This window comes from Streptomyces sp. WAC 06738 (assembly GCF_003945505.1).
Taxonomy (GTDB): Bacteria; Actinomycetota; Actinomycetes; order Streptomycetales; family Streptomycetaceae; genus Streptomyces.
In genome coordinates this window covers 4,467,495-4,582,212 of the sequence record NZ_CP029618.1, presented here as the reverse complement: position 1 = coordinate 4,582,212, position 114,718 = coordinate 4,467,495, and the positions used below count along the sequence as shown (strand labels likewise).

The 114,718-nt window shown below is 73.0% G+C and carries 97 protein-coding genes, 5 tRNA genes and 6 pseudogenes (2 of these 108 only partly in view); 49 read left to right on the top strand and 59 right to left on the bottom strand.

Annotated features, from left to right (window positions below):
• The 11 genes from DMB38_RS20000 to DMB38_RS19950 form a co-directional block, all read left to right on the top strand.
• Window positions 1–555, top strand: the 3' portion of a protein-coding gene (locus DMB38_RS20000; RefSeq protein WP_125936325.1) for a hypothetical protein. Its footprint begins 9 nt before the window's first position; the window shows 555 of its 564 coding nt (coding positions 10–564); the start codon falls outside the window, past its left edge; it ends in the stop codon at window positions 553–555.
• The gene (locus tag DMB38_RS19995) at window positions 555–1,319 is read left to right on the top strand and encodes a peptidoglycan recognition family protein (RefSeq protein ID WP_125936324.1); all 765 of its coding nucleotides are present in this window, start codon (window positions 555–557) and stop codon (window positions 1,317–1,319) included. Before DMB38_RS20000 ends, DMB38_RS19995 begins: the two co-directional genes overlap by 1 nt.
• 65 nt (window positions 1,320–1,384) lie before the next feature.
• A complete protein-coding gene (locus DMB38_RS19990) occupies window positions 1,385–1,612 on the top strand; it encodes a hypothetical protein (RefSeq protein WP_125936323.1) in 228 nt (75 codons plus the stop codon).
• Between the two features lie 496 nt (window positions 1,613–2,108).
• Window positions 2,109–2,363 carry a transglycosylase SLT domain-containing protein gene (locus tag DMB38_RS19985; protein WP_125939154.1) on the top strand — a complete coding sequence of 85 codons (255 nt, stop codon included), beginning with the start codon at window positions 2,109–2,111 and terminating at the stop codon, window positions 2,361–2,363.
• Between the two features lie 9 nt (window positions 2,364–2,372).
• On the top strand, window positions 2,373–2,888 hold the full coding sequence (locus DMB38_RS19980; protein ID WP_125936322.1) for a hypothetical protein: 516 nt from the start codon (window positions 2,373–2,375) through the stop codon (window positions 2,886–2,888).
• Window positions 2,885–3,358 (top strand): HNH endonuclease signature motif containing protein, encoded by a 474-nt coding sequence (locus DMB38_RS19975; RefSeq protein ID WP_125936321.1) that lies wholly within the window; start codon window positions 2,885–2,887, stop codon window positions 3,356–3,358. Before DMB38_RS19980 ends, DMB38_RS19975 begins: the two co-directional genes overlap by 4 nt.
• A gap of 261 nt (window positions 3,359–3,619) precedes the next feature.
• A complete protein-coding gene (locus tag DMB38_RS19970) occupies window positions 3,620–3,913 on the top strand; it encodes a hypothetical protein (RefSeq protein ID WP_125936320.1) in 294 nt (97 codons plus the stop codon).
• Window positions 3,914–3,921: 8 nt separating this feature from the next.
• The gene (locus DMB38_RS19965) at window positions 3,922–4,389 is read left to right on the top strand and encodes a hypothetical protein (protein ID WP_125936319.1); all 468 of its coding nucleotides are present in this window, start codon (window positions 3,922–3,924) and stop codon (window positions 4,387–4,389) included.
• Window positions 4,386–4,658 (top strand): hypothetical protein, encoded by a 273-nt coding sequence (locus DMB38_RS19960; protein WP_125936318.1) that lies wholly within the window; start codon window positions 4,386–4,388, stop codon window positions 4,656–4,658. The genes DMB38_RS19965 and DMB38_RS19960 overlap by 4 nt, the downstream gene beginning before the upstream one ends.
• A 2-nt stretch (window positions 4,659–4,660) precedes the next feature.
• Window positions 4,661–4,852, top strand: coding sequence for a hypothetical protein (locus DMB38_RS19955; protein ID WP_125936317.1), 192 nt, complete (start codon window positions 4,661–4,663; stop codon window positions 4,850–4,852).
• The gene (locus tag DMB38_RS19950) at window positions 4,849–6,360 is read left to right on the top strand and encodes a hypothetical protein (protein ID WP_125936316.1); all 1,512 of its coding nucleotides are present in this window, start codon (window positions 4,849–4,851) and stop codon (window positions 6,358–6,360) included. Before DMB38_RS19955 ends, DMB38_RS19950 begins: the two co-directional genes overlap by 4 nt.
• 285 nt (window positions 6,361–6,645) lie before the next feature.
• Here DMB38_RS19950 and DMB38_RS19945 read toward each other — a convergent pair whose 3' ends face one another.
• The 5 genes and pseudogenes from DMB38_RS19945 to DMB38_RS19925 form a co-directional block, all read right to left on the bottom strand.
• Window positions 6,646–7,041, bottom strand: a complete 396-nt coding sequence (locus DMB38_RS19945; RefSeq protein WP_125936315.1) for a hypothetical protein — start codon at window positions 7,039–7,041, stop codon at window positions 6,646–6,648.
• Window positions 7,042–7,123: 82 nt separating this feature from the next.
• Window positions 7,124–7,489 (bottom strand): hypothetical protein, encoded by a 366-nt coding sequence (locus DMB38_RS19940; RefSeq protein ID WP_125936314.1) that lies wholly within the window; start codon window positions 7,487–7,489, stop codon window positions 7,124–7,126.
• Window positions 7,490–7,598: 109 nt separating this feature from the next.
• A complete protein-coding gene (locus DMB38_RS19935; protein ID WP_125936313.1) occupies window positions 7,599–8,078 on the bottom strand; it encodes a hypothetical protein in 480 nt (159 codons plus the stop codon).
• 120 nt (window positions 8,079–8,198) lie between these two features.
• The gene (locus DMB38_RS19930; RefSeq protein ID WP_125936312.1) at window positions 8,199–8,498 is read right to left on the bottom strand and encodes a hypothetical protein; all 300 of its coding nucleotides are present in this window, start codon (window positions 8,496–8,498) and stop codon (window positions 8,199–8,201) included.
• Between the two features lie 545 nt (window positions 8,499–9,043).
• Window positions 9,044–9,175 (bottom strand): annotated as a pseudogene (locus DMB38_RS19925) (aminoacyl-tRNA hydrolase); the annotation flags it as partial.
• A 160-nt stretch (window positions 9,176–9,335) separates the two neighbouring features.
• Here DMB38_RS19925 and DMB38_RS19920 point away from each other — a divergent pair.
• Complete coding sequence (locus DMB38_RS19920) at window positions 9,336–9,911, top strand: TerD family protein (RefSeq protein WP_047017323.1); 576 nt, start codon at window positions 9,336–9,338, stop codon at window positions 9,909–9,911.
• 152 nt (window positions 9,912–10,063) lie between these two features.
• Here DMB38_RS19920 and DMB38_RS19915 read toward each other — a convergent pair whose 3' ends face one another.
• Entirely contained in the window at window positions 10,064–10,789 is a 726-nt protein-coding gene (locus DMB38_RS19915; protein WP_240662385.1) for a pentapeptide repeat-containing protein, read from the bottom strand.
• 107 nt (window positions 10,790–10,896) lie between these two features.
• Here DMB38_RS19915 and DMB38_RS19910 point away from each other — a divergent pair, with 107 nt between their 5' ends.
• The 5 genes and pseudogenes from DMB38_RS19910 (at window position 10,897) to DMB38_RS19890 (ending at window position 16,332) form a co-directional block, all read left to right on the top strand.
• Window positions 10,897–12,048 (top strand): FAD-dependent oxidoreductase, encoded by a 1,152-nt coding sequence (locus tag DMB38_RS19910; protein WP_125936311.1) that lies wholly within the window; start codon window positions 10,897–10,899, stop codon window positions 12,046–12,048.
• Between the two features lie 92 nt (window positions 12,049–12,140).
• Window positions 12,141–13,129: pseudogene (locus tag DMB38_RS19905) on the top strand (zinc-binding dehydrogenase).
• A gap of 88 nt (window positions 13,130–13,217) precedes the next feature.
• Window positions 13,218–13,751, top strand: a complete 534-nt coding sequence (locus tag DMB38_RS19900; protein ID WP_125936310.1) for a PH domain-containing protein — start codon at window positions 13,218–13,220, stop codon at window positions 13,749–13,751.
• Window positions 13,748–15,424 carry a PH domain-containing protein gene (locus DMB38_RS19895; RefSeq protein WP_125936309.1) on the top strand — a complete coding sequence of 559 codons (1,677 nt, stop codon included), beginning with the start codon at window positions 13,748–13,750 and terminating at the stop codon, window positions 15,422–15,424. The genes DMB38_RS19900 and DMB38_RS19895 overlap by 4 nt, the downstream gene beginning before the upstream one ends.
• Before the next feature lie 209 nt (window positions 15,425–15,633).
• On the top strand, window positions 15,634–16,332 hold the full coding sequence (locus DMB38_RS19890) for a lytic polysaccharide monooxygenase (protein ID WP_125936308.1): 699 nt from the start codon (window positions 15,634–15,636) through the stop codon (window positions 16,330–16,332).
• A gap of 139 nt (window positions 16,333–16,471) precedes the next feature.
• On the opposite strand, the gene DMB38_RS19885 is transcribed toward DMB38_RS19890, so the two are convergent.
• Window positions 16,472–16,975 carry a GNAT family N-acetyltransferase gene (locus DMB38_RS19885; protein ID WP_125936307.1) on the bottom strand — a complete coding sequence of 168 codons (504 nt, stop codon included), beginning with the start codon at window positions 16,973–16,975 and terminating at the stop codon, window positions 16,472–16,474.
• A 333-nt stretch (window positions 16,976–17,308) separates the two neighbouring features.
• Between DMB38_RS19885 and DMB38_RS19880 the strand changes: the two genes are divergently transcribed.
• A complete protein-coding gene (locus DMB38_RS19880; RefSeq protein ID WP_125939152.1) occupies window positions 17,309–17,854 on the top strand; it encodes an N-acetyltransferase in 546 nt (181 codons plus the stop codon).
• Window positions 17,855–17,915: 61 nt separating this feature from the next.
• Here the strand turns inward: DMB38_RS19880 and DMB38_RS19875 are convergent, their stop codons facing one another.
• Entirely contained in the window at window positions 17,916–18,707 is a 792-nt protein-coding gene (locus tag DMB38_RS19875) for a class I SAM-dependent methyltransferase (RefSeq protein WP_125936306.1), read from the bottom strand.
• Between the two features lie 317 nt (window positions 18,708–19,024).
• Here DMB38_RS19875 and DMB38_RS19870 point away from each other — a divergent pair, with 317 nt between their 5' ends.
• Window positions 19,025–20,047, top strand: a complete 1,023-nt coding sequence (locus DMB38_RS19870; RefSeq protein WP_240662384.1) for a hypothetical protein — start codon at window positions 19,025–19,027, stop codon at window positions 20,045–20,047.
• 6 nt (window positions 20,048–20,053) lie between these two features.
• Here DMB38_RS19870 and DMB38_RS19865 read toward each other — a convergent pair whose 3' ends face one another.
• The gene (locus DMB38_RS19865) at window positions 20,054–20,290 is read right to left on the bottom strand and encodes a hypothetical protein (protein ID WP_125936305.1); all 237 of its coding nucleotides are present in this window, start codon (window positions 20,288–20,290) and stop codon (window positions 20,054–20,056) included.
• Window positions 20,287–21,543 carry an amidohydrolase gene (locus tag DMB38_RS19860; protein ID WP_125936304.1) on the bottom strand — a complete coding sequence of 419 codons (1,257 nt, stop codon included), beginning with the start codon at window positions 21,541–21,543 and terminating at the stop codon, window positions 20,287–20,289. Before DMB38_RS19860 ends, DMB38_RS19865 begins: the two co-directional genes overlap by 4 nt.
• A gap of 203 nt (window positions 21,544–21,746) precedes the next feature.
• Here DMB38_RS19860 and DMB38_RS19855 point away from each other — a divergent pair, with 203 nt between their 5' ends.
• Complete coding sequence (locus DMB38_RS19855) at window positions 21,747–21,920, top strand: thiazolylpeptide-type bacteriocin (protein ID WP_018840305.1); 174 nt, start codon at window positions 21,747–21,749, stop codon at window positions 21,918–21,920.
• 93 nt (window positions 21,921–22,013) lie between these two features.
• Here DMB38_RS19855 and DMB38_RS19850 read toward each other — a convergent pair whose 3' ends face one another.
• The 10 genes and pseudogenes from DMB38_RS19850 to DMB38_RS19805 all read right to left on the bottom strand — a co-directional run bounded on the left by DMB38_RS19850 (window position 22,014) and on the right by DMB38_RS19805 (window position 38,767).
• The gene (locus tag DMB38_RS19850) at window positions 22,014–23,900 is read right to left on the bottom strand and encodes a TOMM precursor leader peptide-binding protein (RefSeq protein WP_240662723.1); all 1,887 of its coding nucleotides are present in this window, start codon (window positions 23,898–23,900) and stop codon (window positions 22,014–22,016) included.
• Window positions 23,901–23,994: 94 nt separating this feature from the next.
• The gene (locus DMB38_RS19845; protein WP_125936303.1) at window positions 23,995–24,750 is read right to left on the bottom strand and encodes an ABC transporter permease; all 756 of its coding nucleotides are present in this window, start codon (window positions 24,748–24,750) and stop codon (window positions 23,995–23,997) included.
• A gap of 50 nt (window positions 24,751–24,800) precedes the next feature.
• Window positions 24,801–25,724, bottom strand: a complete 924-nt coding sequence (locus tag DMB38_RS19840; protein ID WP_125936302.1) for an ABC transporter ATP-binding protein — start codon at window positions 25,722–25,724, stop codon at window positions 24,801–24,803.
• Window positions 25,725–25,770: 46 nt separating this feature from the next.
• Complete coding sequence (locus tag DMB38_RS19835) at window positions 25,771–26,880, bottom strand: M50 family metallopeptidase (protein ID WP_125936301.1); 1,110 nt, start codon at window positions 26,878–26,880, stop codon at window positions 25,771–25,773.
• On the bottom strand, window positions 26,877–27,965 hold the full coding sequence (locus DMB38_RS19830) for a lantibiotic dehydratase C-terminal domain-containing protein (RefSeq protein WP_125936300.1): 1,089 nt from the start codon (window positions 27,963–27,965) through the stop codon (window positions 26,877–26,879). Before DMB38_RS19830 ends, DMB38_RS19835 begins: the two co-directional genes overlap by 4 nt.
• Window positions 27,962–30,765: pseudogene (locus tag DMB38_RS19825) on the bottom strand (lantibiotic dehydratase). Before DMB38_RS19825 ends, DMB38_RS19830 begins: the two are co-directional and overlap by 4 nt.
• 10 nt (window positions 30,766–30,775) lie before the next feature.
• Window positions 30,776–32,407 carry a nitroreductase family protein gene (locus tag DMB38_RS19820; RefSeq protein WP_125936299.1) on the bottom strand — a complete coding sequence of 544 codons (1,632 nt, stop codon included), beginning with the start codon at window positions 32,405–32,407 and terminating at the stop codon, window positions 30,776–30,778.
• Between the two features lie 55 nt (window positions 32,408–32,462).
• Window positions 32,463–34,516: pseudogene (locus DMB38_RS19815) on the bottom strand (TOMM precursor leader peptide-binding protein).
• Window positions 34,503–36,674, bottom strand: a pseudogene (locus tag DMB38_RS19810) (TOMM precursor leader peptide-binding protein); the annotation flags it as partial. The pseudogenes DMB38_RS19810 and DMB38_RS19815, both read right to left, overlap by 14 nt.
• Before the next feature lie 5 nt (window positions 36,675–36,679).
• Complete coding sequence (locus DMB38_RS19805) at window positions 36,680–38,767, bottom strand: BTAD domain-containing putative transcriptional regulator (protein ID WP_125939150.1); 2,088 nt, start codon at window positions 38,765–38,767, stop codon at window positions 36,680–36,682.
• Between the two features lie 434 nt (window positions 38,768–39,201).
• Here DMB38_RS19805 and DMB38_RS19800 point away from each other — a divergent pair, with 434 nt between their 5' ends.
• Genes DMB38_RS19800 through DMB38_RS19780 form a run of 5 tightly spaced genes read left to right on the top strand, consistent with a single transcriptional unit; the run spans window position 39,202 to window position 45,670 of the window.
• Window positions 39,202–40,299 (top strand): serine/threonine-protein kinase, encoded by a 1,098-nt coding sequence (locus DMB38_RS19800; RefSeq protein WP_164716044.1) that lies wholly within the window; start codon window positions 39,202–39,204, stop codon window positions 40,297–40,299.
• Window positions 40,296–41,489, top strand: coding sequence for a hypothetical protein (locus tag DMB38_RS19795; RefSeq protein ID WP_125936296.1), 1,194 nt, complete (start codon window positions 40,296–40,298; stop codon window positions 41,487–41,489). The genes DMB38_RS19800 and DMB38_RS19795 overlap by 4 nt, the downstream gene beginning before the upstream one ends.
• A gap of 28 nt (window positions 41,490–41,517) precedes the next feature.
• A complete protein-coding gene (locus tag DMB38_RS19790; protein WP_125936295.1) occupies window positions 41,518–42,156 on the top strand; it encodes a hypothetical protein in 639 nt (212 codons plus the stop codon).
• A complete protein-coding gene (locus DMB38_RS19785; protein ID WP_125936294.1) occupies window positions 42,153–44,654 on the top strand; it encodes an Hsp70 family protein in 2,502 nt (833 codons plus the stop codon). The genes DMB38_RS19790 and DMB38_RS19785 overlap by 4 nt, the downstream gene beginning before the upstream one ends.
• Window positions 44,651–45,670: a hypothetical protein gene (locus tag DMB38_RS19780; protein ID WP_240662382.1), complete on the top strand. Its 1,020-nt coding sequence runs from the start codon at window positions 44,651–44,653 to the stop codon at window positions 45,668–45,670. The genes DMB38_RS19785 and DMB38_RS19780 overlap by 4 nt, the downstream gene beginning before the upstream one ends.
• Window positions 45,671–45,736: 66 nt before the next feature.
• Here DMB38_RS19780 and DMB38_RS19775 read toward each other — a convergent pair whose 3' ends face one another.
• The 4 genes from DMB38_RS19775 to DMB38_RS19760 all read right to left on the bottom strand — a co-directional run bounded on the left by DMB38_RS19775 (window position 45,737) and on the right by DMB38_RS19760 (window position 47,615).
• The gene (locus tag DMB38_RS19775) at window positions 45,737–46,153 is read right to left on the bottom strand and encodes a hypothetical protein (RefSeq protein ID WP_125936293.1); all 417 of its coding nucleotides are present in this window, start codon (window positions 46,151–46,153) and stop codon (window positions 45,737–45,739) included.
• 107 nt (window positions 46,154–46,260) lie between these two features.
• Window positions 46,261–46,731 (bottom strand): NUDIX domain-containing protein, encoded by a 471-nt coding sequence (locus tag DMB38_RS19770; RefSeq protein WP_125936292.1) that lies wholly within the window; start codon window positions 46,729–46,731, stop codon window positions 46,261–46,263.
• A 92-nt stretch (window positions 46,732–46,823) separates the two neighbouring features.
• On the bottom strand, window positions 46,824–47,162 hold the full coding sequence (locus DMB38_RS19765; protein WP_125936291.1) for a hypothetical protein: 339 nt from the start codon (window positions 47,160–47,162) through the stop codon (window positions 46,824–46,826).
• Between the two features lie 9 nt (window positions 47,163–47,171).
• Window positions 47,172–47,615, bottom strand: a complete 444-nt coding sequence (locus tag DMB38_RS19760; protein WP_125936290.1) for a VOC family protein — start codon at window positions 47,613–47,615, stop codon at window positions 47,172–47,174.
• 89 nt (window positions 47,616–47,704) lie between these two features.
• Here DMB38_RS19760 and DMB38_RS19755 point away from each other — a divergent pair, with 89 nt between their 5' ends.
• The 3 genes from DMB38_RS19755 to DMB38_RS19745 all read left to right on the top strand — a co-directional run bounded on the left by DMB38_RS19755 (window position 47,705) and on the right by DMB38_RS19745 (window position 49,773).
• Window positions 47,705–48,154 (top strand): helix-turn-helix domain-containing protein, encoded by a 450-nt coding sequence (locus DMB38_RS19755; RefSeq protein WP_125936289.1) that lies wholly within the window; start codon window positions 47,705–47,707, stop codon window positions 48,152–48,154.
• Between the two features lie 190 nt (window positions 48,155–48,344).
• Entirely contained in the window at window positions 48,345–49,271 is a 927-nt protein-coding gene (locus DMB38_RS19750) for an NADP-dependent oxidoreductase (RefSeq protein WP_125936288.1), read from the top strand.
• Window positions 49,272–49,440: 169 nt separating this feature from the next.
• Entirely contained in the window at window positions 49,441–49,773 is a 333-nt protein-coding gene (locus DMB38_RS19745; protein WP_125936287.1) for a hypothetical protein, read from the top strand.
• A 173-nt stretch (window positions 49,774–49,946) separates the two neighbouring features.
• On the opposite strand, the gene DMB38_RS19740 is transcribed toward DMB38_RS19745, so the two are convergent.
• The gene (locus tag DMB38_RS19740) at window positions 49,947–50,855 is read right to left on the bottom strand and encodes a LysR substrate-binding domain-containing protein (protein WP_125936286.1); all 909 of its coding nucleotides are present in this window, start codon (window positions 50,853–50,855) and stop codon (window positions 49,947–49,949) included.
• Between the two features lie 124 nt (window positions 50,856–50,979).
• On the opposite strand from DMB38_RS19740, the gene DMB38_RS19735 reads away from it, so the two are divergent.
• Window positions 50,980–52,419 carry a hypothetical protein gene (locus DMB38_RS19735; protein WP_125936285.1) on the top strand — a complete coding sequence of 480 codons (1,440 nt, stop codon included), beginning with the start codon at window positions 50,980–50,982 and terminating at the stop codon, window positions 52,417–52,419.
• Window positions 52,420–52,492: 73 nt separating this feature from the next.
• On the opposite strand, the gene DMB38_RS19730 is transcribed toward DMB38_RS19735, so the two are convergent.
• The 4 genes and pseudogenes from DMB38_RS19730 to DMB38_RS36970 form a co-directional block, all read right to left on the bottom strand.
• Complete coding sequence (locus DMB38_RS19730; protein WP_164716042.1) at window positions 52,493–53,098, bottom strand: nuclear transport factor 2 family protein; 606 nt, start codon at window positions 53,096–53,098, stop codon at window positions 52,493–52,495.
• A 346-nt stretch (window positions 53,099–53,444) separates the two neighbouring features.
• A tRNA-OTHER gene (locus DMB38_RS36185) sits at window positions 53,445–53,519 on the bottom strand.
• Window positions 53,520–53,827: 308 nt separating this feature from the next.
• Entirely contained in the window at window positions 53,828–54,319 is a 492-nt protein-coding gene (locus DMB38_RS19725) for a YfbM family protein (RefSeq protein ID WP_125939149.1), read from the bottom strand.
• A 52-nt stretch (window positions 54,320–54,371) separates the two neighbouring features.
• Window positions 54,372–54,892 (bottom strand): annotated as a pseudogene (locus tag DMB38_RS36970) (hypothetical protein); the annotation flags it as partial.
• Between DMB38_RS36970 and DMB38_RS19715 the strand changes: the two are divergent.
• On the top strand, window positions 54,873–55,211 hold the full coding sequence (locus tag DMB38_RS19715) for a hypothetical protein (RefSeq protein WP_125936283.1): 339 nt from the start codon (window positions 54,873–54,875) through the stop codon (window positions 55,209–55,211). The pseudogene DMB38_RS36970 and the gene DMB38_RS19715 overlap by 20 nt on opposite strands.
• Window positions 55,208–56,332 (top strand): Arm DNA-binding domain-containing protein, encoded by a 1,125-nt coding sequence (locus tag DMB38_RS19710; RefSeq protein WP_125936282.1) that lies wholly within the window; start codon window positions 55,208–55,210, stop codon window positions 56,330–56,332. The genes DMB38_RS19715 and DMB38_RS19710 overlap by 4 nt, the downstream gene beginning before the upstream one ends.
• Before the next feature lie 299 nt (window positions 56,333–56,631).
• Here the strand turns inward: DMB38_RS19710 and DMB38_RS19705 are convergent.
• Window positions 56,632–56,704, bottom strand: a tRNA-Lys gene (locus tag DMB38_RS19705).
• Between the two features lie 128 nt (window positions 56,705–56,832).
• Complete coding sequence (locus DMB38_RS19700) at window positions 56,833–58,962, bottom strand: DEAD/DEAH box helicase (RefSeq protein WP_240662381.1); 2,130 nt, start codon at window positions 58,960–58,962, stop codon at window positions 56,833–56,835.
• A 334-nt stretch (window positions 58,963–59,296) separates the two neighbouring features.
• Between DMB38_RS19700 and DMB38_RS19695 the strand changes: the two genes are divergently transcribed.
• Window positions 59,297–59,848 (top strand): hypothetical protein, encoded by a 552-nt coding sequence (locus DMB38_RS19695; protein WP_240662380.1) that lies wholly within the window; start codon window positions 59,297–59,299, stop codon window positions 59,846–59,848.
• A gap of 157 nt (window positions 59,849–60,005) precedes the next feature.
• On the opposite strand, the gene DMB38_RS19690 is transcribed toward DMB38_RS19695, so the two are convergent.
• Complete coding sequence (locus tag DMB38_RS19690; RefSeq protein ID WP_186462007.1) at window positions 60,006–60,356, bottom strand: metallopeptidase family protein; 351 nt, start codon at window positions 60,354–60,356, stop codon at window positions 60,006–60,008.
• A gap of 60 nt (window positions 60,357–60,416) precedes the next feature.
• Here DMB38_RS19690 and DMB38_RS19685 point away from each other — a divergent pair, with 60 nt between their 5' ends.
• The gene (locus DMB38_RS19685) at window positions 60,417–62,057 is read left to right on the top strand and encodes a metallophosphoesterase (RefSeq protein ID WP_125936281.1); all 1,641 of its coding nucleotides are present in this window, start codon (window positions 60,417–60,419) and stop codon (window positions 62,055–62,057) included.
• 103 nt (window positions 62,058–62,160) lie between these two features.
• The gene (locus DMB38_RS19680) at window positions 62,161–64,905 is read left to right on the top strand and encodes a glycoside hydrolase family 97 catalytic domain-containing protein (protein ID WP_125936280.1); all 2,745 of its coding nucleotides are present in this window, start codon (window positions 62,161–62,163) and stop codon (window positions 64,903–64,905) included.
• Between the two features lie 157 nt (window positions 64,906–65,062).
• Here DMB38_RS19680 and DMB38_RS19675 read toward each other — a convergent pair whose 3' ends face one another.
• Window positions 65,063–65,398, bottom strand: coding sequence for an AzlD domain-containing protein (locus tag DMB38_RS19675; RefSeq protein WP_125936279.1), 336 nt, complete (start codon window positions 65,396–65,398; stop codon window positions 65,063–65,065).
• Entirely contained in the window at window positions 65,391–66,092 is a 702-nt protein-coding gene (locus DMB38_RS19670) for an AzlC family ABC transporter permease (protein WP_125936278.1), read from the bottom strand. Before DMB38_RS19670 ends, DMB38_RS19675 begins: the two co-directional genes overlap by 8 nt.
• A gap of 62 nt (window positions 66,093–66,154) precedes the next feature.
• On the opposite strand from DMB38_RS19670, the gene DMB38_RS19665 reads away from it, so the two are divergent.
• The 5 genes from DMB38_RS19665 (at window position 66,155) to DMB38_RS19645 (ending at window position 75,713) form a co-directional block, all read left to right on the top strand.
• On the top strand, window positions 66,155–66,613 hold the full coding sequence (locus DMB38_RS19665) for an Lrp/AsnC family transcriptional regulator (protein WP_078898368.1): 459 nt from the start codon (window positions 66,155–66,157) through the stop codon (window positions 66,611–66,613).
• A 193-nt stretch (window positions 66,614–66,806) separates the two neighbouring features.
• Window positions 66,807–68,090: a glycoside hydrolase family 71/99-like protein gene (locus DMB38_RS19660; protein WP_240662378.1), complete on the top strand. Its 1,284-nt coding sequence runs from the start codon at window positions 66,807–66,809 to the stop codon at window positions 68,088–68,090.
• Window positions 68,091–68,246: 156 nt separating this feature from the next.
• Window positions 68,247–70,595 (top strand): glycoside hydrolase family 95 protein, encoded by a 2,349-nt coding sequence (locus DMB38_RS19655; RefSeq protein ID WP_125936277.1) that lies wholly within the window; start codon window positions 68,247–68,249, stop codon window positions 70,593–70,595.
• Window positions 70,596–70,822: 227 nt separating this feature from the next.
• Entirely contained in the window at window positions 70,823–73,123 is a 2,301-nt protein-coding gene (locus DMB38_RS19650; protein ID WP_125936276.1) for an ROK family protein, read from the top strand.
• A gap of 118 nt (window positions 73,124–73,241) precedes the next feature.
• On the top strand, window positions 73,242–75,713 hold the full coding sequence (locus DMB38_RS19645) for a PQQ-dependent sugar dehydrogenase (RefSeq protein ID WP_240662376.1): 2,472 nt from the start codon (window positions 73,242–73,244) through the stop codon (window positions 75,711–75,713).
• Between the two features lie 204 nt (window positions 75,714–75,917).
• Here DMB38_RS19645 and DMB38_RS19640 read toward each other — a convergent pair whose 3' ends face one another.
• Complete coding sequence (locus tag DMB38_RS19640; protein WP_125936275.1) at window positions 75,918–76,931, bottom strand: NAD-dependent epimerase/dehydratase family protein; 1,014 nt, start codon at window positions 76,929–76,931, stop codon at window positions 75,918–75,920.
• 119 nt (window positions 76,932–77,050) lie between these two features.
• A complete protein-coding gene (locus tag DMB38_RS19635; protein ID WP_125936274.1) occupies window positions 77,051–77,827 on the bottom strand; it encodes a TetR/AcrR family transcriptional regulator C-terminal domain-containing protein in 777 nt (258 codons plus the stop codon).
• An 80-nt stretch (window positions 77,828–77,907) separates the two neighbouring features.
• On the opposite strand from DMB38_RS19635, the gene DMB38_RS19630 reads away from it, so the two are divergent.
• On the top strand, window positions 77,908–79,419 hold the full coding sequence (locus DMB38_RS19630; RefSeq protein ID WP_125936273.1) for an MFS transporter: 1,512 nt from the start codon (window positions 77,908–77,910) through the stop codon (window positions 79,417–79,419).
• Here the strand turns inward: DMB38_RS19630 and DMB38_RS19625 are convergent.
• The gene (locus DMB38_RS19625) at window positions 79,398–80,222 is read right to left on the bottom strand and encodes an endo alpha-1,4 polygalactosaminidase (RefSeq protein WP_125936272.1); all 825 of its coding nucleotides are present in this window, start codon (window positions 80,220–80,222) and stop codon (window positions 79,398–79,400) included. The two genes, DMB38_RS19630 and DMB38_RS19625, sit on opposite strands and share 22 nt — an antisense overlap.
• 136 nt (window positions 80,223–80,358) lie before the next feature.
• Between DMB38_RS19625 and DMB38_RS19620 the strand changes: the two genes are divergently transcribed.
• Entirely contained in the window at window positions 80,359–81,393 is a 1,035-nt protein-coding gene (locus DMB38_RS19620) for a LacI family DNA-binding transcriptional regulator (protein WP_125936271.1), read from the top strand.
• Between the two features lie 92 nt (window positions 81,394–81,485).
• Here the strand turns inward: DMB38_RS19620 and DMB38_RS19615 are convergent, their stop codons facing one another.
• Entirely contained in the window at window positions 81,486–81,872 is a 387-nt protein-coding gene (locus DMB38_RS19615; RefSeq protein WP_125936270.1) for a peptidase inhibitor family I36 protein, read from the bottom strand.
• A gap of 115 nt (window positions 81,873–81,987) precedes the next feature.
• A complete protein-coding gene (locus DMB38_RS19610; RefSeq protein ID WP_125936269.1) occupies window positions 81,988–82,902 on the bottom strand; it encodes an aromatic prenyltransferase in 915 nt (304 codons plus the stop codon).
• Between the two features lie 392 nt (window positions 82,903–83,294).
• Between DMB38_RS19610 and DMB38_RS36965 the strand changes: the two genes are divergently transcribed.
• Window positions 83,295–85,304, top strand: a complete 2,010-nt coding sequence (locus tag DMB38_RS36965) for a 4-hydroxy-3-methylbut-2-enyl diphosphate reductase (RefSeq protein WP_240662375.1) — start codon at window positions 83,295–83,297, stop codon at window positions 85,302–85,304.
• Window positions 85,305–85,386: 82 nt separating this feature from the next.
• Here the strand turns inward: DMB38_RS36965 and DMB38_RS19600 are convergent, their stop codons facing one another.
• From DMB38_RS19600 to DMB38_RS19565, 7 genes are all read right to left on the bottom strand, one after another.
• Window positions 85,387–85,980, bottom strand: a complete 594-nt coding sequence (locus DMB38_RS19600; RefSeq protein WP_125936268.1) for a hypothetical protein — start codon at window positions 85,978–85,980, stop codon at window positions 85,387–85,389.
• A gap of 129 nt (window positions 85,981–86,109) precedes the next feature.
• Window positions 86,110–86,628 (bottom strand): DinB family protein, encoded by a 519-nt coding sequence (locus tag DMB38_RS19595; protein WP_125936267.1) that lies wholly within the window; start codon window positions 86,626–86,628, stop codon window positions 86,110–86,112.
• Window positions 86,629–86,769: 141 nt separating this feature from the next.
• On the bottom strand, window positions 86,770–87,447 hold the full coding sequence (locus tag DMB38_RS19590; RefSeq protein ID WP_125936266.1) for a class I SAM-dependent methyltransferase: 678 nt from the start codon (window positions 87,445–87,447) through the stop codon (window positions 86,770–86,772).
• Window positions 87,448–87,492: 45 nt separating this feature from the next.
• A complete protein-coding gene (locus tag DMB38_RS19585) occupies window positions 87,493–88,287 on the bottom strand; it encodes an SAM-dependent methyltransferase (protein WP_125936265.1) in 795 nt (264 codons plus the stop codon).
• Between the two features lie 319 nt (window positions 88,288–88,606).
• A tRNA-Glu gene (locus DMB38_RS19575) sits at window positions 88,607–88,679 on the bottom strand.
• A gap of 150 nt (window positions 88,680–88,829) precedes the next feature.
• Window positions 88,830–90,236 (bottom strand): GntP family permease, encoded by a 1,407-nt coding sequence (locus DMB38_RS19570; protein ID WP_125936264.1) that lies wholly within the window; start codon window positions 90,234–90,236, stop codon window positions 88,830–88,832.
• A 91-nt stretch (window positions 90,237–90,327) separates the two neighbouring features.
• Window positions 90,328–90,891, bottom strand: a complete 564-nt coding sequence (locus DMB38_RS19565) for a gluconokinase (RefSeq protein WP_125936263.1) — start codon at window positions 90,889–90,891, stop codon at window positions 90,328–90,330.
• A gap of 101 nt (window positions 90,892–90,992) precedes the next feature.
• Between DMB38_RS19565 and DMB38_RS19560 the strand changes: the two genes are divergently transcribed.
• Window positions 90,993–91,769: an FCD domain-containing protein gene (locus DMB38_RS19560; RefSeq protein ID WP_125936262.1), complete on the top strand. Its 777-nt coding sequence runs from the start codon at window positions 90,993–90,995 to the stop codon at window positions 91,767–91,769.
• Between the two features lie 165 nt (window positions 91,770–91,934).
• Here DMB38_RS19560 and DMB38_RS19555 read toward each other — a convergent pair whose 3' ends face one another.
• A complete protein-coding gene (locus tag DMB38_RS19555) occupies window positions 91,935–94,055 on the bottom strand; it encodes an MMPL family transporter (RefSeq protein WP_125939143.1) in 2,121 nt (706 codons plus the stop codon).
• Window positions 94,056–94,264: 209 nt separating this feature from the next.
• Between DMB38_RS19555 and sigJ the strand changes: the two genes are divergently transcribed.
• Window positions 94,265–95,200 carry an RNA polymerase sigma factor SigJ gene (gene sigJ / locus DMB38_RS19550; protein WP_125936261.1) on the top strand — a complete coding sequence of 312 codons (936 nt, stop codon included), beginning with the start codon at window positions 94,265–94,267 and terminating at the stop codon, window positions 95,198–95,200.
• 52 nt (window positions 95,201–95,252) lie between these two features.
• On the opposite strand, the gene DMB38_RS19545 is transcribed toward sigJ, so the two are convergent.
• Together DMB38_RS19545 and DMB38_RS19540 are read right to left on the bottom strand one after the other, a co-directional pair.
• Window positions 95,253–96,683 carry a M28 family metallopeptidase gene (locus DMB38_RS19545; RefSeq protein ID WP_125936260.1) on the bottom strand — a complete coding sequence of 477 codons (1,431 nt, stop codon included), beginning with the start codon at window positions 96,681–96,683 and terminating at the stop codon, window positions 95,253–95,255.
• 396 nt (window positions 96,684–97,079) lie between these two features.
• Window positions 97,080–99,125 (bottom strand): glycoside hydrolase family 6 protein, encoded by a 2,046-nt coding sequence (locus DMB38_RS19540; RefSeq protein WP_125939142.1) that lies wholly within the window; start codon window positions 99,123–99,125, stop codon window positions 97,080–97,082.
• Window positions 99,126–99,656: 531 nt separating this feature from the next.
• On the opposite strand from DMB38_RS19540, the gene DMB38_RS19535 reads away from it, so the two are divergent.
• Both DMB38_RS19535 and DMB38_RS19530 read left to right on the top strand, forming a co-directional pair.
• Window positions 99,657–101,027, top strand: a complete 1,371-nt coding sequence (locus tag DMB38_RS19535) for a sulfotransferase (protein WP_125936259.1) — start codon at window positions 99,657–99,659, stop codon at window positions 101,025–101,027.
• Window positions 101,024–102,220 carry a glycosyltransferase family 4 protein gene (locus DMB38_RS19530; RefSeq protein ID WP_125936258.1) on the top strand — a complete coding sequence of 399 codons (1,197 nt, stop codon included), beginning with the start codon at window positions 101,024–101,026 and terminating at the stop codon, window positions 102,218–102,220. Before DMB38_RS19535 ends, DMB38_RS19530 begins: the two co-directional genes overlap by 4 nt.
• A 162-nt stretch (window positions 102,221–102,382) precedes the next feature.
• Here the strand turns inward: DMB38_RS19530 and DMB38_RS19525 are convergent, their stop codons facing one another.
• Both DMB38_RS19525 and DMB38_RS19520 read right to left on the bottom strand, forming a co-directional pair.
• On the bottom strand, window positions 102,383–105,748 hold the full coding sequence (locus tag DMB38_RS19525; protein WP_125936257.1) for a S8 family serine peptidase: 3,366 nt from the start codon (window positions 105,746–105,748) through the stop codon (window positions 102,383–102,385).
• A gap of 225 nt (window positions 105,749–105,973) precedes the next feature.
• Window positions 105,974–108,055: a SpoIIE family protein phosphatase gene (locus DMB38_RS19520; protein WP_125936256.1), complete on the bottom strand. Its 2,082-nt coding sequence runs from the start codon at window positions 108,053–108,055 to the stop codon at window positions 105,974–105,976.
• Window positions 108,056–108,315: 260 nt separating this feature from the next.
• On the opposite strand from DMB38_RS19520, the gene DMB38_RS19515 reads away from it, so the two are divergent.
• The 3 genes from DMB38_RS19515 (at window position 108,316) to DMB38_RS19505 (ending at window position 109,549) form a co-directional block, all read left to right on the top strand.
• Window positions 108,316–109,224, top strand: coding sequence for an amidohydrolase family protein (locus DMB38_RS19515; RefSeq protein ID WP_125936255.1), 909 nt, complete (start codon window positions 108,316–108,318; stop codon window positions 109,222–109,224).
• A gap of 118 nt (window positions 109,225–109,342) precedes the next feature.
• Window positions 109,343–109,420 (top strand) — tRNA-Asp (locus DMB38_RS19510).
• 55 nt (window positions 109,421–109,475) lie between these two features.
• Window positions 109,476–109,549, top strand: a tRNA-Phe gene (locus DMB38_RS19505).
• A gap of 87 nt (window positions 109,550–109,636) precedes the next feature.
• Here the strand turns inward: DMB38_RS19505 and DMB38_RS19500 are convergent.
• The 8 genes from DMB38_RS19500 to DMB38_RS19465 form a co-directional block, all read right to left on the bottom strand.
• Complete coding sequence (locus DMB38_RS19500; protein WP_240662374.1) at window positions 109,637–110,851, bottom strand: site-specific integrase; 1,215 nt, start codon at window positions 110,849–110,851, stop codon at window positions 109,637–109,639.
• Entirely contained in the window at window positions 110,848–111,039 is a 192-nt protein-coding gene (locus DMB38_RS19495; protein WP_125936254.1) for a helix-turn-helix domain-containing protein, read from the bottom strand. The genes DMB38_RS19500 and DMB38_RS19495 overlap by 4 nt, the downstream gene beginning before the upstream one ends.
• A complete protein-coding gene (locus DMB38_RS19490) occupies window positions 111,036–112,169 on the bottom strand; it encodes an AAA family ATPase (RefSeq protein ID WP_125936253.1) in 1,134 nt (377 codons plus the stop codon). The genes DMB38_RS19495 and DMB38_RS19490 overlap by 4 nt, the downstream gene beginning before the upstream one ends.
• Complete coding sequence (locus DMB38_RS19485; protein WP_125936252.1) at window positions 112,166–113,062, bottom strand: bifunctional DNA primase/polymerase; 897 nt, start codon at window positions 113,060–113,062, stop codon at window positions 112,166–112,168. Before DMB38_RS19485 ends, DMB38_RS19490 begins: the two co-directional genes overlap by 4 nt.
• An 86-nt stretch (window positions 113,063–113,148) precedes the next feature.
• On the bottom strand, window positions 113,149–113,511 hold the full coding sequence (locus DMB38_RS19480) for a hypothetical protein (RefSeq protein ID WP_125936251.1): 363 nt from the start codon (window positions 113,509–113,511) through the stop codon (window positions 113,149–113,151).
• An 11-nt stretch (window positions 113,512–113,522) separates the two neighbouring features.
• Entirely contained in the window at window positions 113,523–113,714 is a 192-nt protein-coding gene (locus DMB38_RS19475) for a hypothetical protein (RefSeq protein WP_018836459.1), read from the bottom strand.
• A 15-nt stretch (window positions 113,715–113,729) separates the two neighbouring features.
• Window positions 113,730–113,981, bottom strand: a complete 252-nt coding sequence (locus DMB38_RS19470; RefSeq protein WP_027768367.1) for a hypothetical protein — start codon at window positions 113,979–113,981, stop codon at window positions 113,730–113,732.
• A gap of 142 nt (window positions 113,982–114,123) precedes the next feature.
• Window positions 114,124–114,718: the final stretch of a cell division protein FtsK gene (locus DMB38_RS19465; RefSeq protein ID WP_125936250.1), read on the bottom strand. It continues 1,490 nt past the right edge of the window; only the last 595 of its 2,085 coding nucleotides appear in the window; the start codon falls outside the window, past its right edge — the gene reads right to left on this strand; its stop codon occupies window positions 114,124–114,126.

The window sequence follows — 114,718 nt, the reverse complement described above, 5'->3', positions numbered from 1 at the left end:
GCTCAGACATGCCCACGCCGCACTCACGAGATGGGCCCGTGGGAACGGGAGGAAGGACTGGACTCCTGGACCACCGGCCACGGAGTGATCGGGCAGGACAGCGTGGGCCTGTCCTGTTCGTTCTGCGGCTCTCTACACCCGGACAAATTCATGGCCCTGGTGCGCGAAGGGTGGATCGTCGGGCCGACCGACAAAACCTACAAGGTCTACCTCTCCCGCCCTCTCACCGACGAGGAGAAGGCCCAGCGCAAGGAACGCTGGATGGCCGGCTTCAGCCCCGAGGAAATCCAGGCGACCGCCAGCAAGCGGGGTGAGACACCGGAGCAGGCGAAGGCCGCGCTGGAGACCGCGTACGAATTGCAGGTCGCCCAGCTCGAAGGCGCCCACACGGAAGCGAAGTTCTACTTTCAGCACCTGTCCGAGGACCAGCGCCGCGAGTTCGTGGACCTGTACAACTCCCGCCAAATGAAGGTCGGTTATCCGGGACATTTCTACCAGCCGCCCTTCTTCATGCGGCCGGTACCCGGCACACGCAAGCAAGAGGAGCGTGAGTGATGGCCACCCCCCTGACCGCAGCCGCATTCCTCAACGCCCTGAGAGCCGAAGGACTTTCGGTCGTCGAGGTCGGCTCCTGGCGCACCCACAACCGCAACAGCAAGGGGGCGTGGGGCCCCGTCAACGGCGTCATCGTCCACCACACCGTCACCTCCGGCACCTCGAACACGGTCACCATCTGCCGCGACGGGTACACCGCCCTGCCCGGCCCGCTGTGTCACGGCGTCATCGGCAAGGACGGCGTGATCTACCTCGTCGGATACGGCCGTGCCAATCACGCCGGCGGCGGCGACAACAACGTCCTCCAGGCCGTCATCGCCGAGAACTACACCACCAACCCGCCCACCACTCACTACGGCCAGGGCGACTCCGGCGCAGTCGACGGCAACAGCCACTTCTACGGCTTCGAGTGCGAAAACCTCGGCAACGGCCAGGACCCCTGGCCGGCCAAGCAGATCGAGTCCATCGTGCGGGCCACCGCCGCAATCTGCCGGGCCCACGGCTGGCACGACAAGAGCGTCATCGGACACCTGGAATGGTCGAACCAGAAGTCGGACCCCAGGGGGTTCACGATGGCCTCCATCCGTACCCGCGTCGCCGAGCGCCTCAACCACGCCGCGAACTGGTCCCCCGCACCCCCCACACCCACGCCCACACCCACGCCCACTCCGACGCCCACCATCGACTCGCGGGTGGCAGCCCTTGAAAAGCTCGTCGCGGCGCAAGGCGCGCGGATCGCGGCTCTGGAAAAGAAAGTCGCCTAGAAATGACCGTCTACGACGTCTTGTGCGGCCTCTGGCGCACCACGGTCCCTCTCATCGTCGGCTGGGTGGTAGCGCTCCTCGCTCGCATCTACATCCACGTCGATGAACAGGCCCTCTCCCAGGCCCTCGTGGGCCTGTTCGCCCTCGTCTACTACGGCGTCTTCCGCCTGCTGGAGGCCAAGGTCCACCCCTCCTTCGGCTGGTTGCTGGGACTGGCCAGGCCGCCCACCTACCCCCAGCCCGATCCGACGGTGACTCCCTGGGGCAAGCCGCCGACCAGGCCGACTACCTGAACCATTTTTCGGGCCTTTAGGGTGACCGACGCCGGAACGCCCGTGGGATGGCCGGGGTCATGTCCCCGTTGAAAGGCCCATCGTGTCCCGGCCCAAGATCCCCGATATCTCCTGGCACGCCTGGCGCATCTCCGCAGTCCTCGCGACAGCCGTTCTCCTCATCCCGCTCGCACTGGTCAGATCCGCTGACGCGGACCCCACCATCACCAAGCCGCCCGAACGGCGAGGCCGAATCGCGCCGACACCGGCTCCGCTCCGTGTCCTGCTCGACAGCCCCCTCCACGTCGTTAGCTCGCTAAGGCACCAGGCCACCGCCAAGGCCCCCGCCCCGAGCAAGACCACAGCCCCGCCTCAACACAAGCCGCCGGCCACCCGCCCGAGCCCCCGGCCCACCGTCACCGCCACGGTCGCGAAACGCGTCAGCCGCTCCGGCGCCCGCCCAGCCCTCAAGGCCGCGCCCACACTCATCGGCGCCAGGAGCTACGCCCGCTCGCGAATGTCCTCCGCCCAGTACTCGTGCCTGAGCAACGTGGTCTACAGGGAAAGTAGCTGGGACCCCTTCGCCACAAACTCCAGCTCCGGCGCCTACGGCCTCTTCCAGGCCCTGCCCGGATCGAAGATGGAGTCAGCCGGCAGCGACTGGCGAACGAACCCCCTCACGCAAATGCGGTGGGGGATTTCTTATATGAACTCCAGGTACGGAAGCCCGTGCGATGCCTGGTATTTCTGGCAGAAAAATGGGTGGTATTAGCGTCCACACATGACGCAGATCCGCCTTCTCCTGTGCAGGGATTGCCACACCACAGAAGTCCTTCCCGCCTATGAGGGGGACCCTCGCGGAGACACGGTCCTCGAATACTCCGCAGCCAAGCACGCCTACCCTAACGGGGAGCGACACTTCGGCCGGCTCTACCCGATCGACGGCGTAGACGAGGACCGCTGGCATTCCTCATCCGAGATCCGTGAGGAAATCCTCAAGCGCGTATGGCAGGAAGAGGGCGCTACCGGCCTGGAGCCCTGGGTCTACCAGGCCGTCGACACGCTCAAGGCCGATGCAATGCAGTGCTGGCGCTCTCGCCACCGGCCGGAGACGTGCGCCGACTTCCATTCGGACAAGAAGCTCCTGACGCCTCCCACTGCCGCCGCCCGGAAGTCCGAAGGATTGCCGAAGTGGGACAAGTCCAACCCCGCCGGCCAGCGCTACCTCTGTGACTACTGCCCCATCCGCTCCGTCAACGAGCAGAAGGTGCGGCACAAGCTGGGACTGTACGAATGAGTCGCCGGCCGACCGGGCGCGACTGGGAGAAGCGATTCTTCGACAAGGTCGACAAGGGCACCGAATACGACGACTGCCACATCTGGCAAGGCGCCAAGGACGACTACGGCTACGGGAAATTCCGCCTCCCCAACGGCCACACAAAGGGCACCCACATCATCGCCTGGGAACTCGCCAACCAAAAGATCGTCCCGCCCGGCTGGCACGTCGACCACCGCTGCCGCATTCGCGCCTGCTGCAACCCCGACCATCTCGAACCGGTCCCGGCCACAGAGAACGTAGCCCGCGGCGAATCCTTCTCCGCCCGCAACGCACGCAAAACCCACTGCCCCAAAGGCCACGAATACACCGAGGAAAACACCCGCTGGCACTCCGGCCGGCGTGAATGCATCACCTGCATCCGAGCCCGCGACCGCGAACGGCGAGCAGCCAAACGCCTCGAAAAGCAGGACTCACCCTTCAGGTTCTAAAGGAGCGCAGGTGACCCGAACCAGAACCCACGTGTACGTCCAGTTCGCCAACCCCTATCTCATCTGCGAACGCTGCCACCAACCCGTACCGCGCTGGCACAACAACGACAAGTGCGGTTGCGACGAGAAGTGGTGGAACGAGCCCTGCGGTCACACCGCCGGCCTTTTCGACACGTGCCCCTCCTGGAGCCCGGTCGACGGCTGCCAGTGCACGGAAACGAACCCGCACCGAATTCCAGACGCAATCAGCTAGGAGCACCCATGCCTCTCGACGTGCCCACCGACACCGGCCGCAAGCCGATCAAGTGCCGCACCGCGTTTGTCGTCGTCCAGCACGAGAACGGCGAATGGGAAGCGGTGAGCGACCTGAGCACGGCCGTCAACCCCGAGCACACCGCGAGCGTCATCGAGATGAAGTTCGGCGCGAGCGAGGTCGTCAGCGACATCGAGGCCAGCAAGCAAGCCGCGATCACTGCACACCAGCTGATGGCCGTCACCGCGCAGATGCAGCAGGCCGCCCAACATCAGTCCCTCGCCGACCGACTCAAGCTCTAGGCCCAGCCGTGCTCGCCGCCGTCATGGTCGTCGAAGGCATCCTGCGTACCCCCGAGGGCGAGGGCCACTACGACACCGGCTGGAGCCTCTACCAGGCCCTGGCGAAGAACACACGCCTCTACCTGCTGTCCGCCGTCTGGACGGAAGAGCAGTCCCGGCTCTGGCTCGCCAAACGCGAACTCCGCGGCCACATCAACTACATCCACCAGCCCGCTGCCGGGCCGGCCGGCCGCCTCGAAGCCCTCGAACGCCTGCGGTCCTGGCGCGTGGGCCTGGTTCTCGAACCAGACCCCACCTGCGCCGCCGCCGAGCTTGACGCCGGCTGGAACACCGCGGTCATCACACACGCCGCATACAGCCAGCCCCAGTGGCGGCCCGACTACCCCGGCACGCCACGCCCCTGGGACGACCTCACCGAGGCCGTCGAGCGGCAGACCGAACTCCGCCTCACCCCCCACCGCACGGAGCAGCCATGACCACCCAGCACACCCAGTACCTCGTACGAAGCGACACCGACCTCGTGCGCTTCCACCTCGACCGCCACGAGGACATCACGGGCGTCAGCGGAGAAGGCACTGTGGCCGGCGGCGTGATCTTCCCCGACGGCACCGTAGCGATGCGCTGGAACACCGGCACCAAGTCGACCGCCATCTACGACTCCATCGACGACGTCGTAGCCATCCACGGCCACAACGGCGCCACCGTCGTCACCCTCATCGACAGCCGTGAGGCCGACGCCGAATGAGCATGTCGCGCAAGCACTACCGCGAAGCCGCCGCCGTCCTGCGCGCGGCCCTGCCGCCCAAAGGCAAGCGACAACCGACACGGACCCAGACCGTGCGTGAAGTCGCCGCCGGCCTGGCCTCCATGTTCGCCCAGGACAACATCCACTTCCGGCGCTCCACCTTCATGGACGCGATTTTCGAGGACGCCCCGTGATCTTCTACTTCGCGGGCGCGGAAATCCCCTCCCACCGCAACCTGCTCACCACCGAAAAGGTCCCCCACGTCGGCATGAGCTACATGGGACTGCGCCGACGGGTCAAGTTCTCCAAGCCCTGGCTCATCAACGACCACTACCCCCCGGAGCAGTCCGTATTTCTAGACAGTGGCTGTCACACCCTCAACCGGCCCGGCGTCGAGGTCACACCCGAGGAAATCCAGGAAATCGCCGACCACTACGACGCGTTCGTGGAACAGAACCTGGACCGCACCCAGGCATACACCGAATTCGACGCATTGCCCATGGGCCGCGACTGGATCGAAGCCCGCCGGCAGCACCTCGACACCGACAAGGCCATCGTCGTCTGGCATGAAGAGTGGGGCATCGACGCCCTCAAGCAGATGGCCAACCAGTACCCCTACATCGCCGTCGGCCAGGCCACCGTCGGCGACCGGGACATCGTCCCTCTGCTGCGCTCTATCAGCCGCACCATCCGACTGCACGGCATGGGCTTCTCCAGCCCACCCCTCATGCTCTCCGCGGACTGGTACTCCGTCTCTTCCACCACCTGGCTCAGCGCCGCACAGCACGGAGAGACCTTCATCTGGGCCGGCTCCGAGATGAAGCGCTATCCCACCCGCTACAAGGGCCAGGCCCGCAAGAGGCACCGCACTCTCATCACCGGCGCCGGCTTCGACATCGACAAGATCGAAGCCGACGACGCCACCGAGAACCTCCGCCTCAGCCTGTGGTCCTGGCAGCACCAGATCGCGCACATTTCACAGCGCCACGGAGACGCAGTAACTCCCACCCCCGAACAGGCCACACCCCGAAACGGGGAAAGGCACCTCGCATCAGTTACGGCGATCCGCCCAGAAACCGGGAACGAGGTAGCAACTCAACCCCCCACCGAACGAGTGAAGAAGCTCCTCCCCGGCATCGCCACCGAGGAGTTCGTCCACCGCTACACCGACCCCGAAACCGGGGAACGAAAGACGCGCACCGAACACCGCATCAACGCCGTCGACCCCAACATCCGGGTCTGCGACGGGTGCTTCCTCGCCAAAAAATGCCCCGAGTACCAGCCCGGGGAGTCCTGCGTCTACGAGATGCCAGTCAGGGTCAAAACCAAAGAGCAGTACATCGCCCTGCTCGACTCACTTATCACCATGCAAGCCATGCGCGTTTTCTCTATGCGCATGTCAGAGGAGGTAGAAGGCGGATACGCGGACCCGAACCTTTCCGGCGAGATGGATCGACTCGCCAAATACGTGAAGCTCAAGGCGGACATCGAGGAGGCGGGATTTACGTTCTCGATGAAGATGGCCGGCCGAGGAGAGGGGGCGGCCACCAACGAGGTCGGAATCATCTCCCGCCTCTTCGGATCACGCTCCGATGGGCCCCCCGCCCTCTCGCCGGCCGGGACAGTGTCAACCGAAGACGCCCTCAGCCAACTGGGCATCATGGACGCCGAAGTCGTCGAGGAGCCCGCGCCGAAGGAGTAACCCCCTCACCCTGCCCAAGGCCCGGAACGACCCTTGTGCCGTCGCCGGCGCCGCTTCGCTCGCTTCGCGCGCCTCGGCTCCGGCTCGGACATCAGCCAGTGGGCGAACCACAGGCACCCCGCGGACACAACCGCCGCGGTGACCACCGTCGAGACCGTGCTGTGGAACATGAACCCCACAACGGTCCCCAGGAACTCCAGAACGACCCCCACCACTGCCTGCCTCCAGACACGACAAAGCCCCGCCTCCCAACCGGAAACGGGGACCAGATGGCGACCGGCGCGACTACCGGTCGTTGTTCTTCGGGCAGCCCTCGTGCTCCCAGAAACAGCAGTGGAACGCGAAGAACGTGACCCCCTCATCCGGGGAGTTCAGGGCCAGGACCGCGTACGCGTTCACCAGTGCGCTCAGCACACCGCTCGGCTTCCAGCCCTTACGCCGCTGATCCGCCTGGAACTGGAAGACATCGCCCTTCTCCGTGATGGTCTTCGCCGCCCCCTGGGCCAGCGCCATCAGTTCGGCCTCACCCGCGCTGCTCAGCTCGGACATCCTCAGCGGGACCAGGCCGGCCAGCGCATGGCCCACGTTCTGCACGAACTCGTTGTCGTCCCACCGCGGGTCGTGCAAGCACGTGGCGTACCCCATCAGCCCGTGCGGTTTCCTCACTTCGTCGTCGGCCACGCCGACCTCCCTCCCTGTTTTCGGGCATGCAAAAGGCCCCGACTCCACACGGGAGCGGGGCCCTAAGAAATCGGCCGCGGTATCAGCCCTCGCGGCTCTGGTACTCCTTCACCACTTCCTCCGGCATCCCCTCGTACTCCGACGGGTCCGAGCCGTTGCGGACCAGCCAGTCCACGGCATGCTTGACCTCCAACTGCTCCACCTGGTCCGGCTGGCCCTGCCACTGCGAGGTGAAGCGCACGGCGAGCCGGCCCTTGGCCGTCACGTACAGCGTCTCGCGGCTGAACTCGTCACCGGTGGTCCTGGAGACGTTGTTGCTCTGACCGTCCAGGTCCGTCTCGTTCTCGACCTTCACCCGGACGTTCTCCGTGTCGAAGTACCAGGGCGAGAACTCCTCAGCCTCCTCCCCCTCCACACCGCGCCACCCGGTCACCGTCAGACGTGCCATGTCGAACTCCCTCTCTCTCTGCTTGGAGTTAGTGGTCTACCAGGGGTCACTGACAACGCCCCTTGAAATGCGAAAACCCCGCTGAAGCGGGGTCTGGTGGCTCTTGCGATCAGTCGGTCTGCATGACGGCAATCCACTGATCGGGTTCTGCCCCCGCCTCGGCGGCCTTCGGTGCCCAGTCCACGATGATCAGCTCCAGCTTCTTCGCCAGAAGACCGGCAGCCCACTTCTGTGCTCCGCCCAAGTCCTCCGGGTCAAGCGTCACGTTGATCGCCTGAACGAGGGCCGCGGAACCTTCGCCGATGCGCAGAGCCCACGTATGCACGTCGCCAACCCCCGCCTCGCCGAATGCGAGGCTCCAGCGGGTGTCATCCGACAGCGGCGCCTCACGGTTCGACGCGGACTGGCACGAGATGCACAACTGACCTGCTTGCCGATGCACTTCGTCGCACTTCGTGCATTCCTTGATCAGGTCAGTCCGCACGAGGAGATCCCGCAGGATCTCACCCTCCTCTTCCGTCTCAACGGCAGCCAGAAGCGCATCCACGGCCGCCGCCGCGCTCATGCTCTCCCCAGGAATCCCGCTCACCAAGCTCTCCCTCGCTATCTCTTCGGTGGCGCACAGCGTAGGCGCTCCCACTGACAAGGGCCCCCACCTCCCGAAGGAAGCAAGAGCCCCAGAATTTTTCGGCCGAGCCGCTCATGTGGGCTAGAACTGTGCGTCCTTACCCTCCCGGTAGTCGGCACAGCCCTCCACCCAGTCGTGCTTGCTCAGACCGTCGAGTTCGTCGGAGGGGAACTTCCCCCACAGCTCTTCGCAGTACGCCTTGTCGACGTCCCGGTCATCCTCGCTCGGCGGCAGCCAGGCGTCCCCAAAGGCGTGGTAGCCCGCCCTGTAGCTCTTCTCGTCCATGTCCGGACCGGAATCCGCCACGCCCATGTAGACGACCACTGCCACCGCGCTGAGTCCGATCAGCCACGCCAGGAAATGTCGGATTCCACGGTTCATTTCTTGTTCGCCTCCTTACTAATGAAAGTCGCCACCCATATGGCGCTACAACATGGAAACACCCGGGCCGGAGTCGTCGGGGGACAACACGATGGGGTACCCCAGATGCCGTACGGCCATGGGCCGTTGGAGTGCAGAGACGCCCTACATGGGGGCCTTGGAGGCGGTACGATCACCTGCCCTAGGGGTGGACTGGGGAGGGGCCTTGAGGGCTGGACGCGAGAGCGCCGACGTCATTTTTCTGCGCAACCAGGAGGAGATCCTGCGGGAGCGCAACGAGGCCGCGGCCCGGGTCACGGCCACAGGGGTCGAAGTGTGCTTCACGCCGCACCTGGCGGCGGCCGTCCTGGCGGCGTTCGCGGGACGCATGGACGAGGACGCTGATGCGATCCGTCGACTCTTGGGCGGGGACGGCGGCCGGGCGACGGCGACGGAGGACGAGCCGGCCGGAGACGGTCCGGAGGGGGCTGTCCCTCACGATGAGCTGGCCGCTAAGCGGCTTGAAGACGAAGAAACCGCAGGTCAGACGGTAGATCCGACGTCCCTTGAGTTCTGGTACGGTTCGTATTCACGTGCTGACCGCCCGGCCCGGAGGAACGCGAGAAACGCCACAGCAGCTCGGCCTCCGGCAGGACGACCGAGCCGCGGATGCGGTAGGGACCGGACATGTCTCCCATGATCCCGCGCGGGTGTTCGACCTGTCACGTCGTTTGCGCCACCCGGAAGTCGCCCGGAAGTGGCGGGGGTACGGTGCGTGGAACCGGGTGGGGCACACCGGCGTTGTGGTCCGTAGACGTGGCTCCGGCACGTGGAGCCAGAACCAGGAGGGGACTCCCCATGCCCGTAAGCCTGTCCAAGGGCGGCAACGTTTCGCTCACCAAGGAAGCCCCCGGGCTGACCGCCGTCACGGTCGGTCTCGGCTGGGACGTCCGCACGACGACGGGAGTGGACTTCGACCTGGACGCGAGCGCCATCGCGGTGAACGCCGAAGGCCGGGTCTTCTCCGACCAGCACTTCATCTTCTTCAACAACCGGCAGTCGCCGGACCAGACGATCGTGCACACCGGTGACAACGTCACCGGCGAGGGCGCGGGCGACGACGAGCAGATCAACGTCAACCTGGTCGGCCTGCCGCCCGAGATCGACAAGATCGTCTTCCCGGTCTCGATCTACGACGCCGAGACCCGCAGCCAGAACTTCGGCCAGGTGCGCAACGCGTTCATCCGCGTCGTGAACCAGGCCGGGGGCACGGAGATCGCCCGCTACGACCTCAGCGAGGACGCGGCGACGGAGACCGCGATGGTCTTCGGCGAGCTGTACCGCAACGGCGCGGAGTGGAAGTTCCGCGCGGTGGGCCAGGGCTACGCCTCGGGCCTGTCGGGCATCGCCCAGGACTTCGGCGTCAGCGTCTGACACACCGGGGTCCACGGGACCCCGCGGACGCGAAGCGGCCCGCCGCGCGCCAGCGCGGCGGGCCGCTCGCGGGTCGGGGCCGCCAACCGAAGCTCTCGGCGGGGCCGCCGCCTGCCGGCGGGCCGTGGAACCGCGTCGCCGGCCCCCGTTGCTCAGGGGCTTTTCCGCACGTCATCCACCGCCCGGACCTCCACGCCCACCTGGGCGGCGAAGGCCGGGGCGAGGGCGAGGAGTTGGTCGGGGCTGATGGTCGCGCCGGTCAGGCGGTCCACGCCGCGGTCGAGGGTGAGCTCCGAGGCGCGGCGCAGGTCGACGTCCTTCAGGTGGGCGCCGGAGAGGTCCGCGCGCTGGATCGCGCAGCCCTCGAACGCCACCCGCTCCAGCCGGGCGTCGCCGAAGTCCGGCTCCGTCAGCACGCAGTCCTCGAACACGACGTCCGTCAGCCGCGCCCCGCGCAGGTTGAGGAAGTCCGCCTTGCCGCCGCGCACCACCACCCGCTCCAGCGTCGCCCCGTGCAACTGCACGCCGCCCAGTCGCGTGTCCGTCAGCTCCACGTCCCGCAGCGTCGCCCCCGCCAGGTCCGTCCCCGCGCCGCGCACCTCCTCCAGCACCGAGTCGATCAGCCGCGCGGCCGGCAGCCGGGCCGCGTCCAGCACGCAGCGGCGCAGCGCGCAGTCCATGAAGCGGGCCCCCGCGCCGTCCGCCCCCGTCAGGTCGAGCCCGGCGAACTCCAGCGCGTCGTAGTCCCCGTCGGGCTCCAGGTCCGCCGTCCGGTACGTCCCCGCGGCGGCCTCCTCGCCCGCCCCGTACCGCTCCAGGGATGCCGGGAGCCGCACCGCGGGCCGCCGCGGCGCCTTGATCGTCTTCCGCCTCGTCATGCGGCCCATCGTGACCCACGGCACTGACACCGCGCCCGATGTCACATTCCCGCCCCCGGCCCTCGTCCTGTGATCAGAACGGCAATATCGCAGGTGAGGAGCACCACATGCGACGGATCTCCGTCATCGGCGGCGGGCTGGCCGGGCTCACCGCCGCCATCACCGCCGCCGAGGCCGGCGCCCGCGTCACCCTGTACGAGGCGCACCACACCGTCGGCGGGCGCGCCCGTACGGCCGACGCGCCCTACCGCACCAACGAGGGGCCGCACGCCCTCTACTACCGCGGCCCGCACTGGGCCTGGCTGAAGCGGCGCCACCTCCTCGGCCCGCTCGCCCCGATCCCGCCCCTGGAGGGCTCCCGGTTCCGCTTCCGCCGCGACGGCCGGCTGCGGAAGGTCCCGCCGGCCGCGATGCTGCGCCTGGTCCGCCGCCGCGAGGCGCCCGTGGACCGCGACTTCCACAGCTGGGCCGCGGAGATCGCCGGCGAGGCCGGCGCGCGGGCCGCCGCCCACTACAGCGCCGTCGCGATCTTCCACCACGACCCGGGCTCCCTGTCCGCCGCCTTCGTCCAGGAGCGGCTGCGCCGCACCACCGCGCTGCCGCCCGAGGCGCACTACCCGGCGGGCGGCTGGGGTTCCGTCGTCGACCGGATGGCGAGCATGGCGTGGAACCTCGGCGTACGGATCGAGATCGGCACCCGCGTCGCCGAGCTGCCGCGGGGCGGCCCCGTCGTCGTCGCCACCTCGCTGCCCGCCGCCCGCGCGCTCCTCGGCGACGCGTCGCTGACCTGGCACTCGGGCCGTACGGTCCTCCTCGACCTCGCCGTGCGCGAGCGCCGCGGCGACGCCTTCGTCGTCTCCGACCTCGACACCCCCGGCTGGGCGGAGCGCTTCTCCGCCGGGGACCCGTCGCTGGCCCCGGCCGGCGAACAGCTCATCCAGAGCCAGGTGCCGGTGGCCCCGGGGGAGAACAAGGCGGTGGGTGTCGCGCGGGCCGAGGAGCTGCTGGACCTGGGCTACCCGGGCTGGCGGGACCGTACGGTATGGCGCCGCGAGGCGCTGGCCGCGGGCCGCACGGGCGCGGTGGACCCGCCGGGCAGCACCTGGCGCGACCGGCCGGCGGTGGACCGGGGCGACGGGGTGTACCTGGCGGGGGACCAGGTGGCGGCGCCGGGTGTGCTGAGCGAGGTGGCGTTCGCGAGCGCGATCGAGGCGGTGCGGCTGGCGCTGCCGGAGGGGCGGCCGGCCGCGGCGGCGTAGCGGGGCGGGGCGCGGGGGCGTGCGCGGCTCCGGTGCGGCCCGAGGGCGGGGCCCCTTGACCTGAAGTTCTGTTCAAGTTGTCTGCTGGCCTCATGCACGCCATACGACTTCACGCCTTCGGCCCCGCCGAGAACCTCGTCTACGAGAAGACGGAAGACCCCGTACCCGGCCCCGGCCAGGTCCGTATCGCCGTCGCCGCCGCCGGGGTGCACCTCCTCGACACCTTCCTGCGCGCCGGTGAGACCGGCGGCCCCATGCCGCCCCCGACCTGCCCACGATCCCCGGCCGCGAGGTCGCCGGCACCGTCGAGTCCGTGGGCGACGGCGTAGACCCGGAGTGGCTGGGCCGCCGCGTCGTCGCGCACATCGGGCTCCGCCCCGGCGGCTACGCCGAGCTGACCGTCACCGAGGCCGAGCGGCTGCACGCGCTGCCCGACTCCCTCGACGCCGCGGAGGCCGTCGCGATGATCGGCACGGGGCGGACGACGATGGGCTTCCTGCACTTCGCCGAGGTGACGGCGGACGACGTCGTGATCGTCACGGCGGCCGCGGGCGGCGTCGGCTCGCTGCTGGTGCAGTACGCGCGGAACATCGGCGCGTACGCCGTGGGCCTGGCCGGCGGCCCGGAGAAGGTCGCGCGCGTACGGGACCTCGGCGCCGACGCCGCCGCCGACTACACCGAGCAGGACTGGCCCGACGCCGTACGCGCCGCCCTCGGCGACCGCCGGCCCACGGTGCTCCTCGACACCGTCGGCGGCGCCGCGGCCCGCACGGCGGCGGACTTCCTCGCGCCCGGCGGGCGGCACCTGGTGCTGGGCTGGTCGTCGGGGACGCCGCTGGAGTTCACGGAGGCGGAGCTGGCGGAGCGGGGCATCACGTCGGTCAACGTCCTCGGCCCCGACTGGCTCAGCCGCATCGGCGGCGACGACCCCCTGCGGCGCATGGAGGAGGCGGCGCTGACGGAGGCGGCGACGGGCCGCTGGACACCCCTGGTGCAGCGCTACCCGCTGGCACGGGCCGCCGAGGCCCACCGGGCGCTGGAGACGCGGGGAACGGTGGGGAAGGTCGTCCTGGAGCCGTAGAAGGCCCGGAGAGAGGAGCACCACGAGCCGGTCGCCGCGGCCGGAACCCTGCGCACCCGGCCGTGACCTCCGCGCGGCAGGACGTACGGTGCAGATCGTGGACGTAGATCGAGAGGGCGGGCCTCCGGGCCCGGCGGGGCCGCGGCTGCGGCCGCCGCACCACCGGGTGGACCGCCGGGCCGTCGCCTGGTGGCGTACGCGACTGCTGCTGGCGGCGGCCGTGCCGGTCGCGGTGCTGGGGGTGCTGGGCGCGTTCATCGGTCCCGCCAGGTTCTGGCTGCTGGCGGTGGCCGCGGGGGTCGCGGCGGCGGGGCTGGCGGCGGGCACGGGGCTGCCGCGGTGGTACTACCGCGTGCACCGGTGGGAGGTCACGGACGACGCGGTGTACGTCCGTACCGGCTACTTCTGGGTCGACTCCCGGATCGCGCCGATGTCGCGGATCCAGACGGTGGACACCGAACGGGGACCACTGCAGCGGGTGTTCGGTCTCGCGGCGGTGACGGTGACGACCGCGTCGGCGAAGGGCGCGCTGCGGATCGAGGCGCTGGACCACGAGGAAGCCGCGGAGCTGGCCGAGCAGTTGGCGCTGGCGACGCAGAAGACCCCGGGGGACGCGACGTGACGGACGCCGCCACGGGTACGGGGCCGGGCGTCCCCGGGGAGCGGCCCGCGGCGCCCGCGGGCGCCCCGGACCCGGCGCCCGCGGCCCCGCGTACCGAAGCAGCCGCCGGCTCTCCGGCCCCACCGGACCCCGCCCCCGACTGGCGCCGCCTCGACCGCCGTTCCCTCCTCGTCACCGCCCAGCTCCTCCTCGGCGCCGCCTTCGGCGCCGGCGTCCCCGTCGGCGCCGGGCTCGCCGCGCACCTCGACTTCCGCGCCGCCGTGGCCTGGGTGCTGGCCGGGTGCGTGCTGCTCCTCGGCGGCGGGCTCGCCGTGGACGTGCTGCGGCTGCGCCACACCCGCTACCGCGTCGGCGCCGAGCGCGTCGAGCTGCGTACCGGCGTGCTGTTCACCAGCCGGCGCTCCCTCCCCCGCGACCGGATCCGCACCGTCGACCTCACCGCGCATCCCCTCCTCCGCCTCCTCGGGCTGGTCAAGGTCCGTATCGGCACCGGCGACCAGACCGCCGCGGGCGAGTCCGCGCTGCAACTGACGCCGGTGCGGCGCGCGGAGGGCGAGTCGCTGCGCCGCGCGCTCCTCCGCCGCAACACGACGGCCGCACCGGCCGGCGACGACCCGCGGCTCGCCGTCCTCTCCCCCGGCTGGATCCGCTACGCGCCCCTCTCCTTCCTCACCCCTCTCCTGGCGCTCACCGGCTGGGGCGCGGTGATGCAGGTCAGCCAGTGGTTCGGTGCGGAGGAGACGGTGGTCGACTGGGTACGGAACACCTTCAGTCCGCTGCCCGCGCTCTGGACCGTGCTGGCGCTGGGGTCGATCGCGCTGGTGACCGGGTTCGTGGGGTCGCTCGGGGTGTGGACCGAGATGTGGTGGAGCTACCGGCTGGAGCGCGAGCCGGACGGCACGCTGCGCGTCCGCCGCGGGCTGCTCACCACCCGGTCGATATCGCTGGAGGAGGCGCGGCTGCGCGGCGTCGACGTCGTCGAGCCGCTGGGGGTGCGGCTGTCGGGCGCGGCCCGGGTGGAGGCGATCGCGACGGGACTGTCCCGCAAGGACCGTGAGGACGAAGACCTGAGCGCCCTGCTGCCCGCCGCCCCGCGCGCCGTGGTCGACGAGGTGACGGCCCGGGTGCTCCGCGCGCCCGTCACGCTCACCCGGCCGGAGCTGGCGCCGCACCCGCGGGCCGCGCTGGCGCGGCGGCTGCGGTGGTCGCTGGGCGCGGCGCTGGTGCCGGTCATGGTGCTGGTGGCGCTGGGGGCGGCGCTGCCGGTACGGGGGCTGGTGTACGCGGGGGCGGTGGCGGCCGCGGTGCTGCTGCCGGCGGCGGCGCTGCTGGCGCGGGACGCGTACCGGAGCCTGGGGCACGGGCTGGCGGGGCCGTATCTGGTCGTGCGCAGCGGCACCCTGCGGCGCTCGACGGTGGCGCTGCGGCGGGACGGGGTGGTCGGCTGGACGGTGCGGCAGTCGCTGTTCCAGCGGCGGGCGGGGCTGGTGACGCTGCGGGCGACGACGGCGGCCGGGGCGCAGGCGTACGCGGCGTACGACGTGGGGGAGGCGCAGGGGCTGCGGTTCGCGGCCGAGGCGGTGCCGGAGCTGCTGACGCCGTTCCTGGTCACGGGGGCCGCGGCGGACGGCCGGGCGCCCGGTCCCGTACCCGCGGAGGGGGATGCCCGGTGAGCGGTCTTGTCCAGACCAGTGGAGTCACGTGCGTACTTGTGGGGCCACACCCTCTTGACCGCGACCTGACAGCCGCTAAGGTCTAGACCAACACCCGGTCGCCGCACCGCAGTCGACGGCGCGCGAAGGCAGCGCAGCGGACGGTGACCCGCTGGACCACCCGTGGCCACATGCACGTCCTCCCATGTCACGCGAGCCCAGGAGTTGACATGCACACGAAACGAAGACTGGCGGCAGTGGTCGGCGCGGCGGTCGCCCCCGTCCTGGCCGTGAGCCTCCCCGCCCCGTCCGCGAGCGCACACGGCTGGGTCACGTCCCCGTCGAGCCGGCAGGACCAGTGCGCGCAGGCCGTCGTGAGCTGCGGGCAGATCAAGTACGAGCCGCAGAGCGTCGAGGGCCCGAAGGGCCTGACGAGCTGCAGCGGCGGCAACGGGCAGTTCGCCGAGCTGGACGACAACGGCAAGGGCTGGCGCGTCACCGGGGTCGGCAGCTCGACCACGTTCAGCTGGCACATCACCGCGCGCCACCGCACCAGCACGTGGCAGTACTTCATCGGCGGCACGAAGATCGCCGAGTTCAACGACGGCGGTGCCCAGCCCGCCGCCGACGTGTACCACAACGTGAACTTCGGCAACTTCACCGGCAAGCAGAAGGTCCTCGCCGTGTGGAACGTCTACGACACGCCCATGGCCTTCTACTCCTGCATCGACGTCAACATCGGCGGCGGCAGCGACCCGGGCCCGGGGCCCGGCCAGTGCGCCGCGACGCCCTGGAACGCGAGCTCCGTCTACAACGGCGGCAACACGGTCACCCACAACGGCCGTACCTGGCGCGCCAAGTGGTGGACCCAGGGCGAGACGCCGGGCGGCGGCAGCGGCGTGTGGGAGGACCTCGGCCCCTGCACGTAACCGTCCCGGCGCACCTGTACGGACCGCGCCCCGCCACCGCGAACGGCCCCCGGTGGCGGGGCGCACCGCGTGCCGGCGTACCGCCCCCTCCCCGAGCCGGGCCGGCCACAGGACTCCGGGGCCCGGCCCCCGGGAGCCCTCACCCGCCGGCCGGTCTCTCCCGCACCCACACGGTCACCCCGTGCCCCATGAACGTCTCCTCCCGCCGCGCCTCGAACCCCAGCCGCTCCGCCACCCGCGCCGACGCGGTGTTCGCCGGGCGGATCAGGGAGATGAAGTACTCCTCCGCCAGCGTCGCGAACCCCCACTCCAGGCACGCGCCGGCCGCCTCCGTCGCGTAGCCGTGGCCCCAGTGCTCCGCCGCCAGGGTCCAGCCGAGTTCCACCTCGTCCAGTTCTTCCCAGTAGTTCAGCCCCACCCGGCCGATGAACTCCCCGCTGGACTTCAGCTCGACGGCGCACAGCCCGTGCCCCCGTTCCGCCCACTGCCGCTCGATCGCGGCCAGCCGCGTCCGCGCCTGCTCGGGCGTGTACGCGCCCACGAACCTGTTCACCCGCTCATCCGCGTGCAGCGCCACAAACGCGTCGACGTCGGCATTCCCCGTCGTCAGCGGGCGCAGCAAGAGCCGTTCCGTCTCGATCATCCCGCCAGGTTAACCAGGCCGCCGCGCCACCACCGCGGTCACCGCGAGCGCCGTGTACCCCGTAGCGAACCGGCCCTCCGGCCCCTCGATCGCCGCCGCCGTCTCCCCCGTGTACAGTGGCCGTCGCCGTGTTCGTCTGCGGAGAGAGAAGAGAGAGGGAGGTGAGGTTGATGACCGCGCTCAAGGCCACCGTGCGCAGCGTCCGGGTCTCCCTCACGTCCCGGGCCGTGGCCTGACCTCTCTCCCACCCCCGCCCACGCCAGGAGCGTGAGCCCGCGGGGCGTCCACGAACACGACCATCGAAACGGATCCCTCTCCATCATGGCCAACACCATGGGCAACACCGGCAGCACCTCCTGGATCACGCGCGCCGAGACCCGCGCCGACATCCCCGTCATCCGCGAGATCACCCTCGCCGCCTTCGGCCGCGCGCACGAGGCCGACATCGTCGACAAGCTGCGCGCCGACGAGTCCGCCTGGATCGAGGGCCTCTCCCTCGTCGTCACGGAGCCCGAAGCGGCGGACGACACCACCGGCGCAGCGCTCCTCGGGCACATCCTGCTCACCCGCGGCCACATCGGCGACACCCCCGCGCTCTGCCTCGGGCCCGTCTCCGTGCGGCCCGAGCGGCAGCGTGACGGGGTGGGTTCCGTGGCTATGCGGGCCGCGCTGGCGGCGGCCGCGGCACGGGGCGAGCGGTACGTCGTCCTCGTCGGGCACCCGGAGTACTACCCGCGGTTCGGGTTCACCCGGGCGTCCGCGTACGGCATCCGGCTCAGCGTCGAGGTGCCGGACGACGCGCTGATGGCCCTCGCGCTCGACGAGGCCCACCCGCTGCCCGGCGGCATGATCCGCTGGCCGGCGGCGTTCGGTATCTGATCACCACCGGTACGGGGCCGGGCGCGGCCCGCGCCCGGCCCCGTACCGCCACCGGCCCCGCTCAGGCCGGCTTGCGCGCCTCGAAGAGCGTCCGCGAGCTGTGCGCGACGAACGGGCCCTCCGCCGCGATGAGTTCGTGCATCTCGCGCAGCCTCGTGCGGTACGCCGCGACGGTGAAGCCCGGCACCATCCAGATCACCTTCCGCAGGAAGTACGCGACCGCGCCCACGTCGTGGAACTCCATCCGCAGCCGCTCGGTCCGCACGTCCGTGATCTCCAGCCCGGCCGCCTCCGCCTCCGCCCGCTCCCGCCGCGGATCGCGGCCCCGCCGCGTCTCCTCGGGCTGCGGCCCGAGGAAGTACTCGACCAGCTCGAAGACGCTCGCGGGGCCCACGTGCTGGGCGAAGTACGTCCCGCCGGGGCGCAGGACGCGGGCGATCTCCCCGAAGTACGGCTTCACCGGATGCCGGCTGACCACCAGGTCGAACGCGCCGTCCGCGAACGGCAGCGGCGGCTCCTCCGGCGCGGCGACCACCACCGTGCCGAGGGGGTGCAGCAGGGCCGTGGCCTTGGCCACGTTGGGCGGCCACGCCTCGGTGGCCACGGAGAGCGCCGGCCGTGCCGGCACCCCGGCGAGCACTTCGCCGCCGCCGGTCTGGATGTCCAGCGACGCGCTCGCGGCGGCCATGCGGGCGCCCATGGCCCGCTGGTAGCCCCAGGAGGGCCGGGCCTCGGTGGCGCGGCCCTCGAACCAGGAGAAGTCCCAGCCCTCGGTGGGGGTCGCGGCGGCTTCGTCGAGGAGGCGGTCGAACTCGGCGTCGGCGGAGGGGTCGGGGGTCGGGTCGGTGGTCATGCCGTGATCGTCGCAAAGTCAGCCGGCGGCGGCGACCGCATTACCGCGCCGCCGTGCCCGCCGCCCGTGCCCGCGCCCGCGCCCCCGCCGGAAGGCTCCACACCTGCCCCCCGACTCCCCCCGCACGGACGGTCGTTCGGAAGTCCGCGTGGGGCCCTCGCTTTCCACGGTCTGCCTCGTGTATGCATGCCGCAGCGCACTCCGGCGTGACAAATTGTCGTCACGCCGAAGTTCACCCTGCCGTGGCGACGGCGCGGAACCATGGGGCCGGTTACCGTCGGCCCCTCGTGGCACACCGCTCGAACAGGAGGCTCGCCGTGCACACCAACGAAATGGGAGTCTTCGGGGTCTCCGCCGCCGAGGAACAGCTCTACCGGCATTTCCTCCGGAACCCCGATTCATCCTCCGAAGGCGTCCACGTGAAGCTCGGCATCGACCGGCAGGAAACGGAAGAGGCCATGGCCCGCCTGATCCGGCTGCGGCTCCTCAGACCCGGGGATCGGCCGGGGTGGTTCGTCCCGGTCGATCCGGAGCAGGCCGTGGCGCGGCTCACCGAGATGCGGCTGCGTGAGATGTACCAGGAGATCCAGCGGCTCACCCAGAGCCGGCACGTGCTGACGACGCTCCGCGCGGAGACCGCGGCACCGGCGGACGGCGGCGGCCAGGCGGGCGCGTACGGCGGTGAGCACGGGGTCGAGGAGATCGACGACCGGAAGGCCCTGAGCAACAAGATGGAGGAGCTGGTCTTCTTCGCCCGGGAGGAGATCGCCTCCGTCGAGCCGGGCTACCACCTGATGAGCGAAGCGGTCCTGAAGCGGCGCGCGGTGGAGTGGCGGGCGCTGAAGCGCGGGGTGCGGCGGCGGCTGGTGCTGCCCGCGGACATGCTGCGGCACCCGCGGGTCGCGGGACACGTGCGGGAGCTGCTGGCCCGGGGCGGCGAGGTGCGGGTGGTCGAGGAGATCTCGGACCAGCTCGCCGTGTACGACGGGCGGGTGGCCCTCATGCCCAAGGACCCGAAGAACCTCGAAGAGGGCGCGCTGCTGGTACGGGGGCGGGGGCTGGTCAGCACCCTGTCGGGGCTCTTCGAGAAGGTGTGGGAGCAGGCCGAGGACGTCTCCGTCGAGCTGCGCGAGCCCGTGGAGCCGGAGCCGGAGCTGTCGGAGGCGGAGCTGCGGGTGCTGCGGATGATGTGCGAGGTGGGCAAGGACGAGACGGGGGCCAGGGACCTGGGTGTCTCCGTGCGTACGTACCGGAGGCACATCGCCGACGTGCTGCGGGTCCTCGGCGCCTCCACGCGGGCGCAGGCCGCGCTCCTCGCCCGCGAGCGCGGGTGGGTGTGACCGCGGTCAGTTCTCCACCGACCAGCCGGCGCACGCCCGGTGCGTCAGCGCGTCGCCCGCCACCGTCGTCGCCCCGGCCTCCGGCAGCGCCAGCCGCAGCCTGATCCGCTCCGACTCGACCCGCAGGCCGTGCGGGAGATGGGCCCGCAGCAGCCAGAGCAGCCGGACCGCGGTCGTCTCCGCGGGCGGGGCGTCGAAGTCCTGGCGTACGAACGCCACCTCGACCGACCGGCCGCCGCTCACCGGCCCGCCCCGGCGGCGGCATCCGGTGTCCGCGCCCGCAGCGCCCGGCGCGCCGCCGCCGTCAGCGCCTCGATGCCCGTCTCCAGCGCCGGGCGCAGGTCCGGCGCGAACCGCGGCGAGTGGTTCCCCGGCACCGGGACCCCCGTGCGGGCCGCTTCGCGGCGGGCGGAGGCGGAGACGGTGCCCAGCATCCAGTAGCCGAGCCGGACGCCGGGGGCCCCGTGAACCTCGGCGCCCGCGGGGCCGTACCAGGCGAAGTCCTCCGCGGCGGTGGCCGGTTGCCAGCGCAGCACCCGGGGGCCGCCGAGCGCCGCGACGTGGGCGTCCCGCAGCTCCGCGGCCAGCCCCGCGTCCGGCAGCAGGGTCCGCGAGCGGGCCCGTACCGTCACCTCCGGCGGCTCCGGCGCGCCCGCCGCCTCCGCCTCGCCCGCCAGCACCCGGCGGACGCCCGCCAGCAGCCGGTCCAGGGTGCCCTCGTCGAACGCCCGCAGGCTGATGCCCAGTTCGGCGCGGTCCGGGATGACGTTCGCCTCCGTACCCGCCCGCAGCCGGCCCACGGTGAGCACGGCCTGCTCCGCGGGGGCCCGTTCGCGGGCGACCAGCGCCTGGAGCCGCAGCACGGCCGCCGCCGCCGACACCACCGGGTCCACCGTCAGGTGCGGCGCCCCGGCGTGGCCGCCGGTGCCGTGCAGCACCGCGTCGACCGCGACGGTGCCGGCCAGCAGCGGGGCGCCGTCCGTGTGGGCGACGGCGCCGGCGGGCAGCGGCGCGGTGTGCTGGGCGAGGACCGTGTCGGGCGGCCCCGTGAGGTCGTAGAGCCCGGCGCGCAGCATCGCCAGCGCGCCGTCCAGCGTCTCCTCGGCCGGCTGGCCGACGACGGCCACCGTGCCGCGCCAGCCGTCGGTGTCACGGGCGAGCAGCGCGGCGGCGCCGGCGAGCGCGGCGAGGTGCACGTCGTGGCCGCAGGCGTGGGCGACGCCGGGGACGGTGCTGGCGTAGCGCAGTCCGCTGGCCTCCGTCACCGGCAGCGCGTCGAGTTCGGCGCGCAGCAGCACGGTCGGGCCCTCGCCTCTGCGCAGCAGCCCGACGACGCCGTGGCCGCCGACGCCGCGGGTGACGGCGTAGCCGGCGGCGGCGAGCCGGCCGGCGAGGACGCCAGCGGTGCGTTCCTCGGCGCCGGACGGCTCGGGGTGGAGATGGACGTCGAGACAGCATTCGACGGCGGACCGCAGAACGTCCGCGGGTACGGCCATGCGCGCCACGCTCCTCTTCCGGGCGGTCCCAGCCTGCCCGACGACGTGATCAGTGCGGACTCAGCCCCCTGTCGCCGGGTGACAGCGAAGTGACAGGGAAACACGGGCGGGGGTGGCAGCGGCCGTCGCTTGGATGTTCGGCAACCAACGGATCCGCCGGTCTGACGACGGCGGGCCCGCCGCTCACGGAAGAAGGAGTTCCCATGGCTGACAAGGCGCTCTCCACGCTTGCCGACGAGATCCTGGAGCTGGAGTCGGAGACCTTCGAGATCTCGGACTACTCGGACCAGGCCGAGGTCGTCCTCGCCGGTTCGACCTCCTGCTCCTCCACCTCGACCTGTTCCAGCACCACCAGCACCACCTCGTGCAGCGCCTGACGATCCGTCAGTAACGCCGCGCCCAAGGCAGCCCTCGCGGGACGGAGTCCGTCCTCCCGCGAGGGCTGCGGTGTGCGGTGAGCCGGGCATCCGCTACGGGAACGGGTGCGGCACGGTACGCGGCCCGCCTCCGGTCGAGGCGGAGGCCGCAGCCAGCAGCCGCGGCATCCGCAGCGCCCGCTGCCGGTGCCAGCCGAAGTCGAGCGGCAGCAGCCCCGGCGCCAGCGTCGCGACGGTCCGCAGGCCCACCGCCCGCTGCTCGGGCGTCGTCTGGTCGACGGCCACCGCGTCGTGCCCGTGCACCGCCAGCGCGTCGACGAGCAGCCGCAGGTCGTCGCGGAGATCCAGCGTCGCGGGGCGGACCTGCGCCCAGTCGGCGTAGACGTCGGCCAGCGGCAGCGCGGGGTCGCCAGTGAGGAAGTCGCGGGCGTGTGCGGCCATCCGCGGCAGCCCGTAGAGCTGGGCGTGGTCCTTCAATTGCCGTACGCGGCCGAAGTCCTCTGCCATCTCCTCCAGTTCGGCGCGCCGCTCGGCCACCTGGTACGGCAGGTGCGGGATGTACGTCAGCACCTCGCTGAGCGCGCCGGTCAGCGCCGCCGCCGGGTCCAGGGCCGCGGCGGCGCCGAACGAGAGCAGCCCGTCGCCGCCGTCCTCCCGGACCGCCACCGCCGTGATCACCGGGATGCCCACGTCGCTGCGGGTGTCGAAGGCCCGTACCTCGTAGCCGAGGAGCGCCGCCCGGTCCAGCATGCCGCGCACCCGGGGGTCGCCGGCCGAGCGGGGGTCGACGCGGGTGAGGGGGGCGCGCCCGTACCAGGCGAGGAGGAAGGCGTCGCGCTCGATGAGCTCCAGCAGCCCGTACAGCGCGGCCTCGACGAGCGAGCCGCCGGTCGCGCAGCCGTTGGAGCACTCGAAGACGAAGTTGTCGGACGGCAGCCCGGCGCTGTAGTGCACCAGCCGCGCCGGTACGAGCACGGGGTGGTCGTCGCGCAGGCAGTGGCCCCAGATCCAGGGGATGGGCCGGGCCGGGTCGAAGGGGTCCACCATGGGGTCGTCGCGGTACGTCTCCGGGGAGTACAGCCCGGTGCGCCGCGGGTCGACGACGGCGTTCTCGCCCCACTCGGCGGCGAGTTCACCGAGCGAGGCGGTCACGGGGCGCAGGCCGCGGCGGGCGTGGGTGCCGGCGTAGCGCTCCAGGCCCTCCAGGTAGGCGAGGGTGCGGCTGGTGGCGTACGCGTCGGCCTGTCCGGAGAACGTGACGTCGTTGAGCCCGGCGTAGCCGCGGACGAAGGCGCTGCCGGAGATCGGCGCGGTGGTGGTCGACGCGGGGTTGAGGTGGGTGGTGGAGCCGAGGGCGCCGCAGACGGGGTTGGCGAGGGCCGCCTCGGGGAGGCCGAGGGCGGCGAGCGGGGTGACGCGGTAGGCGTCGGGGGCCGGCTTCGGGGTGGGGGCGAGGTACATCCGGCCGTGCTCGGGCGCGTCGTCCGCGGGCGTCACGCAGGCGGGGCAGAGCGGTTCGGGGAGCAGCGGGAAGGTGGCGAGCGCCAGGGTGCCGAGGTCGACGCGGGTGACGCGGGCAAGACCGTCGGGCGAGCGCCGGCCGGCGACCGCCCGGCACACCGCCCACACGGCGTCGGCGGCGTGGTCGGTGAGCACCGGCCACGCGGCACCGCCCTCCGGGGCGAACCCGCCTTCCAGCGCCTCCCGTTCGGAGCGGGTACGCAGCCGCTGCCACCGCATCGCGAGGCACCGGCCGCAGGCGGGCCGCGGTGCGGGCGGTCCGCCTGCGACCGGATCCGGTCCGGCGCCCCAGGGGCCGACGAGCACCGCGCGCGAGGTGAGGTGCACGGTGGCGCCGGGGCGCTCGTCCGGCCACGGGTCGCGGCCGGGGTGCAGGGTGTCGGCGGCGCCGAGGGAGACGACGAGGGGAAGGGGGATGCCGGGTTCGCGGGTGGGGGCAGGCCGTCCCCGGCCGCCCAGCGGCTCCGCAGCGCGTCCGCCAGCCAGGTCCTGGCCGCCTCGAACGGGCCCCGCGCTCCGGCCCGTACGGTCTCCGTCTGCTCCGCCGCCGCCGTCATGTGCGGTCGCTCCAGCGGAAGACCCGGAAGGCCACGGCGCCGAACACCGCCGCGAACGCCACCAGGCCGCCGCACGCCACCGCGATGTCCGCGCCGCCGCCGGCGTCGGTGAGCGCCGCCGACACCCCGTCGTTGAGGTGCCGCAGCGGCAGCACCCAGCTCAGGGCCTGCATCCACGACGGCATGGCGTCCAGCGGGTAGAAGGAGCCGGAGAGGAACGCCATCGGCACCATCAGGAAGTTGGCGACCGCGGCCACCGCCTCCGGGGTACGGGCGTAGGAGCCGACGATCGCGCCCAGCGCCAGGAACGCCGTGATCCCCAGCACCAGCACCGGGATCGCCAGCGGCCAGCCCGCGGCCAGCTCAAGGCCCATGACGGGCAGCAGCGCCACCGCCACGAAGAGCACCGCCTGCACCAGTCCGATGCCCACCGCCAGCACGTACCGGGAGCCGAGCACGGCGGACAGCGGCGTCGGCGTCATCCGGATCACCCGCAGGATGTCGTCCCGGCGCCACTGCATCAGCACGAACCCGACGCCGAAGACGGCCGCGTTGCCCACGCCCCAGGAGAGCACCCCGGGCGCGATGTACGCGATGTAGGGCCGGCCGCTCTCCTCCACTTCCTGGCCGTGGAAGATCAGCCCGAAGACGACGAGGAAGAGCAGCGGGAAGGCGAAGGTGAAGAAGAGCGTGGTCTTGTCCCGGGCGTACGCCCGGTAGCCGGCCTCCGCCAGCGCGGAATAGGCACTCATGGCATCTCTCTCCGAGGGATCGGAAGGCGGAGGGTGGCGGCGGTCAACGGTCAGTCCTGGCCGGTGAGCTGGAGGTAGACGTCCTCCAGGCTGGCGGTGCGGGTGCGCACCCCGTGCAGCCCGGCGGCCTTCTCCACGGCGGCCAGCACGGGCCCGGCGTCCTCGGTGCGCAGCACCAGCGCGTCGGACTCGCGGGTGACCTCGGTGACGCCGGGCAGCACCCGGGCGTCCTCCTCGCTCAGCCGCTCCGCGGGCACCAGCAGCCACACCGACGTACCGCCGCGCGCGACCAGCCTGCCCGGGGTGTCCAGGGCGGTGATCCGGCCGCGGTTGACGATCGCGACGCGGTCGCACAGGGCCTCGGCCTCGTCGAGGTGGTGGGTGGTGTAGACGATGGTGCGGCCGGCCCGCTTGAGGTCCCGCAGCACCTCCCACAGGGCGCGGCGGGCCTGCGGGTCGAGCGCGGCGGTCGGCTCGTCCAGGAAGATCAGCTCGGGCGCGTGCACCAGCGCGGAGGCGATCGCGAGGCGCTGCCGCTGCCCGCCGGACAGGTTCTCCACCCGCACGTCCGCCTGCTCGGTGAGGCCGACGAGGGCCAGCGTGCGGTCGGCGGCGGCGCGGTCGGTCCCGTAGAGCGCGGCCATCGTCCTCAGGTGCTCGTACGCCGTGAGCCGGACGAAGAACGCCGACGTCTGCGTCTGCACGCCCAGCCGCGGCAGCAGCGTCTTGTCCCGCGGCCAGGGCGCCCGGCCCAGCACCTCGACCACGCCGCCGTCGGCCTCCCGCAGGCCCTCCATGATCTCGATGAGGGTGGTCTTGCCCGCGCCGTTGGGGCCGAGGAGGCCGAAGAACTCGCCGCCGCGGACCGTGAACGACACCTCGTCCACCGCCCGCACGTCGCCGTAGCTCTTGCGCACCGCCTCCAGGCGGACGGCCGGGGGCCGTCCCCCGGGGGCGTCGGTGTCGGTCGTCACGGGGGTCTCCTTCGAAGGTTCCGCGCGGGGTCGGGGGGTCATCGGGCTACGCCGCCAGCACCACGGCGCGTACGAGCAGCACCAGCACCGCAGCCAGCGCCGCGACCGTCAGCACCGTCCCGGCCGCGTAGCCGGCGTAGACGGCGCGGGCGCGGCGCGGGTACGCGGCGGCGTCCGGGGAGCGGCGCAGGGCCAGGGAGAGGTACGTACGGCTGGACTCGGCGAGCCGCAGCCCGCGCAGGAGCTGCCCGGCGATGGTGTAGCCGTCGAGCGGCGGGAGCGGCACCAGCATCGCCGCGGCCTGGAGCACGCCGAGGAAGAGCAGGCCCGCGAGCCCGTCGCGGGTCGATCCCTCGGGCGCGAGGAGCCACCAGCACCAGAACGGCAGCAGGAACAGCAGGTTGGCCACGGCCCCGGCACCCGCGACGACGATACGGGCGCGGCGGCCCGCGAGGTACATGTAGTCGTCGACGGTGCAGTACATGATCACCACGGGCAGCCGCCAGCGCAGCCCGATCTCCCCGACCCGGCCGCCGTAGTGCCGGGCGGCGACGCCGTGCGCGAGTTCGTGCACCGCGGTGGAGAGCCAGAGCGCGGTGGCGACGGCCATGAGCAGCACGGGCTCGGTGAAGACGGCGGCGGCGCCGTCGGCCAGTTCACCGGCATGCAGGGCGAGCACCAGCAGCATCGCGCCGAGCGCCGCGAGCAGCAGGGTGCCCCAGACGCGGCCGAGGAGGAAGCCGGTGGCGCGGTGGAGCCGCCCCGCGGTGGCGTGCGCGTCGGCGACGAGCCGCACGCTGCCGGCGAGCGGGCCCCGGGACTTCTCCGGTGCCGGCTCGTCCCGGCGCTCGGGGCGGGGGGCGCCGTCGAGGAGGCCGCGGCCGCCGAGGAGCTGGAAGAGCCGGCTCCAGTGGGCGTCGCCGAGCCGCTTGCCGAAGGCGGCGGCGTACTCGCCGCCCAGCTCCGCGACCGTACGGGAGCCGTCCATCCGTACCATCAGGAACCGCTCGCGCGGCCCGACCTCGAAGGACTGCCCGGTCGCGGTGTCCTTGACCAGGTGCACGGTACGCGGCCCGTGCAGCAGCGCGTCGCTGACCAGCACCTCGGGCCGCAGCCTCGGCTGGTGGGCGGCGAGCGACTCCCGGGTGCTGCTCACCGCGCGCCCCCGGTGGCCGGCGCGGCGGCGCGCGCGTGCAGCGCCCGGGCCAGGACGTGGGAGAGGTACGCCTCGTCCTGGATCGTCACGTGCAGCCGGTTGTTGGTCATGTGCATGTACGGGGAGAGCAGCCGCTCCAGCGCCTCGTCCGGGTCGTCGACGGGCTCGTCCCGGGTGCCGTCCCAGGACCGGAAGACCAGCTCGCCCCGGCCGGCCAGCTCCACCACCCGTGCGCGCAGCTCGCGGCAGTGCCCGGCCCAGCGGTCCAGCAGCCCCGGCAGCGTGCCCTCGCCCGCGGCGGCGGCGCGGATGCGGCCGTGCCAGGTGAGCAGCCCGGGGGCGACCTCGTCGGCCTTGCGCTCGTACTCGGCGCTGCCGATGAAGCCGGTGTCGGGGAACGCGCGGTGCCAGAAGGTGTAGTAGCGGTCGAGGAAGTCCGCGAGGCGGTCGTCCTCGGGCAGGAACGCGGTCGACATGATGAGCATGAGCTGCGCGGAGGTGCCGAGCAGCACGGTGCGCAGATGCAGGTTCTTGCCGCGCAGCGCGTCGCAGACCAGCTCGCTGGAGCGGGCGAAGTGCCACTCGGCGAGCGCGACGCCGGCCGGGCCGCCGTACTTGCCGTACTCGGGCTCGTACGGCAGCCAGGCGCGGGAGTTGTTGGGCCGCAGGTTCATGCGGCCGTCGGCGTCGGTGTAGGCGACGCGGTCCTCGGGGCGGAACTCGATGTCGAAGAGCTGGTTGTAGAACTCGTTGAGGAAGCCGGAGTCGACCTGGTAGAGCGCGGGGCGCTCGGCGAGGAAGGCGTCGACGGCCCGTTCCGCGCGCGCCCGTACCTCCGCCTCCCGCCCCGGGGAGGAGGGGCGGAGGCGGAGGCGGACGTGGGGGCCTTCCAGCCAGTAGTTCAGGAAGAACCAGCCGTCGAGAAGGCCGTCGTCGTACAGCTCGCGGACGAGCGGACGGACGCATTGGAGGAGCAGGGGGACGGGGTTGGCGGCGTAGTAGACGTGGAGTGCCTGCCAGTCGCCGGGGGGTGTGGCCCCGGCGGCGGGCGCTTGCGGCGCTTCGGGCGCGGGCTGGTCGGTCACGGGGTCTCCCCTTCTGCGGTGCCGATGCCGGTGCCGGGCGGCGCGGGGGCCGTCTCCACGGCCAGCTCCACGACGTGGCCGCCGTGTTCTGTCGTCAGGTACGGGCCGTCCTCGTCGGGCAGCGCCTCGCGGAACGTCACGCGCGCGGCGTCGCTGCGCAACAGACCCTCGAAGGCCAGCAGCGAGAGCGGGCTGTCGAAGTCGACGTACTGCGGCTTGGCGCCGGTCGCGCCGCGCGCCGCGTCGTCCTTGACCATGGCGTAGACCCGGGCGGGCAGCCCGTGCCCGCGCCGCCAGCGGTGCCAGGCCAGCAGCCACCCGGCGTCCCCCGTACCGGAGGCGCGCGGCGGGAGCGCGGTCGCCGGGGCGCGCCAGGAGCGGCGGGCGAGGACGAGGCGGCCGTGGCGTACGCGCGGACGGTGGGTGACGCCGTCGTCGGGCTCGCCCTCGGGGACGCCGGCCCACACGTCGACCGGGGACATGGACGTCGGCGAGAGCAGGAGCAGGGTGCGGGGGATCTCGGGCAGCGCCAGCGGGACGAGGTAGCCGAGGTAGACCGGCACCACCTCGCGGCCCAGCCGCGCCGAGCGCAGCACCAGCCGGTCGGTCGCGGGGTCGTGCTCCAGGCTGAGGTCGTCCAGCGCGATGCGGTACCGCTCGGGCACGGTGCTGGTCTCGCCCGGACAGACGATCTCGTAGTCGGTGAGCCGGCCGTGCAGGTTGAGGTTGCTGGTCACGGGGCCGCCGGTGACCTCGGCGAAGACGGCGCCCCCGGGCTGGAGCGCGCGGGCCCGGGTGCGGAGTTCGGCGGAGAAGGTGCCGTCGGCGCCGTCGAAGCAGTGGGTGAAGCGGCTGAACGGGAAGTGCAGCCCGCCGTACGAGCGGTTGAGCACCACCAGCGGCTCGGACCCGGCGAGCTGGACGTGGTGGCTGTGGAGCGCCGGCTCCGCGGGGAGCGCGGCCAGTTCGGCGGCGACGGAGTCGAAGAGGCCGGTGCCGAGGACGAGTTCGGCGCCGCCGCGGGGGTGCTCGGCCCAGCGGGCCCGTACCCCGGCGTGGAACGCGCGCCGTGCGGCGTCGATCGCGCGGAGCTGCGGCAGGCCGAGCCAGTTCTCCTCCGGTACGTACTCCCCCGCGCGTCGAACGGGGTGCGGCGCGAGGTGAACGACAGGTACTGGTCGAAGAAGTCCTCGTGGAAGTCGTGGATGAGCTTCAGCAGGTCGGTGCAGCGCCCGCCGGTGCCGTAGCGGGCGAGGAAGAACCCGCGCAGCGTCAGCCGCTGCGGCAGCGTCAGGTCGAACGCGGGCAGCACCCGCTCCACGGCGGCGAGCGGCCCGGCGAGGGCGTCCACGAGCCCGGCGGCCCGCGCGGCGCCGGGCTGCGCAGTGCCGGGCCGTCCCTCGCCGGCCGCCCGCCCGGTGCCGGGGGCCGTCACCTCCGGCGCCGTCGTGTCCTCGTACAGCACCGTGCGCGGCACCCGGGGCCGCGCCACGCCCAGCTCCCGCTGCACGTCCGCCAGCCGCCGCCGCAACTCGCCCAGCAGCTCGCGCCGTTCGGCGGGCCCGGCGGCGGGATACCTGGCCAGCAGCTCCGCCGGCCCCTCCAGCGCCGCCGCGACATCGTCGGCCCAGGGCCGCTCCAGCCCGCGCAGCGCGCGCTGGAAGGCGCCGAGGGGGTCGGTGTCGTGGGCGCGCAGGTCGAGGCACGGCACGCGGACCATGCCCACGTCGAGGAGTGCGGCCAGGTACGTGTCGACGGCCTCGCGGTCGGCGTCCAGGTCGGCGCCGAGCCAGTCGGCCAGCTCGCCGTAGCGGACGGTCTCCCGCTTCTCCAGCAGCCCGAGCATGCGCTCCAGCACACCGCTGCGGCGCAGGAAGAAGAGCTGGTCCTTCACGGTGTCGAAGGTGACGGCCGTGTCGTCGTCCCCCGCGGTCACCCACCGGCGCACGTAGCGCACGCGGTCCTCGTCGCGGCCCCAGCCGGGCGCGGGCGCGACGGGGAGGTCGGCGCGGCGGCGGGGGTCGGCGAGCACGGCGTCGGCGAGGCGGCCGACGGCGAGGACATTGAGGCGCGGGTGGCTGCGGGGGGTGTAGGGGCCGGTGATCCGCAGGGGCGCGCCCCCGGCCGGGTCGGAGTCCGTCACGCGGCCCAGCGCGACCGACGTGAAGGCGGCGAACGGGCTCGTCTTGCACGCCGTGCGGTAGAGGTACGCGAGCAGCGAACGCTCCACCTTCCGCGTCCGCTTGTCCGCGCGCGCCGGGTCGGAGGCGGCGAAGGCGTCGAGCTGCGCGTCGAGCAGGGGCGAGGCCAGCAGCACGCCGCCGCGCAGCCGGTCCTCGCCGAGCACGGCGCGCAACGCGCCGCGCGTACGGAGCAGTTCGCCGGTGAGCAGTTCCTCGCCCGCCGCCAGGTCGTCGTCCAGCCGGGCCCGCAGCTCCAGCCAGCTCCGCAGCACCTCGGCGACCTGCGGCGCCAGCCCGCCGACGAGCGCGAGCGCGGCCGCGGGGTCGGCGGGGCGCCGCCCGTTGAAGACCTCCCGGCGCAGCCGCAGCAGGTCGCGCCGCACCTGCTCGTCGTCCCGTCCGGAGACGAGGTCGTGCAGCCGGTCGCCCAGCGGCCCGGCGCTCTTCGCGAGCCGGGCCTCGGCGGCGAGCACGCCGTCCGCCCAGTCCCGTACGGCGGGCGACCGCAGGGCCCGTACGGTATCGGCCGGCAGCCCGGCGATGCGGGTGAGGAACCGCGGGCCGAGGGAGGGCGCGGTGCGCACCGCGCTGTCGGCCGGGGCCGTCGTCGTTGCCATTCCCGCCCCCTCAGGCGATCTCGAAGCGGAAGTCGGACGCGCCGCGCCGCTCGTGGCCCAGCATCATGATCAGCAGCGGCATCTCGTCCGTCTCGAGCAGCCCGAACCGCTCGCGGTACGCGATGTTGTCGAAGCCCAGCGCCACCCCGCAGCCGACGTCCAGCGCCGCCGCGGCGGTGTACGTGGCCTGGGCGACGCCGCCGATCAGCGCGTTGACCAGGCGGTAGCCGCGGTCGCCCACCGCGTCCAGCACGCTGTGCGTGCGGACCGTGGGCACGAGGACGGCGGCGGCCTGCTCCAGGTTGTAGTTGGCGAGGAAGTAGTTCTCCTGGAGGAACGCGCCGGGCGGCTCCGCCGAGACGCACCGCAGCGCGCCGGGGTCGCCGTCCGGCACGTACTCGTACGTGCCGGGCTCCACCCCGGCCACGTGGTTGACCAGCGCGTACACCTTGACGAGACCGTCCGCGCCCGCCGCCGCCGCGTCCCCGCCGAGCCGGGCGCCGCCCGCGGCCGCGGCCAGGCAGGACGTCAGATGGGCGCCGTCCAGCGGCCGTTCGGCCGCGAACCGGCCGAAGCTGCTGCGCCGCGCGCGCAGCGCCCCGCGTACGTCCCGGGCCAGCGGCGCCCGCCGCGGCAGCGGCGTCTCGGGCCGCCCGGCCACGGGCGCGGCGGCCGCGGCGGCGGCGAGCGCGCCCGGGGCGGGGCGGGCGGTGGCGTCGGCGGCGGTGGCGCGCTGCATGGCGGTGAGGGCCTCGAAGTCGAGGACGGTACGGGAGCGTTCGCGGTCGCGGTGGCGGACGGAGACCTCCGGCGGCGGGGAGGGCAGCGGCGCGGCGGGGGCGCCGTCCCCGGGCCGCGCGGCGGCCCCGTATCCCGCCCAGGGCAGCGGGACGACGGCGAAGATCCCCTCCTCGTCGCCCGCGACCCCGAGCAGCCGCGCCAGCCGCTCCTCGTCGAACCAGAGCGCGGGCTCCAGCGCCGTCCCCCGCGCGCCCGCCCACGTCCGCCAGGTGCTCAGCAGCGCGCCCACGTCCATGCTCACGGCGTGGAAGGAGAAGCTGTTGTACTTGAAGGAGTTCTGCCAGTACTTCACGCCCAGCACCAGGAACTGGTCCGTCTCAGGACCCGGCGCCCCCTCCCCCAGCGCCTCCCGCACCACGCCGCTGACGTCGCCGGTGAGCAGCCGGCGCAGCGCGTGGTGGCGGGGCGAGTAGTGGTGCACGCCGGGCGGTACGGGCGCGGAGGGGCCGCTGACCCAGTAGACGGAGACGGGGTAGAGGCCGCCGCCGGAGGCGGTGCCGCGGGACCAGTTGGCGAGCGGGTAGAACGGCAGGGCGCCCAGGTCCGTGTTGGCCTGCACGCCGAGGCGCCGTCCCACCAGCCCGTACGAGTCCCGCAGCAGCCCGGCGAGCAGCCCGAGGTCGAACGCGGGCCCGCCGCCGCCCGCGGGGGTCAGCAGCCCGCGCTCGACGGTGGCGTACGCGGGGTAGGCGGGCCCGGCGGGCAGCGGCAGCCGGTCCGTACCCGGGTAGTGCTTGGTCTTGCGGGGACCGTCCGCCCAGTCGGGCACGAAGTCCACCGGCTCCATCGGCACCCGGCCGCGATGCATGATCGCGGTCGCGTATCCGTGGGCGTATCCCATCGTCTGCTCCTTCTCCGGGTGGTGGCTTCGGCGGTTCGCGGGGTTCTCGGGCCGGTCAGGGGAACGGGTGCGGTGCGGGGTTCAGCTCGGCGTCGGTGAGGTCGTGGTCGCGCAGGCCGGCCTCGCGCAGCCCGGTGCGCAGCCGGGGCATGTGCAGCGCCCGCTGCCGGGACCAGCCGAAGTCGATGGGCAGGAGCCCCGGTACGAGCACGCTCACCGTCCACAGCCCCCGCTCCCGCTGCTCGGGCAGGGTCTGGTCGACGACGATCACCTCGAACCCGGCCTCCGCGACCGCCGCCACGCACGCGGCGGCGTCGTCGGCGAGGTCGTCGGAGACGGGCAGGGTGCGGTCGCGGTAGCGCTCGTGCAGCGGCACGGGCGGGCGGTCGGTCCCGAGGAGGAAGCCGGCGTGCCGGGCCATCTCCGGCAGCCCGTAGACGAGCGGGTGGTCGTGGAGGGCGGCGACCCGGCCGAAGTCGGCGGCCATCGCCTTCAGCCTGACCTCCTCGCGCTCCGTACGGCCCGCGAGGTTGACGGCGTCGGTGGCGATCTCGTCCAGCGCGGAGGCGAGCGCCGCCTCGGGGTCGAGCCCGGCACCGGCGCCGAAGCACATCCGTCCGGGACCGCCGTCGTAGCGCTCGGCGACGCCGGTGACGACGGGGATGGGGAAGGTGAGCGCGGCGTCGAAGAACCGGGCGCGGTAGCCGTACATCTCCAGCCGCGCGACCATCTGCCGGGTGGCGGGGCGGGTGGCGGAGGCGGGGTCCAGCTCGGTCAGGGGCTGCTGCCCGTACCAGGCGAGGAGGAAGGCGTCGCGCTCGACGACCTCCATGAGCCCGTAGTAGACGGCCTCGGCGGCGGAGCCGCCGGAGGCGCAGCCGTTGGAGCTCTCCTGCACGAACCGGTCGGCGAGCCCGGGGGTGTGGTAGTACGTCAGCACCTCGGGCACGAGCAGGGGGCGGTCCTTCGTGAGGGAGTGGCCCCAGACCCAGGAGATCTCGCGGTCGGGCGTGAACGGGGCGATGCCGGTCGCGGCGTGGAACTCGGGGGCGTAGAGCCCGCAGCGGCGGGGGTCGAGGGCGGGCCGCCCGGCGGCGGTGAGCTGGTCGAGACTGGCCCGCACGGTGGTCGCGCGGGCGCGCGGGCGCATGCCGGCGTAGCGCTCCAGGCCCTCCAGGACGCCGATGCGCAGGCTGTCGCGGAAGGTGTCGGCGTGGCCGCCCCAGAAGGTCTCGCGGAGGTAGTCGCCGGAGCGGAGCGAGAAGCAGCCGATGGTGGCGGAGGTGGAGGTGGACGACACGTCGAGCACGACGGTGGGCCCGAGGGCGCCGCAGACGGGGTTGGCGAACGCGGCGACGGGCAGGTCGTAGTCCGCGAGCGCGCGGGTACGGAAGGCGCCGGGGCGGTACTTGGGGGACGGCGCGAGGTCGAGGACGGCGGCGTCGGCGGAGTCGCGCTCGCCGGGGCCGCAGCGGGGGCACTCGGGGTCGGGGACGAGGGGGTAGCGGCGGACGGTGAGGTCGCCGAGGTCGAGCTGGTGGACGTGGGGGAAGGGGGCGGGGCGGGGTTCGGCGGTGGGGAGACCGCCGGCTGCGCGGGGCCGGAGGCGGCGCGAGCGGCGGTGTCCGCACGGCGGTCACCGGTCTCACGGCGGGCGGTGTCCTCACGGCGGGCCGTGGCGACGGCCTCGGCCACGACGCCGGCGAGCGCCTCGGCGGCGAACGGCCCCCAGTGCGGGGGCACCCCGGCGGCCCCGGTGCCACCCCCGAGTTCGACGGCCTCCCGCAGTTGCCGCGACCGCGCGGCCTGCCACCGCCGCTCCAGACACCGCACGCACCCGCGCCGCCCGGACCGGGCGACCGGCCCGACGACGGCGTGCCGCCCGTAGATCCGTACGGGCACCGCGTCCGCGGACGCCGCGGCCCTACGGCCCGGCGGCTCACCGCCCTCGGCACCGCCCCGGCCGGCCACCGGCTCCGCGAAGGCGTTCGTCAGGCCCAGCGGGGCCACGTCCACCCCCAAAGGCGCGGCAAGCAGCGCGGACAAGCGGTCGCCCAGGTCCGCGGCCAGCGCCTCGCACCCGGCGGTCCACGGGTCAGTCGTCGGCACCGGCGAGCTCCGTGGTCAGCAGCACCCGGGCGGTGTACAGGCCGGCCGACCGCAGGTCGGCCGGGGTGGTGTCCCGCCACAGCACGTCGCGGCCCGCCGCGCGGAGGCGGTCCAGGACCGCCGGGAACGTCACCGGGCCGCCGTCCCCGCCGTCCCCGCCGAACGGCTGTATCGCCCCCGGCGCCAGGTCCGGCAGCAACTCGTCGCCCGTGTCCGGCGCCGCGCCCGTCTCCGCCGCCACCTGCACCTGCCCCAGCAGGTCACGCAGCGCCGCGACCGCCGCCCCGGCGGGGGTGAGCGACGCCCCCACCGCCCAGCGCGCGCCCACCCCGGGCTCCCGGGCCAGCGCCACCGACACCCCGCTGCGCTCCGGCTCCCCCAGGTCCAGCAGCTCCACCGGCACGCCCAGCGTCTCCGCCGAGCGGGCCAGGAACACCCACTCCGGGTCGTCCGACGTTGGCTGCGCGCGGACCGGGGTAGCCCCGTGACCACCCCGAGCCGCACGCAGCAACGCCTCGTGCGCCAGCGCCGACAGCAGGGCGTGCCCCGCCGCCTCGCCCGCGCACTCCCCCGCACCTGTTCCCCACGAACCGCGCAGCACCAGGCCGTCCCGGTTCGCCGCCCCGGAGGGGTTCAACGCCGCCGCGGGCACGGCGACTTCGTCCTTCGTCAGCAGCGACGTGACCCGCGCCCACGCCGTCACCCCGTCCGCCGTGACCCCCGTGCCGCCGGAGGCCACCAGCGCCCCGGGCTCCAGCCGCCGCAGCTTCGCCGGGAGTTCCGCCAGCGGCCGTACGGGCGCGGCGTACTCCGCGTAGAGCGCCGCCGCCGCGCGCAGCCCGCGGCCGCGGGCACCCGCCAGGTGGTGCACGTCGAACGCCGAGACCAGCCGCGTGCCGCCGGCCAGCGGCACCTCGATGCGGCTGACCTTCAGCGGGGTCTGCGTCAGCTCCTCGTCGCGGTAGCGGGTGAAGACGCCGACGTGCGGCCGGATGAGCGCGTCACCGAGCCGGTTGAGGTCCGCGACCAGTTCCTCCGCGTCGCGGGCCGTCTCCACCGTCACCGGCTCCGCGACGGTCAGCTCCTCGGGCCGCAGTTCCGAGCCGCCGTCCGCGCCGGGCCCCGAAGCCGGCTCCGCGCACCGCGGGCAGCGCGGGTGCGGGCGGAGCGGCTCGGCGACGACGTCGAGGGAGTCGAGGTCCTGGATGAGCACCTGGCCCTCGGTCTCCGCGGGCAGCGCGCCGGTGGCGGTACGGAAGACCTCGTACGCGAGCAGGTTGCCGACCATCGCCGCGACCGGCCCGGTCAGCGCACCGCCCGCCGGCACCGCGGCCGGCTCGGCGACCCCCGCCAGCTCCGCGAGGAGCGCGGCCGCGGCCGCGGGGTCCGTGGTGTCGCCGAGGCGCAGCAGGGCGCAGCCGAGGCAGCCGGCGGTCAGCCCGCCGGAGCGGGGGCCGACGACGACGCGGTCGCCGAACGTCCAGGCGGGGATGAGGAGCTGGCCTTCGGCGAGGCCGGCCCGCAGCAGCTCGTGGGTGCGGGCGGGCGCGTCGGCGCCGGTCACGACGAGCACCTGGTACGAGCCGAGCGCGGCGGCGTCGACGGCGTCGAGCGCGGCCGGGGCGCCCGCGGCGGTCAGCTCGTCGGCCTCGGCGAGCGCCGCCTCCGGCCGCTCCTCGGCGGCGACCGCGGCGAGCCCGTTGCGGATCAGCCCCAGCACGCAGCAGCGCGCCGCCTCACCCGTGCCGAGAACCGCCACCCGGGTGTCGCGGAAGCGGGCGAAGCGGGCCGCGGCCTCGTCCACGTAGTGGTCGACGTACGCGATCTGCGCCGCGAACCGCTCCGCGACCGCGGCCGGCGGACCCGGTTCGGCGGCCGGCGCGGCGTCGCGGGCGAAGTCCCGCTCCACCAGCGAGCCGACGAGTTCCGCGACCATCGCCCGCTGGGGCGCGCCGAGTCCTGCGCAGATGTCGGTGAGCGGGCGGCTGCCGTCGAGGTGCGGCACGATCAGGGAGGCGAAGCGGTACGCCGTGCGCCCGGTCAGGTGGAAGCCGCCGTCGGCGTTGTGGAAGAGCACGCCTCCGGGGGTCTGGGTGAACAGCACGTCCCGGCGCAGCCTGGGCCGCATCGCGGCGAGGTCGTCGAACGCTCGTGGCATCCCTCTCACACCTTCTGTCTCGGCTGACTGGTCCGGTTCGACTGGGTCGACCGACTGGGCTGGCTGGGCGAGTTGGCGAGGCCGGCCGGGCCGGGCTGCCCGGTCCGGCCCGCGGGGCCGGACGGAGGGACGTGGCCCGGCCGGCCGCCCTGGCCCGTTTGCCGGCCGGACTGGCCGGACTGGCCGGACTGCGCGGGCTGGCCGGACTGCGCGGGCCGGCCGGACTGACCGGGCCTGCCCGGCTGAGCGGGCCGACCCGCCGTACCGGCATGGCTGGGTGCTCCGGCACCGCCCGGCGTCCCCGCCGGGCCCCGCGCCTCGCCCCCGCCGGCCCGCCCCGCCACCAGCCGCGCGTGCAGCCGCAGCAGCGGATGCGGGTGGTACGGACCCGGCGGGCCGTCCTCCACCAGCCCCGCGTCCGCGAGCCGTTCGAGCACCGCCTCGCACTCCGCCACCGTCAGCCCCAGCACCGCCGCGCCGTCCGCCGCGTGCCAGCCGGGTTCGCCGAGCGCGCCGAGCGCGACGTACGCCGCCGCGAGGCCGGGGTCGAGCCGGTCCAGTGCCGCGTCGAACAACTCCACCACCGACATCCGCGGGTGGCCGCTGAGCGACAGCCGGCCCAGCGGGTCGTCTGCCAGCCAGCGGGCGCAGTCGCCGAGCCGCAGCGCCGGCCGGGTGCCGAGCCGGGCCGCGGCGATGACGAGCGCCAGCGGGTGGTGGCCGCACACCGCGGCCAGTTCCTCCGCGCCGCTCGGCTCGTCGGCCACCCGCTCCGCGCCGAGCACCGCCGTCAGCAACTCCCGTGCCTCCGCCCCGTCCAGCGGGCCGAGGCGGTGGACCCGTACGCCGTGGGTGGCGACCAGCCCGGCGAGCCCCAGCCGGCTGGTGAGCAGCACCCCGTGCCCGGGCACCGCGGTCAGTACGTCGCGGGCCTGCGCCGCGTCGACGACGTCGTCCAGGATCAGCAGCGCCCGCGGTCCCGAGCCGGCGTCCGGCGTGCCCAGCCGTGCGGCGAGTTCGCCGACGACCTCCGCGGCGGCGCGCGGCGAGCCGTCGGGCGCCGCCATGGGGACCAGCGTCCGGCCGCCGGGGAAGTCGTCGCGTACGAGGTGCGCCACCTGCTGGGCGAGGGCGGTCTTGCCGATCCCGGGCCCGCCGCAGACGAGTTCCGCCACCGGCGTACCCGCGCCTTCCGGCGCCGCGGTCAGCCGCCGCCGCAGCGTCGCCACCGCCTCCGCCCGCCCGGTGAACCACGGCACCGGCGGCAGCCCCGGCGGTTCTGCGACCGGCGCGGGCGCGGCCGGCGCACCGGCCGGGAGCCCCGCCAGCGCGGGCGGTTCGCTCGCCGGGCCCAGGTCCTCGCCGCGCAGGATCGACAGCTCCAGCCGCTGGAGCGCGGCCGAAGGACCGACGCCGAGGCCGTCCGCGAGGTACGCCTTGAAGCCGCGGTACTCCGCAAGCGCCTCCGTCTGCCGCCCGGTCCGGTACAGCGCCTCGATCAACTGCTCCCGGAACCTGCCGTGGTCGGGGTGCGCGCGGGTGACGCTCCACAGGTCCACGAGCGCCTGCCCGCACAGCCCGACTTCGAGCCGCAGGTCGCAGAGCCGCTCCACCACCCGCAGCCGCTCCTCCAGCAGCCGCGGCACCTCGTCGCGGTGGATGGCCTCCGACCGCACGTTGGCCAGCACCCCGGTCTGCCACAGCGCCAGCGCCCCCTGCAGCGCCCCCATCGCCGCCTCCGCGGAGAGGCCCGGCTCCTGCGTGCGGCGTACCCGCTCCCGGAACTCGACGAGGTCGAGGGAGCGCCCGCCCGCGGTGATCCGGTAGCCGCCGGGCACCGCCTCGATGGGGGTGTCGACCACCTCGTGCCTGGCGAAGAGCCGCCGCAGCCGCAGCACGCAGGTCTGCAGCGCGGCCCGCGCGGTGGCGGGCTGCTCGTCGCCCCAGACCATGCGCTGGAGGTAGTCGACGGAGACGATGGAGCCCGCGTTGAGCAGCAGGGCGGCGAGCAGGTTGGCCGGCTTGGAGGGGTGCAGGACGACGGTCTCGCCGCCGTCGGTGATGCTCAGCGGCCCGAGCAGTTGGAACCGCACCGCGCTCACCGGCGCCCCCGGAGGCCGGCGGAGCCGTGCGACGGGGGTGCGGGCGAGCGCGTGGTCCGGGTCGTCATGCGAGTCCACCTGTGTCCTGTCTGGGGGGTCGGACGCCCGCGACGCTACCCACGTGAACCCCCCTCCTGGCAGGGCGGAAGCTGTCATGAACCTGCATCGGCGCGCGCAGCAAGCGGCCAGATCCCCCCGAAGCGGGACCCCGCCAACCGCCCGCCAACCGGCGTCCAACCGCGGGTCTACCGCGCGCCTGGGGTCTGTCCCGCGCCCGCCGTGCCCCCGGCGGCCGGGTCCGCGTGCGGGAGGGGTCCCGGGGCTCCCGGGATACAACGGATCCGATGGGCCACCGGGCTCCGGCCGTACGGCCGCCGGAGGCTCCGCGAGCGCAGAGGGGCAGGGGGAGAGGGGGAAGCGTGCCGATGGCGGCATACCGGACGACGGGCGGCGCGACCGGCGCGCGCGGCCCCCTGCTCACCCCCGGGCAGCGGGTCCACGACGGGCTGGTGGTGGACCGCAGGCTGGGCGAAGGCGCGTTCGCCGAGGTGTACCGCGTACGCCACCACGTGCTCGGCCGGCAGGCGCTCAAGCTCTTCAAGCACGGCGCCTCCCCGGACTCCCACGTCAGCAGGCTCGACGAGGCGCGCATCCTCTCCACCCTCGGCCACCCGAACATCATCCGGGTGTTCGACGCCGGCACCGTGGACACGGCGGACGGCGTGCGCGGCTACTTCACCATGGAGTACGCCGCCGGGGGCAGCCTGCACCAACTGGTCCGCAGCCACGGCGGCTTCATCCCCGTCCCCCAGGTCGGCGCCGTGCTGCGGCAGGTGGCCGACGGCCTGTCGGTCGCCCACGGGCGGCGGCAGCCGGTCGTGCACCGGGACCTGTCGCTGGCCAACGTCCTCGTCGCGTACGACGAGTCCGGACTGCGGGTGAAGGTGGGCGACTTCGGGCTGGCGCGGGAGACCGACCCGGTCACGCGGGCGGCGAGCGCGCAGGGCACGGTCGCGTACATGCCGCCCGAAGTCCTCATCCGCGGGCGCGGCTACTCGGCCGCCGGGGACGTGTGGGCGCTGGGCACGATCGTCTACTACCTGCTCACGAACCGCTTCCCGTACGACGCGGACGACCCGGCGCGGAGGTTCTCGCCGGCGCGGTTCGAGCAGCCGCTGCGGCCGCCGGGCGACTTCAACGACGACGTGGACGCCGCGCTGGAGTGGCTGGTGGCGGAGATGCTGCGGGTCGACCCGGCGGAGCGGCCGGCGATGCGCGAGGTGGCGGAACGCGCCGTACTCCCGGGGCACCCGGCGCCGCCCGCGGAGCAGCCGCCCGCGACGGCGCCCGCGGCGGCCCCGCCCGCGGACGATCCCGTCCGCGCCGCGATCGCGCTCTCCCGCGTCCCCGGCCGCCTGGCGGATGCGGCCGACCAACTCGAAGCCGCCCTCAGCCGCCGGCCCCGCCTGCGGGAGCGGCATCTGACCCGGCTCACGACCTGGCGTAGAGGAGTCGTTCAGTGAAGGAGTCCCCGGCCCGCTTCGCGGACCTGGCGGGCCTGCGGCTGTACCGCAGGAACATCTTCGCGGTCACCGGACTGCCCGTGGCCGCCCAGGGTCCCGCGGTACGGCGGCACAGACAGCGGCTGGACGCCCGGCTCGCGGTCGAGGAGACCTGGGCGGGAGACGCCGCCGCGCCCGCGCCGGGCGGGTACCGCAGGGAGGAGGTCCGGCACGCCTTCGAGGAGTTCCAGGACCCGCGGCGCCGGCTCGTGGACGAGCTGCTGTGGTTCTGGCGGGACGCCGACCTCGGCTGCGGCTGCGCCCCCTCGACGCACCGGCAGCACGACGAGGCCGTACGCCTCCACAGCCGGGCGATCGAGGCGGAGACCGCCGGCACCGGCCCGGGGGGCGACGGGCCCGACGGGCTCTGGACCGCCGCCGCGACTGCCTGGGCGTCGGTGCTGGACAACCCCGACCTGCGCGGCCACGTCGCCCACCGCATCACGGCCCTGGCCGACCCGCGGCTCGACGGCTACTCCCCCGACGACTTCCTGGCCGGCGTCCCCGGGCTGCTGCTCTCCCCGTTCGGCGAACTCGCCGACGACCGGTCCGCGCGGCCCCGGCTGGCGAAGGTGAGCGCCGGCTGGTCGGCGCACCCGGTCTTCGCGACGCCGCTCCCGGACGTCTTCGAGAACACCGTCGAGCAGTCGGTCGACCGGCTCAAGGACGCGCTGCAGACCGCGGGCGAGCGGCACCAGGCGGGTGAGCACGCGGACGCGCTCGCGGCCCTGGAGCAGCGGGTGCTGCCCGCGTACACGGAGTTCGAGTCGCTGAAGGGGTTCGTCTCGCAGTCGCGGTCCGAGGAGATGGCGCACACGGTCACCGTGGCGCTGAACAACGTCGCGCTCGGCGTCTGCGAGGCGGGCCTGCAGAAGCCGTTCCGGAGCGAGCTGATCGAGGTCATGGAGCACGCGAGCCGGATCGCCCCGCGGCGCGACCAGGCGCAGATCGACCAGAACCTGGCGGCCGTACGGCAGGGCCGCGCGGGCGCGGGGGCCGCCCAGCAGCTGAAGCCGAGCGAGTGCGCGGGGTGCGTCGTCCTGCTGCTGGCGATCATCGGCGGAATCGTCGGAGGGATCACCGCGGGAGCCCCCTGGGCGGTCGGCATCATCGTCGGCGGCTTCGTGCTCGCCGGGATGTTCGCCTCATGAACCCGTACGCACCGAAGGAAGGGCTCCGATGACACAGCACGCCCGCCACCGGGCGAGGGGGCGCCTCGGCGCCGCGCTCGGACAGTGGCGCCAGCCGCCCGAGTTCCGCGTTCCGCCGCCGCAGCTCGACCCGGCGCAGACGGCGTGGGTCGCGGAGGTGCTGGCGGAGGTGGAGGCGGCGGAGGCGCTGGCGGCTGCGGCGTCGTCCGCGGACGCCGGGACGGACACGGCCGCCGGGACGGACGCGGCGGGGACCGGTGCGGCCGGCGCCGCGGGCCCGGCAGCCGCCGGCGCAGGGGCCGGTGCGGGCGCCCTGGTCGGCGCGGCCACCGGCATCTGGCGCGCGCTCCGCAAGCTCGACCAGGACGCCGGCAAGCTCTCCCCCGCCGACCTGCGGCAGGTCAGGCTCCAGGTCCGCGCCAGCCGCCAGGCGCTCGCCGAGGACGGGCTGGAGATCCAGGAGCACGACGGCGAGCCCTTCGACACCGGTCTCTCCCTGGAGGCGCTGGTCTTCCAGGAGGACCCGGAGCTGACCCGCGAGGTCGTGCTGGAGACCGTACGGCCGTCCGTCTACTTCCGCGGCCGGCGCATCCAGATGGGCCAGGTCATCGTCGGCAGGCCCCCGCAGGACCCCGGTGACGAGACGACCAAGGAGACCCCGCAGTGAGCGAGACCATCGACTACGGCATCGACCTCGGCACCACGAACAGCGCGATCGCGGTGGCGGAGGACGGCGGCGTACGCATCGTCAAGAACAACGAGCAGTGGGACTACTCCCCCTCCGCCGTCTACATCCCCAAGAAGGACATCGTCCACGTGGGCCGGCGGGCCAAGGAGCGTACGGAGTCCGACCCGGCCAACGCCCACTCCGAGTTCAAGCTGGAGATGGGGGTGGCGGGGGCGGCGCGCCGGTTCGAGCGCGCGGGGCTGTCCCTCACGCCCGAGGAGCTCTCCGCCGAGGTGCTGAAGTCGCTGCGGCAGGACGCCGCGGCCGAGACGGGCCACGCGCCGGAGGTCGCGGTCATCACCGTGCCCGCGGCCTTCGCCCTCAACCAGAACACCGCCACCTCCGAGGCCGCCGCCCTGGCCGGGCTCAGCGAGCACTGCCCGCTGGTGCAGGAGCCGACCGCCGCCGCCATCGCGTACGGCGTGCAGGACACCTCGGACTCCGCCCACTGGATGGTCTTCGACCTCGGCGGCGGCACCTTCGACGCGGCCGTGATGAGCAAGCGCGACGGCGAACTCCAGCTCATCCAGCACGCCGGCGACCCGTACCTCGGCGGGAAGCTCATCGACTGGGCGGTCGTCGACGACCTGCTGGCCCCGGCCGTCCGGCGCGACCTGGGGCTGCCGGACTTCAACCGGAGCAACCGCCGCTGGCTGGGCAACTTCGCCAAGCTCAAGGCGGAGGCGGAGAACGCGAAGATCGCGCTCTCCCGGATGGACAAGATCGACATCGCCTGCGACCTGGACGACGGCAGCGGCGACACCGAGAACTTCGAGTTCACCCTCACCCGGGGCGCGCTCGACGACCTCGCGCTCCCCTTCTACACCCGTGCGATCAAGCTCTGCCGCGAGGCGCTGGCCGAGAGCGCGCTGCGCCCCGACCACATCGACCGGCTGCTCCTGGCCGGCGGCTCGACGCTCAGCCCGGGGCTGCGGGCGCTCCTCACCGACCGGTACACGGGGCTCGGCATCGAGGTGGACCACAGCCAGGACCCGACGACGGTGGTGGCCCGCGGCGCGGCGGCGTTCGCCCGTACCGTACGGCGGCCGCGGAAGGTGCGGGCGGCGGCGCCGGGCGAGTTCGCGGTGGAGCTGAACTACCCCGCGCAGACCGTCGACACCACGGACATCCCGGTGTCGGGGAAGGTGACCAGCGGCAGCACGGTGGACTTCACCCGGTACGCCGTCGTGCTCGCCAACCCGGACGGACAGCCGCCGTTCCGCGGCCCCCGTACCGCGCTCTCCCAGGACGGCACCTTCTACACCGAGGTCGCGCTCACGGCCGGCGCCACGTCCCGCTTCACCGTCGAGCTGACCGACGCCTCCGGTACTCGGCAGAAGCTCGCCGGCGGCACCCTGGCGATCACGCATGCGAAGGTGGTCCCCGGCGAGGCGGTGCTGACGGGCACCCTCGGCATCGGCCGGGCCGACGGCTCGTTCGACCCGCTGCTCCGCAAGGGCACGACGCTGCCCGCCATGGTGACGAAGATCTACCGCACCACGATCCCGCTGCACCGCTCGGAGCCGGACGCGGTGATCCGTATCCCGCTCCTGGAGGGCGAACGGGCGCGCGCCGAACGCAACACGCGGGTGGGGCAGTTGGAGATCCGGCCGCGGGACGTCCGGATCGACCTGCCGGCGGAGAGCGAGGTCGAGGTGACGTTCGAGATCGAGGCGAGCAGCAGGGAGGCCCTGGTCACCGCCCATATCCCGCTGGTCCAGCAGCAGTTCGAGGCGACCATCAACCGCACCGAACTCCGCGCGCCGGAACAGCACGAGCTGGCCCGCCGGCTACGGGACCTGGAGCAGCGGCTGCGCGGCCTGAAGGACGACGCCGCGTCCGAGCACGCGGAGCAGGCCGGGGCCCGGCTGCGGAAGCTGGAGGAGCACCGCCCGCTCACGCAGCTCGGCAGGGAGGTCGAGGCCGCGGACGTGGACACGGGCGCGGCGGTGACGAGCGACCGCCGGATGCGCGATCTGGAGGCCGAACTCGACGACATCGAGGAGGCCATCGAGATCCCCGGCCTCGAACGCCGGCTGTGGGACGTGCTCGGCGCGTGCGAGGACATCATCACGCAGGTCGGCGGGACCCCGGCCGACCGCAGGGAGCTGGAGAACCTGCGCGGGCGCGCGAGCGCACCGGGCGGGGACGCGACGCCGGCGGAGCTGCGGAAGCTGGTGAAGCGGGCGGAGGAGTTCCAGGTGGAGCTGCTGCGGCGGACGGACGAGTGGGACTTCGTGGTGTTCAACGCGCTGGTGGAGATGCGCGACTCGATGCACCCGAGCCACCAGGCGGACGCGGCGATCCGCGACGGCAGGAGGGCGATGGCGGTGGGCGACCGGGGGGCGATCGCGGCGGTGAACCAGCGGCTGCGGCGGCTGCTGCCGCCGGAGGCGGCGGGGAACGAGCTGGGGAGGAAGGAGGGCGGGGTCAGGTGAGCACGGACACGAGCACGACGACGGCGGACGAGGGCGGTACGCGGCCTGGCGATACGTCCGCGGGCGGCGGCCCCGCACCGGTGACCGGAACATCACCCCCGGCGTCGAGCACGCTGCGGGCGGCCCTGCTGGTGGCACGGGTCCGTACGGCGGTGCGGGCGGGCGACCTGGACGAGGCGCTGCGCCTCCTGCGTGCGGCGGAGGCCAGGGACGCCCGTACGGTGGGCGAACGCCCGGAGGTCCTGGACCTGTTCGCCCGCGTCCACGCCCAGCGCGGCGAACTGGACGCCGCCGCCACCTACTGGCGCCGCCTCCAGACCCACGACCCCGCCGACCCCGCCGCCCGGGCCGGCCTCACCCGCATCACCCGCCTCACCGCCGACGGCCCCCGGGCCTCCCTGGCCCGCCACCGCACCCGCACGGCGGTGGTCGCGGCGGTCTGCGCGCTGGCGGCGGTGGCGACGGGTGCGGTGGCGCTGACGGGGGACGAGGAGCCGGGACGCCCGGGCGGTACGGAGCGGGCGGCGGCGACGGAGCAGCAGATCGAGGAGCGCGTACGGAACGAACTGGAGGCGGCGCGGGAGGCGGACCGCACGGGCGAGGAGACCCGCCGGGAGGAAGCGGCCGGGGCCCTGGCGGCAACGCTCCGCTCCCCCGGTATCCGCCCGCGGGTACGGGGCGGCTCGGTGGAGGTGGCCTTCGCGGAGGGCGTCTTCTCCGAAGGCGCGGAACTGACCCCGGAAGGCGCCGCCCGTCTCGCGACCCTGGGCGAGCGCCTGACCCGGCTCGACGCCCGCATCGCCATCCGCGGCCACGCCGCGACGGTCCCCGGCGCCCCCCGCAGCGGCGGCTCGGTGCTGGCACTGTGGCGCGCCCTGATCGCGGCCCGCGAACTGAGCGCGGCAAGCGGCGAACCCCTGACGGCGTTCACGACATCGAGCGCGGACCAGCGAGACGCCCCGTACACCGAGGACGCCAGGAACCGCACGGTCACGGTGGTGATCACCCCGAAGTAGGCCCTGAACTCGATTCCCGCGGCGGGACGACCACAAAGTTCCACCTCGCTGGTGACCCGACGAGGACTACGTGCCGGCGATCTCCTGCCGGAGCCGGCGGGTGAAGCGACGCAGGAGGTCCAGCGTCTCCCGGAACTCGGCCCGGCGGTCTTCCCTGCCCTCGGTGGGCCGGGTGCGCCACACCCGACGCGCGAGAGCATCGGCGAGATCGACGGTGTCGCTGGCGCAGAGCAGGTAGAGAGCTGAGCGTGCTTCCTGCATCCGGTTCGCCAATTCGTTGGCTCCGGGACCGTCGTCACTCAGCCGTGAATCCTTCAGGTAGTCCAGGAGCTGAACCACGGCCGTGTTGAAGCCGATCCCGGCCTTGAGCTTCTGTTCGCGCAGCCACATGCGGTCCTGCCGGCGAGCGGTGAACCACGAACCGAACAGCACCCCTATGAGGCCGATAGCGGCCCCGATGGCCACGGACAGGATGTTCTCCACGATCAGCCCCCCCACATCAGCGACGCCAGGCTACCGGGGCCCTCGGAGGCACCGCACTCGATAGGTGCGCTCGCATGCCGAGGGTGCGATGCTCCGAACGAAACGGCCTAGCCCAGGTAGGGCGTGGACCGGTGGTCCAGGAAATGGCGCAGCCGGAGTCGCTGGGTGTGGTGCATCGGCAATGCGTCCAACTCGCCGGGGTCCACGAACCGCAGCTCCGTCGACTCCTCCGAGATGGCCAGTGTCCCGCCGACGACGCGGGCCGTGAAGCAGACGTTGAACTGCCGCCGCACCTCCCCGTCGCTGTACGCGACGATGTGCCGCGGGTCGGTGTACGTGCCGACGAGCCCCGTCACCTCGACGTCGAGCCCCGTCTCCTCCTTCACCTCCCGCACCGCGCACCCGGGCAGCGAATCGCCCAGGTCCATCCCGCCGCCGGGCAGCGCCCACAGGCCGTTGTCACGGCGGCGCTGGAGCAGGATGCGGCCGGCGTCGTCGGTCACCACGGCGGAGGCGGCGGCGACGAGGCTGTTGGGCTCGGGGGCGGCGGGATCGTCGTAGTACTCGGTACGGGTCATGGGGAGATGATGCGCGGGGGCGGCGCATCGGGGGCTGCGGCGAGAGCGTACGTCGGGATCGGGCAGGTGCGGAATCGCCCCGGCCGGGTCGTTCATGCGGGGAGGGCGTCTCCGGGGAAGCCATGGCACGGGTGGACCTCGCAGCGCATCATCCCGGCTCGTACGCAGGGGTCTCCTGCCATGATCTCCGCGGCTTTCCCGGCCGGCACGGTCATGATCGCGACACCGGCCACGGTGTCGGAGGCAACCGGGCAGAGGACCGCGATCACACCCTCGGCGCGCAGCGACACCATGCGTCGCTGGTGTTCGAGTTCGATCGCATCCGCGCCCTCCATGGTCCGCTCCGGCCCCCAGTGAAGGAGCGCCACGCTGTAGGGCTTCGCGGTCGCGGCCAGATCCCGGATCTGTTCGTCAGTCACGGTCGTGCTCATGAGATCTCCCTACTTCCCGATGCGCTCGGCCAGCGAGACGATGATTCCTTCGGGCCCGCGGACGTAGGCCATCCGCCATTCGCCCTCGTATGCGCCGATGCCTCCCACCAGGCCGTAGCCGCCGGCCGCGGCATGGTCGACGGCGGCTTGGAGATCGTGCACCTCGAAGGCGACGTTGCGCAGGCCCAACTCGTTGGCCGGTGCGGCAGGCGAACCCGGGAGGTGGTCCGGCCGGGTGAAGCTCGACAGCTCCAGCGTCGTACCTCCGCCGGGCGGTCGCAGCATGACGATCTCGGTGCGGGCGCCGGTCATGCCGATCACCGTGTCCAGGAACTCGCCTTCGACGGCCATCTTCCGATCGGCCTCCAGACCGAGGCCGACGAAGAACGCCGTCACCGCGTCGAGATCGGCGACGGTGATGCCGACGTGGTCGAACCGCCTGATGAATGTCACCGGGCCCCCTTTCGAGGTTTCTTCAAGAGACGCCGAGGAAGGTAGCACCCTGGGTTCCGTAAGGGAACCCCGCTTGATAGATTGCCGCCATGCAGCGAACGCGGTTCGGGGAGATGGCGTGTTCCATCGCGCGCACCTTGGACGTGATCGGCGAGCCCTGGTCGCCGCTGATCCTGCGCGACGTGTGGGCCGGGGTGCACCGCTTCGACCACATCCAGGCCGACCTCGGGATCTCCCGCAAGGTACTCACCGAACGGCTCAACCACCTGGTCGGCCAAGGCGTGCTCGAACGGCTGCCCTACGACGCCCGCCCCCGCTACGAGTACCACCTCACCGACAAGGGCGCCGACCTCGTCGAGATGCTCATGGTGATGGCACGGTGGGGCGACCGCTGGCTCGCCGGCGAGGCCGGGCCCCCCGTCCTCTACCGCCACCATGCCTGCGGGCAGATCGGTCACGTCGACCCGCGCTGCAGCCGGTGCGGCGAGCCGATGCACGCCGGCGACGTCGACCTCCTCCCGGGCCCGGGTTCGGCCTGATGGCCCAAGGCCGTGACACCGCCTCGCAGGGCGCGAGCCGCGATCGGATCCCGTTCACGCACTCGGCTGATCGGATGAACGTACAGCCGGGCGGTCACCGCCGGGTGGTGCGAGTGCAGGCGTCGGCCCCACAATGGCTGCATGCGCCCTCTGTGCGCACGACGACCGTCGGAGACCGAGGGAGACCGGCATGCCCCGCGCGGTGAGGTTCGATGGCTACGGCGACGTGGACGTCCTCCGGGTCGTGGATGTCGAACGCCCGGTCCCCGGGCCGGACGAGGTGCTGGTCCGGGTACGGGCCGCCGGCATCAACCCGGGGGAGAGCGCGATCCGGGAGGGCTTGTTCGACGCGATGTGGCCGGCGACGTTCCCCTCCGGTCAGGGCAGTGACCTCGCCGGAGTCGTCGAGGAACTCGGTGAGCAGGTCCAGAACGTCGCCGTCGGAGACGAGGTGATCGGGTTCACCGACCGCCGCGCCAGTCACGCCGAGTACGTCGCGGTGCCGGCCGCCAACGTCACGCCGCGGCCTCCGGGCGTTCCGTGGGAGGCCGCCGGCGCCCTGCCCGTCGTCGGCACCACCGCCTACGCCGCGGTGCGGGCGGTGGGCGCCGGACCGGGCGACACCGTCGTGATCGCCGGTGCGGCCGGCGGCGTCGGCACGCTCGCCTCGCAACTGGCCCGCAACGCCGGTGCCACCGTGATCGGCCTGGCCGGCCCGGACCACTCCGACTGGCTCGCCGCGCACGGCATCACCCCGGTCGCGTACGGCGAGGGCGTCGCCGACCGCGTCCGCGGGGCCGCGGGAGACGGCGGCCCGAACGCGTTCATCGACACCTTCGGCGCCGACTACGTCCGGATGGCCGTCGAGGACCTGGGCATCCGGCCCGACCGGGTGAACACCCTCATCAACCACGCCGATGCCCAGCGCTACGGCACCAGGACCGACGGCAACGCCCAGGGTGCCAGCGCGGACGTGCTGGCGGAGCTGGCCGCCGGGATCGCCGACGGCGATCTTGAGGTCCCCGTCGCCCGCACCTACCCCCTGGAGCAGGTCCGCGACGCCTACCGGGAACTCGAGCGCCGCCACACCCTCGGCAAGATCGTGCTGGTGCCCTGACCGACCGCCTGGGCAAGGGAATTCTTGCCGGCAGTCCGGGCGCACCACGAGCTCGGGAACGTGCCGCCGGGTGTCCCCGTGCGTGACGGCCGCGACTTCGGCTCACCGTGCTCGGCATGGTAGATGCGGGGCCCGCTCAGCGGAGGGTTCGCCGACTACGCTCCGGGACATGGGGAAGTATCTCGCGATTCTGAACGGCGCGGCCGACGAGGCTGACAAGGCCGAGTTCACCGAAGAGCAGCAAACCGAGTTCATGAACGCCTGGGCGGCGTGGGCGCAGAAGAACGAGCACAGGCTCGTCGATCCCGGCGCCCCGCTGTTTCGCAAGAAGATGGTGACGGCGAAGGGCGTCGAGGACTTCACCGACTCGAAGACCGGATACGCCATCGTGGAGGCCACGTCGCACGAGGCCGCGGCCGCGCTCTTCAGCGACCACCCCCACATCGGTCTGGTCGCCGGGAACTCGATCGAGGTCATCGAATGCCCGCCCGTCCCCGGCTGAGAATCTGTCTCACGGCCGGAGCAACGGCCCTGATCACGGGCCCGGCCCCAGGTCGCCGTCCTTGAAGACCCTGCGCCGGAACAACGCGGGCCAGAGAGCGGCGGCGCGGAGGCGGCGACCGCCGAGCGCTCCTTCGGGAACGGCGTCCTCTGCCCGGGGGTCTCCGGGCCCGGTCAGGACGGGGCGGAATCGGCTACGGATGTGCGGAGTTCGCGGGCCACCTCCAGGAACGCCAGGGTCGCCGGACGCGCGTCGTCGCGGCGCCAGAGCAGGGAGGTGGTGATGCCGAAGCCGTCGTCGTCGACGGGGCGGTAGACGACTCCCGGATGGGGGTGGTTCATCAGCGCCGCCGGCAAGAGGGAGACGCCCAGCCCCGCCGCGACCAGCGCGACGATGGCCTGCTTCGGCGACGCCTCGCGGACGATCTCGGGGTACAGGCCGCGTTCGTGGCAGTAGGCGAACACGCTGTCATGCGCTGACGGGTTGACGCTCCGCGGCGGACCGATCAGCGGGTACGCGACGATCTCGGCCAGCGGCACCGGGCCGGATCCCGCCAGCGGATGGTCCTCGGGCGCGACGAGCACGCACGGCTCGGTGTACGCCGCCTCCACGGCCAACTCGGCGTGCGCGACCGGCGGATGCACGAAGCCCACGTCCAGCCCGCCCGCGGAGACCAGCTCGATCTGCTCGTCCATGCGCCGGGCGCTCACGGAGAGCTCCACGCGCGGGTACAGCTCGGTGAACCGGCGCACGATCGGCGGCACCAGGCTGTAGAGGGCCGCGTCGACGACACCGACGTCGAGCCGCCCCGCCTCGCCGCGCGCCGCGTCGCGCGCCAGCTCCGCCGCCCGCGCCACCTGACGCAGCGTGGCACGCGCCTCCTCCAGGAACACCTCGCCCGCCGCCGTGAGTGCGACCCTGCGCCGGGAGCGGTCCAGCAGCGGCACACCGATCTCCCGTTCGAGCTGCTGGATCTGCATGCTCAACGGCGGCTGCGACATATGCAGCCGACGTGCGGCCCCGGTAAAGCTCAATTCTTCGGCGACCGCCACGAAATACTCCATGCGCCGCAGGTCGGGCACCTTATCTCCGATCCCTATGAGATATCGCGGAAACAAGTATTGGACGCCGGGTCCCGGCGTCGCCAAGGCTGAGCGGCAGTGATCCGTGACCGAGGGAGACCCCGCCTTGTCCAGTCGATTCAGCATGTCCAGGAGGCAGGCGCTGCGTGCCTCCACCGCCCTCGCCGGGGCCGCAGGCATGAGCGCCGCCGCCCCCGGGCTCGGCGGCGCAGCCCGCGCCGGGACGGGGGAGCCCGGTGACGCCACGGTGCGCCCGCCGCGCGGAGCGTACGCCCGTAACGTCGAAGTCGTCGGCTACTGCGACCTCGAGGAGCGGCCCGGCTTCAAGATGTCGGTCAAGGAGAAGAACGGCCGCTGGTACCTGTACACGGGCCACTTCTGGCACCCCGGCTGGAGCGTCGTGGACGTCACCGACCCCGCCCGGGCCCGCGTGCTCGACTGGCTTCCCGCCCCCGGCCACCCCGGCAACACCGTCGCCAACCAGGTCACCCTGCATGGCGACACCATGATCACCGCAATGGAAAAGGCGCCGGAACTCCCCCCGTACTACGACCCCACCCAGCCCTTCCACGAGGGGATCCTCCTCTGGGACATCTCCGACCCCGTCCGCCCCCGGCGCCTGGCCCAGTGGACATCGAACGGCACCGGGACCCACCGCAATCTGTACGCGGGCGGCCGCTACGCGCACCTGTCGGCGGCCATGCCCGGATTCACCGGCAACATCTACGTCATCCTCGACATCTCCGACCGCGAACGGCCCACCATCGCAGGACGGTGGTGGGTCCCCGGACAGGAGAACGGCGGCGCGACACCGCAGCAGGACGACGACGGCGGCCCCCACCACCACGGCTTCTGCTGCGGCAACGGCGCGCACGTCCACCTCCACGGGCCGCCCTATCCGGTCGGATCCCTCGTCTATCTGCCCTACGGCTCCGCCGGCCTGATCGTCCTCGACATCTCCGACGTCTCACGTCCGCGGCAGATCGGCCACTTGCCGTTCAGCCCTCCGTTCCACGCACAGTTCGGCGTGCACGGCGTGCTGCCGATCCCGGACAAGGGCATCGCCTTCGCCAACTCCGAGGACATCTCCTACGGCACGGGCCCGGCCCACCACGCCTCCGTCATCGACATCTCCGACCCCACCGCCCCGGTCCTGCTCTCACTGCTCCCCGAGCCGGTCCCGCCCGAGGACGCGCCTTACGACGACTTCCACACCCGCGGCGGGTGGTGCGGCCCGCACAACATGAACCACCACCTCTACAGCGGGGACGTCCAGCAGTTCAACGGGCTCTTCTACCTCGCCCACTTCAACGCCGGCCTGCGCGTGTACGACGTGACCCACACCCGCTCGCCCCGCGAGACCGGCTACTTCATCCCTCCCGAACCGCGCAAGCGCTACGGCACCCTGCCCGCACCCAGAAAGGGCGAACCCGCGGAGGCACTCCCCGTCCTGCAGACCGAAGACGTCGTCGTGGACCGCCGCGGCTTCATCTACATCACCGACAAGAACCAGGGCATGTGGATCCTGCGCTACGTGGGGCCCGCCCCGGGCTCCCGCGCATAAGGCACGGCCGGTCGCAGCGCCGTCGACACCATTGCCGCGCGGGCCCGCCCTGGGGAGCGGCTGCTGCCGCTGATCAGCTCGCTGCCGGGTGCGCGGTCGACCGCCCGTCCCGGCGAGGTGCGGGGGCCTGCGGGGCGCCGACGGCGCCGCCGGCGGTGGGGCGGGCGTCGCCCCAGTACTCCTGCAAGGCGCGGATCCGGTTGCCGCTCACCTCTATGACGATGAACTCCCAATTCCGGTATGCCGCGGTGTTCGCCGAGGCACCCACGGAGTCGTACTCGTAGAAGACTCTGTCTCCGGCCACGGTGGTCCGGCGGCGCGTGCCGAGGACGCGGTTGCCGTTGGCGGCGTGGAACGCCGTCCACTCGGCCACCGCCTGCCGGCCCGCGCCTCCTTCGAACCGTCCGCGGGCGGGGCTCTCCGGAAACCAGAAGCCGAAGTCGTCCGTCAGCATCGCCAGGAACCGTGACCAGTCCCCGGTACGCCAGCCGCGGTCGAAGGCGTCCATCGCCGCGTTCGCGACCTGCAGTACCCGGTCACGGTGCCGATCGACGCCGGTCCGGGTCGGCGCCGCCTGAGCGGGGAGGGCGGCGAGCGCGCCCGTCGTGGCGATGCCGGTGAGCAGGGCGCCGGTGGCGGTGCCGCGCAGCAGGCGGCGTCGATCGGGGTTCGGGGTCATGTCATCCTCCGCGGGGTTCGGTCGACTCGATCGACAGAGCATCCGGCACCGACGCGAAAGCCGACCGAAAGACCCGTCGAGCAGACGGCCCGGTCCATCGGAGCGGGATGGGGCTGCTCACGTCGGGGGCGTATGCACCGATCCGGCGGTCGGAACCGGATCGTCGACCCGCTGGCCGCCGAGCAGGAGAAGGGGGGATCCGCCTCCTCCACCCCCGCCGGTGGTGGAGCTGTGGATGGCAGACCGTGGGCAGGTGCGCCAGGCGGAGGCCGCGGTGTGCGGCGATCGTCGCCGCCCGTGTCGTCATCAGCCCAGGACAGAGACGCTCTGACCTGGGCTCTAGCGGTAGGCCGCGTGGGACTCGAACCCACAACCAACGGATTAAAAGTTCAAATCCGACCATGCCGCCGGGTGATGCCCGGTGACGATACCTCACGTATCAGCAGGTCAGCAGGCTAGGGCTCCCCCGTTCGGTACGCCCTGTGTCGGCCCTCTACGGCGCGTCCGTGACCACACCCGTGACCACGTGACCACCGCGCCGCCGACACAACGACGGCGCCGCCCAGTGCTCACAACACCGGGCGGCGCCTTGATCCGAACCCCTTCCAGTACAAGGAGCCCAGACCCGTCAGCACGCCCTCGACAACTGTGTGGCATCGGCCGGACCGTTCGGCCGAGCGGCCGACCTGTGACTGCCACGGATCCTCTGCCGAGGTGGGCTGCGGGAACTCAGTCGAGCCAGACCAGCATGGCCTCGCCTGCTTGGGCAGCGGCGCCGAAGAACGGAGCCAGCGGGTCGAACCACTCGCGCACCCATTCCAGGGCGTCGGCCTCATCCCAGAGGAGCGGGTAGATCTGCGCGGCCGTCATCTGCTCAGGGTCCACGTCCCGGATCAAGTCCTCGAAGGACAAGCTGGCCAGGGCTTCGGCAGCGAGCTTGACCTGATCTGCGTCCAGGTACTTGGCCGGCCCATAGCCCCAGTCCTCGCTCGTGAACGTCTGCTCGCCATGAACGATGTCGACGGGGAAACTCGCGCGTTCAAGGAGGAATGCGATGGCATCGAACGCCTTGTGGGTCGTCAGCTGCCGTGCATCCGAGGGAGCAACGTCATTGATGCCGTCTGTCTCCATGATCTCCATGACGTACTCGAACGCCCAGTCCGGATCCTTGACCGCCCTGGCCAACTCGGCCGGTGTTACACGCAGGTACTCACCATTCATGCTCACCCGCGCAGGGTACGAGGCACCACCGACACTGGGACGCGGCGGACGTTCATGCGGTCAGGGCGGCGCGGGCGATGAGGGTGCCGATGTGGTCCCGCTTCGGCGCCTGGAGCACGTCGACCGCGATGTCGGTGAAGCCGGCGCGCTCCAGCAGGATTCGCCACTTCCGCGGCGTGTAGCTGTAGCGGTAGGTGTACAGGGCCTTCCCGGCGAAGCCGCCCTTGTACATGCCCTGCGGGCCGTACGCCCCGGGAATGGGCGGCGGCTGGGAGAAGGCGAACACGCCGCCCGGGGTCAGGCGCTGGGCGACGAGCGGGAGCAGCTTGACGGGGTCGGTGAACCAGGCGGCGGCTGGGAGAAGGCGAACACGCCGCCCGGGGTCAGGCGCTGGGCGACGAGCGGGAGCAGCTTGACGGGGTCGGTGAACCAGGCGGCGCCGAAGATGGAGTACACCGCGTCCCACGTTCGGCCGGTGCCCGTGAGGTAGTCCAGCACCTCGGCGCAGACGAACTCCGGTACGCGGCGGCCGGCCCAGTGCGCGGTGATCTGCTTGACCATGACCGGGGAAACGGGCTGGGAGGTCGGCGCGGCGCCTATCCGTCTGTACCAGAGCCACCACGGCGCCGTGAGCAGTTGGCATGCCGCCGAGCGGGGCGTACGGCGCATGGGGTTGAGCGAAGAACACGCACGGGCGGAGCTGTCCAAGACACGTGCACGCTATGAAGACAGATTGCGGGAAATCCGGTCTGACCTGCGCGAACGTGACCTACTGGTGCCGCCGCTGCCTCCCGAACTTCGGCACGTCGACGACGACCGGGCGGGCGAGTTCGGTGGTTTCGACGAGTTCCACTCAACCATCGAGGAATCTTCCGGGGGGGATGTGCGATGAAGGGGTCGACGTACAAGAGATGCAAGTGCCCCGCGGTCTACGACGCCAAAGGGCGGCGGAAGAACTGCCGGAAGGATCATGGCGCCTGGTACTACGTCGCCGACGTAGGCTTCGGCCCGGACGGCAAGCGCAAGCAGATGCGCAAGGGCGGGTTTCGCACCGCGGACGATGCCGAGGCCGCGCTCGCCGAGCTGCTTGAGCGCGTCAACAAGGGCACCTACACCCACGACGAGGGAACGACCGTCGCCGCGTGGCTTGAGCAGTGGCTTGAGAAGAAGGCGCGGGCCGGCCTGCGTGCCTCCACACTGCGCAGCTACCGCGGCCACGTCGAGCAGCACCTCATACCGCACCTCGGCCGGCTGCGTCTGCGCGACCTGCGCCCGCCGCACGTCGACCGGCTGCTCGTCGACCTCGACAACGGCAAGCGCAAGGCCGCCACGATCCGGCGCGTCCATGCGACGCTGCGCTCGGCCCTGTCCACCGCCGTACGGCAGCGACTAGTCACCTTCAACGCTGCCAAGGACATCGAGCTGCCCAAGGCGAAGCGGCCCAAGGCGCGGCCGTGGGAGCCCGACGAACTCGGGGCGTTCCTCGACCACATCGGGACGCATCGGCTCGGGACCCTCTACGAGGTCATCGCGGGCACCGGCTTGCGCCGGGGCGAGGCCGTCGGCCTGCGCTGGGACGACATCGACCTCGCCAACCGGGTCATCGTGGTGCGGCAGCAAGTCGTCCAGGAGAGCGGCCGGAAGAAGAACAAGCAGGCGCCGGCCCCGTGCCCGTACTGCGAGCCGGGCCACCTCGGGGTGTCGTTCGGCAAGCCCAAGACCGCGTCCGGTGAGGATCGCGTCGTCGACCTCGACGAGGGCACCGTCGGCGCGCTCATCGCCCACAAGCTACGGCAGGACACCGAGCGCGTGCAGTGGGGCGAGGCGTACGCCGACCACGGTCTCGTGTTCCCCCGCGAGGACGGCAACCCGCTGCGCCCCGACGACGTCAGCAAGCTGTTCGCCGACCTGGTCAACGAGGTGCGTTTCGACGACGACGCACACCTGCCCGACGAGGAGCGACGCCGCTTGCGTCGCGTACGGCTTCACGACCTGCGCCACGGGCAGGCGTAGCTCATGCTCGCCGCCGGCGTCGAGATGGCCATCGTCTCGAAGCGGCTTGGCCACTCCTCCATTTCGATCACGTCGGACACGTACTCACACCTGCTCGGCGGCGTCGGCCGAGACGCTGCGGACCGCGCCTCGGCTCTCGTGCCACGTCGCCGTCGTGCCGCGTCCTCTGCACCGACCGATGACGAGCGTGACCACTCTGTGACCACCTCGCCTGCAGATTCGCCGGACGGGACCGCGCCGGAGACGACGGAACCCCCGCAGACGCAGGTCAGCGGGGGTTTGGATGCCGGTGCAACCGGTAGGCCGCGTGGGACTCGAACCCACAACCAACGGATTAAAAGTCCGGTGCTCTGCCAATTGAGCTAGCGGCCCGCCCGGCCAGCATAGCCCGGACCCCGGCGTGCCCCCGAGCGGATATCCCCTGGCGGGCGGGGCGCCGGCCGCGACGGCGCGGACGCGTGTGGGCCCCCTCCTGGGGGAGGGGGCCCGTGGGGGTGCGGTCAGCCCTTGCGGTTGTTGCGGTCCTGGCGCTTCCAGCGGGGCTTGTCCGTGCGGCGGTCGTCCGTGGTGCGGCGGTCGTGGCTGTACGGGCGGCCGTCGCGGCGGTCGCGGCCCGCCGGGCGGTCGCCGCCGAAGCGGGAGCGGTCGGCGGAGTCGCGGCGCTCGTAGGGGCGGCGGTTGTCGCGGTCGTAGGGGCGGGCGGCGCCGCGGTCGTCGCGGCGGGGGTACGAGCGTGTGCCGCGGTCGTACGGGCGGGTGCCGCGGTCGTCGCGGCGGGTGTCGCGGCGGTCGTACGAGCGGGGCTCACGGGTGCCGTACGAGCGGTCGTCGCGGCGGTCGTACGACGGGCGGTCGTCCCTGCGGTCGTAGGAACGGTCGTCGCGGCGGTCGTCCCTGCGGTCGTTCCGGTAGTCCCGGGTCTCCCGGCCGTCCCTGTTGTCGCGGCGCGGGTACTCGCGATCGGTGCGGCGCGAGTCGCCCGACCTGTCGAACTCCCGGAAGCGCTGCTCCCTGCGGTCCTGCCGGGTCCCGTTGCGGTCCGCGCGGTCGTACCCGCGGTCGGCGCGGGCATCGTACGAGCGGGCCTCGGACCGGGGCTCCGCAGGCGCGGTCTCCGCCCCCGCGTCGGCCCCGGCCTGCTCGGCCGTCGAGGCCGCCGACGCCGGCTGCTCCGGCGTCACGCCCGCGCGCGTCGCCAGGCGGGTCGCCTCCGCGCGCAGGTCCGCCGCGTGCTTGCGGGCCCGCTCCAACTGGGCCTCCAACTGCGTCACATCCCGCTCCGCGGCCGTCGCCGCCTGAGCCGCGGATTCCGCCTGCACCTCGTCGATCGACCGCGCACCGGTGATCCGCGCCACGTCGGGGTCGAACGCCCCGCGCCCGCTGATGATGTGCCGCGAGGCGTCCACCGCCGCGTCCTCCAGCAGGCGGAAGACCGTGCGGCGCTGGTGCGGCAGCGCGAGGGAGACGACCGTGCCGGACTCGCCGGCGCGGGCCGTGCGGCCCGCGCGGTGCAGGTAGTCCTTGTGGTCGCCGGCCGGGTCGACGTTCAGCACCAGGTCGATGCCGTCGACGTGGATGCCCCGCGCGGCGACGTCCGTCGCCACCAGCGCGTGCACCCGGCCGTCCTTGAAGTCCGCCAGCGTGTGCGTGCGCGCGCCCTGCGTCATGCCGCCGTGCAGCGCGGCGGCGCGCACGCCGGTCTCGCGGAGCTGGTCGGCGACGCGGTCGGCGCCGAGCTGGGTGCGTACGAAGACGATGGTGCGGCCCTTGCGCGCCGCGATGGCGGCCGTGACCGGCGCCTTGTCGCGCGGCTTCACGACGAACACGTGGTGCGTCATCGTCGTCACCGCGCCCGCCGACGGGTCCACCTCGTGGCTGACCGGGTCGACCAGGTAGCGCTCGACGAGCGTGCCGACGCCCTTGTCCAGCGTCGCCGAGAACAGCATCCGCTGGCCGCCCGGCGGCACCTGGTCGAGCAGCTCGGTGACCTCGGGCAGGAAGCCCAGGTCGGCCATCTGGTCGGCCTCGTCCAGCACGGCGATCTGCACCCGGTCGAGGGAGCAGGCGCCGCGGTCGATGACGTCGCGCAGCCGGCCGGGGGTGGCGACGAGCACGTCGACGCCGCGCTCCAGCGCGCCGATCTGGCGGCCCATGGACGTACCGCCGCAGACGACCTTCATCGACAGCCGCAGCACGTCGCCGTACGGCTGGAGGGCGTCGGCGACCTGCATGGCCAGCTCGCGCGTCGGGGTGAGGATGAGGCCGCGAGGGCGCTTGGGGTCGGTGTGGCCGCCGGCGAGGGTCGCGAGCAGCGGCAGGCCGAAGGAGAGGGTCTTGCCGGAGCCGGTGCGGCCGCGGCCGAGGACGTCGCGCCCGGCGAGGGCGTCGGGGATGGTGGCGGCCTGGATCGGGAACGGGGTGGTGACGCCGTAGTCCGCGAGCTTGGCCACGACGCCGCGCGGCAGGCCGAGGTCGCCGAAGGTCGGCGCGGCGGCCTCCGGGGCATCGCCGGTGACGGCGGTGTCGCCGGTTCCGTCGGCGGCAGCGGTCTCGGGCGCCTCGGTGATCTCGGTCACCTCGGACGTCTCCGCCTCGTCGAGGGCAGGGGCGAGCACAGGGGTTTCAGACATGAACGAGTTAAAGCCTTCCGCAGTCGTCGGCACGCGCCACGACTCCGCGGCGGATGTACACGGACCGCCTCTTGCGGTCTGCCACGGCAGGGAAGGGAACGCGCCACACACGGCGCACTTCGGTGGGGCGCCGGGCAAATGGGATCAAACGATCTACCAGAGTACGCACCCCGGGGCCCGGCTGGCAAATCCGTTCCGCGGGCACGGCTCGCGGGGTGGTGTCCCAGGGCGTGCGGATCGGGTACGCGCCGGTCGGTGCGCCCCGCGACGCGCCCCGTGTCCTCCGCGGGCGCTGGGGAGTTGAGTGTACGACACGTCCTGAAAGGGGCTCCCCATGCCTGAGCCGACAGCCCGTGCCGCCGCCCTGCGGATCTCAGCCGCCACGCTGGCGGTGCTGGCGCTCGGCGGGTGCATGACCGTCTCCGGCTCCGGCAGGCCCGGCGCGCCCGACCCCGGCTCGGGCCGCAGCGGCACCGAGCCCGACGGCGGCGTACGGGTCAACGACGCACCGTCCGCCGCGGCCGGCGGCACCGGCACCGGCGAGGCGGGCGGGGCCGGGGGGCCCGCCGGCGAGCGCGACGGCCACGAGAAGGAGCCCTCCGCCACGGGCCGGAGGAGCGACGGCGCGGCCGACCCGGAGTCGCCGTCCCCCGGCACCCGCGAACCCGCAGACGCGGGCGGCACCCGCGGCACGCCGGACCCCCCGCGACCCACCACCCCGCGCCCCCGCCCCCAGCCGACGACCCCGTCCCCGACCCCCACGGTCCCGGACCCGACGCCGACCCCCACACCGACCCCGACCCCGACGCCCACCGGCGACGACACGACCGGCGGCGGCACGGCCGCGGGCGCCGGCGGCTCCTCCCCCCGGCTCCCCTCCGCCTGACCGCCGCCACCGCCGCGGGCGCCGGCGGCTCCTCCCCCGGCTCCCCTCCGCCTGACCGCCGCCACCGCCGCGGGCGGAAGCGCGGACCGCCGTCATCAGGCCGTCCCGCACGGTGAGTTGCGTTACCGCCGCACGCGCGCCGCCCGGGGCGCGCCGCTCAGCCGTACCCCAGCGCGTGCAGCCTGTCGTCGTCGATGCCGAAGTGGTGGGCGATCTCGTGGACCACCGTGATCTCCGTCTCCGCCACCACGTCCTCCCGCGACTCGCACATCCGCAGCGTCGGTCCGCGGTAGATCGTGATCCGGTCCGGCAGCACCCCCGCGTACCACTCGCCGCGCTCCGTCAGCGGCGTGCCCTCGTAGAGGCCGAGCAGGCCGGGGTCGTCCGGCGGCGGCTCGGGCTCGACGAAGACCGCGACGTTGTCCATCAGCCGGGTCAGCTCCGCCGGGATCCGGTCGAGCGCCTGCGCGACCAGTTCCTCGAACTCTTCGTTCGACATGTCCAGCACATGGCCCATTCTGCTTCAGGCCACCGAATAGTGACGGCTCACACCGGGCATACGTTGCGAATGGCCCGCGAAGTGCCTTTTGCGGTCTCGCCCGTCCGCGCACTGTTCGAGCGGCTCCGCCGCGCCCCCGCCCGTCTCCGCCGCTTCCCCGCCGCCGTCCGCCGCCTGGCCGACCGGGCGCGCGGAGCGCGGCGGGCGCACCCGCCGCGTGCGCCCCGGCGGCGCCGGGTCGAGTCGTCCCTCGTCCAGCGCCCCCATCCGTACGCGCGCGCCCTCGGCCTCGCCGCCGTCACGGTCGTCGGGGCCGGGCTCGGGCTGCTCGTCGTCGGCGGGGTGGAGACGTCGGTGGGGCCCGTGGACACCCGGATGGCGCTCACGCCGAGCGTCACCGGCGACACCCGCATCAGCGTCTCGCCGCTCGGCGCCATCGACATGGACAGCCACGACGCCCCCCTCCGCCTCGACGTCGAGGTCGAGCGGCTCGACCCGGACCGCTCCCGCGCGCTCGTCGCGCACCCCGAGGAGTTCTCCGGGCTGGAGGAGGAGGTGGCCGCGGACATCCGCCGGAGCACGGTCGATCTGGGCGTACGCTCCGGGGGTGCCGCCCTCGTCGGGGCGACCGCGCTCGGGCTCGCCGTCTACCGCACGCCGCGCCGGGCGCTGGCCGCCGGCGGGCTGGCACTCGCGCTGCTCGCCGCGTCCGGCGCCAGCGCCTTCGCGACGTGGAATCCCAAGTCCGTGCTGGAGCCGAAGTACTCCGGGCTGCTGACGAGCGCGCCCAGCGTCATCGGCGACGCGCGCAGCATCGTCACCGAGTTCGACGTGTACCAGCAGGAGCTGGCCCGCCTGGTGACCAACGTCAGCAAGCTGTACGACGCCGCGTCCACCCTCCCCGCGTACCGCCCCGACCCCTCCACCGTCCGCTTCCTGCACGTCTCCGACATGCATCTCAACCCCGCCGCGTGGGGCATCATCCGCTCGCTGGTCGACCAGTACGAACTGGACGCCGTCATCGACACCGGCGACACGATGGACCACGGCTCGGAGGCGGAGAACGTCTATCTCGACCCGATCGCCACGCTCGGCGTTCCGTACGTGTGGGTCCGCGGCAACCACGACTCGCTCGCCACCCAGGCCGCCGTCGAGCGGCAGAAGAACGCGCGGGTCGTGGACGACGGCGAGTCGGTGGTCGTGGCGGGGGTGCGGATCGCGGGGATCGGGGATCCGCAGTTCACCCCCGACCGCTCCGTCGCCGCGGCCGGCGACCCCGCGGAGACGGCGGCCGGCGAGCGGCTGGCCGCGGCGCTCGCCGGGCTACGGGACCGGGGCCGGCCCGCGGACCTGGCCATCGCGCACAACCCGGTGGCGCTGGAGGAGGTCGACGGTCTGGTGCCGCTGGCGCTGGCCGGCCACCGCCACAACCGCAAGCAGCACGACCTGCCGGACGGCACGCGGCTGATGGTCGAGGGCTCGGCGGGCGGCGGCGGGCTGCGCGCGGTGGAGCAGGACGTACCGGAGAAGGTGAGCGCGTCCGTGCTCTATCTCGACCGGAGTACGCGCAGGCTGCAGGCGTGGGACGAGATCACGCTGGGCGGGCTGGGGCTGACGTCGGCGGAGGTCAGCCGCCATCTCGTGGAGGAGAACCAGCCCGGTGGCGCCGATGGGACGGACCCGTCGGGCGCGCCCGGCGAGGACTCTTGACAGCCCTCCCTCACAAGAATTAACTCAACCAGACGCGAACCAACAGAGTGCAACACGTCAGTTCATCGGTTCCTCCTGCTCATCCGATGTGTAAGGAGCACCCGTGCCCCTCTTCGGCCCGCTGGGACGGCGGCCGGCCGGCACCATGCTGACCGCGTTCACTGTCCTGGCCACCGCCTGGCTCTCACCCGCCGCGGCGACGCCCGTCCCCGACCCCCCGACCCCTACCGCCACGACCTCCGATGTCTGGACCGTGGCCCCACCACAAGGCAACAAAGATCAACTCGCCGCCGACGTCGTCCGCGACGACGCGACCGGTGCCCTCACGCTCACCGTCCGCCGGGGCGGGGACGTAGTCCTCCCCGACTCCCCGCTGGGCCTGCGCACCAAGGGCGCCGACCTCACCCGCGGGCTCGACGTCCTCGGCCGCGACGACCGCAGCCTGCGCGAGCGGTACGCGATGACCACCGGCAAGCAGCGCCGCGTGGACTCCCCCATGACGGAGTCCCGCTTCGCGCTGCGCGGCGACGGCGGCGTGCGCATGGACCTCGTCGTCCGCGTCGCCCGCGACGGCGTCGCCTTCCGCTACGAACTGCCCGACTCCGAAGGCACCGTCGTCACCGGCGAGGCCAGCGGCTACCGGCTGCCCGCCGACGCGCCCGCCTGGCTGCTGCCGCACACCTCCTGGTACGAGGAGGTACGCGGCGAGACCACCGCGGGCGGCGCCGCCGCGGACGACTACGGCTACCCCGCGCTCTTCGAGGTCGCCGCCGACGACTACGTGCTGCTCACCGAGTCCGGCATGGACTCCACGTACCCCGGCAGCAAGCTCGCGCACGCCGCCGGCGGCGGCGCGTACGACGTGGCGCTCGCCGAGGCCGAGGTCGTCTCCCCCGGCGACCTGGCGACCCCGTGGCGTACGGCGATCGTCGGGGACCTGGCGACCGTCACCGAGTCGACGCTCGTCAGCGACCTCGCGCCGGACGCCGAGTTCTCCGACACCTCCTGGATCCGCCCCGGCACCGTCTCCTGGTCCTGGCTCGTCGAGCACGACAGCCCGCGGGACTTCGAGCGGCAGAAGGACTACGTCGACTACGCGGCCGCGCACGGCTGGGAGTACACGCTGGTCGACGAGGGCTGGAGCCGCGAGTGGGTGCCGGAGCTGGTGCGGTACGCGCGCACCAAGGGCGTCGACATCCTGCTCTGGTTCCGCTGGTGGGAGGTCGACACCCCGCAGGAGATGGACACCGTCTTCGGCGAGCTGAACGACTGGGGCGTCAAGGGCGTCAAGGTCGACTTCATGAACTCCGGCGGGGGCGAGCCCGAGGGCGTCGGCAGGCACGCCTGGTACGAGGACGTGCTCGCCGCCACCGCCGAGCACAAGCTGCTCGTCAACTTCCACGGCGCGACGCTGCCGAAGGGCCTCCAGCGCACCTGGCCGCACCTGATGACGTACGAGGCGGTGCGCGGGCACGAGTACTACTCCTTCAACCAGCCGCTCACGCCCACGTACAACACGATGCTGCCGTTCACCCGGAACGTCGTCGGCTCCGCCGACGTCACGCCCGGCACCTTCTCCATGACCAACAGGACGCACAGCGACGCGCACGAGCTGGCGCTGCCCGTCGTCTACGAGTCCGGGCTCCAGCACCCCGCGGACAGCCCGGAGACGTACGCCACGCTGCCCGAGGCCGAGCGCGTGCTCGACCAACTGCCCACGGTGTGGGACGAGACCCGCTACCTCGGCGGGCGGCCGGGCGACGGCGCGGTGCTGGCGCGGCGCGCCGGCGACCGCTGGTTCGTCGGCGGCATCCACGCGGGCGCGGCCGGTACCTCCGAGGTGGACGTCGGCCGGCTCGGCGCGGACGACGGCGAGCGGCTGCTGGTGGAGCTGGTGACGGACGGCGCGGACGGGCTGGCCCGCGAGACCCGCAGGGTCGGCGGCGACGCCCGCCTGACCGTGCCGGTGGCGGAGAACGGCGGGTTCGTGGCGGTCGTCTGCGCCGCCGAGAACGGCCGGTCGACGTGCGACGAGCCGGTACGGACCACGCCGGCCACCGGGCTCGCGATCACTCCCGACTCGGCGACCGTGTCGCCCGGCGACGAGATCGAGGTCACCGGCCGCTTCGCCGCCGCCGACGGGGAGTCCGCGACGCTGCGGAACGTCACCCTCGGCGCCCGGCCGCGGGCCGGCTGGACGGCGGCGGGCGAGGACGTGGCGCGCCCGGCGCTCCGGCCGGGGCAGGCGGTGTCGGGAAGCTGGACGGTACGGGTCCCGGAGTCGGCGGAGCCGGGGTACGTGGACGTGCCCGTCGTCGCGGAGTACCGCGCGTCGGGGGCGGATCCCGCGGAGCCCCGGGTGCACGTCGAGCGGGCCGTGCGGGTGCTGGTCGCCCCGCCGGTACCACAGGGCGAGGCGCACGTGGGCGACCTGCACCTGCTCACGGCGTCGAACGGCTGGGGCCCGGTCGAGATCGACACCAGCGTGGGCGACGACGGCGCCGGTGACGGTGCGCCGCTCACCATCGGCGGCACGACGTACGCCAAGGGCCTCGGCGCCCACGCGCCGTCCCGCGTGACGGTCTACCTCGGCGGCGCGTGCACCTCCTTCGCCGCGCAGGCCGGCGTGGACGACGAGGTCGGCGACCGCGGCTCGGTGAGCTTCCGGGTCCTCGGCGACGGCACCGAGCTGACCACGACCGGCACCCTGCGCGGCACGGACGCCGCGCAGTCCGTGACGGCCGACGTGACCGGCGTCGACCTCCTCACCCTGGAGGTGGCGGACGGCGGCGACGGCATCAGCTACGACCACGCGGACTGGGCCGACCCGAAGGTCACCTGCGGCTGAACGGCACCACACCCTCGCGGCCCGGCGGATTCGTCCGCCGGGCCGCGGCATGTGCGCAGGGCAAAGCCCATTCCCCGTACGGGAGTCGAGAGCAATCCACTTCTTCCCGGCGATTCCGCACTCACCGGGACAAGGAAGGCGCAGACGTCGGAGGGGTTCAGAACACCGCGCTGGCGAGCACCACATGGACCGCCGTGCCGCCGAGTATCGACAGCAGCACGTTCCGCCGCCACAGATGGACGGCCACGGTGGCGGCCAGCGCGAGCACCGTCGGCCACGCCGCCCCGGGGTCGCGCGGGGTGAGGTGGCGCAGGGTGTAGGCGGCGAGGATCACCATGACGCCCACGGGCATCGCCGCGTCGAGGTACGCCACGAGCGGGCTGGACCGCAGTGGCGCCAGCGCGGCGAACGGCAGCGCGCGCAGCGCCCAGGTGACGGCGACGGCGACCGCGACGGCGGCGAGCAGGTACCCGGCGGCGGGGGCGTCAGGCACGTGCGCCCGCCTCCCGGCGCCGTACGGCGGCGTAGCGGGCGAGGAGCGCGGCGGCGAAGAGCACGAACGCGGCGAAGAGCTGCCCGCCCGGCACCGCGAACCGCGCCGCCAGCGCGCAGCACAGCGCCAGCGCGGGCACGGCGAGCCCCGGCCGGTCGCGCAGCGCGTCGAGGGCCAGCACGGTGAAGAGCGCGGTGACGGCGAAGTCCAGGCCCTCGACGCCCGCGGGGACGGCGGCGCCGAGCAGGGCGCCGGTGGTGGCGCCGCCGGCCCAGTAGAGGTGGATGAAGACCTGGAGCCACAGCACGCGGCGCCCCGGGTAGGACTGCGCGGCGGGGTGCGCGGTGACGGCGTACGCCTCGTCGGAGAGCGCGAAGGTGCTGTACGCCCTGGCCGCGCCACCGCGGACGCGGTGCAGGGGGAAGGACAGGGCGTAGAAGACGTGCCGGAAGTTGACCGTGAACGCCGTCAGCGCGATCTGCCCCAGCGGCGCGGCGGCCAGCACCAGGCCGAGGAAGAGGAACTCCAGCGAGCCGGCGTAGATGAGGCCCGAGAAGACGCTCGCCCACCACCAGTCGAGGCCCGAGTGGACGACGAGGACGCCGAACGCGACGCCCATGGGGAAGGCGCCGAGCCCGACGGACCCGGAGTCGGCGAGCGCCCGGGAGAGATCGGCGCGTAGCTGGTGCGGCATGTGCCGATCCTAGAAACTTCCGCGGCTCATATGGTTGCGGATTGTGGCGCTAACCTGGCGTCATGAGCAATGAACGGAAACTTGACGAGCTTGATCGTGAAATCTTGCGTCAGCTCCAGCGGGACGGCCGGCTGACGAACGTCGAGCTGGCCCGCCGCGTCGGGCTGACGCCGCCGCCCTGCCTGCGGCGGGTGAAGCGGCTGGAGGAGGCCGGGATCATCACGGGGTACCGGGCGCGGGTGGACGAGGAGGCGGCGGGGCGCGGGCTCGAAGTGATCGTGTCGATCGAGGTGTCGGTGAGCGACCTCGACACCCTCGCCGGGCTGGAGGCGACGATCGGCGCGTACGACGAGGTGGTGGAGTTCCGGCGGGTGTTCGGCACGCCCGACTACTTCCTGCGGGTGCTGGTCGCGGACTACGCGGCGTACGAGCGGTTCCAGACCGGGAAGATCATCGGGATCCCGGGCGTCGCCCGGGTCATCTCGCAACCCACGATGAAGAAGATCAAGGTCGTGGACTGATTTTCCGGCGCGTGCGATTTCGTCAAATAAATGGCCTGACAAAAAAGCGGGCGGTGAAATCGAATTCCATTCGTCGGATCTCTTGCTAGGCGACTTGCGCCCGACTACGTTACGGCTCGCGTCCCTTGGCGCGGCACCTTTCGCCGCCGCCGGGAATTCCCCCACCGCAGACCCGAACGTGAGGTAAGCCCTCGTGACGATTTCCAGACGCAAGCTCATCCTCTCCGGCACCGCCGCCTCCGCCGCGGCCGCCGGGGGTGTGTTCTCCACCCGGCTCGCCGGCGCCGCCGAGGAGCCCGCGGCGGCGGCGAAGGCGGGCGCGCGGCCCGCCGCGAGCCCCGTGGGCGACGTGGTCGGCAAGGTGACCGTCGGCTACCAGGGCTGGTTCGCCTGCCCCGGCGACGGCGCGCCGATCAACGGGTGGTGGCACTGGAGCCGCGACATGAGCCGGCCGCCGTCCCCGGACAACACGACCATCGCGTCCTGGCCGGACATGCGGGAGTACGAGAACACGTACCCCACCGCCTACGCGAACCTCAACGGCGGCGGCCCGGCCACCCTCTTCTCCTCCTGGGACGACCAGACGGTCGACACGCACTTCCGCTGGATGGCCGAGCACGGCTGCGACACCGCCGCCCTGCAGCGCTTCAACCCCTTCGGCGGCGAGGGCGCCACGCGCGACGGCATGGCCGCGAAGGTGCGCGCGGCGGCGGAGAAGCACGGGCGGAAGTTCTACATCATGTACGACGTCACCTCCTGGACGCAGATGCAGTCCCAGATCAAGGAGGACTGGACGACGAAGATGAAGGCGTACACGTCGTCCGGCGCGTACGCGATGCAGAACGGCAAGCCGGTCGTGTGCATCTGGGGCTTCGGCTTCAACGACGACGGCCGCCCCTTCACGCCGGGGCCCTGCCTGGACGTCGTCAACTGGTTCAAGAACCAGGGCTGTTACGTCATCGGCGGCGTCCCCACGCACTGGCGCACCGGCCAGTCCGACTCGCGCCCCGGCTTCCTCGACGTGTACCACGCCTTCCACATGATCTCGCCGTGGATGGTCGGCCGGATCTCCGACACCGGCGGCGCCGACCACTTCGCCGCCAACGTCAACGGCCCCGACAAGGCGGACTGCGACGCGCACGGCATCGACTACCAGCCGTGCGTCATCCCCGGCGACCTGCAGAGCGGTCACCGCGCGCACGGCGACCTGATGTGGCGGCAGTTCTACCACCTGGTCCGGCTGGGCGTCGCCGGCGTCTACATCTCCATGTTCGACGAGTACAACGAGGCGAACCAGATCGCCAAGACGGCGGAGAACGCGTCCCAGGTGCCCTCGGGTTCCGGCATCCGCGCGCTGGACGAGGACGGCACGTCCTGCTCCTCGGACTACTACCTGCGGCTGACCGCGGACGGCGGCCGGATGCTGAAGGGCCAGCTCGCCCTCACCCCGAACCGGCCCACGCCGCCGCGGCCCTGAGCGCGCCCCGCCGGACCCGCCCGTACCGCCCCCGCGGGCGCGTCCGGCGGGCGCCCCTGCCCGCACGCCCGCGCGCCGTGCGCCCCGGCACCGTGCCCCGGCGCCCGCACCACCCGAGTCCTTCCGTCGCACGAACGACCTTCGAGGTGAGTGGACATGTCCGGAGACATCACCCGCAGAACCACCGTGAAATCCGCCCTCGCCGCCGCGGGCGCCCTCACGCTGGGCACCCCCGCCCTGGCGTACGCCGCCCGCCGCGCGGCGGCGGACCCCGGCGACACCTGGCGGCTCTGGTACGACAAGCCCGCCGCCGACTGGGAGCGCGAATCGCTGCCGCTGGGCAACGGGGCCCTGGGCGTCGGGGTGTTCGGCACGCTCGCCTCCGAGCGGCTGACGCTCAACGAGAAGACGCTGTGGACCGGCGGCCCCGGCTCCGGCGGCGGCTACGACTTCGGCAACTGGCGCGACCCGCGGCCCGGCGCGCTGAAGGCGGTGCAGGACAGGCTCGACGCCGAAGGGCGGCTCAGCCCCGAGACCGTCGCGCAGCAGCTCGGCCAGTCCAAGCACGGCTTCGGCGCGTACCAGATCCTCGGCGAGCTGCTGCTCGACCACCCGTCGGCGCCCGGCGCTCCCGACGGCTCGTACTGGCGCGACCTCGACCTCGCCGAGGGCGTGGCGGCCGTCGCGTACGCGCACCAGGGCGCGGACCACCGCCGCGAGTACTTCGTCTCCCATCCCGACGGGGTCGCGGTGGGCCGGCTGACGGCGAGCCTGCCGGGGCGGGTGGCGTTCACCCTGCGCTACGCCTCGCCGCGCAACGACTTCCAGGCCACCGCGAGCGGCGACCGGCTCACGATCCGCGGCACGCTCCAGGACAACGGGATGGTCTTCGAGGCGCAGATACGGCTGCTGACCGAGGGCGGCAGCGTGTCGAGCGGGAACGGCACGCTGACGGTGAGCGGCGCGAACAGCGCCTGGTTCGTGCTGGCCGCGGGCACCGACTACGCCGGCACGTACCCGGACTACCGCGGCGCCGACCCGCACGACCGCGTCACCGGCGCCGTCGACCGGGCCGTCCAGACGGGCCACGGCGCGCTGCGGCAGCGGCATGTCGCCGACCACCGCGGGCTGTTCGACCGCGTCGCGCTCGACATCGGCCAGCAGCAGCCGGCGCAGCCCACGGACCGGCTCCTCGCCGGCTACGGCAGCGGTTCTGCGGCCGACCGGGCGCTGGAGGCGCTCTTCTTCCAGTACGGGCGCTACCTGCTCATCGCCTCCTCGCGGCCCGGGTCGACGCCGGCGAATCTCCAGGGCGTGTGGAACAACGTCACCAACCCGCCGTGGAGCGCCGACTACCACGTCAACATCAACCTCCAGATGAACTACTGGCCCGCCGAGATCACCAACCTCGCCGAGACCACCGTCCCGTACGACGAGTTCGTGGAAGCCCTGCGCGCCCCCGGCCGCGTCTCGGCGCGGGAGATCTACGCCACCGGCGGCTGGGTCGTCCACAACGAGACCAACCCCTTCGGCTTCACGGGCGTGCACGACTGGGCGTCGTCCTTCTGGTTCCCGGAGGCCGCGGCCTGGCTGACGCAGCAGATGTACGAGCACTACCGCTTCGACGGCTCGACGGACTACCTGCGGAACACCGCGTACCCGGTGATGAAGGAGGCCGCCGAGTTCTGGCTCGCCAACCTGCGCACCGACCCGCGCGACGGCAAGCTGGTGGTCACCCCCAGCTACTCACCCGAGCAGGGCGACTTCACCGCGGGCTGCTCCATGTCGCAGCAGATCGTGTACGACCTGCTGACCAGCACCCTGGAGGCCGCGCAGACCCTCGGCGACAGCCCCGACTTCCGCACCCGCCTGGAACAGACCCTCGCCGCCCTCGACCCGGGCCTGCGGATCGGCCGCTGGGGGCAGTTGCAGGAGTGGAAGGCGGACCTGGACGACCAGAACAACGACCACCGGCACGTCTCCCACCTCTTCGCCCTGCACCCCGGGCGGCAGATCGAGGTGGGGAGTCAGTGGGCGGAGGCGGCGAAGGTGTCGCTCACCGCGCGCGGCGACGGCGGTACCGGCTGGAGCAAAGCCTGGAAGATCAACTTCTGGGCCCGGCTGACCGACGGCGACCACGCCCACAAGATGCTGAGCGAGCAGTTGAAGTCGTCCACCCTGCCGAACCTCTGGGACACCCACCCGCCCTTCCAGATCGACGGCAACTTCGGCGCCACCTCCGGCATCGCCGAAATGCTCCTCCAGAGCCAGCACGGCCCCATCGAGGTGCTGCCCGCCCTCCCGGGCGCCTGGCCCTCGGGTTCCGTACGCGGCCTGCGCGCCCGCGGCGGCGCGACGCTCGACATCACCTGGTCCGGCGGCCGGGCCACCCGCATCGCCCTGCACGCGAACCGCACGCGCCGGCTCACCCTCCGCAGCGACCTGCTCCCCGGCGGCGAACAGGTCGTCGACGCGGTGGCGGGCCAGACGTACACCTTCGGCTGACCCGGCCCGCATACCGCCCGGACCCGCGATGTGCGCCGCGGGTCCGGGCCCCGGGGAGCGTTTGTCAGGCCGTTTCTTTCCAGCATTGCGCGCGGCGTCTTTTAGTTCCCCTGACAATTCACCAGCGGCTTTTACAGGCCGGCAACCGAAAGGAGAGAAAGGGGCGTTGACTTAATAACACGCCTGGTTTTACATGTGCGGCACGAGCTGGACAGGAAGGCCACGCCATGCACCCCCACAAGCAGGCGACCGTCACCGCTGCCGCACCGCCCTCCGCAGCCGTTCCCGCCGCCCGGCCCTCCGCCGAGGACACCGGTCTGCTGCGGGAGTGGGCGGCCGAGGGCGGTGCGCTCGAACTGCGGGCCAGGATCGTGCTGCTGGCCGGGCAGGGCATGCGGGACACCGACATCGCGCGGCGGCTCGGCGTCTCCCGGCAGACGGTCGGCGCCTGGCGGCACAAGTGGGCGGACGAGGGCATCGCCGGGCTGCGGCACCGCGCCCGCCCCGGGCGTCCCGCCACCGTCGACGAGGCGGAGGTCATCGCCCGTACGCTCCTCGCCAGCGACGGCGCCGCCGCCTCCCGGGCCGTGGGCCGCGAACTGGGCCTGTCCCACGCCACCGTGGCCGCCATCCGGCGCCGCTGGTCGGACCACCCGCCGGCGGACCCGCCGCTGCCCGGCGCCGACATCTGGGTCGTCGGCCTGTACGCGGACGCCCACGGCGCCGTGCTCCTCACCGGCGCCAGGACCGGGCCCGCCGCGCAACCCCGGCCGGCGGGCAGCGCCGTGGGCGCCGACGTGCTCGCCCGGCTCGACCGCGCCTGCGACGCGCTGCCCGGCGCCGTCGCCGGCAGCCGCACGCCGGCGCCGCACCGCGCGCTCGCCGCGTTCCTCACCAAGGCGCGCAGGCGCCATCCGCGTATCGAACTGCACGCGCTCACGCTCTGGACCGCGGATCCCGCGGACGTCCACCCGCACGCCTCCCCGCCCGCCGCACCGGGTCCCGCGCCCGCGCCCCCGGCCGTCCGCCCCGAAGCCTCGCCCCCCGCCACCCTCCACGGCATCCCCGCCACCTGCACCTGGCGCAGCTACCTCCGCGCCCTCGTCGCCCTCGACAGCTCCCGCCACCCCGAGTCCTCCCGCCGCGTCTACCTCGACCTCGCCGGCGCCGTCGAGGCGTACGCCCGGCACCCCGCCGGCGAGCCGCTCCAGTGGCTGCGCGAGTCCATCGCCAGCCACGCCGCCCCGCCCCGCCCCCGCGGCCGCTCCGGGGGCGGGGCGGGGACGGGGCGGCGGGAGACGGTCGGCGGGGCGAACCACATCGACCTCGGCTCGTTCAACGAGTGCGTCGTCATCGAGGCCGTCCGCCTCGCCGGCACCGTCACCCGCGGCGAGATCGCCCACCGCACGGGACTGACCCAGCAGTCCGTGTCCCGGATCGCCCGCTCGCTGCTGGCCCGCGGCATCCTCGTCGAGGAGAACCGCCGCCAGGCGACCTCCGGCAAGCCGCGCACCCCCGTGCGGCTGCGCGGCGAGGCGGCGCACGCCGTGGGCATCCACATCGACCCGGAGGTCTTCACCGCCGTCGTCATCGACCTCGACGGCACCATCGTCGCCGAGCGCACCCGGCCCGTGCACCCGACCGCCGACCCCGACGTGCTGGTCAGGCAGGTGGCCCACCTCGGCCGCGGCGTGCTGGCCGACGCCCGCGGCGCGGTACGGCCCGGGGGGTTCCTCGGCATCGGGGTGGCCGTCCCCGGTCCCGTGGACACCGACTCCGGCACCGTGCTCGACCCGCCGCTGATGTCGGTGTGGACGGACCTGCCGCTGCTCTACCTCCTCAAGGACCACTTCCAGTGCCCGCTGATCATGGAGAAGGACGCGGCCGCCGCGGCGGCGGGCGAGCGGTGGATCGGCCGCGACCGGCGCGCCCGCGACTTCGCGTACGTCTATCTCGGTACGGGCGTGGGCTCCGGCCTCTACCTCAACGGCGACCTGCACCGCGGCACCAGCGCCAACGCCGGGGAGTTCGGCCAGTTGTGCGCCGTCGCGCTCGGCCGCACCGGGCCCGGCGGCCGGCCCGAGGTGCTGCCCGAGTGCAACCCGCCGCTAGGGCTCTCCCGGCTCGCGGCCCGGCACGGCTTCCCGCTCGACGCCGGGCTGGCGGGCACCACCGCCGGCTACCGCGCCGTCACCGAGGCCGCCGCGGCCGGCGACCCGGCCGCCACCGCCGCCGTACGGGACCTGGCGCGGGCCGTCGGGCAGGGCACGACGAGCCTGGTGGACCTGCTCGACATCGACCTCGTCGTCCTCGGCGGGCCGTTCTTCACCGACCCGGCCGCCCCGCTGTACCTGTCCCACATCGGCGAGATGGTGAACGACTTCCCCACCGCGCGCCGGCTGCGGCACGTCGACGTCGAGCGGTCGGTGCTGGGCTCCGAGGCCGCCGCGGTGGGCGCCGCCTCCACGATCTTCCACGCCGCGTTCACCCCGAGGCTGCGCGGCGGGACGGCCCTGCGGGCCCTGTGAACCGTACGACCGGGGGCCCCGCGCCCTCGTGACGACCCGGGCCCTGTGCCCTCGTACCACCCGGGGCTCCGTGCCCCCCGTACGAACCGTCACCACTCACGCACCAGGGAGGACCCCGATGAGACGCACCCCCCACCGCCGGTCCCGGCCGAGACGGGTGGACAGACCCGGCCGTGCCCCGCGGCTGCTGGCCGTCCTCGCGCTCGTGCTCGGCGGCGGCGCGGTCGCCGCCGGCAGCCCGGCCGCGGGCGAAACCGCCGGCATACCCCCCGGCGACTACCAGCACGTCCAACTGGCCGCGGGACCGGCCGAGATGGGCGAACCGATGTCGCTGGCCGTACTGCCGGACCGCTCGGTCGTGCACACCGCGCGCGACGGCACGGTCCGGGTCACCGACGCGGCCGGCAACACGAAGGTCGCCGGGAAGCTCGACGTCTACAGCCACGACGAAGAGGGCCTTCAGGGCGTCGCCGCCGATCCCGGTTTCGCCACCAACCGGCAGCTCTACCTCTACTACTCGCCCACCCTGAACACCCCGCCCGGCGACGCGCCCGCCACCGGCGGCCCGGCCGACTTCGAGCCCTGGAAGGGCCACCTGAACCTCTCCCGGTTCACGCTCAGGCCGGACAACACCCTGGACCCGGGGAGCGAGAAGGTCATCCTCGAAGTGCCCAACGACCGCGGCCAGTGCTGCCACGTCGGCGGCGACATCGACTTCGACGCCCAGGGCAACCTGTACCTGACCACGGGCGACGACACCAACCCCTTCGCCTCCGGCGGCTACTCCCCGATCGACGAGCGGGCCGGCACCAACCCGCAGTTCGACGCGCAGCGCTCCTCCGGCAACACCAACGACCTGCGCGGCAAGGTGCTGCGGATCAAGCCCACGGCCGACGGCTACACGGTCCCGTCCGGGAACCTCTTCGCGCCCGGCACCCCCGAGACCCGTCCCGAGATCTACGCGATGGGCTTCCGCAACCCGTTCCGGATGTCCGTCGACCGCGAGACCGGCGTCGTCTACCTCGGCGACTACGGCCCGGACGCCGGCGGCAGCGACCCGGACCGCGGGCCGGGCGGCCAGGTCGAGTTCAACCGCATCACCGGGCCCGGCAACTACGGCTGGCCGTACTGCACGGGCACGAACACGGCGGCGGAGACGTACAACGAGTTCACCTTCCCCGACGGCCCCTCGGGCGCGAAGTACGACTGCGGCGGCGGCCCGGTGAACAACTCCCCGCACAACACCGGGCAGGACAAACTCCCCCCGGCCAAGCCCGCCTGGATCCGCTACGGCGGCGACGCCGGCAGCCCGCCGGAGTTCGGCGGCGGCTCGGAGTCCCCGATGGGCGGCGAGGTCTACCGCTACGACCCGGACCTCGACTCGGACGTGAAGTTCCCCGAGTCCCTGGACGGCCGCTACTTCGCGGGCGAGCTGGGCCGGCAGTGGATCAAGGCCATCGAGGTCGGCCAGGACGGCTCCCCCGGGCTGATCGAGGACTTCCCGTGGGACGGCACGCAGGTCATGGACACCGACTTCGGCCCGGACGGCGCGCTGTACGTCCTCGACTACGGTTCGGGCGGCGGCAACCAGGCGCTGTACCGCATCGAGTACCTCGCGGGCTCCAACCGCAACCCGGTCGCCCAGGCCGCCGCCGACCGCACCTCGGGCGGCACGCCGCTGACCGTGCGGTTCAGCTCGGCGGGCAGCGCGGACCCGGAGGGCGGTGCGCTCACGTACCGCTGGGACTTCGGCGACGGCGCCACCTCGGACCAGGCGAACCCCTCGCACACGTACACCTCCGCCGGCACCTTCACCCCGACCCTCACCGTCACCGACCCCGAGGGCCTGACGGGCACGGCGAGCCTGGTGGTGACGGCGGGCAACACGGCGCCGACGGTGACGCTGCGGACACCGGGCGACGGGCGGCTCTTCTCCTTCGGCGACGACGTGCCGTTCACCGTGGTGGCGAGCGACCCGGAGGACGGTGCCGTCGACTGCGCGAAGGTGCGGGTCGCCTACGCGCTCGGGCACGACAGCCACACCCACGAGATCACCTCGGCGAACGGCTGCAGCGGCACCATCATCGTCCCGGAGGACGGCGAACACGACACCGCGGCGAACCTGTACGGGGTCTTCAAGGCCGAGTACACCGACTCCGGCGGTCTGACGGGCACGAGCACCCGCACCCTCCAGCCGCGGCACCGGCAGGCCGAGCACTTCGGCGCGATGTCCGGCATCCAGATCGCCGGGCACGGCGGCGCGGAGGGCGGCGCGACGGTCGGGTTCACGGACGACGGCGACTGGGTGTCCTTCGAGCCGTACGCGCTGGACGACGTGACCGGCGTCAGCGCACGGGTCGCCTCCGGCGGTCCTGGCGGCACGATCGAGGTCCGTACGGGCTCGCCGGCCGGCGGCCTGCTCGGCACCCTGACGGTTCCGCCGACCGGCGGCTGGGAGAACTACCAGGAGGTCAGCGCCTCGCTGACCGCGGCGCCGCCGGGGGCGACGACGCTGTACCTGCGGTTCGCGGGACCGACGGGGCAGGGAAACCTGCTCGACATCGACGCCTTCACCTTCACGACGGGGTAGGCGGAGAGTACGGGCCGATGACCGGCCGGCACGGTGCGCCCGGCTGGGCGGAGCGCACCGTGCCGGTCTCCCGTCCCGCATATCCCCCATATCCCCCGCACACCCGCCCCAGGGTAGGCCGCCCCACCGACAACCGGCTTCCCTACGGCAGTTGGGCGCCCCGGCACCCGCGGCGCCCCGCGCGCACCCGCGGCCGCCGCGGCTCTACGCCTCCGCCTCCGCCAGCGCCGCCAGCAGTTCGCGCTCCCGGGCCGGGCTCAGCCCCGCCCGCCGCGGCCGGTGGAGCCCCTGCTCCCGCTCCCACGCCAGGGTGTCCGCCAGCAGTTCCGTGCGCGGCCTGTGCGTCAGCCCCGCCGCCACCGCCGCGGCGCCGCTGCGCGACGTGAAGCCCTCCCAGCCCGGCTCGTCCAGCCACATCGCCAGCGACTCGGCCCCCATGAACTGCTCCACGCCCTGCCCCCGCAGCCACGCCGAGCCGGCCGCGGCCACCGGCCCCGTGTGCCCGCCGACCTCCCGCGAGAGCCGGATCCAGTCGTCGAGCGAGACGACCGGGCCGACCGTGTCGTACGTGCCGGTGCGGCCGGACTCCGCGTTGTCGAGCAGCCAGGCGACGAGGTCGCGGACGTCCACGACCTGCGTCGACAGATGCGGCCCCGCGGGCACCAGCATCGGGGACCCGGGGTCGCGGGCGGCGCGGGCGACCCAGTAGCCCGTACGGCCCGTGTGGTCGCCGGGGCCGCCGATGAGGCCGGCGCGGGCGACGACGAGCCGGTCGCCGCCGACCGCCGACCGGGTGGCCTGCTCGCAGGCCGACTTGGCCTCGCCGTACAGCTCGCGGTCGACCTCGTCGCGGTCGGTGGGCTCCATCAGCGGCGCGGACTCGTCGGCGCCGGGCCGGTGATGGGTGGCGTAGACGTTGCCGGAGGAGACGTAGGTCCAGTGCCGGGCGACGTCCGCGAGCGCGGCGAGGGCGCCGCGGACGAAGCCGGGCTGCCACGACACCTCGACCACGGCGTCCCAGGGGCGGTCCGCGGTACGGGCCGGCAGGGCGTCGTACGCGCCGGGATCCCGCCGGTCGGCGGCCACCAGCTCCGCGCCGTCCGCCACCCCGCCGCTCTCGCCGCGCGCGAGGCACGTCACCCGGTGCCCGCGCGCGAGCGCCAGCCGCGACACCTCACGGCCCACCCAGGCCGTACCGCCCAGCACGAGAATGTCCATCCCCGCACCCAAGCACCCATCCCGCCCCGGCACGGCATCGCTACGCCGACAGCAGAGCCGGTCACCGCGAACGCGCTACGCCCCCGCGCCCCGCGCCCGGACCGCCCCGCGCCCCCGCGCTACCCGGCGCCCCCCGCCGTGCCCGCCGCCGTCCGCGCGAGCCGCGCCTCCAGGCCGTCGAGGATGAAGTCCAGCCCGGCGGTGAAGGTGCCGTTCCAGTCGTCGTCGCGGAGGTAGTCGCTGGCGGCGAGCGTCGGGTAGCGGTCGGCCGCGGCGCGCACCCGCTCCTGGGCGCTGTCCCGTTCCTCGTCCGTCACGTCCAGCGCCACCTGCGTGGAGGCGGAGCCGAGGACGTGGTTGTGCAGCGCCCAGGTGGCGGCGAGGAGGTCGCGGCCGGTGAAGCCGGCCCGTACGAGCGTGGCCTGCAACACCTCCATCCAGGCGAGGAAGTGGGGGCCGATGGAGGGCTTGCGGCGGGCCGGGACGGCGGCGGCCCAGGGGTGGCGCAGCAGCACGGCGCGCCAGGTGCCGAGCACGGCGGCGACGCCCTCGCGCCAGCCGGCATCCGGGGGCGCCGTCCCGTCGGGGGCCCCGGCCGCAGGCGGTTCCACCTCGCCGAAGATCGCGTCCACCGCGAGGTCGATGACGTCGTCCTTGGTGTCGACGTGCCAGTACAGGGAGGGCGCGACGACCGCGAGCCGGTCGGCGAGGCGGCGCATGGTGAGCCGGTCGATGCCGTCCTCGTCGAGCAGCGCGACGGCCGCGGTCCCGATCCGGGCCCGGGTCAGCGGCGGCTCGCCCCTGGCCGACGTCCGCCCGGGGCGCAGCCAGATGCTCCGCGCTTCGCCTCCTGCGCCACGTTTCCGCTGGTCACGCGGCTTTCTCTCGCTGCCCACCCGGCCCAGTGTAGTACGGTGTGCGACGTTCCCTAACAGCGTTAGGGAATCCCACACGTAGTTAGAGAAAGAGGGATCCCGTGCCGGATGAGACGCACGCACGCGCCGGGGGCCGGCGCCGCTGGTGGACCCTGCTGGCCGTCAGCACGGCCCAGTTGCTCGTCGTGCTGGACAGCACGATCGTGAACATCGCCCTGCCCTCCGCCCAGCAGTCGCTGGGCATGACCGACGCGAACCGCCAGTGGGCCGTCACCGCGTACGCGCTCGCCTTCGGCGGCCTGCTGCTGATCGGCGGCCGGGTCAGCGGACTCCTCGGCCACCGCCGCGCGTTCGCCGCCGGCCTCGTCGGCTTCGCCGCCGCCTCCGCCCTCGGCGGCGCCGCGACCGGGCCCGGGATGCTCTTCGGGGCCCGCGCGCTCCAGGGCGTCTTCGCCGCGCTCCTCGCGCCCGCGGGGCTGTCGCTGCTGACGACGGTGTACACCGGGACACGCGAACGCGGCCGCGCCTTCGGGGTGTTCGCCGCGGTCGGCGCCGCGGGCGCGGCGGTCGGGCTGATCGCCGGCGGGCTGCTGACGCAGTACGCGGGCTGGCGCTGGTGCCTCTACGTCAACGTGCCCGTCGCGCTCCTCGCCGCCCTCGGCACCGCGTTCGTGCCGCACGCCCCGCCGTTGCGCACCGGGGGCCGGCTCGACGTGCCGGGCGCGCTGCTCAGCACCGCCGGCTTCGCCGCCCTCGTCTACGCCTTCAGCGAGGCCGAACCGCACGGCTGGGGCGACCCGAAGGTGCTCGCGCTGCTCGGCGCCGGGGTGCTGCTGCTGGCGGCGTTCACCGCCGTCGAGTTGCGGGCGCCGCATCCGCTGCTGCCGATGCGCGTCCTGCTGCACCGGGCGCGGGGCGGGGCGTTCGCGGCGATCACGCTGATGTTCGTCGCGATGTTCGGCTTCTACCTGTTCATGAGCTACTACACGCAGACGGTCCTCGGCTACTCGCCCGTGGAGTCGGGGCTCACGCTCATCGTGAACGCCGCCGCCGCGCTCGCCGGCTCCCTGCTCATCGCCGGGCGGCTGCACGGGCGGGTCGCGCCCGCGGCGCTCATCGTGCCGGGGCTGGTCGCAGCGGCGCTCGGCATGCTCATCCTGACCCGGCTGACGGCGGAGACCTCGGCGGTGCTGGGGGCGTACCTCGTACCGGCGCTGGTGCTCACCGGCCTCGGCCTCGGCTGCGTCATGCCGCCGACGGCGGCGCTGGCCACCGCACACATGCGGCCGCACGAGATCGGCGCGGCCTCGGCGGCGTACAACGCGTCCCAGCAGTTGGGCGCCGCGCTGGGCACGGCGCTGCTCAACACCCTCGCGGCGAGCGCCGCCGCCGCGCACCTCACGTCGGCGGCCGGCACCACGGCGGCGGCCACGGTGCACGGGTACACGACGGCGCTGACGGTGGGGGCGGCGGTGCTGCTGGGCGCGGCGTGCCTGACGTCGCTGCTCGCGACGCCGCGCCCGGAGCGCGAGCCGGCGGCGGAGCCGGAGTCCCGGCCCGCGTATGCCGCGGAGCCGGAGGCGGCCGTCGCTCAGCAGGTCTCGCGGACGTAGTCCGCGGCGCCCTCGGGGGAGACCGCGCGGTCGCGGCGGACGATGCTCAGGCGGTCGGCCCACCGGCCGCAGGCCGCCGCGAGCCCGCCCGGCGTGTACTCGACGACCAGCACCCGGTCGTCGAACGCCGCGGCGTAGGCGGCGCATTCGTCGTACTCGCCGCACTCCTCCGCGACCGCGAAGTCCAGCCCGGTACGCGCCCGGTCGGGGGCCAGTTCCGCGGTGTTCTTCTGCGCGACGGCCAGCCCGCGCGCGTGCGCGCGGTCGGCGAGGAGCGCGGCGTACGCGCGCGCGTGGCCGGCCGTCAGCAGGCGCGGGAAGCGGGTGTACGTGTCCAGGTTGTCGGGCTCGACGGCCTGGAAGCCCCGCTCGGCGCAGCCGTCGATCCAGCGGCCGACCTTCGCCGCGATGCGCTCGCGCTTGTCCGCGGTGCGCAGGTCGAGCACGGCCTCGCCCCAGTCCTCGTCGTAGACGACCTCGCCGGCCGCGTCGCGCAGCAGCAGGTCGGGATCCCACCGGTCCTCGGCCCCCGGCTGGGCCTGGAAGGCGTTGACGTAGCAGACGTTGTACGCGCCGGGGGCGGGGGCGTCGCCGCGGTCGCGGATCACGACCTCCACGCCCGGGGGCGGGTCGTACGCGCCGCCGATCTGGTAGTCGACCCCGGCGCCCGGCGGGGGCAGCGCGGGCTCCCGCTCCCCGTCGTCGTCCCGGGGGACGACGACCAGGGCCACGAGGAGGGCGGCGGCCACGACGGCGGCGCCGGCGAGGGCGGCGCCGGCAGGGCGGGTGCGTACACGGGTCACCCCGCCACTATCGCGCGCACGCCGGCGGCCCGGGCGGGCGCCCTGCCGCCACCTCCGCGGCGCCTCCCTAGAATTGGCGGGTTCGCGGCCCCGACTGCCCGCGGACACCGGGGCGGAGCGGGCGGAGGAATCGGGCATGTCCCAGCAGCGACCGGGCGACGCCGGGGCACCGACGATGCGTGACGTCGCCCACCGCGCCGGGGTCAGCACCATGACGGTCTCGCGGGTGCTGAAGGGCGACGCGCGGGTGAGCGAGGAGACCCGGCGCCGCGTGCTGGCCGCCGTCGACGCCCTCGGCTACCGGCTCAACGCGACCGCGCGCAGCCTGCGTCTCGGCGGCAGCGGCATGATCGGGCTGATCGTCACCAACCTCGCGAACCCCTTCTACTCGCGGCTCGCGCTCGGCGTCCAGGAAGTCGCCTCGGAGCACGGGCTGAGCATGCTGCTCAGCAACACGGGCGAACAACTGGACCGCGAGCGCGGGCTGGTGGAGGATCTGGCGTCGCGGCAGGTCGCGGGCATGATCGTGGTCCCGGCGGGCGGCAGCCACAGCCATCTCACGCCCGCGGCGCTGCGGGACATGCCGGTGGTGCTGGCCTCCCGGCCGCCGTCCGGCATGGAGGCGGACTGCGTCCTCGTCGACGACTTCGGCGGTGCCCGGGACGCCACCGCGCGGCTGCTCGCCGCGGGCCACCGCCGGATCGGCTTCCTCGGCAACCCGCCGGCCATCCACACCGGCGCCGAGCGTTTCCGCGGCTACCGCGCCGCCCACGAGGCGGCCGGTCTGGAGCCGGACGACGGCCTCGTCCGGCGCGGGCTGACGGACGTGGCGACGGCGGAGCGGGCGGCGCGGGAGCTGCTGGCCCCGGGCGGAGCGCCAAGATCCGGCACCGCGCCCACGGCGCTCTTCTGCACCAACAACCGCCTCACCCAGGGCGCCATCCGCGCGGTCCGCGCCCTCGAACTGCCGGTCGCGCTCGCCGGGTTCGACGACTTCGACCTCGCCGACGTCCTCGGGATGCCGCTGACCATCGTGTCGTACGACGCGGACGAGATGGGCCGGCAGGCCGCGCGGCTCCTCATCGACCGCATCAACGGCGGCCCCACCGCCTCCTGGCCGCCGCGGCGCACCGTCCTGCCGACGCACGTCATCCGCTACGGGCCGGAGTGAGCCGGCGCGCACCACCGCGCCGGGCGGATTCCCGGCGCGGGGCGTGCGGCGCGTGCGGGCGTACGGCGCGCGTGCGGCGCGTACCGGCGTCGTCAGCAGGACATGCCGTTGGGCTCGTCGATCTCGACCGAGCTGAAGAAGTCCCGGAACGAGGAGAAGAAGTTGCCCTTGCCGCCGGGGCTGGTGACCGCCATGCAGCCGGTGTAGTCGGCGTCGGACCACAGGTTGATCCAGTACCCCGTCCGGTTCCAGTCCGACTTGGCGCGGTCGTCCATGCCGACCGCGGCCAGGTTCGGGGTGTCGTCCTGGAGGGCCACCATGTCGCCGGTGCCGTCCAGGCCGGAGAAGAGGCAGTAGTGGTCGGCCGGACAGCGGTCGTAGCCGTCGGCCACCGCCTGGGCGGACGCGCCGGGGGCGGCCAGCAGGGCGGCGGCGGCCGCGGCGGCGGTGACGAGGGCGGCGTGGAGCTTCTTGGTCATCTCTCTCCTCGGTGGGGGCAGAACCCGAACACCCCGCCGCCCACGGGCAACCCGGGTCGGCGGGGGAGCATGCGCGAGCGGCGGCAGGTCGCCGCCGCCCGGTTACCGGAGTGTCTCAGTCCAGGGCCTCGAACGCCTTGACCAGCTTCCGCTGATAGTCCGTGATCTGGTAATAAGAACCGAGCTTGTAGTACTCCTCCTGGGGCGTCAATGTGAGCCCGTAGACGAGGGTGCGGTTCTCGCCCGCGTACGCGTACGGGGCGTTGTTCGCGTACGTCGAGAACTGCGTGACCTCCGGCTCCGACGTCGTCGGTGCCAGGGTGGGGTCGGAGCTGATGACGGCCAGGCAGAGGCGGTCGCCGGCGTCGGAGTCGTAGCTCAGCGTCGGGTACACCGCGAACGATCCCTTGGCGAACTCCAGCCCCAGCTCGCTCGGCTCGATCAGGCCCATCTCCGCGGCCAGCGCCTTCACCTGCGCCGGTTGCAGGTAATCGGTGTCCAACTCGCTGAAGTACAGGTTCACCTGCCGCTTCGGGTAATCCACCGAAACCATCTGGACCTTGTCGAGCCCGTAATTCGCGAAGAGCTTCGCGTTCGCCCGCGCACTGGCCGGCATCGACGGCACGTCGAGCAGATCGGCCAGCGGCTGCGGCTCGTTGGTCGGGAAGGAGGCGTACGTCTTCTTGAATCCCGTGCTGACCATTCCGTCGATGGCGTACATGCCGAGCGGAAATCCCTCGCGCAGTTCCGCGAGGAGATTGTCGACGGGGTGGCCGGTCTTCTCGGTAAGGCCGCGCCGCAGCGCCGTGGTGAACGGGTCGCCGTGGTCCGTGGGTACCGAGATGCTGAAGTCGAGTTCCGTCGCCCGGCGGCCGCCCGCCATCGAGAAGACGACGACGGCATCCGCGAGCACGTCCTGGTACGCGGTCAGGACCGGCCGGACCTTTTCCCGTGCGACGGGCACACCCAGGAGCCCGGCCGCTTCCTCCATGGCGGAATAGACACGTTCGACGTCGTTAGCCCCGGCCATGGAATCCTCCGCCTTCGATCACGAGTGACTACGGGGGGCCTGGTCGGACTGGGTGGAGCCAGGTCGGCACACCGGCATGTCTCGGGGGTGTCCCCAGACCGTGGCCGCCGCCTGCTGCTCCACTCCCCGATTTTCGCCGAGCCTACGGGCCCGGACTGTGCATCCACTTGGCGTTCACTTGGCGTCGGACCGGTCGTCGGCGGTAGCACGGCGCCATGCACGTGACCCGCCGTGTCCGGCAGGCCCAAGTCGGCACCAACTCAGCCCCCAGTGCCGCACTAGGCAGCTACCAGATGCTGACGGCACCATGGCTGGAACGGGGATTTCCCGGCGACGGACGGGACCCATCCGCGTCGACCTCGAAGATGTACGAAGAATACCGAGAGGCGAACATGCCAACTCCCCGAGGCAGGGTCCTCCTGGCCGAGCCCCGAGGCTTCTGCGCCGGTGTCGACAGGGCAATCGAGATCGTCGAGCGTGCGCTGGACATTCATGGCGCACCGGTGTACGTGCGCAAACAGATCGTGCACAACGAGCACGTGGTACGTGAACTCGAGGAGCGCGGCGCGATCTTCGTCGACTCCGAGAACGAGGTGCCGGAGGGCGCGGTCTGCGTCTTCTCCGCGCACGGCGTCTCCCCGCAGGTGCGCAGCAACGCCGCGGACCGGCAGTTGAACGTGATCGACGCGACCTGCCCGCTGGTGTCGAAAGTGCACCAGGAGGCGCGGCGGTTCGCGCGGGACGAGCGGACGCTGCTGCTGATCGGCCATGCGGACCACGAGGAGATCGAGGGCACGTACGGCGAGGCGCCGGACCGTACGCTGATCGTGGAGGACGCGGAAGAGGCGCGGCGGATCGAACTGCCCGAGGGCACGCGGTCGGCGTTCCTCACCCAGACGACGCTCTCGGTGGACGACACCTCGGAGATCGTCGACATCCTGCGGGAGCGCTTCCCCGGGATCGTGGGCGCGGGCAGCGAGGACATCTGCTACGCGAGCCAGAACCGGCAGAACGCCGTCAAGGCCATCGCGGCGGAGAGCGACTTCGTGCTGGTCGTCGGCTCGGAGAACTCCAGCAACAGCGTACGGATGGTCGAGGTGGCCGAGGCCGCCGGCACCCCGGCGCGGCTGCTCCCGTCCGTCGACTCGCTCGACCCGGCCTGGCTGGAGGGCGCGGAGACGGTCGGCGTCAGCTCGGGCGCCAGCGCGCCGGAGGTGCTGGTCGAGCAGGTGGTGGCACGACTCGCGGAACTGGGCTACGGGGAGGTCGATGCGGTCGTGACCGCGAAGGAGAACGTGGTGTTCCGGCCGCCTGCGGGCCTGACGCGCACGACGGGCGAGAAGGACGGGGCGGAGCACGCCGCGGACCCGGGCGCGGCCACGGGACAGCTCCTCAGCCGGGTCTCGGCCCGGATCGAGGACCTGCTGGCGGCGGAGCGCAAGACGTGGGACGACGTCGACGCCCGGATGACGCGGCCGATCGACGCGATCGCCCACCTGGTCGCGGCGGGCGGCAAGCGGCTGCGGCCGACGTTCTGCATCAGCGGCTACCTCGCCGCCGGCGGCGCGCTCGACGGCTCGCAGGCGGAGGACGCGGTCGTCTCCGCGGGTGCCGCGCTGGAACTGCTGCACGCCTTCGCCCTGATCCACGACGACGTCATGGACAACGCCCCGACCCGCCGCGGCCGGCCCACCGTCCACAGGAAGCACGCCGCCGTCCACGCCGAGCAGGGCTGGGCGGGCGAGCCCCGCCGCTACGGCGACGGCGCGGCGATCATCGCGGGCGACCTGGCGTACGGCTACGCCCACGCGGCCGTGGAGGCGCTGTCGGGCCCGGCGCGCCGGGTGTGGAACCACCTCGGCACCGAGATGATCTTCGGCCAGCAGCTCGACATGTCCCTGGCCGCCGAACTCGTCCCGGACCCGGCGCTGGCACGCTACGTCGCCGTCTGCAAGTCGGGCCAGTACACGATCCACCGGCCCCTCGCCCTGGGCGCGGTCATCGCCGGCCGCGACGACCTGGACGACGCCTTCGAGGCGTACGGCGTGGCGGCGGGCGAGGCGTTCCAGCTCCGCGACGACCTCCTCGACGCCTTCGGCGACCCGGAGGTCACGGGCAAGGCGGCGGGCCTCGACATCCGCCAGCACAAGATGAACCTGCTGCTCGCGCTGGCGGCGACGAAGGACGCGGAGGTGGCGCGCCTGGTCGCGGACGGCGGCGACTGGGACCCGGACCGCCTGCACGAGGCGCTGCGGGCGTCGGGGATGCGGGAGGAAGTGGAACAGCGCATCGAGGACCTGGTGGCGACGGCCCACAAGGCACTGGAGGACGCCCCGCTGGCACCGGGCTGGCGGGAGCGGCTGAAGGAGATGGCCGTCGAGGTCGCCTACCGCGAGACCTGATCACCGGCGGGCGGACACCGCGCCCTCGCCCCCGGGTCGGCCGGGGACGAAGGCGCGGGCCCGCACGTCCGGCGGGGCGGGGCTAGGCGCCCGGGAGATGGCCGGTGAAGGCGGTCTGGAAGAACGCGTTCTTGGCGAAGTGCTCCAGATAACGGGGATCGCTGACTTCGAGCGTGAAGAACGCGGACGTCCCCTCGGGCTCGTCGGCGTCGGCGCCGGCCGGGTCCTCGTCGTCCTCCTCGATCGTCCAGGAGACGATGATCTCTTCGGTACGGCGGGCGAACGCGCCCGGCTCCGGCGTGAGGCAGATGTAGTGGACGCCGTCCGAGAAGCCCCGGCCGCCGTAGGGGTCGATGCGGCCCTTGTAGAACTCCTCCGCCTTCACGCGGGGTATCCGCACCTCGGTGGAGCCGTCCTCCAGCAGATAGCCGTCCTCGTCCACCCGCGCCTTCGGCCCGAAGTACAGCTCGAAGAGCTCCTTGAACTCGGCCTCGGTCTCGGCCGACACGGGCCCGGCACCGAAGTCGCCGCCCTCGCTCCAGGCGTCCATGATGAGCTGCAGCCCGAAGGCGGGCCCCTGGTCGAACCCGTAGTTGTCGGGATCGCGGTACTGCACGGTGCCGGAGAGGGTCGTCCCCCGGGTCGCCTCGGTGAAGACGTCGAAGATCATGGTCATGCGGCAGGAGCCTAGCGACGGGGACTGACATCGACTCGGATACCGCGCAAGAGGCAGGTCATCGCACCCAGCGCGGGCAGAACCCCACGTGCGGTTGCTCCCGGTCACGGATGTCCAGCGGGCCTGTCGTCAGTAGTAGCCCTTCGTGCCGTCGACGAGTTCGCGGACGATGTCCGCGTGGCCCGCGTGCCGTCCGGTCTCCTCGATGAGGTGGATGAGGATCCAGCGGAGGTTCGCGTGGTTCCGGGGGAAGCCGGGGTGGCGGGCGACGTCGTCCAGGGAGGCGGAGGCGATGATCTCGTCGCTGCGGGCGCACTGGGCCTCGTAGTCCGCGAGGGCCTGCGCGAGGGTGACGCCCTCGGTGGACCAGTCGGCGTCCTCCCCCGCGGACTCGTCGAAGGCCGGGTTCCGCGAGCTGTCCCCGCCGAGGAAGATGACGTCGAGCCAGGCGTGCTCGGTCCAGCGCATATGGACGAGGAGCCCGGCCATGGTCATGAGCGGCGACGTCGGGACGACGGAGCGGTGTGCGTCCGCCTCGCTCAGTCCTTCGCACTTCCAGCGCAGGATTCTTCGCTGGAGTTCGAGCCAGCCGGTGAGCGAGGTGTGTTCGTCGGCGAGGAGAGGAGGGCGTTCGAAGACAGGAGACATGGTGGGGGACGCTAGCGCGCGGGGTCGCGGGGTGTCGCAGGGTTTTCTGCGGGGCGCGGGCGGGCCCCGCGGGGGCCGGCTGGGGCCGTCCCCTGCCACGCGAGGGACCGGCGAGCGCCGGCCCCCGCGCCTCCCCCCCTCCTACGCCTCCGGCTTCTTCGCCATGACCACCACCCCCGGCCCGGTCTGCCCGTCACCCGGCAGCCGCAACTCCGCGACCGGCCGCAGCCCCGCCCCCTCGATCAGCGCCACGAACTCCTCCGGCCGCCACCTGTGCGTCGTCCAGCGCACGCCCTCCTTGCCGTACGCCTCCGTCCGGACCAGATCCCCCTCCCCCACGTGCGTCCCGGTGAGGAAGTGCCCGCCCGGCTTCAGCGCCCGCGCGAACAGACCGAGCACCTGCGGCAGGACGTCCCGCGGGAGGTTGAACAGCGACCACCACCCGAGCACACCGCCCAGCGACCCGTCGGCGAGTTCGAGGTCGGTCGCGGAGGCGACGCCGAAGCGGCACTGCGGGTGCAGCCGGCGGGCGTTCTCGATCATGCCGGGCGAGAGGTCCACGCCGGAGGCGTCCAGACCGCGTTCGGCAAGGTACGCGGTCACCTGGCCCGGCCCGCAGCCGACGTCGAGGACGGGGCCGGAGTCGCCCACGGCGTCGGCGAACACGTCGACCGCGGCCTTCAGCCAGGGGTACCGGCGGATGTCGGCCATTCCCGTGGTCCGCATCAAGTGGACGTAGTTGTCGGCGACTTGGTCATAGGACGTGCGAACGGCGTCGAGGTCTGCCGGGCGGTCGATACGGGGGGTGTCAGCGCGCATCCCGCCAAGGTAGGGCAGGGGTCTGACAGCGGCGCCCGGTGCCCGTCAGTCCTTGCGGCCGACGCCCGCGTAGATGCCGACCTCCCGGTACTGCTCGGGCGGCGGCGTGTCCGGGCGCCAGAACGGGACCTGCACCAGGCCGGGTTCGACCAGGCCGAAGCCCTCGAAGAACGGCTCGATCTCCGCGTACGGGCGCAGGTTCAGGCCCGCGGTGGCCTTGTTGTAGACGGCCTGCGCGTCGGTGCGGTCGGCGAAGTCGCCGGTGGCGTGCGAGAGCACCAGGAAGCTGCCGGAGGGCAGCGCGTCCCGCAGGGCGGCGACGACCTCCCGGGGCCGGTCCGCGTCGGTGAGGAAGTGGAGCACGGCCACCAGGAACACGGCGACCGGCTGGTCGAAGTCGAGGACCCGGCGGACGTCGGGGTGGTCCAGGATGGACCGCACGTCGCGGACGTCGGCCTGCACGATGCTCGTCGCGCCGGCCTTGCTGAGCAGCGCGTCGGCGTGGGCGCGGACGATGGGGTCGTTGTCGACGTACACCACGCGCGTGTCCGGCGCGGTCTCCTGGGCGGTCTCGTGCACGTTGGGCGCGGTGGGCAGGCCCGTACCGATGTCGAGGATCTGGCGGACGCCGTCGGCGACGACGTGGCGCACTGCGCGCTGGAGGAACGCCCGGTTGGCGCGCAGCCCGATCCGCGCCTCGGGAGCGGCGGCGACGAGCTGTTCGCCGGCCTGGCGGTCGACCTCGTAGTTGTCCTTGCCGCCCAGCAGGTAGTCGTAGATCCGCGCGGGATGCGGCCTGCTGACGTCGATCTCCTCGAAACGGAAGCCCTCCGTTGTCACACTGCGCTCCTCTCGACGTCCGCCACAGTAGTACGGAAGAACGGCAGTACGACCCCGGTTCGACCTCCTGCCCGTCATCACGCACCCGGGACCATGTGCCCAACGGCGAAGGAGGAGTGCCATGCCTGGCTGAGGTGACGGTGCGGTGTGACGACAGGTCCGCGGCGGCGGCGAAGCTTGAGGTGTTCCTGCCCGCGTACCGGGAGGTCTACGACGAGCCGCCGCACCGCGAGGGCCCGGAGGACACCGCGGGCTTCGCCGAGCTGCCGACGACCAGGCCCCGACCGCATAGCTGCTGGTCAGGGCCTTGGTGTGTGGGTGCCCCCAACGGGATTCGAACCCGTGCTACCGCCTTGAAAGGGCGGCGTCCTGGGCCACTAGACGATGAGGGCCGACGGCCCGCCGGGGCGCTGGCTGAGCTGCGCTCGGGGGCTCCAGCAGGATATGGGATGGCGGGGGAGATCGCCAAAACGATTCCTGCCCAGCCCCCGCGCGCATCCGGCGGGCCGTGGGACGGAGGGGTCCGGGGAAACCCGGTGGGGTCAGGCGATGACGAAGAGGAGTGAGGCGAGGCCGAAGGCCGAGAGGCCGATCGTCGTCTCCATCACCGTCCAGGTCTTCAGCGTCGTCTTCACGTCCATGTTGAAGAACCGCCCCACCAGCCAGAAGCCCGAGTCGTTCACGTGGCTGGCCGTGACCGACCCCGCCGCCGTGGCCAGCACGATCGCCGCGAGCTGCACCGCGTTGTAGTCCGCATCCAGCACGACCGGCTGGATCAGTCCCGCGGCCGTCGTCAGGGCGACCGTCGCGGAGCCCTGGGCGACGCGGAGTGCGGTGGCGACGACGTACGCGACGACGATGACCGGCAGGCCCAGGTCGCTCATCGCGTCGGCGAGGGCGTCGCCGATGCCGCTGGCGCGCAGGACGCCGCCGAACATGCCGCCGGCGCCGGTGATGAGGATGATCGCGCAGACCGGGCCGAGCGCCGAGTCGACGAGCTTCTCGATCATCTCCAGGCCCTTGCCGCGGCGCGTCCCCAGGACGTACGACGCGACGAAGACCGTCAGCAGCAGCGCCACCGGCGTCGAGCCGAGGGCGCGGGCGACGTTGTACCAGGACTCCGTGTCCTCCACCCAGCCCGCCGCGCGGGCGGTGTCCAGGCCGGTGTTGGCGAAGATCAGCACCAGCGGGAGGAGGAGCAGGCCGATGACGGTGGCCGCGCTCGGCGGGTCGGTGTCCTTCTCCTCCTGCGGGCCGCCGGTGAGGATGTCCGGCACCTGGAGGACGATCTTCTCGCCGATCCACAGGCCGTAGAGGTAGCTGGTGACGTACCAGATCGGGATGGCCATGACCACGCCGATCGCCACGACCAGACCCACGTCCGCGCCCAGCAGCTCGGTGGCGGCGACCGGGCCGGGGTGCGGGGGCACGAAGACGTGCATGACGGAGAACGCGCCGGCGGCCGGCAGTCCGTAGCGCAGGACGCCGCCGCCGAGGCGGCGGGCGATGGTGAAGACGATCGGCAGCATCACGACGAGGCCGGCGTCGAAGAAGATCGGGAAGCCGAAGATCAGCGACGCGACGCCGAGCGCGAACGGGGCGCGGTCCTCGCCGAACTTCCGGATCATGGCGTCCGCGAGGCTCTGCGCGCCGCCGCTCACCTCCACCAGCCGGCCCAGCATCGCGCCGAGGCCGACGAGCAGCGCGACGCTGCCCAGCGTCGTGCCGAAGCCGTCGGTCGCCACGGGGATCACCTGGGCGGCCGGGATGCCGGCGGCGAAGGCGGTGAGGATGCTGATGGTGACCAGCGCGAGGAAGGCGTGCACGCGCAGGTAGATCACCATGAACAGGAGCACGGCCACGGCCGCGCCGGCTATCGCGAGCAGCGGGCCCGCGGACATCGTCTGGGTCCAGTCTTCGACCTCTTGGGCGAGATGCACCGTCGTCATCGGAAAAGCTCCATCGCTTCTCGGGTACGGGGACGGGGGTGAGGGGGCGGATCGGGTGAGCGGGTCGGGGGAGGGTGAGCGGGTTGAGGGGTCAGGCGGAGGCCGGCGGGGGCTGGGGCAGGCGCAGGCGGCGTAGCGCCTCCCCCGCCACCTCCTCCGGCGTCCCCCCGATCTCCACCACCACCCCGTCCTCGTCCGCCGTCAGCGGCTCCAGGTCCGCCAACTGCGAATCCAGCAGCGCCGGCGGCATGAAGTGGCCCGACCTGCCGCCCAGTCGGCGGGCGAGCGTGTCGTGGTCGCCGTGCAGGTGGACGAAGCGGACGCGGGGGCCGGCTTCGCGGAGGATGTCGCGGTAGGCGCGCTTCAGGGCGGAGCAGGTGACGACCGCGTTCTCGCCGGCGTCCGCCCGCCCCGCCAGCCACGCGGCGATCGCCCGCAGCCACGGCTCGCGGTCCGCGTCGGTGAGGGGGGTGCCGGCGCGCATCTTCTCGATGTTCGTACGGGGGTGGAAGTCGTCGGCCTCCGCGAGCGCCCAGCCGAGCCGGTCGGCGAGGAGCATGGCGATGGTGCTCTTGCCGGCGCCGGAGACACCCATGACCACGAGCCCGGTGTGGGTGCCCGGAGTGGCCTGCCGGTGCGTGGAAGGCGGGGACATCAAGACCTCCCTGGAACCTAGAATGGTGTTACCAATCGCCGGGAAAGGTAGCACCAATGTGCGAGATCGGGGAAGTGCCCTGCCCGGGATACTCTTCAGCGGTGGAGCTACGGGACGTTGGCCATGGGAAGCGGGAGAACGCGACGTCCCCGCCGCCCCCCGCCACGGACTCCGTCGTCCTGCACAGCTCGGTCCTCGACACCCTCGGCGAGGAGATCACCGGCGACGCCCTCCCGGAGGGCCACGTGCTCACGCTGGAGCAGATCCGCGAGCGCTTCGGCGTCTCCCGCACCGTCGCCCGCGAGACCATGCGGATCCTGGAGTCGATGGGCCTGGTCCGCTCCCGCCGCCGGGTCGGCATCACCGTGCAGCCCCGCGCCTCGTGGAACGTCTACGACCCCCGCGTCATCTGGTGGCGCCTCTCGGGACCCGGCCGCAACGCCCAGCTCCGCTCGCTGACCGAACTCCGCATCGCCGTCGAGCCGCTCGCCGCCGGTGCCGCCGCCCGCAGCGCCTCCGCCGCGGAACGCGAACGGGCCACCGAGATCGCCGCCACCCTCCGCACCCTCGGCGAGGCCGGCGACCTCGACCGCTTCCTGGAGGCGGACATCGCCTTCCACACCCTGCTGCTCCAGGCCAGCGGCAACGAGATGTTCGGCGCGCTCGCCGACGTCGTCGCCGTCGTCCTCCAGGGCCGTACCCAGCTCGGCCTCATGCCCCACCACCCCGAGCCCGCGGCCCTCGACCTGCACGAGGCCGTCGCCGACGCGATCGCGGGCGGCCGGCCGCGGGACGCGGAGACCGGGATGCGGGAGCTGCTGGCGGAGGTGCGGCACGCGATGCTGCCGCTGTGGGAGCCGCGTACGCGCAGGGGGTGAGCGCACGCGGATCGCGTACGGGCACGTCACGCTCACCGATCCGCTCACCGATGAGGCGCGCCTGCCTCCCGTGCGCCCGTCCCCGTACGGCAAAGGGCCCCGCCCGTCGTCCTTCGACGACCGGCGGGGCCCCTCGGCTGTCCGGCTCCCGTGAGCCGGAAGCCGTCAGTGCTTCTCCAGCTCCACCTTCGGCAGGATCTTCGCCAGCGGCGCAGGCAGCCACCAGGCGCGCTTGCCCATCAGCTCCATCGCCGCGGGCACGATCATGCATCGGATGATGACCGCGTCGACGAAGATCGCCACCGCGAAGGCCAGGCCCGCCTGTTGCAGCATCCGGGTCGGGCTGAGGACGAAGGCCGCGAAGATCACGATCATGATCGAGCCCGCCGCCGTGATCACCGAGCCGGTGTGGGCCAGGCCCTCCCGTACGGCGCGTGAGGGATCACTTTCCTTGGAGTTGACCCATTCCTCGTGCATCCGGGAGATGAGGAAGATCTCGTAGTCCATCGAGAGGCCGAAGACGATCGCGAAGATCATCACCGGAATGTATGCCTCGATCGGTCCGCCCTCGAAGCCGAACCGCCCGTCCTGGAAGACCAGCTTCATCACGCCCATCGCGGCGCCGATGCTGAGGAGGTTCAGGAACGCGGCCTTGAGCGGGATGAGAATCGACCGGAACACCGCCATCAGCAGGACGATCGCGAGTCCCACCACGATGGTCATGAACAGCGGCATCCGGTCGGCCAGCTTGCCGGCGTAGTCCTCGGACGCGGCCGTGGCCCCGCCGACGAGATAGTCCGCGCCGTTGTCCGCCGTCAGCCCCGGCAGCACGTCGTCGCGCAGGGTGCCGACCAGATCCGTGGTCTTCTCGTCCTGCGGCGAGCTGACGGGGTAGACGAGGACCGTCGCGGCCTCGCCGTCCGGCGTGGGCATCGGGGGCGCGGTGGCGGCGACGCCCTCGGTCTCGCCCAGCTTCTGCGCCGCCGCGGTGGCGGCCTCTTCCGCGCTGCCGTCGCCGCCGTCGGTCACGACCAGCAGCGGGCCGTTGAACCCGGGGCCGAAGCCGTCGGAGAGCAGGTCGTATGCCTGGCGGCTGGTGGAGTCGCTCGGGTCGTTGCCCGCGTCGTTGAACCCGAGGCGGATGCTCAGCGCAGGGAAGGCGAGGGCGCCGAGAAGCACCGCCGCCGTCAGCAGGGCGGCCAGCGGGCGCTTCTGCACCGCCGTCGCGAGCTTCCGCCACCGCTCGCCGTCCTGGACCTTGCCCTTGGCCTTGCGCTTCTCGGCCCGCGCGAGGAACTGCCGGGCGAAACGCTTGCCGAAGATGCTGAGCAGCGCGGGCAGCAGCGTCAGCGAGGCGATCATCGTCATCAGCACGGTCAGCGCCACGGAGAGCGCCATGCCCTGGATCGCGCCGAGCCCGAGGGCGGTGAGGCCGAGCAGCGCCAGGAGGACGGTGCAGCCGGCGAAGAACACCGACCGGCCCGCGGAGTCCATGGCCGTGATGGTGGCCCGTTCCGGCTCCACGCCCTTCACGAGTTCTGTCCGGTACCGCGCGAAGATCAGCAGCGCGTAGTCGATGCCGACGCCGAGGCCGACGAGGAACATGGTCGCTGCCGTCCAGGACGCGATGGTGAAGACGTGCGACGCCAGCATGACGACGCCGACCGTCGAGCCGACCGCGAAGAGGGCGATCACGATGGGCAGGCCGGCCGCGATGAAGGTGCCGAACATCACCACCAGGATGACCAGCGCGGCGGCGATGCCCACCATCTCACCGACGTTGGTCTCGCCCTCCGCCAGCGTCCGGACGGCTTCACCGCCCAGCTCGACCTGGAGTCCCTCGCCCTCGATCTCCTGTGCGGCGTCGACGATGCGCTCGGTGTCCTCCACCGGCATGTCCGCCGAGGCCACCTCGAGCTGCACGGTGGCGTAGCCGATCGTGCCGTCCTCGGAGATGGCGTTCGGGTTCTCGTAGACGCTCTGGACACCGCCGACGTTGGGCAGCTTCGCGACCTCCGCGAGCATCGGCTCGACGCGCTGCTGCACCTGGGCGAGCCCGCCCTCGTCGTGCAGGACGATCTCGATGGTGTCCCCGGCGCGCTCCGCGCCGTGATCTTTCAGCAGGTCGGACGCGGCCTGGGCCTCGGTGCCGGGGAGCGAGATGTCGTCCTTGTAGGCGTCGCCCACGGCGGTGGCAACGCCGACTACGCCGAACAGGACCGCCACCCACAGGCTCACGGCAATCCATTTACGTCGGTAGGCGAAACCCCCGACCCGGACGAACACCCCCTTTTGCAGGGGCGGTTCCGCGGTTTCTTCTCGATTATCGGTAATCGTCATGGTCTCTTCCCCGGAGGGTCGTCTAACGTCCCCGGGGTGGCCCCGGGCTTCCGTAGCCTGTTGACGACGTAGCCCTTCGAGGTGTGACATGGATACTCGTGGGAACTGGGCCGTGTCACCGTGTGACCGGCCCTTCGGCTGAACGGGACAGGGGAATGACGAATCGGGACGCGCGGGAAGCCGCACCGGACACCGGACGAGCCTCCCAGCTGAGCGCGGAGGACCTGCTCGCACGCTCCTTCGAGGCGAACAGGCCGCGGCTGCTGCGCGTGGCGTACACGATGACCGGCTCCCTGGTGGAGGCCGAGGACTGCGTGCAGGAGGCGTGGCTGCGACTGCGGCGCCTCGACGACCCCGGCTCGGTACGCGACCTGAGCGCCTGGCTGACGACGACGGTCAGCCGGCTGGCGCTGGACGCCCTGAGCAGTGCCCGGGCGCGGCGCGAGCAGTACGTGGGCACGTGGCTGCCGGAGCCGCTGGTCGCGGACCGCTCGGACGATCCGGCCGATCGGGTGACGCTGGACGAGTCGGTGAGCATGGCGCTGCTGGTGGTGCTGGAGCGGCTGTCGCCCGCCGAGCGCACCGCGTTCGTGCTGCATGACGTCTTCGGTGTGCCGTTCCCCGAGATCGCCGAGGTCGTCGGCCGCTCCCCCGCGGCCGTACGGCAGCTCGCCTCGCGTGCGCGGCGGCAGGTGGAGGACGGCCGGCCGCGGACGCCGGCGACGGAGGCGCAGCAGCGGGAGCTGGTGGAGGCGTTCACCGCGGCGTGCCAGGACGGCGACCTGCCGGGGCTGATCGCGCTGCTCGACCCGGACGTGGTGATGCGCGGCGACGGCGGCGGCAAGGCCGTCACGCTGCAGCACACGGAGCGCGAGTCGAGCCGGGTGGCGCAGAAGATCGTCGCGTACGCGGGCTACGTGGGCCCGGTGGACATCCGCCCGATCGAGGTCAACGGCAGGGCGGGGCTGGCGATGCGGGGCAACGACGGGTATCTGTCGGTGCTGTCGTTCACGGTGGACGCGGGGCGGATCACGGCGATCGACATCATGCGCAACCCCGACAAGCTGGCGAAGGTCCCGGACCTGGACTGAGGTCCGGACCGAGCGGGGGCCGCGTCCGCCGCGGCCCCCGGGTGCCCGGCACTCAGCTCCGCGGGACCGGGAAGGCCACCGGGCTGCGCTGCCCGGCGCGGTTCACGGCCCGTACGCCGAAGAAGAGGTTGTCCTTCGACGCGCGTACGGTGTGCCGGGTCACGTCGCCGACCGGCTCCACCTCCGTCCACTCCGGCGCCGTCGTCTCCCGCCGCACCACCTCGTACCCGGCCAGGTCCGGCTCGGTACCGCGGTCCCACACCAGCTCGGTGTCGTTGGTGAGCGCGGAGGTGACGATGCCCACGCCCGTCGGCGTGCCCGGGGCCTGGGCGAGGGTCCAGACGGCGGCGAGGTTCACCCGCGCGACGCGCGCGATGTAGTCGAAGTCACAGAACTCGGGCAGGTCGCCGTACTGCTTGCCGTCCTCCACCCGGACGTCCTGGTGCTGGTGCGCGTAGTCCTCGGCGGGCTCGGTGAAGCGGGCGGCGGGAAAGCGGCGTTCGAGGAACGGGATGTGGTCGCCGCCGCGGAGGTAGCGGTCGCGGCGGTAGATCACGCGGACGCCCATGCCGGTGGCGTCGTTCTCCGCCACGTCGCGGACGAAGCGGGCGAGTTGCCGCGCCGGGGAGTCGTTCTCGCCGCCGACGGAGCGGCGGGTGCTGGCCTCGGCGGGGGTCTCGGCGGTGGGGACGCCCTCGGCGAAGAGCCGTACGGTACGGGGGTCGCGGGTGCCGTCGTCGGCGGTGGAGCTGCCGACGATGTCGTTGGTGAACATGCCCTGGACCCGGACGCCCCCGGCCCGGAACTGCTCCGCCATGTGCGCGGCCCCGTACAGCCCCTGCTCCTCCCCCGCCACCGCGGCCAGCACGATCGTCGCGGCGGTGCGGCGGGTGGCCAGCACCCGGGCCAGCTCCAAGGCGACGGCGACGCCGGAGGCGTCGTCGTCGGCGCCCGGGGCGTCGGAGGTGGCGTCCATGACGTCACTGGCACGGGAGTCGTAGTGGCCGGAGACGACGTAGACGCGGTCGGGGTCGGTGTCGCCGCGCAGGGTGGCGAGGACGTTGGTGATGCGGGTGGGGACGGGGATGCGGTTGGCGGGCTGCTGGACGTACGACTGCAGCTCGACGGTCATCCGCCCGCCGGAGGCGGCGGCGTGCCGGCGCATCCGGCGGTGGATCCAGTCGCGGGCCGCGCCGATGCCGCGGTCGGGGTCGTCCTGCGTGGAGAGGGTGTGCCGGGTGCCGAAGGCGGCGAGGCGGCGTACGTCGGCCTCGATCCGGACGGCGTCCACCTCGGCGAGCAGGGCCCGCAGCTCCCGTCCCGGCCGCTGGGCGGTGGCCGGCGGGCGGCCGGCGCCCTGGTCCGCGGGCGCGGCGGGGCCGCTCGCGGCGGCGGGTCCGGCCGTGATCCCGGCGGCGGCGGTGGCGGCGGCACCGGCCGCCAGGACGGTCCTCCGGTTCGTACCTCGCGGGTGCGGCGACACGGGGTCTCCCCTCCGTAAACTGGCAGTGGCCATGTCAATTACGGGCGCTGCCATGCTCGTTGACGCCGAGGCACCTGACAACCCCGCCCATCGACACCGCGTCGCGGCCCGGGGGACGTGCGGCGCCGGGGACACAGGCCGGGGCCGGGACGGGCGGAGACGGGGCGGCTTCCGCGAGCGAGACGGCACGCCGCCGCCGGCCATACCCTGGCTGTCGCCGACGCCGCCCCTCCGGGCCTTGCTCGACCTCCCGTTTTCCGTACGTCCCGCATCCCGCAGGCGGGAGCGGCACCGGGCGGAACGAGACGCCCCCACGCCGGTGGTGGGCCGGGTGGGGGCGTCGGACCCGGACGGGTGGTCCGGGGTGGGCGGGCGGGGGAGGGTCCGCCCGGCCGGTCAGGGGGCGGTGCCCCAGGTGAGGGTGCCGGAGGTGTAGACGCCGACCCGCGGGTTGTCCGCGTAGCCGGTGTTCGTCGCGCGGCTGTAGTCGTCCGCCTCGTTGAAGTTCGACCAGTCGCTCTTCGCCAGCCGCACCTGGATCTCGCCCGTCGACGCGCCCGGCGCCAGCGTGCCGGAGCCGAAGCCGACCTCCAGGTACCGGTCCGCGCCGGGTGCGGAGGAGCCGGACGCGCTCACGCCGTGCGTGACGCTCCCGCAGCCGACGACGGCCCAGTCGCACCACGTGGAGAACGACGTCGCGCCGGAGTCGCCGCTGAACCAGTAGCGGACCTTGACCGAGGCCAGGTTCACCGGCGTGCTGCCGGTGTTGACGAGTTGGAGGCCCATCCGGATCTGGTTGTCGGTCACGGCCGAGTCGGTGTTCTTGTACTGCGCCTTCACCGCGCCGCCCCCGCCGCCGTCGCTGCCGGTGGTGGCGGTCACCGTGGACGTACGCGCCGAGGCGTTGCCCGCCGCGTCGCGGGCGCGGACGGCGTAGGCGTACGACGTGGACGCCCGCAGCCCGCTGTCCGTGAACGACGTGCCGGCCGTCGAGCCGACCTGCGTGCCGTCGCGGAAGACGTCGTACGCGGTGACGCCGACGTTGTCGCTCGACGCCGTCCAGGACAGGGAGGCGGTGGCCCCCGTCGTCCCGGTCACCCGGAGCCCGGTGGGCACGGTCGGCGCCTGGGTGTCGTCGCCGGGGCCGGGACCGCCGCCGTCGACGGGCGGATAGGCGTTCGCGACGAGCTGGCGGAACTGCGCGGAGAACCAGTGGCCGGCGAGCGGGGAGTCCGCGAGGGCGCCGGTGGGGTTGTTGCCGTTGCGCGGGTTGCCCCCGTACGTGGGGTCGCACATCCGGTCGAAGCCCTTGCCCTCGTCGTTGTCGATGGGGCGGCTGGAGCCGTCCGACTCACCCGGGGGCTTGGCCCACACGTAGGCGTCGATCCCCGACTCGGGTGCGGCGACGGGCCGTTCGCCCAGACCCGCGCCGGACTGGTTGCACCAGTTGCCGGCGTGGATGCGCCGGTCGACGCGGCCGCCGTCGACGAAGGCGTCCACGGAGGTGGTCGGCCCGGGGCCGGTGGGCCGGGCGGCGCCGCCCCAGCCGTTGCGGGAGGTGTCGATCAGCATGCCGATGCCCGGGTCGAAGCCGCCGCGGGAGACGAGCAGGCCGCGCAGCGCCTGGGCGTAGGACAGTTCGTCGGCGTACTGGTTCCAGTCGATCCACTTCGCCTGCCGCACCGGGGTGCTGCCCACACTGCCGCCCACCTCGAAGTACGGCTCGTGCAGGGCGGAGTAGTTGGCCGTGTTGACGATGAATCCGTGCACGTCGGAGACGGTGGCGCCCTCGGAGGTGGCGGCCTTCTTGAACTCGTCCACGGCGGGCGCCAGGTTGGAGTCCCAGCCGAGCCAGCCGTGGTGGGCGGCGTCGACGTAGTTGTAGACGTTGGGGATGTCGGCCAGCGTGCTCAGCGCGTAGCCGACGCCCTTCTCGTAGTTGCCGAGCTGCTTCATCCGTACGCAGGCGTCGGTGGAGCCGTCGGTGCCGCCGGCGTTGGTGACCATGTTCGGCAGCGAGTCGGGCTCGATGAGCGTCACGATCCGCAAGCTGGCGTACTTGGGGTCGGCCAGGATGTCGGCGATCGGGTCGATGTACTGGGACTTGTAGAGGTCGAGTTCCTCGGGCTTCAGCTCGCCGTTGGAGGCGAGCGCGGAGCAGTCGCGGCCCGGCAGGTTGTAGATGACGACCTGGAAGAGGTCGGCGCCCTGGTCGAGCGCCTCGTCCAAGTGCCGTTCCAGGCCCCAGGCCGCGCCGATTCCGCCGATGGCGGCGCGGCGGTCCATCCAGACGAAGGTGGGCTGGTCGGCGATCGCCTCACCGCCGTCGGCGGTGGCCCTCGCGGCCCACTGGGGGTTCACGTACGGGGTGGCGCCGGCGTACGGGTTGTCCACGCGGGCGGCCGCCGCGCCCGCGGCGGGCGCCGCGGTGCCGGTGAGCACCAGCGTGGCGCCGACGGCGAGTGCGGCGAGGATCGCCGCGGGCCGCCACGGTCTGCGTCGCGTACGGGAACGGGTGCTGGCGCGTGGTCCGCCACTTCGGCCGGGGCTGCCGCCACTGCCGGTTCCACTGCTGCTTCTTCGCACTGTCATCGCGGCTCTCGTGCTCCTCTCGGATAGCGGGACCGGTGGCGGGACGCAGCGGGAAGGCTCTCCCGCCACCGGGGCTTTGCGTGCGTGCGCGGCACGTGGGGGAGTGCCCTCGGATCGACGTGCGGAGCACGTGCGCGGCGCACTGCCTGCCACGTACGTGCAACGTGCGTACTGCGTGCAAGGCTTGAAGCTATGGGAGCGCTCCCACCGTCGGGCAAGCCCGCGGGGCTGTCAACCCCCCGCGCACGAACCGTTCGAGCGCCCCCCGCCTCACCGGCAGGTTCCCCCGTACGGAGATCTGAAGAATCCGCCGGAGCGCAACCCTTCGCCCGCCGCGTCGTTTTCCGGGCCGGAAACACCTCTCGCACGGACGGGTGGACAATGCTGCGGCAACTGAACAGAGCACTCGGCCGGTTGACCGGCCTCCAGATCCGGCGCGCGCCCAAGCCGCACCGGAAGAAGACGAAGGCCGCCACCCCCGCCGTACGCCCCGGCCGCCGGCCCGACTACCGCCCGCCCCGGAACCCGCAGGTCGACCGGCTGATCCGGCAGCCCGTCTTCATCATCACCCCGGTACGTTCCGGCGCCACCCTGCTGCGCATGCTCCTCGGCGGCCACTCCCGGCTGCACGCGCCGCACGAACTGCACGTGCGCCGGCTGGAGGTCACCGCGGGCACCGAGCTGGCCGTCGAGGCGATGAACGAGCTGGACCTCCAGCGCACCGACCTGGAGCACCTGCTCTGGGACCGCGTGCTCCACCGCGAGCTGGTCCGCTCCGGCAAGGACATCCTGGTCGAGAAGACGCCGAACAACGCCTTCGCGTACCAGCGCATCGCCGCCTGCTGGCCCGACGCCCGCTTCGTCTTCCTGCTGCGCCACCCGGCCTCCATCGCCCAGTCCTGGTACGAGGCCGACCCCTCCCAGCGCACCCCCGAAGAGGCCGCGCTCCAGGCGCTGCACTACACCCGCGCCACCGAGCGCGCCCGCCGGGAGCTGCCGGGACACCTCGTGCGCTACGAGGACCTCACCACCGACCCCGAGAGCGTGCTCCGCAGCATCTGCGACTTCCTCGGCATCGCGTACGAGCCGGAGATGCTCGACTACGGCACCCGCGAGGAGGGCGAGCTGCCAAAGGGGCTAGGTGACTGGAAGGAGAAGATCCGCAGCGGCCGCGTCCAGCAGGGCCGCGCGCTGCCCGAGCCCGGCGAGGTGCCCGAGCCGCTGCGCGAGATCAGCGCCGCCTGGGGCTACCTCACGGACCCCGCGGGAGCGGCCGCGGACGCGGCGGCCGACGACCCCTGCGCCGAGGTCACCGAGGTCTGGCCGCGCGACGGCCTCATCCGCATCGTCGGCCGCCTCCACGGCGTCCCGGCGGCCGAGGAGCCCGCGCCCCGCTGGCGGCTGGCGGTCACGCTCACCGGCTCGCCCGAGCGCCGCCTGGACTACCCCGCGACGCTGCACGGCGACACGTTCGAGGCCAGCGTGCCCGTCGTCGACCTGGCGCCCTCCGGGATCGCGCTGCCGGCGAAGTGGGACCTCCACCTCACCACGGGCGCGGGCGCCCGGGAGGTGCGGCTGCGGGCCACCCGGATCCTCGACGACATCGAGCAGAAGAAGAACATCATGGTGTTCCCCGCCCAGTCCGTGTCGTCCGACGCCGACACGATCCAGGTCAAGCCCTACTACACCGTCCGCGACAACCTCTCCATCGCGTGCCAGCTCCGCGACGACCTCTCCCGGACGCTCTCGTGAAGATCCGCTATCTGCTCCTGAACGCCTACGGCAAGGGCGGCACCATCCGCACGGTCTTCAACCAGGCCGGCTCCATGGCCGCCGCGGGCCACGACGTCGAGGTGATCAGCGTCCTGCGCCGCCGCGAGTCGCCGTGGTTCCCGCTCGACCGGCGGGTGCGGGTGACCGCGATCGTCGACTCCTACGGCGCCCCCGCCGGCCCCGAACCGCGGGTGTGGGCCGCCCGGTTCAGCAACCGCGGCCGGCCCTCCCGGTTCGTGCCGAACGGCGAGGTCTCGCGCGAGCACTTCACCCGGGACGTGGAGACCCGGGTGATCCGCTGGATGGCGCGGCTGCGCGGCGGGGTGCTCGTCACCACCCGCCCGTCGCTCAACATCCTCGCCGCGCAGCACGCCAGCACCGACGTGATCCGGGTCGGCCAGGAGCACATGAACCTGGCCACCCACCACCCCGACGTGCGCGCCGCCATCACCCGGCTCTACTCGCGCTTCGACGCGGTCGCCGTGCTCACCGAGCGGGACCGCGAGGAGTACGCGCGGCTGCTGCCCGGCACCCGCGTCGTGTGCATCCCCAACGCCGTCCACACGGGCACGAAGCGGCAGTCGACGTACGCGAACCACATCGCCGTCGCGGCCGGCCGGCTGAAGAACCAGAAGGGCTTCGACCTCCTCATCCCGGCGTTCGCGCAGGCCGTCGCCACCCGCCCGGACTGGCAGTTGCGCATCTTCGGCACCGGCGACAAGGAACCGCAGCTCCGGCGGCTCATCGAGCGGCACCACGTGTACAACCACGTCTTCCTCATGGGCTTCACGGCCCGGCTCGACGACGAACTGGCCAAGGCGTCGATGTTCGTGCTGAGTTCGCGCTTCGAGGGCCTGCCGATGGTGATGATCGAATCGATGACGCACGGCCTGCCGGTGGTCAGCTACGACTGCCCGACGGGGCCGGCGGACGTCCTCACCGACGGCCGCGAGGGGCTGCTCGTGCCGCCGAAGAACGTCGGCGCGCTCGCGGTGGCCATGGGGCAGATGATGGACGACGAGGGCATGCGCGTGGACATGGGCATGGCGGCGCTCGCCAAGTCGCGGATGTACGCGCCGGAGGCGGTGCATCCGCGGTGGGAGGAGCTGTTCGCGTCGCTGGCGGCGGAGCGGGCGGCACCGCGGCGGAAGCTCGTACGGACAGCAGCCTGAGGGACCGTACGGGGAACGGCCCTTGATCCGTCTCCGGACCAAGGGCCGTTCTGCCGTTCTGCTCTGCTGCCGTGCTGCCGTGCTGCCGTACGGGCCGGTCAGCGACCGTTCACGTACGGCCCGTACGGCCCGTACGGCACGTCCGGCATGACGCGCTCGCGGTCAGCGCGCCCGGTAGGCGTCGAAGATCCGCTGCTGGACGCTGTTGCCCTGCTTGTCCACGGCCTTCGCCTTGAACGACACGGTCTTGCCCGCGGCCGGGTTGACCACGGAGACCTTGCCGTCCCGCACGGGCAGCTCCTTCCAGGTCGCGCCCCCGTCGGTGGAGGCCCACACGGTCAGCGACTTGAGGTTGCTGCCCGCCGCCGAGCCCAGCACCTTCACCGGCACCGACTTCGTCGCGCCCGCGTTGGAGCTGCTCGCCGCCGACAGCGTCGGCGAGTAGCGCACTACGGAGAACGGCAGCTTCTTCGGGCTGTCGGTACCGGCGGAGGAGAACGTCCAGGTGGCGGTCACCTTCGTGGACGTCCGCGCCACCGTGGCCGGGCGGGTGGAGCTGGTGGTCAGCTTGTAGTCGGCGCTGCCCGCCGGCACCGTGAACCCCACCCCGATCGGGATGTCGGCCACCGACCCCACCTTCGTGCCGTTGCGGTAGAGGGTGGTGTCGGCGTTCTCGTACTGCGAGTAGCCGTAGTGGGCGGGGTTGTCGAGGTAGACCGGGATCAGGGCGTCGATCGTGTTGCCGTCGCGGTAGACGCCCGTGTCCTTGGTGAGGATCGGGCCGACCACGGCGGCGTTGAAGGACTCCTTGTACGTGCTGCCGCCGGCGTAGGTGCGCGCCTCCGTGCTGTAGGCGATGTCCTCCCACTCCTCGCCGAGCTGCCAGTACTCCAGCTCCCAGTTGATGCGGTCGCCGCCGCGCACGTACAGCGTGCCCTCGTACGGCAGTTCCCGCGCCGTGGCCGTGGCGCCGGTGCTCCCGCCGATGTACGGCACCGCCCAGACCCAGCCCTGCCGGCCTTCCGCCGAGGAGCCGAGCGTGAGGTCGAGCTTGGCCAGCTCGCTCTGCGGGGTGGCCCGCGTGATGCCGGTCCAGGCGGTGGTGCGGTTGGCGTCGCTGTAGACGGTCTGGTACTCGGTGCGCGCGCCGCTCGCGAAGTTCGCCTGCACCTGCTGGTACAGCTCGCCGGCGGCGAGCGCCGGGCCGAGGTGCGCGGTGCGGGCGTCGACGTCGCCCTCGACGGAGGTGCTCAGCCCCGTGCCCCCGGCGTCCGCGCTGACGTCCACGCTGACGTCGAGGTTCGTCCGCACGGCAGCCCCGTCCGGCACGGTGAGGTCGACCGGCTTCGCGGTCCTGGCGTCGAGGGTGACGGTCGTGTCCCCGGTGACGTCCAGGCGCGGCTGGTTGATCCAGTCGTACTCGGTCAGCGTGTCGCCGTCGAACTTCGCGACGTCACCGTTGAGCAGGTAACGGCCCTTGGGCACGCGCACGGTGGCGGTGCTCTCGCCCGCGCGCTCCTCCCAGATCTCCCAGTTGCTCTCCTCCATGCCGGTCAGCAGCGCGGTGCCGTCCGTGGTCGGCTGCCCGTCGCGGCCGAGGAACTTCAGGGTGACGTCGTACGCCTCGCCCTCGCGCTCCACGCCGCCCGGGGTGACGACGCGCTGGCCGTCGCCGGTCGCGGTGACGTACACCGAGTACGCGCCGTTGACGTCCCCGCCGCGGCGGGTGTCGACGGTCACCGGCAGTTCGGCGGTGCCGCCGGCCGGGACGGTGATCACGTCGGTGCCCATGCTGAACATCCCCGAGGGCGCGGCGGCGCCGCCGGGCTGCACGGTGGACGCGGTCAGCGACAGCGTGACGTCCTCGGTGCCCAGGTTCCGGTACGTGATGGTCTTCGTCACCGGCTGGTCGTCCTGGTGCGGCCACTCCTGCCGGCCGAAGCTCAGCGACGTCGGCTCGCTCACCACCGACTGCCCCACCGCCTGGTCCGCGGCGATGAGCCCGGCGCCCTGGCCGAACGCGCCGCGCTTGGCGGCGGGCTTGGCGGACGCGGAGAGCGCGGCCTTGAGCTGCTGGCCCGTCCAGTCCGGGTGCTGCTCGGCCAGCAGCGCGGCGGCGCCCGCGACGTGCGGGGTCGCCATGGACGTACCGTCGATCGTCAGATACCCCTCGGGGTTCTGCCCGACCTCCTGGTCGATGACGCTGCCGGGCGCGGCGGCCGCCGTGATCGCCACGCCGGGGGCGGTGACGTCGGGCTTGACCGCGCTGTCGCCGATCCGCGGGCCGCGGGACGAGAAGCCCGCCAGGCCGCCGTTCGCACCGACCGCGCCCACGGTGAGCGCGGCGTCGGCGGATCCGGGCGAGGAGATGGTGTGGCTGCCGGAGCCCTCGTTGCCCGCGGCCACCGCGAAGAGCACGCCCTCGTCGGCGGAGATCCGGTTGACGGCCTCCTCCAGCGGGTCGACCTCGGGGGTGTCGCCGCCGCCGAGGCTGAGGTTGACGATGTCGGCGTCCTGGGCGACGGCCCACTCGAAGCCGGCGAGGATGCCGGAGTCGTCGCCGTAGCCGTCGTCGTCGAGCACCTTGCCCGCGAGCAGCTTCGCCTGCGGCGCGACGCCCGTGAACTTGCCGCCCGACTTCGCGCCCGTACCGGCCGCGATGGAGGCGACGTGGGTGCCGTGGCCGTAGCGGTCCTCGGCGTCGGCGGCCGGGGTGAAGTTCTCGCTGGCGACGACCTGTCCCTCGAGGTCCGGGTGGGTCTCGTCGACGCCGGTGTCGAGCACGGCGATCTTCACGCCGTCGCCCTTGTAACCGGCGTCCCAGGCGGCGGGGGCGCCGATCTGCGGCACGCTGACGTCCAGGCTCGCGCGGCGCACCCCGTCCAGCCAGACGCGCCTGACCCCGGACTCGGCGGCCAGCGGCTCGGCGGCGCCGCCGCCGCGCTGGGCGCGCGTCAGCGCCTTCCAGGCCCCGGCCGCCTCGCCCTTGGCGGTGGTGACGGCCTCGGCGTTGAGCCGCGGGAAGCGGTGCTCGACGTCGGTGCCGTCGGCGGCGTGCAGCCGGTTCTGCGCCGCGGGGCTCTCGCCGCGGTAGTCGACGATGAGCTTCAGGCCGGCACGCTGCTGGCGTACGTACTCGGGGCGCGCCTGCAACGTGACGTCGAACAGCCGGCGATCCAGCGCGCCGTCCGCGACGAGCGCGGTGGCGTCGCGCGGGACGACGTAGGTGTGGCCGTCCCGCTCGAAGGTGCGTACGGGTATCCCCGCGCGGCCCGGCCCCCGGTCGATCACCACGGCCTTGCCGTCGGCGTCGACCCGTACCCGGTCACCGGTGATCAGCGTCACCCAGGTGCCGCCCTGCTTCGCGTACTGCGCCTGTCCGTTCCCCCCGGACGACCCGGCAGCGCCGGCCGAGCCGGCCGCCGGCGAGGCGGACGCCGCGGGCGCGGCCGTGAGGCCCGCCGTGAGCGCCGTCGCCGCGGCAGCCGCTAAGGCGGCGGCCCCCGCCCTCTTGATGTGTCTGCGCACTGAACCCCTCCCATTGCCTCACGAGGGCAGGAGTCACTGGCGCCCCCGCCCTCATTCGCACAATGATCCGACAAACCGCGCGGAGTTACTCCCTCCGTTTAGCGGTTTGCCGGGCGGCGGGACGAGAGCGCAGGTCAGGGGGGAGTGAGGAGAGTTGTTCAGCGGGCGGTTTTGTTCAGCGAGAACAAGTACTGCTCTTCGTACGGGCGTTACCCGCCGTACGGCTCACTCCTGGTCCTCCTCGCGGAACTCCGCCCAGATCGCCTTGCCGTCCCCCTGCGGCTCCACGCCCCAGTTGTCGCACAGCGCCTGCAACAGCAGCACCCCGCGGCCCGACGACGCCATCTCACCCGGGTGCCTGCGGTGCGGAAGGTTGCCGTCCGCGTCGGCGATCGTCATCCGCAGCACGCGCCGTCCCGGCGGTCCCGTGAGGTCCGCGAGGACGTTGGCGGTGCTGTCGGTGTGCATCATGACGTTCGCGATCATCTCGGAGAGCGCCAGCTCCGCCGCGTCGATCTGGTCCGCCGTGGCCCAGTCGTAGAGCAGGCCGCGCAGTTGGTGCCGGGCGTCGGAGATGCGCTGCTGCTCGGACTGCGGCACCGCCAGGTACATGTGCCGCTCCGACTCCGGGTGCGCCAGCCGGGTCGCGCCAGCGGTGCGGAGCAGGACGAACGCGATGTCGTCCTGGCTGCGCCCGGAGTGCGGCCCGCGGGTGGCGTACGAACCGGGCCCCGTGACCGTGTCCACGATCGCCTCCGCCACCGTCTCCAGATCCGCACCGAGCGTCGCCCCGAACGCGGCGCCGAGCCGGGCCTGCCCGCTGTACAGGTCGTGGCCGCCGGTCTCCACCAGGCCGTCGGTGCACAGGAGCATGGTCTCGTCCGGGTCGATCTTGTGCTCGGAGAGCGGGTAGACGGGGTCGTCCTCGATGCCGAGCGGCAGGCCGCCGTCGCTGGGGTGGATGATCATCGTGCCGTCGGGCAGCGCCACCGCCGGGTCGAGGTGGCCGGCGCGGGCCACCGTCAGCGTGCCGGTCACCGGGTCGGCCTGGAGGTAGAGGCAGGTGGCGAAGCGGGCGTCGGCGGGGTCGCCGGTCTGCCGCTCGTTGAGCCGGGTGAGGAAGGCGGAGGCCCGGGCGAGCACCGCGTCCGGGCGGTGGCCCTCGGAGGCGTACGCGCGGATGGCGATACGGAGCTGGCTCATCAGCCCCGCGGCCCGTACGTCGTGCCCCTGGACGTCCCCGATGACCAGGGCCGTCTGCCCGGAGGGCAGGCCGAAGACGTCGTACCAGTCGCCGCCGATCTGCAGCCCGCCGCCGGAGGGGACGTACCGCGCCGCCACGTCGAAGCCGGGGACGCGCGCGACCGCCGGCATCATGCTGCGCTGCAGTCCGTCCGCCAGCTCCCGCTCGGACTCGTGCACGTGCGCGTCGGACAGCGCCTGCGCCAGCATCCGCGCCACCGTCGTCAGCACCGACCGCTCGTCCGGCGTGAACGGCACCACGTCCTCGAACGCCGCCATCCACGCCCCGACCGTCCGCCCCTCGGCGATCAGCGGCAGGAACGCCCACGACCCGCGCGGCACGGCCTGCGCGTACCGCCACGCCTCGGGGAAGCGGCGCTCGTACTCCTCGCGTCCCGCGATGTACACCGCGCGGGAGGTGCGCGCCGCCTCCGCGGAGGGGAAGGAGGAGTCCAGCGGGATGGTGCGGAAGGGCTCCTCCTCCTCGGGGCGGTAGCCGTGCTGGCCGATGAGGACCAGGTCGTCGCCCTCCACCGCGAAGACCCCCATGCCGTCCGGCGAGAACCCCGGCATCGACAGCGACGCCGCCACCCGCAGCACCTGGTCGGTCGAGCGCGCCTCCGCGAGCGCGCGGCCGGCGGAGAGCAGGAACGCCTCGCGGGACAGCCGCCAGTCGCTGGTCCCCGGCGGCCCGGCGGCGGGCCCGGCGGGCGCGTCGATGACCTCCTGGATGGTGCCGACGATGTCCGTCTGCTCCCCCGGCGCCGACTCCAGCGCCCGCATCCGGCAGCGCACCACCCGTACGACGTCGCCCTCGGTGTCGACGACCCGCAGCCGGCCCTCGGCGAGGGTGCCCTCGGCGAGGGCGAGGTCGAGGATGCCGTTGAGCTCGATGAAGTCGACGCCGTGCAGCCGGCCGCGTACCGCGGAGGCATGCACGGTGACGCACGCGGGCGGCAGCCCGAGCAGCCGGGCGGCCTGCGGATCCAGCACGACCCGGTCGGTGTGCGCCGCCCAGCGCCAGACGCCCGTACCCAGACCGGATAGGACCTCTTCGGTGCGCATTGTCCACATTTTATGCTTCGACGAGCAAAGTGGGCTGCTTTGCGGCATTCTGCCCATCCGGGCGAGGCGCGGGCGGGGCGGCTTCCGCGCCGCGCCCGGGGGAGCGGCCGCGTGACGTGCCGGGCACCGGCGGGGACGTACGCCGGCTGAGTCGTCCGTCTCTCCTCACCGAGACGGCTTACGGACCGCGTCCGGGCCGGGGGACGATCGACGGAGGCAGGCTTTCGACCCCTGCCCGAGCCGAACGGGAGAAGAGCCCTGTGACCAGCGCCGGTGATGCCGAACGCGACCGGGTGGCGGAGTTCCGCCGCGCGCTCGGCCTGGAGCATCTGATCGACGTGCACACCCACTTCATGCCGCAGCGGGTGCTGGCGAAGGTGTGGGCGTACTTCGACGCCGCCGGCCCGCTGGTCGGACGGCCCTGGCCGATCATGTACCGGCAGGAGGAGGCCGAGCGGGTGGCGCTGCTGCGCGGCTTCGGGGTGCGCGCGTTCACGTCGATGCTGTACCCGCACAAGCCCGGCATGGCGCGGTGGCTCAACGACTGGTCCGCCGACTTCGCCGCCCGCACCCCGGACTGCCTGCACACGGCGACGTTCTTCGCGGAGCCGGGCGCGGCGGACGACGTACGGCGGGCGGTGGGTCAGGGGGCGCGGGTGTTCAAGTGCCACCTCCAGGTCGGCGCGTACGACCCGAACGACCCCGTGCTCGACGAGGTCTGGTCCCTCCTCGCCGACACCGCCCTCCCGGTCGTCACCCACTGCGGCTCCGGCCCGGTCCCGGGCCCGTACACCGGCCCGGCACCGATCGCGGCGCTGCTGAAGCGGCACCCGCGGCTGCGGCTGATCGTGGCGCACCTGGGGATGCCGGAGTACGAGGACTTCCTGACGCTGGCGGAGCGCCACGAGGACGTCATGCTCGACACGACAATGGCGTTCACCGCTTTCTCCGAGTCCGCCGCCCCCTTCCCACCCCACGCCCGCCCCCGCCTGGCCGCCCTGCGGGACCGCATCCTCCTGGGCACGGACTTCCCGAACACCCCGTACCCGTACGCGGCCGCCCTGGAAGCGCTCACCACCCAGGACCAGGACGACGACTGGCTCCGCGCCGTCTGCCACGACAACGCGGCCCGCCTCTTCGGGCTGGAGGCGACCCGCGGTTTCGTTTAGGGGACCCGGCCGGGGTTCTGCTACGCTGATCCAGCGACGTCACGGCCCGTAGCCGACGACGGAGAATCCCAGTAGGGATCACGCATCACCTGTGCGAGACTAGGGCTCGCGCAAGCCTGGTCCTGTGGAGCAGTTTGGAGTGCTCGCCACCCTGTCAAGGTGGAGGCCGCGGGTTCAAATCCCGTCAGGACCGCCACCCTCAGGCACGCCTGAGGGGCCACCCGACTGGGGACCCCGGTCCCCAGCCACCGGGCTGGGTAGCTCAGTTGGTACGAGCGTCCGCCTGAAAAGCGGAAGGTCGCCGGTTCGACCCCGGCCCCAGCCACATAGCCTGACCAGCAAAGAGACCCGGACAATGATCTTGTCCGGGTCTCTTCGTGTGCCGGTGACATCACCGTCTGACATCAGTGGGTCAGGAAAGCTGGCCGTTCAGCTTGTCCAGGGCCCGCCGCTTCTCGTCCAGTGAGGCGTGCGCGTAGACCTGCATCGTCACCCCGTGGTCGCTGTGCCCCGCGATCTCCATCACGACGTGCGGCGGGACGCCCAGGTCCAGCAGGAGGGTGATGCACGTGTGCCGAAGATCGTGGAACCGATGAGTCAGCCCGAACCTGCGCCGGACGGGGCCCCAGCTCCGCCGGAGGTTGTCCGGCTCGTACGGCGTCCCGATCCGGGACGGGAAGACGAGTCCGTTCTCCTTCCACTCCATGCCGGCGGCCACCCGCTCCTGCGCCTGCCGCTCCTGGTGCTCTCTGAGGGCGTCCACCGCCAGCCCCGGCAGGGGAAGCGTACGAGTGGACGTGGCCGTCTTCGGCTGGACCAGACGTAGTTCCCCGCCGACACGCTGAAGGTTCGTCGCGACGGTCAGCGTGCCCCGTTCCAAGTCCACGGCCGTCCAGGTGAGCCCCAACAGCTCGCCACGTCGCATCCCCATCGTTAAGGCCAACACGTACAGGGCGTAGAACCGGTGCTCTCGCAGCTCCTTCAGCACGAGCTTGGCCTGAGCCGTGGTGAGCCCCTGCCCCGTCCGGTAAGTCGGGGCGGGCGTCCGCACGAGCCGCGCCACGTTGCGGAGAACCAGCTCCTCTCTGAGCGCGTGCTGAAGAGCGTTCCGAAGAACCGCGTGGATGTACTGAACCATCCGGGTGGACAGCTTTCGCTCGCAGCACTCCCCCACGGCGCAGCAACGGGGCTTCCGGCATTCCTTATCGACGCCGTTCTTGCAGCACTGGCACTGCTGCCTCAGCCGGTTGAGCCAGGTGCGGACCTCTGCTGTCCTCAGCTTCCGGAGCCGTTTCTTGCCCAACCCCGGGATGAGGTGGACCGTGACCACGCTCGCGTAGCCCTGGTACGTCTTCGGCCGGCGGTTCGGCGCGACCTCCTCCGCGAGCCAGTACGTCAGGAACTCGGCCACCGTCGAGTCGGTGTCGGGAACGGGGATGCCGCCGTGCTCCATGGACTTCAGCTCAGTGAGCTTTGCGTCAGCCTCGTCCCAGGTCTTGCCGTAGACGTAGACACGCTTCCGGATGCCGGAAGTCGTCGTCACGTAGGCCATGCCCACATAGCGGCCGTCCTTGCGGCGCGTAATCGATCCCGCGCCGTTCGGGTTGCGCTTCCGCTTCTTCGTCACTGACTCGCCTCCTCAATCAGGCCGCGGCGGTAGGCGTGGAACGCCTCGGCGGGGATGCGGCGCGCGCGCCCGATGGTGACGGACGCCAGCCTCCGCGAGCGGATGAGGTCGTAGACAGTCGAACGCCCCACCTTCAGCCGTGCCATGACCTCGGGCACGGTCAGGAACTCTTCGGTCATTGCCGTCACGGCCGTTCCCCCTCCGCTTGGTGGGACAGTCCCGTTTCGAGTTCGGTCTGCTGCTGGTCAGCGCCCTGAGTGGGACGCTGGGACACCTGGGACACGTCGGACGTCGCTGCATTCCGGTCTTCGGGCGACGTGAAGTAGCGGCCACCCGAGTCCTTGGTGAGCTGGCCCGCCGCCGCCATGCGCGCGCAGGTCCGCCGTACGGTGCCCGGGTCGGCGTCTGCGAGTCCCTGCGCAATGTCCTTCGGCTTGCTCCCGGGGTTGGCCCGGACGTACCGGAGGATGGCCGCCCGGGTGTCGCCGACAGTGTGATCGCCCGCCGGGCCTTCGAGGAGCTGCCAGGCGCCGGCGCCCGCGTGGAAGCGCAGGGCGTATTCCGCCTCGTCCACGTCGCGGCCGGTGACGTGCAGGACGCCGTCCGCCTGGCCGCGGGAGCGCTTGAGCACCAACGTAGCGTTGGCGGCACCGGCCAGACCGTTGGTGCCGGAGACTTCGGTCAGGAAGTCGTCGGAGCCGGCCTTGCGAACGTGGTGGACCAGGACGACGGCGATGCCGTAGTGGTCGGCCAGCCGCTTGGCGTGGCCGACCGCGGCGTAGTCGGCGTCGTAGGCCGAGGAGCCGGGGGCGGAGGGACCGCGCATCTTCGCGAACACGTCGATCACGACCATGCGGGCGTCCGCGTGCCGCTCGACCCACTGCGCGATGGCTTCCCCTCCGCCCTGCGGCAGCGGCGGGCAGGAGGTGGCGAGCGTCAGCGTGGCCGGTGCGCGGTTGGAGTCGAGGAGCTTGCGCATGCGGGTCTGAAGCCGCCGCGGGGTGTCCTCCAACGCCAGGTAGAGCACGGGGCCGCCGTCCACGGGGATGCTGTCCATCGCCTGTCCGCCGGCCGCGACCGACAGGGCCAGGCCGAGGGAGAGCCAGGACTTGCCCACCTTCGGTGGGCCGGCGAGGAGGTTCACGCCCTCGGAGATGATCCCGGGCACGGCCCAGCGTGGCTCCGGGAACTCCGTGGCCATCAGCTCGTCGGCGGTCCATGCGGTACGGATGCGCTGTTGTGCCGGTTGCAGAGGGCTGGGCTCCGGGCCGGGTGGGACGGAGTGCAGGTGGGGCGGGGTGGCCGAAACTTGCGTCATGCGGCTGCCCTCCGGGCGACCGTGCGGGGCCGGTGGGCGCCGGCGCGTAGGCCGGAGGCGATGGTGCGGCGGGCGGCTCGCTCTTCGAGGCCGACGCCTACGGCCGCGGAGGTGAGTAACGCGGTGACTTCCGCGGCGGCCAGCTCGCCGCCGGCGACGAGCTGGCCGAGGGCGACGGAGGCGCGGTAGAGGGCGGTGTTGCGGGTGCCGACTGCGGCGCCGGTGACACGCTGCCACTCCCCTTCCATCGCGCCGCGCAGATACGCGCTCAGCCGCCGCGGGCCCAGCGCCGGAAGCGGCACCGGTCGCTGCGGCGGGAGCGGGGCGGGGGTGAGGAGTTGGGCCAGCCAGTCCGGGAGCGGCGCGGGCGGCGCGTCGTGGACGACGGCATACCGCTCGCGGCCAATGGTGCTGTCCGCTCCGACGATGTACCCGCCGCCGGCCCGGGTGTCGATCTTCCACCCCAGCTTCGCGGCGGTGTTGCGAAGCGGGATGTCCGCCGGTGCGGTGAAGTACAGGTGCGTGCCTCCGCTGGTGGTGCGGACCGTGTAGGTCTGTGTCGGGAGCTGCTGGCCGTGCTCGTCGGCGAGGACGGCGATCATGTCCGCGCCGTCGACAACGCCCGGGGGCGTTCCCGGCGGCGGGGTGTCGTCGTCGTCCTTGGGCACGTCCAGATCGATGACGACCAGCCGCGAGGGGCCGGTGGCAATGCCGATGTTGTACGCGCCGCTCGACCAACAGCGCGTGATGCGTGTGCGGTCGACGGTGGCGCGCTGCTCCCACGCGGCGACGGCGGGCCGCTTGGCGCCGGGAACGAGGGGGAAGACGTGCCAGCCGCGTTCGGCCGCGGAGATTGCGGCGTGGTGCAGTGGGCGGGCGGAGCCGTAGGGCATCCTGAGGACACCTCCTGATTCCTGATGGGATGGGAGGCCGGGGCAGCGGGCTTCGTTGACCCGTCGGCCGCTGCCCCGGGCCCTGGTCAGCCGAGGTCGGCGCAGCCCGCCTCGTACTGCCGGCGGACGTAGGCGCGGAAGTCCTCGTCCATCGCCAGCTCCTCACCGCGGAAGCTCAAGCCGTGAAACGAGGCGTCGTAGTCGGCGAGCTGGCGCGCGGCGCGACCGGCGGCAGAGGCCGCCTCGGCGGCGGCGTCCGGGGTGAGCGTGGTCTCCTCGCGGAGCGCGATGCGGTCCAGGAGCGCCGCCTTACGGAGCCAGAATTCGCGGTCGATGCCGTGGCTCAGCGGGTACTTGCGGAGGGCGCGCAGGACCCAGGAGATCTCCCACGCGATGCTCGGGGCGTTCGCGTACGCGGTGTCCGTGGTGCTGGTCTCGGGCTCGTTCATGGCGTCCCCTTTCAGCCTGCGTCGTTCACGGCGTCGGCGAGCGCGGCCATGATCTGGTCGATGGAGTCGGCGGCTCCAGTGCGGGAGAGGTAGAAGCCGAAGAGCAGAGCGACGACGGCCGCGGGGACGCCGACCGCACGGAAGCGGATCAGCAGCGCCAGTAACAGGCCGAACAGGGCGAGTGCGGTGATCGTGATCGTCACGTGGACTCCTCGGGGTCAGCGGGTGCCTTCGCGGCGCATGCCGGAGAGGGAGTTGTAGACGTGCCGGCCGAGGCGGATACGACGTCCGTTGCCGCGGCAGGGGCGGCAGTCCCGGCCGCGGACGAGCCGCCCGCGGCGCGTCTGGCGCATCCGGAAGCCGAAGCCCCGGCAGCGGCGGCAACTGCCGAACGGGCTGACCGCGCAGAGCGCGGCGTAGCAGAGTGTGATGATGAGGATGCCGGGCATAGCGGAGAGCAGGGAGGACACAACAACCCCTCTCAGGGCCGGACTCAGGGAGTGGGAGAGAAGGGCCGCTAGACGCTAGGAAGCAGGTCAGCGGCGCATTGAAGTGCTAGCGGGGGTGCTAGACCTAGCAGGGGTGCCCGCTAGGTCTAGCGGCGTCCGCTAGTCAGGCGGCGACGGCGCTGCCGTCACGTTCTGCGATGGCGCGGAGGATGTCAGCGCGGCGGACGCCGCGGCGATTGGCACCCTTGCCGTCCTCGGTGGTGCCCCAGACCTGCACCGTGCGGATGCCGTACGGGCGCAGCGCGGCGGTGAGTTGGTCCGTGTTCCACTCGCCGTAGACCTCCGGCCGGAGGTCGGCCAGGCGGGCAAGCACAGACTCGTTCCAGAGCTTCGGCTTTGCTGCCGGGATGGCGGCGGCCAGGTCGCTCAGGAGGTCGTACGAGGACGCGGGATCGGCCTCCGGCTGTTCGCCGAGGGCGTGCCCGGCGAGGGTGCCGGCGCGTTCCCGCGCGGCGCGGGCCCGTAGGGCGATCGAGTCGGCCTGCAAGGCGTCGATGTTGGCGGAGCGGACGATACGGGCGTCGGCACCTTCGCCGAGGAAGTAGCAGACGCCCTTGTCACCCCACGCGAACATCGACGCCCGCACACCCCGCTTGTACGCGCCCGTGCCCAAGACCATGTCGTTCTCGACCTGCCCCATGACCTTCAGACACCAGCGGGCGGAGGCGTTGGCGCTGATCGCGGTCGGGATGCTGTCC

Coding starts and splice junctions, on each gene's coding strand:
- DMB38_RS19490 (WP_125936253.1), bottom strand. CDS start 112,169: ATGACGCAAGTTTCGGCCACCCCGCCCCACCTGCACTCCGTCCCACCC.
- DMB38_RS19535 (WP_125936259.1), top strand. CDS start 99,657: ATGCTGCGGCAACTGAACAGAGCACTCGGCCGGTTGACCGGCCTCCAG.
- DMB38_RS19725 (WP_125939149.1), bottom strand. CDS start 54,319: ATGAATGGTGAGTACCTGCGTGTAACACCGGCCGAGTTGGCCAGGGCG.
- DMB38_RS19880 (WP_125939152.1), top strand. CDS start 17,309: ATGGGCAACACCGGCAGCACCTCCTGGATCACGCGCGCCGAGACCCGC.
- DMB38_RS19650 (WP_125936276.1), top strand. CDS start 70,823: ATGCACCCCCACAAGCAGGCGACCGTCACCGCTGCCGCACCGCCCTCC.
- DMB38_RS19885 (WP_125936307.1), bottom strand. CDS start 16,975: ATGATCGAGACGGAACGGCTCTTGCTGCGCCCGCTGACGACGGGGAAT.
- DMB38_RS19765 (WP_125936291.1), bottom strand. CDS start 47,162: ATGAGCACGACCGTGACTGACGAACAGATCCGGGATCTGGCCGCGACC.
- DMB38_RS19485 (WP_125936252.1), bottom strand. CDS start 113,062: ATGCCCTACGGCTCCGCCCGCCCACTGCACCACGCCGCAATCTCCGCG.
- DMB38_RS19710 (WP_125936282.1), top strand. CDS start 55,208: ATGAAGGGGTCGACGTACAAGAGATGCAAGTGCCCCGCGGTCTACGAC.
- DMB38_RS19920 (WP_047017323.1), top strand. CDS start 9,336: ATGCCCGTAAGCCTGTCCAAGGGCGGCAACGTTTCGCTCACCAAGGAA.
- DMB38_RS19645 (WP_240662376.1), top strand. CDS start 73,242: ATGAGACGCACCCCCCACCGCCGGTCCCGGCCGAGACGGGTGGACAGA.
- DMB38_RS36965 (WP_240662375.1), top strand. CDS start 83,295: ATGCCAACTCCCCGAGGCAGGGTCCTCCTGGCCGAGCCCCGAGGCTTC.
- DMB38_RS19730 (WP_164716042.1), bottom strand. CDS start 53,098: ATGACCCCGAACCCCGATCGACGCCGCCTGCTGCGCGGCACCGCCACC.
- DMB38_RS19875 (WP_125936306.1), bottom strand. CDS start 18,707: ATGACCACCGACCCGACCCCCGACCCCTCCGCCGACGCCGAGTTCGAC.
- DMB38_RS19860 (WP_125936304.1), bottom strand. CDS start 21,543: ATGGCCGTACCCGCGGACGTTCTGCGGTCCGCCGTCGAATGCTGTCTC.
- DMB38_RS19980 (WP_125936322.1), top strand. CDS start 2,373: ATGACGCAGATCCGCCTTCTCCTGTGCAGGGATTGCCACACCACAGAA.
- DMB38_RS19685 (WP_125936281.1), top strand. CDS start 60,417: ATGGCCCGCGAAGTGCCTTTTGCGGTCTCGCCCGTCCGCGCACTGTTC.
- DMB38_RS19595 (WP_125936267.1), bottom strand. CDS start 86,628: ATGTCTCCTGTCTTCGAACGCCCTCCTCTCCTCGCCGACGAACACACC.
- DMB38_RS19845 (WP_125936303.1), bottom strand. CDS start 24,750: ATGAGTGCCTATTCCGCGCTGGCGGAGGCCGGCTACCGGGCGTACGCC.
- DMB38_RS19790 (WP_125936295.1), top strand. CDS start 41,518: ATGACACAGCACGCCCGCCACCGGGCGAGGGGGCGCCTCGGCGCCGCG.
- DMB38_RS19480 (WP_125936251.1), bottom strand. CDS start 113,511: ATGAACGAGCCCGAGACCAGCACCACGGACACCGCGTACGCGAACGCC.
- DMB38_RS19930 (WP_125936312.1), bottom strand. CDS start 8,498: ATGAACCGTGGAATCCGACATTTCCTGGCGTGGCTGATCGGACTCAGC.
- DMB38_RS19890 (WP_125936308.1), top strand. CDS start 15,634: ATGCACACGAAACGAAGACTGGCGGCAGTGGTCGGCGCGGCGGTCGCC.
- DMB38_RS19960 (WP_125936318.1), top strand. CDS start 4,386: ATGACCACCCAGCACACCCAGTACCTCGTACGAAGCGACACCGACCTC.
- DMB38_RS19695 (WP_240662380.1), top strand. CDS start 59,297: ATGCCTGAGCCGACAGCCCGTGCCGCCGCCCTGCGGATCTCAGCCGCC.
- DMB38_RS19770 (WP_125936292.1), bottom strand. CDS start 46,731: ATGACCCGTACCGAGTACTACGACGATCCCGCCGCCCCCGAGCCCAAC.
- sigJ (WP_125936261.1), top strand. CDS start 94,265: ATGACGAATCGGGACGCGCGGGAAGCCGCACCGGACACCGGACGAGCC.
- DMB38_RS19735 (WP_125936285.1), top strand. CDS start 50,980: ATGTCCAGGAGGCAGGCGCTGCGTGCCTCCACCGCCCTCGCCGGGGCC.
- DMB38_RS19665 (WP_078898368.1), top strand. CDS start 66,155: ATGAGCAATGAACGGAAACTTGACGAGCTTGATCGTGAAATCTTGCGT.
- DMB38_RS19995 (WP_125936324.1), top strand. CDS start 555: ATGGCCACCCCCCTGACCGCAGCCGCATTCCTCAACGCCCTGAGAGCC.
- DMB38_RS19745 (WP_125936287.1), top strand. CDS start 49,441: ATGGGGAAGTATCTCGCGATTCTGAACGGCGCGGCCGACGAGGCTGAC.
- DMB38_RS19820 (WP_125936299.1), bottom strand. CDS start 32,407: ATGGGATACGCCCACGGATACGCGACCGCGATCATGCATCGCGGCCGG.
- DMB38_RS19565 (WP_125936263.1), bottom strand. CDS start 90,891: ATGTCCCCGCCTTCCACGCACCGGCAGGCCACTCCGGGCACCCACACC.
- DMB38_RS19750 (WP_125936288.1), top strand. CDS start 48,345: ATGCCCCGCGCGGTGAGGTTCGATGGCTACGGCGACGTGGACGTCCTC.
- DMB38_RS19975 (WP_125936321.1), top strand. CDS start 2,885: ATGAGTCGCCGGCCGACCGGGCGCGACTGGGAGAAGCGATTCTTCGAC.
- DMB38_RS19985 (WP_125939154.1), top strand. CDS start 2,109: ATGTCCTCCGCCCAGTACTCGTGCCTGAGCAACGTGGTCTACAGGGAA.
- DMB38_RS19600 (WP_125936268.1), bottom strand. CDS start 85,980: ATGACCATGATCTTCGACGTCTTCACCGAGGCGACCCGGGGGACGACC.
- DMB38_RS19915 (WP_240662385.1), bottom strand. CDS start 10,789: ATGACGAGGCGGAAGACGATCAAGGCGCCGCGGCGGCCCGCGGTGCGG.
- DMB38_RS19640 (WP_125936275.1), bottom strand. CDS start 76,931: ATGGACATTCTCGTGCTGGGCGGTACGGCCTGGGTGGGCCGTGAGGTG.
- DMB38_RS19940 (WP_125936314.1), bottom strand. CDS start 7,489: ATGGCACGTCTGACGGTGACCGGGTGGCGCGGTGTGGAGGGGGAGGAG.
- DMB38_RS19520 (WP_125936256.1), bottom strand. CDS start 108,055: ATGCGCACCGAAGAGGTCCTATCCGGTCTGGGTACGGGCGTCTGGCGC.
- DMB38_RS19620 (WP_125936271.1), top strand. CDS start 80,359: ATGTCCCAGCAGCGACCGGGCGACGCCGGGGCACCGACGATGCGTGAC.
- DMB38_RS19755 (WP_125936289.1), top strand. CDS start 47,705: ATGCAGCGAACGCGGTTCGGGGAGATGGCGTGTTCCATCGCGCGCACC.
- DMB38_RS19590 (WP_125936266.1), bottom strand. CDS start 87,447: ATGCGCGCTGACACCCCCCGTATCGACCGCCCGGCAGACCTCGACGCC.
- DMB38_RS19570 (WP_125936264.1), bottom strand. CDS start 90,236: ATGACGACGGTGCATCTCGCCCAAGAGGTCGAAGACTGGACCCAGACG.
- DMB38_RS19615 (WP_125936270.1), bottom strand. CDS start 81,872: ATGACCAAGAAGCTCCACGCCGCCCTCGTCACCGCCGCCGCGGCCGCC.
- DMB38_RS19670 (WP_125936278.1), bottom strand. CDS start 66,092: ATGCCGCACCAGCTACGCGCCGATCTCTCCCGGGCGCTCGCCGACTCC.
- DMB38_RS19800 (WP_164716044.1), top strand. CDS start 39,202: ATGGCGGCATACCGGACGACGGGCGGCGCGACCGGCGCGCGCGGCCCC.
- DMB38_RS19910 (WP_125936311.1), top strand. CDS start 10,897: ATGCGACGGATCTCCGTCATCGGCGGCGGGCTGGCCGGGCTCACCGCC.
- DMB38_RS19855 (WP_018840305.1), top strand. CDS start 21,747: ATGGCTGACAAGGCGCTCTCCACGCTTGCCGACGAGATCCTGGAGCTG.
- DMB38_RS19955 (WP_125936317.1), top strand. CDS start 4,661: ATGTCGCGCAAGCACTACCGCGAAGCCGCCGCCGTCCTGCGCGCGGCC.
- DMB38_RS19970 (WP_125936320.1), top strand. CDS start 3,620: ATGCCTCTCGACGTGCCCACCGACACCGGCCGCAAGCCGATCAAGTGC.
- DMB38_RS19610 (WP_125936269.1), bottom strand. CDS start 82,902: ATGGCCGGGGCTAACGACGTCGAACGTGTCTATTCCGCCATGGAGGAA.
- DMB38_RS19700 (WP_240662381.1), bottom strand. CDS start 58,962: ATGTCTGAAACCCCTGTGCTCGCCCCTGCCCTCGACGAGGCGGAGACG.
- DMB38_RS19655 (WP_125936277.1), top strand. CDS start 68,247: ATGTCCGGAGACATCACCCGCAGAACCACCGTGAAATCCGCCCTCGCC.